Origin of the sequence: Nonomuraea sp. NPDC049486 (assembly GCF_040676925.1) — a bacterium.
GTDB lineage: Bacteria > Actinomycetota > Actinomycetes > Streptosporangiales > Streptosporangiaceae > Nonomuraea > Nonomuraea ferruginea.
Genome location: NZ_JBFAPV010000013.1, coordinates 171,099 through 256,924, shown reverse-complemented (window position 1 = coordinate 256,924; position 85,826 = coordinate 171,099). Strand labels below are relative to the sequence as shown.

General features: G+C 71.2%; 81 protein-coding genes (1 of these 81 only partly in view). 20 read left to right on the top strand and 61 right to left on the bottom strand.

Features of this window, described 5'->3' with window-relative positions; genetic code table 11:
- Positions 1–550 precede the first annotated feature (550 nt).
- Positions 551–1,138, bottom strand: a complete 588-nt coding sequence (locus AB0K05_RS33305) for an HAD family phosphatase (RefSeq protein WP_364234484.1) — start codon at positions 1,136–1,138, stop codon at positions 551–553.
- A 119-nt stretch (positions 1,139–1,257) separates the two neighbouring features.
- Between AB0K05_RS33305 and AB0K05_RS33300 the strand changes: the two genes are divergently transcribed.
- The gene (locus tag AB0K05_RS33300) at positions 1,258–2,700 is read left to right on the top strand and encodes a glycosyltransferase family 39 protein (RefSeq protein ID WP_364234481.1); all 1,443 of its coding nucleotides are present in this window, start codon (positions 1,258–1,260) and stop codon (positions 2,698–2,700) included.
- Between the two features lie 3 nt (positions 2,701–2,703).
- Here AB0K05_RS33300 and tyrS read toward each other — a convergent pair whose 3' ends face one another.
- A complete protein-coding gene (gene tyrS / locus AB0K05_RS33295; RefSeq protein ID WP_364234479.1) occupies positions 2,704–3,969 on the bottom strand; it encodes a tyrosine--tRNA ligase in 1,266 nt (421 codons plus the stop codon).
- A 177-nt stretch (positions 3,970–4,146) separates the two neighbouring features.
- On the opposite strand from tyrS, the gene AB0K05_RS33290 reads away from it, so the two are divergent.
- Entirely contained in the window at positions 4,147–4,455 is a 309-nt protein-coding gene (locus tag AB0K05_RS33290; RefSeq protein WP_219543298.1) for a PH domain-containing protein, read from the top strand.
- On the opposite strand, the gene AB0K05_RS33285 is transcribed toward AB0K05_RS33290, so the two are convergent.
- The 9 genes from AB0K05_RS33285 to argC form a co-directional block, all read right to left on the bottom strand.
- On the bottom strand, positions 4,395–5,156 hold the full coding sequence (locus tag AB0K05_RS33285; protein WP_345483112.1) for a DNA-3-methyladenine glycosylase: 762 nt from the start codon (positions 5,154–5,156) through the stop codon (positions 4,395–4,397). The genes AB0K05_RS33290 and AB0K05_RS33285 overlap by 61 nt on opposite strands.
- Before the next feature lie 5 nt (positions 5,157–5,161).
- Positions 5,162–6,559: an argininosuccinate lyase gene (gene argH / locus AB0K05_RS33280; protein ID WP_364234499.1), complete on the bottom strand. Its 1,398-nt coding sequence runs from the start codon at positions 6,557–6,559 to the stop codon at positions 5,162–5,164.
- Positions 6,560–6,626: 67 nt separating this feature from the next.
- Complete coding sequence (locus AB0K05_RS33275; protein WP_148031226.1) at positions 6,627–7,826, bottom strand: argininosuccinate synthase; 1,200 nt, start codon at positions 7,824–7,826, stop codon at positions 6,627–6,629.
- A 42-nt stretch (positions 7,827–7,868) separates the two neighbouring features.
- Positions 7,869–8,375 carry an arginine repressor gene (locus AB0K05_RS33270; protein ID WP_148031225.1) on the bottom strand — a complete coding sequence of 169 codons (507 nt, stop codon included), beginning with the start codon at positions 8,373–8,375 and terminating at the stop codon, positions 7,869–7,871.
- On the bottom strand, positions 8,372–9,313 hold the full coding sequence (gene argF, locus AB0K05_RS33265; RefSeq protein ID WP_148031224.1) for an ornithine carbamoyltransferase: 942 nt from the start codon (positions 9,311–9,313) through the stop codon (positions 8,372–8,374). Before argF ends, AB0K05_RS33270 begins: the two co-directional genes overlap by 4 nt.
- The gene (locus AB0K05_RS33260; protein ID WP_364234474.1) at positions 9,310–10,479 is read right to left on the bottom strand and encodes an acetylornithine transaminase; all 1,170 of its coding nucleotides are present in this window, start codon (positions 10,477–10,479) and stop codon (positions 9,310–9,312) included. The genes argF and AB0K05_RS33260 overlap by 4 nt, the downstream gene beginning before the upstream one ends.
- Positions 10,479–11,345, bottom strand: a complete 867-nt coding sequence (gene argB / locus AB0K05_RS33255; RefSeq protein ID WP_364234471.1) for an acetylglutamate kinase — start codon at positions 11,343–11,345, stop codon at positions 10,479–10,481. Before argB ends, AB0K05_RS33260 begins: the two co-directional genes overlap by 1 nt.
- Entirely contained in the window at positions 11,342–12,493 is a 1,152-nt protein-coding gene (gene argJ / locus AB0K05_RS33250; protein WP_364234468.1) for a bifunctional glutamate N-acetyltransferase/amino-acid acetyltransferase ArgJ, read from the bottom strand. Before argJ ends, argB begins: the two co-directional genes overlap by 4 nt.
- Positions 12,490–13,512 carry an N-acetyl-gamma-glutamyl-phosphate reductase gene (gene argC / locus AB0K05_RS33245; protein ID WP_271279870.1) on the bottom strand — a complete coding sequence of 341 codons (1,023 nt, stop codon included), beginning with the start codon at positions 13,510–13,512 and terminating at the stop codon, positions 12,490–12,492. The genes argJ and argC overlap by 4 nt, the downstream gene beginning before the upstream one ends.
- A 217-nt stretch (positions 13,513–13,729) precedes the next feature.
- Between argC and AB0K05_RS33240 the strand changes: the two genes are divergently transcribed.
- The 4 genes from AB0K05_RS33240 to AB0K05_RS33225 all read left to right on the top strand — a co-directional run bounded on the left by AB0K05_RS33240 (position 13,730) and on the right by AB0K05_RS33225 (position 17,651).
- Positions 13,730–15,391: a class I adenylate-forming enzyme family protein gene (locus tag AB0K05_RS33240; RefSeq protein WP_364234465.1), complete on the top strand. Its 1,662-nt coding sequence runs from the start codon at positions 13,730–13,732 to the stop codon at positions 15,389–15,391.
- A gap of 165 nt (positions 15,392–15,556) precedes the next feature.
- Positions 15,557–15,973, top strand: a complete 417-nt coding sequence (locus tag AB0K05_RS33235) for a hypothetical protein (protein WP_364234463.1) — start codon at positions 15,557–15,559, stop codon at positions 15,971–15,973.
- 22 nt (positions 15,974–15,995) lie between these two features.
- The gene (locus tag AB0K05_RS33230; protein WP_271279872.1) at positions 15,996–16,352 is read left to right on the top strand and encodes a nuclear transport factor 2 family protein; all 357 of its coding nucleotides are present in this window, start codon (positions 15,996–15,998) and stop codon (positions 16,350–16,352) included.
- A gap of 171 nt (positions 16,353–16,523) precedes the next feature.
- On the top strand, positions 16,524–17,651 hold the full coding sequence (locus AB0K05_RS33225) for a hypothetical protein (RefSeq protein WP_364234461.1): 1,128 nt from the start codon (positions 16,524–16,526) through the stop codon (positions 17,649–17,651).
- Positions 17,652–17,737: 86 nt separating this feature from the next.
- On the opposite strand, the gene AB0K05_RS33220 is transcribed toward AB0K05_RS33225, so the two are convergent.
- Positions 17,738–17,971: a hypothetical protein gene (locus AB0K05_RS33220; RefSeq protein ID WP_148031215.1), complete on the bottom strand. Its 234-nt coding sequence runs from the start codon at positions 17,969–17,971 to the stop codon at positions 17,738–17,740.
- Positions 17,972–18,044: 73 nt separating this feature from the next.
- Here AB0K05_RS33220 and AB0K05_RS33215 point away from each other — a divergent pair, with 73 nt between their 5' ends.
- Entirely contained in the window at positions 18,045–18,653 is a 609-nt protein-coding gene (locus AB0K05_RS33215) for a Uma2 family endonuclease (RefSeq protein WP_364234457.1), read from the top strand.
- 41 nt (positions 18,654–18,694) lie between these two features.
- Here the strand turns inward: AB0K05_RS33215 and AB0K05_RS33210 are convergent, their stop codons facing one another.
- The 7 genes from AB0K05_RS33210 to infC all read right to left on the bottom strand — a co-directional run bounded on the left by AB0K05_RS33210 (position 18,695) and on the right by infC (position 25,729).
- Positions 18,695–21,250, bottom strand: coding sequence for a phenylalanine--tRNA ligase subunit beta (locus AB0K05_RS33210; protein WP_364234455.1), 2,556 nt, complete (start codon positions 21,248–21,250; stop codon positions 18,695–18,697).
- Positions 21,250–22,290 carry a phenylalanine--tRNA ligase subunit alpha gene (gene pheS, locus AB0K05_RS33205; protein ID WP_246639256.1) on the bottom strand — a complete coding sequence of 347 codons (1,041 nt, stop codon included), beginning with the start codon at positions 22,288–22,290 and terminating at the stop codon, positions 21,250–21,252. The genes AB0K05_RS33210 and pheS overlap by 1 nt, the downstream gene beginning before the upstream one ends.
- 120 nt (positions 22,291–22,410) lie before the next feature.
- Positions 22,411–23,493 carry an ATP-binding protein gene (locus AB0K05_RS33200; protein WP_148031212.1) on the bottom strand — a complete coding sequence of 361 codons (1,083 nt, stop codon included), beginning with the start codon at positions 23,491–23,493 and terminating at the stop codon, positions 22,411–22,413.
- Between the two features lie 50 nt (positions 23,494–23,543).
- Entirely contained in the window at positions 23,544–24,347 is an 804-nt protein-coding gene (locus AB0K05_RS33195; protein ID WP_219543311.1) for an RNA methyltransferase, read from the bottom strand.
- 70 nt (positions 24,348–24,417) lie between these two features.
- Entirely contained in the window at positions 24,418–24,801 is a 384-nt protein-coding gene (gene rplT / locus AB0K05_RS33190; RefSeq protein WP_148031211.1) for a 50S ribosomal protein L20, read from the bottom strand.
- A gap of 23 nt (positions 24,802–24,824) precedes the next feature.
- Complete coding sequence (rpmI, locus tag AB0K05_RS33185; protein ID WP_148031210.1) at positions 24,825–25,019, bottom strand: 50S ribosomal protein L35; 195 nt, start codon at positions 25,017–25,019, stop codon at positions 24,825–24,827.
- Between the two features lie 122 nt (positions 25,020–25,141).
- Positions 25,142–25,729, bottom strand: a complete 588-nt coding sequence (infC, locus tag AB0K05_RS33180; protein ID WP_219543471.1) for a translation initiation factor IF-3 — start codon at positions 25,727–25,729, stop codon at positions 25,142–25,144.
- A 330-nt stretch (positions 25,730–26,059) separates the two neighbouring features.
- Here infC and AB0K05_RS33175 point away from each other — a divergent pair, with 330 nt between their 5' ends.
- Both AB0K05_RS33175 and AB0K05_RS33170 read left to right on the top strand, forming a co-directional pair.
- Positions 26,060–26,317 (top strand): type II toxin-antitoxin system Phd/YefM family antitoxin, encoded by a 258-nt coding sequence (locus tag AB0K05_RS33175; RefSeq protein WP_148031209.1) that lies wholly within the window; start codon positions 26,060–26,062, stop codon positions 26,315–26,317.
- Positions 26,314–26,730 carry a type II toxin-antitoxin system VapC family toxin gene (locus tag AB0K05_RS33170; RefSeq protein WP_364234450.1) on the top strand — a complete coding sequence of 139 codons (417 nt, stop codon included), beginning with the start codon at positions 26,314–26,316 and terminating at the stop codon, positions 26,728–26,730. Before AB0K05_RS33175 ends, AB0K05_RS33170 begins: the two co-directional genes overlap by 4 nt.
- Here the strand turns inward: AB0K05_RS33170 and AB0K05_RS33165 are convergent.
- The 9 genes from AB0K05_RS33165 to AB0K05_RS33125 all read right to left on the bottom strand — a co-directional run bounded on the left by AB0K05_RS33165 (position 26,705) and on the right by AB0K05_RS33125 (position 36,865).
- Positions 26,705–27,559 (bottom strand): shikimate dehydrogenase, encoded by an 855-nt coding sequence (locus tag AB0K05_RS33165; RefSeq protein WP_364234447.1) that lies wholly within the window; start codon positions 27,557–27,559, stop codon positions 26,705–26,707. The two genes, AB0K05_RS33170 and AB0K05_RS33165, sit on opposite strands and share 26 nt — an antisense overlap.
- Before the next feature lie 31 nt (positions 27,560–27,590).
- Positions 27,591–28,754: an endolytic transglycosylase MltG gene (gene mltG, locus AB0K05_RS33160; protein WP_271279477.1), complete on the bottom strand. Its 1,164-nt coding sequence runs from the start codon at positions 28,752–28,754 to the stop codon at positions 27,591–27,593.
- Between the two features lie 717 nt (positions 28,755–29,471).
- Complete coding sequence (ruvX, locus tag AB0K05_RS33155) at positions 29,472–29,942, bottom strand: Holliday junction resolvase RuvX (protein ID WP_364234443.1); 471 nt, start codon at positions 29,940–29,942, stop codon at positions 29,472–29,474.
- Between the two features lies 1 nt (position 29,943).
- A complete protein-coding gene (alaS, locus tag AB0K05_RS33150; RefSeq protein ID WP_364234441.1) occupies positions 29,944–32,616 on the bottom strand; it encodes an alanine--tRNA ligase in 2,673 nt (890 codons plus the stop codon).
- A gap of 17 nt (positions 32,617–32,633) precedes the next feature.
- Positions 32,634–32,864, bottom strand: coding sequence for a hypothetical protein (locus tag AB0K05_RS33145; protein ID WP_148031203.1), 231 nt, complete (start codon positions 32,862–32,864; stop codon positions 32,634–32,636).
- On the bottom strand, positions 32,861–33,235 hold the full coding sequence (locus tag AB0K05_RS33140; RefSeq protein ID WP_219543314.1) for a DUF948 domain-containing protein: 375 nt from the start codon (positions 33,233–33,235) through the stop codon (positions 32,861–32,863). The genes AB0K05_RS33145 and AB0K05_RS33140 overlap by 4 nt, the downstream gene beginning before the upstream one ends.
- Positions 33,236–33,688: 453 nt before the next feature.
- Positions 33,689–34,888 (bottom strand): hypothetical protein, encoded by a 1,200-nt coding sequence (locus AB0K05_RS33135; RefSeq protein WP_364234437.1) that lies wholly within the window; start codon positions 34,886–34,888, stop codon positions 33,689–33,691.
- Positions 34,889–35,088: 200 nt separating this feature from the next.
- Positions 35,089–36,333 (bottom strand): replication-associated recombination protein A, encoded by a 1,245-nt coding sequence (locus AB0K05_RS33130; RefSeq protein WP_246639258.1) that lies wholly within the window; start codon positions 36,331–36,333, stop codon positions 35,089–35,091.
- A 70-nt stretch (positions 36,334–36,403) separates the two neighbouring features.
- The gene (locus AB0K05_RS33125; RefSeq protein ID WP_219543316.1) at positions 36,404–36,865 is read right to left on the bottom strand and encodes a DUF2231 domain-containing protein; all 462 of its coding nucleotides are present in this window, start codon (positions 36,863–36,865) and stop codon (positions 36,404–36,406) included.
- 166 nt (positions 36,866–37,031) lie between these two features.
- Between AB0K05_RS33125 and AB0K05_RS33120 the strand changes: the two genes are divergently transcribed.
- The gene (locus tag AB0K05_RS33120; protein ID WP_148031199.1) at positions 37,032–37,922 is read left to right on the top strand and encodes a peptidylprolyl isomerase; all 891 of its coding nucleotides are present in this window, start codon (positions 37,032–37,034) and stop codon (positions 37,920–37,922) included.
- A gap of 55 nt (positions 37,923–37,977) precedes the next feature.
- Here AB0K05_RS33120 and aspS read toward each other — a convergent pair whose 3' ends face one another.
- The 3 genes from aspS to AB0K05_RS33105 are packed head-to-tail and all read right to left on the bottom strand — an operon-like array spanning position 37,978 to position 41,653.
- A complete protein-coding gene (gene aspS / locus AB0K05_RS33115; protein WP_148031198.1) occupies positions 37,978–39,714 on the bottom strand; it encodes an aspartate--tRNA ligase in 1,737 nt (578 codons plus the stop codon).
- Positions 39,711–40,970, bottom strand: coding sequence for a histidine--tRNA ligase (gene hisS / locus AB0K05_RS33110; protein ID WP_219543318.1), 1,260 nt, complete (start codon positions 40,968–40,970; stop codon positions 39,711–39,713). The genes aspS and hisS overlap by 4 nt, the downstream gene beginning before the upstream one ends.
- A complete protein-coding gene (locus tag AB0K05_RS33105; RefSeq protein WP_148031196.1) occupies positions 40,970–41,653 on the bottom strand; it encodes an MBL fold metallo-hydrolase in 684 nt (227 codons plus the stop codon). Before AB0K05_RS33105 ends, hisS begins: the two co-directional genes overlap by 1 nt.
- A 139-nt stretch (positions 41,654–41,792) precedes the next feature.
- Between AB0K05_RS33105 and AB0K05_RS33100 the strand changes: the two genes are divergently transcribed.
- From AB0K05_RS33100 to AB0K05_RS33090, 3 genes are all read left to right on the top strand, one after another.
- Entirely contained in the window at positions 41,793–42,659 is an 867-nt protein-coding gene (locus tag AB0K05_RS33100; RefSeq protein WP_148031195.1) for a peptidylprolyl isomerase, read from the top strand.
- Between the two features lie 61 nt (positions 42,660–42,720).
- The gene (locus tag AB0K05_RS33095) at positions 42,721–43,950 is read left to right on the top strand and encodes a DUF349 domain-containing protein (protein WP_148031194.1); all 1,230 of its coding nucleotides are present in this window, start codon (positions 42,721–42,723) and stop codon (positions 43,948–43,950) included.
- A gap of 93 nt (positions 43,951–44,043) precedes the next feature.
- Entirely contained in the window at positions 44,044–45,135 is a 1,092-nt protein-coding gene (locus AB0K05_RS33090) for a cupin domain-containing protein (protein WP_261808502.1), read from the top strand.
- Positions 45,136–45,145: 10 nt separating this feature from the next.
- On the opposite strand, the gene AB0K05_RS33085 is transcribed toward AB0K05_RS33090, so the two are convergent.
- From AB0K05_RS33085 to pgsA, 21 genes are all read right to left on the bottom strand, one after another.
- Positions 45,146–47,338 carry a bifunctional (p)ppGpp synthetase/guanosine-3',5'-bis(diphosphate) 3'-pyrophosphohydrolase gene (locus tag AB0K05_RS33085; protein WP_148031193.1) on the bottom strand — a complete coding sequence of 731 codons (2,193 nt, stop codon included), beginning with the start codon at positions 47,336–47,338 and terminating at the stop codon, positions 45,146–45,148.
- Positions 47,339–47,526: 188 nt separating this feature from the next.
- Entirely contained in the window at positions 47,527–48,045 is a 519-nt protein-coding gene (locus AB0K05_RS33080) for an adenine phosphoribosyltransferase (RefSeq protein WP_148031192.1), read from the bottom strand.
- Between the two features lie 142 nt (positions 48,046–48,187).
- A complete protein-coding gene (gene secF / locus AB0K05_RS33075; RefSeq protein WP_148031191.1) occupies positions 48,188–49,174 on the bottom strand; it encodes a protein translocase subunit SecF in 987 nt (328 codons plus the stop codon).
- A gap of 1 nt (position 49,175) precedes the next feature.
- On the bottom strand, positions 49,176–50,966 hold the full coding sequence (gene secD, locus AB0K05_RS33070) for a protein translocase subunit SecD (RefSeq protein WP_261808501.1): 1,791 nt from the start codon (positions 50,964–50,966) through the stop codon (positions 49,176–49,178).
- 34 nt (positions 50,967–51,000) lie between these two features.
- Positions 51,001–51,345, bottom strand: coding sequence for a preprotein translocase subunit YajC (gene yajC / locus AB0K05_RS33065; protein WP_246639244.1), 345 nt, complete (start codon positions 51,343–51,345; stop codon positions 51,001–51,003).
- Between the two features lie 219 nt (positions 51,346–51,564).
- On the bottom strand, positions 51,565–52,596 hold the full coding sequence (gene ruvB / locus AB0K05_RS33060) for a Holliday junction branch migration DNA helicase RuvB (RefSeq protein ID WP_271279058.1): 1,032 nt from the start codon (positions 52,594–52,596) through the stop codon (positions 51,565–51,567).
- 52 nt (positions 52,597–52,648) lie between these two features.
- Entirely contained in the window at positions 52,649–53,269 is a 621-nt protein-coding gene (gene ruvA, locus AB0K05_RS33055; RefSeq protein WP_364234427.1) for a Holliday junction branch migration protein RuvA, read from the bottom strand.
- Positions 53,266–53,796 (bottom strand): crossover junction endodeoxyribonuclease RuvC, encoded by a 531-nt coding sequence (gene ruvC / locus AB0K05_RS33050; protein WP_148034510.1) that lies wholly within the window; start codon positions 53,794–53,796, stop codon positions 53,266–53,268. Before ruvC ends, ruvA begins: the two co-directional genes overlap by 4 nt.
- Before the next feature lie 84 nt (positions 53,797–53,880).
- Positions 53,881–55,047 (bottom strand): GNAT family N-acetyltransferase, encoded by a 1,167-nt coding sequence (locus tag AB0K05_RS33045; RefSeq protein WP_364234424.1) that lies wholly within the window; start codon positions 55,045–55,047, stop codon positions 53,881–53,883.
- Positions 55,048–55,058: 11 nt separating this feature from the next.
- Positions 55,059–56,864 carry a sugar ABC transporter permease gene (locus tag AB0K05_RS33040; protein WP_364234421.1) on the bottom strand — a complete coding sequence of 602 codons (1,806 nt, stop codon included), beginning with the start codon at positions 56,862–56,864 and terminating at the stop codon, positions 55,059–55,061.
- 207 nt (positions 56,865–57,071) lie between these two features.
- The gene (locus AB0K05_RS33035; protein ID WP_148031186.1) at positions 57,072–57,824 is read right to left on the bottom strand and encodes a YebC/PmpR family DNA-binding transcriptional regulator; all 753 of its coding nucleotides are present in this window, start codon (positions 57,822–57,824) and stop codon (positions 57,072–57,074) included.
- A 3-nt stretch (positions 57,825–57,827) separates the two neighbouring features.
- Positions 57,828–58,406 (bottom strand): pyridoxal 5'-phosphate synthase glutaminase subunit PdxT, encoded by a 579-nt coding sequence (gene pdxT, locus AB0K05_RS33030; RefSeq protein ID WP_148031185.1) that lies wholly within the window; start codon positions 58,404–58,406, stop codon positions 57,828–57,830.
- Between the two features lie 62 nt (positions 58,407–58,468).
- A complete protein-coding gene (locus tag AB0K05_RS33025; RefSeq protein WP_345483110.1) occupies positions 58,469–59,341 on the bottom strand; it encodes an endonuclease/exonuclease/phosphatase family protein in 873 nt (290 codons plus the stop codon).
- 825 nt (positions 59,342–60,166) lie between these two features.
- Positions 60,167–60,322 carry a hypothetical protein gene (locus tag AB0K05_RS33020; protein ID WP_271278464.1) on the bottom strand — a complete coding sequence of 52 codons (156 nt, stop codon included), beginning with the start codon at positions 60,320–60,322 and terminating at the stop codon, positions 60,167–60,169.
- 122 nt (positions 60,323–60,444) lie between these two features.
- Complete coding sequence (locus AB0K05_RS33015) at positions 60,445–62,112, bottom strand: alkaline phosphatase D family protein (RefSeq protein ID WP_364234416.1); 1,668 nt, start codon at positions 62,110–62,112, stop codon at positions 60,445–60,447.
- A gap of 209 nt (positions 62,113–62,321) precedes the next feature.
- Positions 62,322–63,236: a pyridoxal 5'-phosphate synthase lyase subunit PdxS gene (gene pdxS / locus AB0K05_RS33010; protein WP_148031182.1), complete on the bottom strand. Its 915-nt coding sequence runs from the start codon at positions 63,234–63,236 to the stop codon at positions 62,322–62,324.
- Between the two features lie 111 nt (positions 63,237–63,347).
- A complete protein-coding gene (locus AB0K05_RS33005) occupies positions 63,348–64,364 on the bottom strand; it encodes a DUF3048 domain-containing protein (protein ID WP_261808499.1) in 1,017 nt (338 codons plus the stop codon).
- A gap of 62 nt (positions 64,365–64,426) precedes the next feature.
- Positions 64,427–64,969 (bottom strand): hypothetical protein, encoded by a 543-nt coding sequence (locus AB0K05_RS33000; RefSeq protein WP_308248774.1) that lies wholly within the window; start codon positions 64,967–64,969, stop codon positions 64,427–64,429.
- Positions 64,966–66,093, bottom strand: coding sequence for a glycosyltransferase family 4 protein (locus tag AB0K05_RS32995; protein WP_148031180.1), 1,128 nt, complete (start codon positions 66,091–66,093; stop codon positions 64,966–64,968). Before AB0K05_RS32995 ends, AB0K05_RS33000 begins: the two co-directional genes overlap by 4 nt.
- Entirely contained in the window at positions 66,090–66,995 is a 906-nt protein-coding gene (locus AB0K05_RS32990) for a phosphatidylinositol mannoside acyltransferase (protein ID WP_364234413.1), read from the bottom strand. The genes AB0K05_RS32995 and AB0K05_RS32990 overlap by 4 nt, the downstream gene beginning before the upstream one ends.
- Complete coding sequence (gene pgsA / locus AB0K05_RS32985) at positions 66,992–67,594, bottom strand: phosphatidylinositol phosphate synthase (RefSeq protein WP_148031178.1); 603 nt, start codon at positions 67,592–67,594, stop codon at positions 66,992–66,994. Before pgsA ends, AB0K05_RS32990 begins: the two co-directional genes overlap by 4 nt.
- A gap of 166 nt (positions 67,595–67,760) precedes the next feature.
- On the opposite strand from pgsA, the gene AB0K05_RS32980 reads away from it, so the two are divergent.
- Together AB0K05_RS32980 and AB0K05_RS32975 are read left to right on the top strand one after the other, a co-directional pair.
- Positions 67,761–69,905, top strand: a complete 2,145-nt coding sequence (locus tag AB0K05_RS32980) for an elongation factor G-like protein EF-G2 (protein WP_364234410.1) — start codon at positions 67,761–67,763, stop codon at positions 69,903–69,905.
- 120 nt (positions 69,906–70,025) lie between these two features.
- Positions 70,026–71,594: a family 10 glycosylhydrolase gene (locus AB0K05_RS32975; RefSeq protein ID WP_364234408.1), complete on the top strand. Its 1,569-nt coding sequence runs from the start codon at positions 70,026–70,028 to the stop codon at positions 71,592–71,594.
- Here AB0K05_RS32975 and AB0K05_RS32970 read toward each other — a convergent pair.
- The 4 genes from AB0K05_RS32970 to AB0K05_RS32955 form a co-directional block, all read right to left on the bottom strand.
- Positions 71,591–72,121, bottom strand: a complete 531-nt coding sequence (locus tag AB0K05_RS32970; protein ID WP_308248775.1) for an HIT domain-containing protein — start codon at positions 72,119–72,121, stop codon at positions 71,591–71,593. The genes AB0K05_RS32975 and AB0K05_RS32970 overlap by 4 nt on opposite strands.
- Before the next feature lie 67 nt (positions 72,122–72,188).
- Positions 72,189–72,998, bottom strand: a complete 810-nt coding sequence (locus AB0K05_RS32965; protein ID WP_364234405.1) for an alpha/beta hydrolase — start codon at positions 72,996–72,998, stop codon at positions 72,189–72,191.
- A gap of 27 nt (positions 72,999–73,025) precedes the next feature.
- On the bottom strand, positions 73,026–73,439 hold the full coding sequence (locus AB0K05_RS32960; protein WP_271278459.1) for a hypothetical protein: 414 nt from the start codon (positions 73,437–73,439) through the stop codon (positions 73,026–73,028).
- 74 nt (positions 73,440–73,513) lie between these two features.
- Positions 73,514–74,521 carry an RNA polymerase subunit sigma-70 gene (locus AB0K05_RS32955; protein WP_271278458.1) on the bottom strand — a complete coding sequence of 336 codons (1,008 nt, stop codon included), beginning with the start codon at positions 74,519–74,521 and terminating at the stop codon, positions 73,514–73,516.
- A gap of 77 nt (positions 74,522–74,598) precedes the next feature.
- On the opposite strand from AB0K05_RS32955, the gene AB0K05_RS32950 reads away from it, so the two are divergent.
- A complete protein-coding gene (locus AB0K05_RS32950) occupies positions 74,599–75,321 on the top strand; it encodes a PIG-L deacetylase family protein (RefSeq protein WP_364234401.1) in 723 nt (240 codons plus the stop codon).
- A 703-nt stretch (positions 75,322–76,024) separates the two neighbouring features.
- Here the strand turns inward: AB0K05_RS32950 and thrS are convergent.
- Genes thrS through AB0K05_RS32935 form a run of 3 tightly spaced genes read right to left on the bottom strand, consistent with a single transcriptional unit; the run spans position 76,025 to position 79,595 of the window.
- Positions 76,025–77,989, bottom strand: coding sequence for a threonine--tRNA ligase (thrS, locus tag AB0K05_RS32945; RefSeq protein ID WP_364234398.1), 1,965 nt, complete (start codon positions 77,987–77,989; stop codon positions 76,025–76,027).
- A gap of 43 nt (positions 77,990–78,032) precedes the next feature.
- Entirely contained in the window at positions 78,033–78,641 is a 609-nt protein-coding gene (locus tag AB0K05_RS32940; RefSeq protein ID WP_148031171.1) for a GH25 family lysozyme, read from the bottom strand.
- A 42-nt stretch (positions 78,642–78,683) separates the two neighbouring features.
- Entirely contained in the window at positions 78,684–79,595 is a 912-nt protein-coding gene (locus tag AB0K05_RS32935; RefSeq protein WP_148031170.1) for an LLM class F420-dependent oxidoreductase, read from the bottom strand.
- A gap of 98 nt (positions 79,596–79,693) precedes the next feature.
- Between AB0K05_RS32935 and pgm the strand changes: the two genes are divergently transcribed.
- Entirely contained in the window at positions 79,694–81,325 is a 1,632-nt protein-coding gene (gene pgm / locus AB0K05_RS32930; protein ID WP_364234393.1) for a phosphoglucomutase (alpha-D-glucose-1,6-bisphosphate-dependent), read from the top strand.
- A gap of 10 nt (positions 81,326–81,335) precedes the next feature.
- Here pgm and AB0K05_RS32925 read toward each other — a convergent pair whose 3' ends face one another.
- Positions 81,336–82,577, bottom strand: coding sequence for a hypothetical protein (locus AB0K05_RS32925; protein ID WP_148031168.1), 1,242 nt, complete (start codon positions 82,575–82,577; stop codon positions 81,336–81,338).
- 446 nt (positions 82,578–83,023) lie between these two features.
- Here AB0K05_RS32925 and AB0K05_RS32920 point away from each other — a divergent pair, with 446 nt between their 5' ends.
- The 3 genes from AB0K05_RS32920 to AB0K05_RS32910 are packed head-to-tail and all read left to right on the top strand — an operon-like array spanning position 83,024 to position 85,233.
- On the top strand, positions 83,024–84,196 hold the full coding sequence (locus tag AB0K05_RS32920; RefSeq protein WP_148031167.1) for a cytochrome P450: 1,173 nt from the start codon (positions 83,024–83,026) through the stop codon (positions 84,194–84,196).
- 18 nt (positions 84,197–84,214) lie between these two features.
- Positions 84,215–84,955: an HAD family hydrolase gene (locus AB0K05_RS32915; RefSeq protein WP_148031166.1), complete on the top strand. Its 741-nt coding sequence runs from the start codon at positions 84,215–84,217 to the stop codon at positions 84,953–84,955.
- Positions 84,952–85,233 (top strand): DUF4031 domain-containing protein, encoded by a 282-nt coding sequence (locus tag AB0K05_RS32910; RefSeq protein ID WP_148031165.1) that lies wholly within the window; start codon positions 84,952–84,954, stop codon positions 85,231–85,233. Before AB0K05_RS32915 ends, AB0K05_RS32910 begins: the two co-directional genes overlap by 4 nt.
- On the opposite strand, the gene AB0K05_RS32905 is transcribed toward AB0K05_RS32910, so the two are convergent.
- On the bottom strand, positions 85,165–85,826 hold the end of the coding sequence (locus AB0K05_RS32905) for an ATP-binding protein (RefSeq protein ID WP_364234387.1). It continues 844 nt past the right edge of the window; the window shows 662 of its 1,506 coding nt (coding positions 845–1,506); its start codon lies off the right edge, out of view; the stop codon is at positions 85,165–85,167. The two genes, AB0K05_RS32910 and AB0K05_RS32905, sit on opposite strands and share 69 nt — an antisense overlap.

Sequence of the window (85,826 nt, the reverse complement as noted above, 5' to 3'; positions counted from 1 at the left end):
AAAGGAATCCGTCACAGAAATACATGACGGGGTTGTGCATCATGCACTGGCTTTTAACACACTGTTGAGTTCTCAAGAAACGGACGCGTACACCCGCACCGAAGATTATCACCTTCAGCGCCAGGGGCGCACATCTGCTCTTCTCCACTTTATCAGCTGGCCCGATATCCGGTCAAATCCGTTTATCGGTTCATCTGATCAAGATTTTGGCAGTCCCCGGAACTTACCGTGTCATCCTGCGCCTGTCGAATCAACCGATTTATTCGGTGATCACGCCGGACGCCCGAGACAACCCGATCAAGAGCGCATTGCAGCGCTCCGGCCGAGTGGCTTGTTCTCAAGGGACTCTGCCCTGGGGCCCGTCCGCCTGACCGGCGTCCGGCTCACTCCCGGGGCGAGTTATGAGGTTAGGTCGCGATCCGCCAGACGTCAAATCACACGCCGGACGGCCGGCCGGGCTGTCGTCCTCGCGCCACAGCGATGTGGTGCTGAAGGAAGCGTTCTCATCCCCCGAAGCCACCACGCCATGCGTCGGAGGGACGCGGGCCCGCTAACGGATGAGGGCGCGGACCTGGTCCGGTGAGGTGAACAGCTCGGCCGGCATCCCCGCCGCCCGCGCCCCCGCCACGTTGACCTCGTTGTCGTCGAAGAACAACGCGTCCCGCGGAGCCACCCCGAGCCGCGCCGCGCAGATCTCGTACGCCCGCGGGTCCGGCTTGGCGACCCCGATCCGGCACGAGTACGTCAGCGCGTCGAACCGCCCCAGCCAGTCGCCGTGGTTGCGTTCCCACACCGGCACCAGGTCTTCGATGATGTTCGACAGCAGCCCCAGCTTGACCCCGCGGTCGGCGAGCTCGTGCACCAGCGCCACCATCTCCTGATCCACCTGCGACCAGCTCTCCAGATCGGCCGCCGTCAGGGCCGCCACGTCGGCGAACTCCACTCCCAGCCGCTCGCCGACCGCCGCCCAGTACGCACCGGTCTCCTGCCCGGCGTCGTAGGCGGGCCGGCAGCCCCAGTATGCCTCCCAGAACGCCTCGGCGGAGACCCCGCCCAGGTCCACGAGCTGCTGCTTCGCCTCGTCCGTCTGGGTCCGGGCGATGACACCGTACAGATCGAAAACGATTACTTGATTCATGCATCAGAGCCTATGCGCCGTATTCTGCACCGATGATCTCTGCGGCCACACTTGCCCCTGACGCCCCGCCAGTTCCGCGACAGAGTCGCACCCGCGGCAGGCCGTACGCGGAGGGGGTGATGGCCGCGCTGGCCGGTGGGGTGGCGTTCAGCGGGTCGGGCGCGGCGACGCTGAACGGCGACGAGCTGGCCACGATCAGCGCCGCCACCCGCTCGCTGGCCGGGCTGTGGGAGCTGGTCCAGCACATCGACGGCCATTTCCTGCCCTATTACCTGTTCATGCACGTGTGGGCGCTGGCGGGCACGGCGGAGCTGTGGCTGCGGCTGCCGTCGGCGCTGGCGATCGGCGCGGCGGCGGGCCTGCTGGTGGCGCTGGGCAGGCGGCTGCACAGCACGCGGGCCGGGGTGACGGCGGCCGCGCTGCTGGCGGCGCTGCCGTCGGTGTCGTACTACGGGGCGTTCGCGCGACCGTACGCGTTCGCCGCGGCCGCGGTCGTGCTGTCGTTCTGGGCGTTGCACCGGGCGCTGGAACGCTCCGGCCCGCGCCGGTGGGCGGCGTACGGCGCGACTGTGGCGCTGGTCTGCTGCACGCACCTGTTCGCGGTGCTGGTGCTGCCGGCCCATCTGCTGCTGATCCGGCGGGAGACGGCGGCGCGGATGCTCGCCGCGCTGGCGGCGGGGTGCGTGCCCGCCGTGGTGCTGGGCCTCGTCGGGTACGGGGAGCGGCACGCGATCAGCTGGATCCCGCAGCGTGGCCCCGATGTGCTGCTGAAGTTCCCGAAGATGGCGGCGGGGGCGGCCGAGGCCGGGGTGCCGCTGTTCGTGGTCGCGCTGGCCGGGGCGGCGCTGCTGGGGCTGTCGCGGCGGGCGGCCGGGCCGCGGGGCGCCGCGAGCACGGGTCTCCCGCCCTGGCGCTGGGCGGGTGCGCTGCTGGGGTGGCTGGTGCTGCCGCCGCTGCTGTTGCTCGCGGTGTCCCACCTGGTCACGCCGGTGTACGTGGATCGCTACCTGTTCGTGACGGCGCCGGCGCTGGCCCTGCTGGCGGGGCTGGCCGCCGCGCACGCCGGAAGCAGGCGGGTGTCCGTGGCCGCCTGCTGGGCGCTGGTCGCGGTCTGCCTGGCGGCGGGAACGTACCAACATGCGGAGGTCCGGGATGAGAACGGGCGGTTCGAGAACTTCCCGTGGGCCATCTCCCGGATCCAGGCCCAGCCGGGCGACGCGATCGTGTACGGGCAGAGCCAGGTGCGGTCCGGGTTCGACTACTACGGCCCCGCCTACTACGGGCTCGACGGGTACGGGGACGGCTCGATGCCGGAGGACGTGCTCCGGCTCGGCCACGACCCGTCGCCGACCGGCTTCGGCTACCGCGAGCGGAGCGCCGTCGCCGGCGCGCTGCGCGGGCGCGAGCGGGTGTGGGTGGTGTGGCGCGGCACCAAGGCCGCGGGCGACCGTCTGGCCCGGGTGCGGGAGGTCGAGGAGGCCGGGTACGAGCGGGAGGGCTCGTGGCACTCGGCCGACCTGCCGGGCATGACGGTCGCCCTCTACACGAAGGCGGGCGGCTGAGGGTCAGCCGACCTCGACGCCGCCGACCGACTTCTTGCCGCGCCGCAGCACGAGGAAGCGGCCGTGGAGCAGGTCGGCGGCGGCCGGGACGTACGCCTCGTCCGTGATCTTGGTGTTGTTGAGGTAGGCGCCGCCCTCCTTGACCGCCCGGCGGGCGGCCGACTTGGACTCGACCAGCCCGCTGTCGGCCATGAGGTCGACCAGCGACGCGCCGAGCCCGGGGACGGTCGCCTTCGGCACCTCGGCCAGCGCCGCCGCCAGGGTGGAGGCCGGCAGCTCGTCCAGCGAGCCCTGGCCGAACAGCGCCTTGGACGCCGCCACCGCCGCGGCCAGCTCCTGCGGGCCGTGCACGAGCGTGGTGAGGTCCTCGGCGAGCGTCCGCTGCGCCTCGCGGGCGAACGGCCGGTCGGCGACGGCCTTCTCCAGCTGCTCGATCTCCTCCCGGGAGCGGAAGGTGAACACCTTGAGGAAGCGGATCACGTCGCGGTCGTCGGCGTTGAGCCAGTACTGGTAGAACGCGTAGGGCGTGGTCAGCGCCGGGTCGAGCCAGACGGCCCCGCCGGCGGTCTTGCCGAACTTGGTGCCGTCGGCCTTGGTGATCAGCTTGCCGGTGAGGGCGTGCACGTGGGCGCCCTCGACCCGCCTGATCAGGTCGACGCCCGCGGTGATGTTGCCCCACTGATCGCTGCCGCCGAGCTGGAGGGTGCAGCCGTGGCGCCGGTAGAGCTCCAGGTAGTCGTTGGCCTGCAGGATCTGGTAGCTGAACTCGGTGTAGCTGAGCCCTTCGCCGCCGAGCCTGGCCGAGACCGACTCCCGGGCGAGCATCCGGTTGACCGGGAAGTGCTTGCCGACGTCACGCAGGAAGTCGATGGCCGACAGCTCGGCGGTCCAGTCGAGGTTGCTGACGAGCGTGGCCGCGTTGGGGCCCGGCTCGAACGACAGGAACTTCTCCACCTGGACCCGGATCCGCGCCACCCACTCGGCCACCACCTCGCTGGTGTTGAGCGCCCGCTCGGTGCTGCGGCCGCTGGGGTCGCCGATCAGGCCGGTGGCGCCGCCGACCAGGCCGATCGGCCGGTGGCCCGCACGCTGGAAACGGGTCAGGATCAGCAGCGTGGCGAGGTTGCCGACGTGCAGCGACGGTGCGGTCGGGTCGAAGCCCGCATAGACCGTGATCGGACCCTTCGACAGCGTTTCGCGCAGGGCGTCGGTGTCGGTGGTCTGCGCGGTCACGTCGCGCCATTCGAGCTCATCGAGGATGTCGGTCACGATGCTGACTTTCCTGATAGATGGTGAGTGGGTACAGCGTGCCTGATCGCGGCCGGACGCCGCCACTTGGATAATGTCGGCCCCATGTGGAAGGTCCGTCGTGAACTGGCCGTTTTCAAGATCTTAGGGGCTCTGGCGTGCGCGGGGCTCGCAGCGTACTGGTATGCCGACGGTGACGTGCCAGGAGTGGTCCTCGCCGTGCCGGCGGCGGTGCTGCTGGGCGGGATGGGGTTGCGCGACATACTGGCCCCGGTGCGGCTGGCGATGGACGAGAGCGGCATCACGGTCGTGCACGGTTTCGCGGGCAGGCGGCACGTGCCGTGGGACGCCATCCGGGACATCGAGGTGGACGTCCGCAGGCGGTGGGGCCTGCGCAGCGAGATGCTGGAGATCGACACCGGCGACCATCTGCACATCTTCAGCGCTCACGACCTCGGCGCCTCGCCCACGGAGGTGGCCGCGGCGTTGCGCCGCCGCGGCATGTGAGCGCGGTACGGGGAGACGGTCGGATCCCCGTCGACCCAGAACCGCCACGGGGTGTCCTTGGCCGTCGAGATCCCGGTGCGTGGCCCCGACCTGATCGCTCCGGGCTCCGGCGGGCGGCCCTCCAGGACCACCGCCGACCCGGCGGGCCACACCGGCGGGCCGTCGGCCTGCGGCGCGGCGCTGATCAGGCGGTCGACGGCGGGGATCGCGCCGGGCGGGCCCTCCCAGACGGCGTCGACGCCGTTGTGCTCGCGCAGCAGACCGAGCGCCACGGCCAGCCTGGCCGGCCCCCGGCCGAGGTCGCGGTCGGCCACCGGCCTGGGGCCGCCGTCGCCCGCGGGCGCTCCCCTGCCCGACCGCCGGGACCGGGCCAGGCCGACGCCGCCGACCACCTCACCGGCCCGCAGCAGCACCGCCGAGCCCTGGTCCTCGGGCAGGCAGACGAGGTTGGCGCAGAAGTGCATGCCGTAGGTGAAGTACACGTACAGGTGTCCGGGCGGGCCGAACATGACCGCGTTGCGCGCCGTCTTGCCGCGGTAGGTGTGGGCCGCGGGGTCCTCGCCCGGCCCGCCGTACGCCTCGACCTCGGTCAGGCGTACGGCCACGCCGCCGTGCACGATGAGGCGCCCGAGCAGGTCGGGCGCGACCTCGTGGGACGGCCGGTCGAAGAAGGCCCGCGGCAGCGGGGCCGTGCTCAGCACCCCGCTCAGGAGCCGGCCGCCCAGGCCGCCTGGGCGTCGACCGCCTCGCGCAGCGCCACGAGCTGGTCGCGGACGCGGTCGGGGGCGGTGCCGCCGGGGGCCTTGCGGGCGGCGAGCGCCCCCGGCACGTTGAGCACGTCGCGCACGTCGGGCGTCAGGTGCGGCGAGACCTTGACCATCTCGTCGTCGGTGAGGTCGCCGAGGTCCTTGTCGTTGACCTGGCACCACACCACGAGGTGGCCGACCGCCTCGTGCGCCTCGCGGAACGGCACCCCGCGCCGCACCAGCAGCTCGGCCAGGTCGGTGGCGAGGGCGAACCCGTCGGGCGCCGACGCCTCCATCCGGGCGGTGTTGACCCGCATGGTCGAGACGAGGCCGGCCATCGCGGGCAGGACCAGCAGCAGGGTGTCGACCGAGTCGAACACCGGCTCCTTGTCCTCCTGCAGGTCGCGGTTGTAGGTGAGCGGCAGGCCCTTGAGCGTGGTCAGCAGCGCCATCAGGTTGCCGATGAGGCGTCCGGACTTGCCGCGGGCCAGCTCGGCCACGTCGGGGTTCTTCTTCTGCGGCATGATCGACGAGCCGGTGGAGTAGGCGTCGTCCATCTCGATCCAGCGGAACTCCTGCGAGGCCCACAGGACGATCTCCTCGCCCAGCCGGGACAGGTGGGTGCCGATCAGGGCCGCGGCGAACAGGAACTCGGCCGCGAAGTCACGGTCGGCGACCGCGTCCATCGAGTTGGGCGCGGCCGAGTCGAACCCGAGCTCCTGCGCCACCGCCTGCGGGTCGAGCGGCAGCGACGAGCCGGCCAGCGCGCCGGAGCCGAGCGGCGAGACGGCCGCCCGCTTGTCCCAGTCGGTGAGCCGGTCGACGTCGCGGGCGAACGCGTGCACGTGCGCGAGCAGCTGGTGGCCGAACGACACCGGCTGCGCGTGCTGCAGGTGGGTCATGCCGGGCGCGGCCGTCTCGGCGTGCTGCCCCGCCTGCTCCATCAGCGCCGTCTCCAGCTCCACCAGCCGGGAGACGATCGTGCGGGCGTGGTCGCGGAGGTAGAGACGCAGGTCGGTGGCGATCTGGTCGTTGCGGCTGCGGCCGGCCCTGAGCTTGCCGCCGAGCGAGCCGAGCCGCTCCAGCAGGCCGCGCTCCAGCGCGGTGTGCACGTCCTCGTCGGCGACGGTGGGCCGGAACTCGCCCTCCTTGCAGGCGCGCTCCAGGTCGTCGAGCGCGCCGATCATGCGCTGCAGTTCCTCGGCGCTCAGCAGCCCCGCCCTGTGCAGCACGCGGGCGTGCGCCCTGGACGCCGCCAGGTCGTAGGGCACCAGCCGCCAGTCGAAGTGCACGCTCACCGACAGCCGGGTCAGCGCGTCGGACGGGCCCCCTTCGAAACGCCCGCCCCACAGCCGCATCGGCTTGCCATCACTCACCGTCTTCTCCTCAGCCTTCACCGCACGTCCTCCGCGACCTTAGTGCACTTCACCCCTGCTTCGCGTCGCGAGCCGCCGCGATCTTCGAAGGCAGGCTGAACAGTTGTACGAAACCCTTGGCCAGCGACTGGTCGAACGAGTCGCCGGTGTCGTAGGTGGCGAGCGAGAAGTCGTACAGCGACTGCTCGGAGCGCCGGCCCGTGACCGTGGCGCGGCCGCCGTGCAGGGTCATCCTGATGTCACCGCTGACGTACCGCTGCGCGTCGGCGATGAGCGCGTCGAGCCCGCGCTTGAGCGGCGAGTACCACAGCCCGTCGTAGACCAGCTCGCTCCACCGCTGGTCGACGCCCCGCTTGAAGCGGGCCAGGTCGCGCTCGACGGTGACGCTCTCCAGCTCCAGGTGCGCCGTAATGAGCGTGATCGCGCCGGGCGCCTCGTACACCTCGCGTGACTTGATGCCGACCAGCCGGTCCTCGACCATGTCGATGCGCCCGACGCCGTGCGCGCCGGCCCGCCGGTTCAGCTCGTCGATGATCTCGTACGGGGTGAGCGGGCGGCCGTCGAGCTTGACCGGGACGCCCCGCTCGAAGGTGATGACCACCTCGTCGGGCTCGCGCGGCACGGCGGGGTCGGCCGTGTAGGCGTAGACGTCCTCGCTGGGCGCGTTCCAGATGTCTTCCAGGAAGCCGGTCTCAATGGCGCGGCCCCACAGGTTCTGGTCGATCGAGAACGGGTTCTTCTTGGTGGTCTCGATGGGCAGGCCCCTGCGCTCGGCGTACTCGATCGCCTTGTCGCGGGTCCAGGCGAAGTCGCGGGCCGGGGCGACCACCTTGAGCTCGGGGGCCAGCGCCGCCAGCCCGGCCTCGAAGCGGACCTGGTCGTTGCCCTTGCCGGTGCAGCCGTGGGACACGATCGTGCCGCCGAGCTGCTTGGCCGCGGTGACCAGGTGCTTGACGATGAGCGGGCGCGAGAGCGACGACAGCAGCGGATAGCGGTCCATGTAGAGGGCGTTGGCCTGGAGCGCGGGCACGCAGAAGTCGGCCGCGAACTCCTCCTTGGCGTCGACCACCACGGACTCGACGGCGCCGCAGTCCAGGGCGCGCTCGCGGATGGCCTTCATGTCCTCGCCGCCCTGGCCGAGGTCCACCGCGACGGCGATGACCTCGGCGTTCATCTTCTCGGCGAGGAACGGGATGGCCACCGACGTGTCCAGGCCCCCGGAGAACGCCAGGACCACTCTCTCCGTCATTGCTCTGTCTCCATCGATTGCGATAAAGCGTGATAATTCGGTCTAAGTGCGCCGGTCTGCCGCCTTCAGCAGCGCCTCCGCGAGAGCCGGCCCGCCCTGCGGGTCTCGGCTGATGACCAGGATCGTGTCGTCACCCGCGACGGTGCCGAGAATCGACTCCCAGTCGGCGTGGTCGATGGCGGAGGCGAGGAACTGGGCCGCGCCCGGCGGAGTCCTGACGATGACCAGGTTGGCCGAGGCGTCGGCGCTGACCAGCAGCTCCTCCGCGATGCGGTGCAGCCGCGCGGCCGGGGACTCGCCGGTGCCGAGCCTGGCCAGCGGGATCCGCCCGCCGCCCTCACCGGGCAGCGCGTACACCAGCGAGCCGTCCTCGGCGCGCAGCTTGAGCGCGCCCAGCTCGTCGAGGTCGCGCGAGAGCGTGGCCTGGGTGACCTCGACGCCGCTCTCCGCCAGCAGCTTGGCCAGCTCGGGCTGGGAGCGCACCGGCTGGCGCTGGAGCAGGTCGGTGATCTTCGCCTGCCGGGCCGCCTTGGTCATCGGGATCGTCATGGTCTGGTCACCAGCCAGTGGAGCAGCGCCTTCTGCGCGTGCAGCCGGTTCTCCGCCTGGTCCCACACGGCGCTGCGCGGGCCCTCCAGGACGTCGGCGGTGATCTCGTTGCCGCGGTAGGCGGGCAGGCAGTGGAGCACGACCGCGTCTCCGTCGGCGTGTGCCAGCAGCTCGGCGTTGACCTGGTAGGGCATGAGATCGCGGACCCGGTCGTCCTTGCCGTCCTGGCCCATCGACACCCAGGTGTCGGCCGCCACGACCTGCGCCCCCTGGACGGCGGCGACCGGGTCGGAGACGGACACCACGGAACCGCCGGTGGTGGCGGCGATGGCCGCGGCCCTGGCCAGGACCACCGCGTCGGGCTGGTAGCCGACCGGGGCGCCGATCCGCACGTGCATGCCGGCGGTGGCGCCGCCCAGCAGGTAGGAGTTGGCCATGTTGTTGGCGCCGTCTCCCACGTACGCGAGTGTCAGCCCGGCGGTGCGGCCCAGCCGCTCGCGCACCGTCTGCAGGTCGGCGAGGATCTGGCAGGGGTGGAACTCGTCGGTGAGCGCGTTGACCACGGGCACCGCGGAGTTCGCCGCCATGGTCTCGATCAGCTCCTGGCCGCTGGTGCGCCACACGATGGCGGCCACCTGCCGGTCGAGCACGCGGGCGATGTCCTCGACCGGCTCGCCGCGGCCCATGAGGGTGGAGACGCCGTCGACGATCAGCGGCAGGCCGCCCAGCTCGCCGATGCCCACGTGGAAGGAGACGCGGGTCCTGGCCGACGGCTTGTCGAACAGCACCGCCACGGTCTTGGGCCCCTCGAACGGACGGTGGCCGAAGCGGTCCTTCTTCATCTCCGCCGCCAGGACGAGCACCTCTTCCTGCTCGGCCGGCGAGAGGTCGTCGTCCCGCAGAAAGTGCCTGACGTCCGCGTTGTTTCCTGCGGTCACTGGCTCGCCTCCGTGAGAATGTTCGGGAACGCGGCGGTGAAGGCGTCCACCTGGCCGGCCGTCACGACCAGCGGCGGCGCGATCCGCACCGCGTCCGGCTGCACGGCGTTGACGAGGAAGCCCGCATCCTGCGCCGCCTTCTGCACCTTCCCCGAAACGGGCTCGGCGAGCACGGCGGCCAGCCACAGGCCGCGTCCGCGCACCCCCTTCAGCAGCGGGTGCGCGATGGATTCGAGACCGCCGCGCAGCCGCGCGGCGACCTCGTTGACATGGCCGAGGTCCACGTTGTCGAGCACGGCCAGGGCCGCGGCGCAGGACACCGGGTTGCCGCCGAAGGTCGAGCCGTGGTCGCCCTTCTCGAACAGGGTGCCTGCCTCACCGAAGCCGACGCAGGCGCCGATCGGCAGCCCGCCGCCCAGCCCTTTGGCCAGGGTGAGGATGTCGGGGGTGAAGCCGTCGGCCTGGTGGGCGAACCAGTGGCCGGTCCTGCCGATCGCCGACTGGATCTCGTCGGCGACCAGCAGCGCGCCGGTCGCGTCGCAGATCTCGCGGGCCGCCGCCAGGTAGCCGTCGGGCGGCGGCACCACGCCGGCCTCGCCCTGCGTCGGCTCCAGGAACACCGCCGCGCAGTCGCCGGTCACGGCCTCCTTCAGCGCGTCCGCGTCCCCGTACGGGACGAACCGGACGTCGACCGGGAAGGGGCCGAACTGGTCGCGGATGGACTTCTTGCCGCTCAGCGACAGCGCGCCGATCGTGCGGCCGTGGAAGCCGTTCTCGGCCGCGACGAAGTAGGACCTGCCGGTGCGCTTGCCGTACTTGACCGCGAGCTTGTAGGCGGCCTCGTTGGCCTCGGTGCCGGAGTTGGCGAAGAAGACCCGGGCGGGGGCGCCGAGCAGGCCGGTCAGCCTCTCGGCCAGCAGCACCTCGGGCTCGTGCAGGAACAGGTTGCTGGTGTGGGCGATCGTCGCCACCTGCTTCGACACCGCCTCGACCAGCGCGGGGTGGGCGTGACCGAGCGAGACGACCGCGATGCCGGCGATGAAGTCGAGATACTCCCTGCCCTCGACGTCCCACACGCGGGCGCCCTCGCCCCTGGCCAGCGCGACCGGCGGGACGCCGTAGTTGGGCATGAAGACCTGCTCGAACCGCTCGTACAGGCTACTCATCAGGGCACCACCATGGTTCCGATTCCTTCGTTGGTGAAGATCTCCTGCAGCAGCGAGTGGGGCACCCTGCCGTCGAGCACGTGGGCCTGCGGGACGCCGTTGCGCACGGCGGTCAGGCAGGCTTCCATCTTGGGCACCATGCCGCTGGACAGCGTGGGCATCAGCCGCTCGAGCTCGGCCGCGTCGATCTCGTCGATGACGTCGGTGTCGTCCGGCCAGTTGGCGTACAGGCCCTCGACGTCGGTGAGGACGATGAGCTTGTCGGCCTTGAGCGCCACGGCCAGCGCGGCGGCCGCGGTGTCGGCGTTCACATTGTAGATTTCGCCGTCGGCGCCGCGGGCGATGCCGGACACGACCGGGACGCGCCCGTCGGCCAGCAGCGCCTCGACCGTGCCGGGCTCGACCTTGACGATCTCGCCGACCTGGCCGATGTCGACCGGGCTGCCGTCGACGATGGCGCTCTTGCGCTCGGCGGTGAACAGGTGGGCGTCCTCGCCCGACAGACCCACCGCGAACGGGCCGTGGCGGTTGATCAGGCCGATGATGTCGCGGCCGACCTGGCCGACCAGCACCATCCTGACGACCTGCATGGCCTCAGGGGTGGTGACCCGCAGCCCGGCGGTGAACGTGGACTCGATGCCCAGCTTGTCGAGGTGGGCGTTGATCTGCGGGCCGCCGCCGTGCACCACGACCGGCCGCAGCCCGGCGTGGCGCAGGAAGACGACGTCCTCGGCGAACGACTCCTTGAGCGCCTCGTCGGTCATCGCGTTGCCGCCGTACTTGATGACGACGGTCGCGCCATGGAAGCGCTCCAGCCACGGCAGGGCCTCGATGAGCGCGGCTGCCTTCTCCTGCGCGCCCCTCATGTCGAGTACGCCGAGTTCTCGTGGACGTACTCGGCCGTCAGGTCGGTGGTGTGCACCGTGGCGGTGTGCGGGCCGGCCGACAGGTCGACGGTGATCGTGACGTCGCGCGGGCGCATGTCGACCTTGTCGCGGTCGTCGCCGACGGCGCCGCCGCGGCAGATCCAGATGCCGTTGATGGCCACGTTGAGCCGCTCGGGCTCGAACTCGGCGTCGGTGGTGCCGACCGCGGACAGCACCCGGCCCCAGTTGGGGTCCTCACCGTGGATGGCGCACTTGAGCAGGTTGGAACGGGCGACCGCGCGGCCGACCTTGACCGCGTCGTCCTCGGAGGCGGCGCCGACCACCTCGATGGAGATGGCCTTGCTGGCGCCCTCGGCGTCGACGAGGAGCTGCCTGGCCAGGTCGGCGCAGACCTCCGTCACCTTCTGCTCGAACTCGGCAAGGTCCGGCCTGACCCCGGCGGCGCCGCTGGATAGCAGCAGCACGGTGTCGTTGGTGGACATGCAGCCGTCGGTGTCGAGCCGGTCGAACGTCGTGGACGTCGCCCTGCCCAGCACCGAGCCCAGCTCCTCGGCGGTCAGCTCGGCGTCGGTGGTGATCACGCAGAGCATGGTGGCCAGGGCGGGGGCCAGCATGCCGGCCCCTTTGGCCATCCCGCCGACCATGTAGCCGGCGCCGCGCTTGAAGGAGATCTTGGACACCGTGTCGGTGGTGCGGATGGCGTCGGCCGCGTTGAGCCCGCCGTCGCGCGACAGCTTGGCGGCGGCCTGCTCCACGCCGGACAGCAGCGCGTCCATCGGCAGCCGCTCGCCGATCAGCCCGGTCGAGCAGACCGCGATCTCGCCGGCGGAGTCGTCGAGCAGCCCGGCCGCCTTCTCGGCGGTCGCGTGCGTGTCCTGGAAGCCCTCGGGGCCGGTGCAGGCGTTGGCGCCGCCGGAGTTGAGCACGACCGCCCGCAGCCGCCCGCCTCGCAGGACCTGCTGCGACCACAGCACGGGCGCCGCCTTCACCCTGTTGGCGGTGAAGACGCCTGCGGCGGCGCGGCTGGGCCCGTCGTTGACGACGAGGGCCAGGTCGCGGGCGCCGCCGGACTTGATGCCGGCGGCCACGCCCGCGGCCCGGAAGCCTAGGGGGGCGGTCACGCTCATGGAGCTACTCCATTCGTGGGGAGACCGAGCTCTTCTGGCAGGCCGAGGGCGAGGTTGGCGCTCTGGATCGCGCCTCCGGCCGTGCCCTTGGTGAGGTTGTCGATGGCGATGACCGCCAGCACGCGGCCCGCCCGCTCGTCGAGCGCCACCTGCAGGGCGGCGGTGTTGGCGCCGTAGGTCATCGCGGTGGCGGGCCAGACGCCCTCCGGCAGCAGCGTCACGAACGGCTCGGCGCGCAGCGCCTCCTCGTACGCCTCGCGCAGCGCGGCCCCGGTGAGGCCGGGCGCGGCCGGGGCGGTGCAGGTGGCCAGGATGCCGCGGCTCATCGGGGCGAGCGTGGGCGTGAAGGAGACCCGCACCGGGACCCCCGCGGCCGCGCTCAGCCCCTGCTCCATCTCGGGGGTGTGGCGGTGGACGCCGCCGGCGCCGTAGGCGCTGACCGAGCCGATGACCTCACTGCCGAGCAGGTTGGGCTTGAGCGACTTGCCGGCGCCGCTGGTGCCGCTGGCGGCGACCACCACGACGTCCGGCTCGGCCAGGCCCGCGGCGAACGCGGGCGTCAGCGCGAGCAGGACCGAGGTGGGGTAGCAGCCGGGCACCGCGATGCGGCGGGCGCCCTTGAGCACCTCGCGCTGGCCGGGCAGCTCCGGCAGCCCGTAGGGCCAGGTGCCCGCGTGCTCGCCGCCGTAGAACTCCTGCCAGGCGGCCGCGTCGGCGAGCCGGTGGTCGGCGCCGCAGTCGACGACCAGCGTCTCGTCGCCGAGCCGGGCGGCGATGGCCGCCGAGTGGCCGTGCGGGAGCGCGAGGAAGACCACGTCGTGGCCGGCGAGCGTCTCGGGCGTGGTGTCTTCGATGATCCGCCCGGCCAGCGCCGGCAGCTGCGGCTGGTGGGCGCCGAGCGGGCTGCCCGCGCTGGAGGCGGCGGTGAGCGCGCCGATCTCCAGTCTCGGGTGGCCGAGCAGCAGGCGGAGCAACTCGCCGCCCGCGTAGCCGCTGGCTCCGGCGACCGCTGCTCTCATGCCTGCCTCCTGCATAGTCATGCATCTTACCTCATGGATTTACTTTTTAAGAGGATGCACCGCAGGGGATGAACATGCAACCCGTAGACCGTATATCGGGACGGTGACGGAACGCGCACGGCCACGGATAATCCCCGGTGAATCACGGTCTAGCGCTACGTACCTACCGGTCGGTACTGTGATGTATCCGACAGCCGTCCAGCGGGAGTACTGCGTAATGACCCTTTCGCACGCCCAGGTGGAAGCCCAGCTCACCGGACCCGGACAGCTCTTCGAGATGGAGGAGATCGGCGGCACCGGCATTCGGACGTGGAAGCACGCACCCGCCCACTTCCGCGTGCTGCTGGAGAACAGCCGGTGGCACGGCGACAAGGTCTTCCTCGTCTACGAGGACGAGCACATCACCTTCGAGGACCACTACCGGCGCGCCGCCACCCTCGCCACCCGCCTCGCCGACGACTACGGGGTGCGCAAGGGCGACCGGGTGGCGGTCGCCATGCGCAACTACCCCGAATGGTCGATCGCCTTCTCCGCGGCGCTCGCTGCGGGCGCCGTCGCGGTGCCGCTGAACGCCTGGTGGACCGAGCCCGAGCTGGCGTACGGGGTGAGCGACTCCGGCGCGAAGGTGATCATCGCCGACGACGAGCGGGCCCCCAGGCTGGCCGGCACCGGCGTGCCGCTGATCGTCGCCAGGGGCGCGGCGCCCGAGGGGGCGCGGACGTTCGACGAGGTGCTCGGCGAAGTCAGAGCCGACGTGACGCTGCCCGAGGTGGAGCTCTCCCCCGACGACCCGGCCACCATCTTCTACACCTCCGGCACCACCGGGCGGCCCAAGGGCGCGCTCGGCAGCCATCGCAACCTGGGCCAGTCGCCGATGACCGTCGCCTACGGGCTCTACCGCGCCAGCGCGCTGGCCGGCAAGGACCCCGGAGAGGCCACGGCCGTGCGCCGGGTGACGCTCCTGACGGTGCCGCTGTTCCACGTCACCGGCTGCTTCTCGGCGCTGACCACGACCCTGTTCAGCGGCGGCGGCCTGGTGCTCATGTACAAGTGGGACCCGGGCCAGGCGCTGAGGCTGATCGAGCGGGAGAAGGTCAGCGCCATGATCGGCGTGCCGACCAACGCCTGGCAGCTGATGTCCCACCCCGACTTCGCCAAGCACGACCTGTCGTCGCTCAACACGCTCGGCTACGGCGGCGCGCCCGCCCCGCCCAGGCTGCTGGAGCGCATCACCGAGAACCTCCCCGCCCGCGCCGCGTCCAACGGCTACGGCATGACCGAGACGACCGCGCTGGCCATCGGCAACGGGGGCGCCGACTACCAGGCGCACCCCGACAGCATCGGCAGGCCCTCCCCCGTGGTCGACGTGCGCGTGGTCGACCCGATGAACAACGAGCTGCCGCCCGGCGAGGTCGGCGAGCTCTGCGTGCGCGGCCCCAACGTGATCCTGGGCTACTGGAACAAGCCGGAGGCCACCGCCGAGACGTTCGTCGGCGGCTGGCTGCACACCGGCGACCTGGCCAAGATCGACGAGGACGGGTTCGTCTACATCGTCGACCGGGCCAAGGACATGGTGATCAGGGGCGGCGAGAACGTCTACTGCGCCGAGGTGGAGGCCGCGCTGTTCGAGCACCCGGCCGTGGACGACGTCGCGGTGATCGGCGTGCCGCACGACGAGCTGGGCGAGGAGGTGGGCGCGGTGATCCGCCTCGCCGCCGGCGTCTCGGCCACCGGCGAGGAGCTGCGGGCGTTCCTCGACGGGCGGATCGCCGCGTTCAAGGTGCCGCGCCACTTCTGGTTCCGGGAGGGCGAGCTGCCGCGCAACCCCGGCGGCAAGATCCTCAAGACCCACCTGCGCCGGGAGGTGCTCGGCGCCTGACGACGCGCGAAGCGGCCCGCCCTCGACCGGCGGGCCGCTTTTTTCATGACATATCACCAGGTCAGCATGTCTGCACCAGATCGCATTACCTTCCACGTAATCGCGTGGCCTATGTGCTCGCTGGCACCGTTGCGGGTGTCGGAACGAACACTAAGGAGACGCGAGATGAGCACCCCCACCAGTGCCACCACGGGCGCCACCACCGGCCGCGCAGGCTTCCTGCGGCTCGTGCTCGCCGTGGACGCCGTTGTCACAGGGGTCAACGGCCTGGCCTACCTCGCCGCCGCCGGCCTTCTGAGCGACCTGCTCGGGCCGGACGCGGGCCTGCTGCGCGGGATCGGGATCTTCCTGCTCGCGTACGGGGTCGCCGTCGGTCTCCTCGCGGGCCGCCGCCAGGTCAGCGAGGCGGGCACCCAGGTCGTGGTCGGCCTGAACGTCGTCTGGGCACCGGCAAGCATCGCCGCCGTCGTCACCGGTCTCCTCGCGTTCACCACGATCGGCGCGGTGTGGGCGATCCTCCAGGCCCTCGTGGTCGCCGGGTTCGCCGTGCTGCAGATCGCCGGTCTCCGCAAGCTTCGCTAACCATCTGAAAGGCTGATAAATCATGACGAATCTCGTCGAGCGTTACGTGGCCGCCTGGAACGAGACCGACCCCGCCGCCCGCGCCAAGGCCGTGGCCGGCGTCTGGACCGAGGACGCGACGTACACCGACCCGCTGGCGGACGTGGCCGGGCACGCCGGCATCGCCGCCGTCATCGAGGGCGCCCAGGGGATGTTCCCCGGCCTGGTCTTCACCCCCGGCGAGCTGTACGACGCCCACCACGGGATCGCCCGCTTCACCTGGCACCTCGGCCCGGAGGGCGGGGAGCCGGTGGCGACCGGCTTCGACGTGGTGGAGCTGGCCGAGGACGGGCGCATCAGCAAGGTGCTCGGCTTCCTGGACAAGGTGCCGGCCGCCTGACCCTCCTCCCCCATGGCCCCCGCCCCGGCGGGGGCTTCCGCTTGCCACTCCGATGTTTCCACGGATGGTCATGGACTTGTCAGGTGGAAGTCAGTAAAGATCTAACTTGCAGCTTTAGCGTCATTTGCGCTCAAGAAAGATCAAAGAAGGGTACGTAACGTACACATGCGGGTGGCAAACGCACTACTCACGGCAGTCCTGGCTTCGGCCCTCGTCACCAGCGCCTCCGCCGCCCACGCGGCGCCGCGCCCCGAGTTCCCCGCGGAGGTGTACGGCGGCGCCTGGCAGGCGGGTCACGTGCAGGGGATCGCGGTGGACGAGAAGAAGGGCTTCATGTACTTCTCCTTCACCAACCTGCTCGTCAAGACCGACCTGTCCGGCAAGCCCGTCGGCTCCGTCACCGGCTTCACCGGCCACCTCGGCGACCTCGACTTCAACCGTCAGGACCGCAGGGTGTACGGGTCGCTGGAATACAAGGACGCGCAGGCGTTCTACATCGCCATCTTCGACGTCGACCGCATCACCAGCCTCGGCATGGACGCCGAGACCTCCGACGTGGTGACCGCCGTCTACCTCAAGGAGGTGGTCGACGACTACAGCGCCGACATGAACGGCGACGGCGTCTTCGACGGCAACGTGGCCGACACCCCCGACCACCGCTACGGCTGCAGCGGCATCGACGGCGTCGCGTTCGGCCCCGAGTTCGGCAAGCGGCACGGCAAGCAGAAGCTGACCGTGGCCTACGGCGTCTACTCCAACACCGCGCGCCAGGACAACGACCACCAGGTGCTGCTCCAGTACGACATCGCCAAGTGGCGCAAGTACGAGCGCCCGCTCACCCAGAGCGCCCCGCACACCTCCGGCCCGGCCAAGGTCGACGGGAAGTACTTCGTCCGCACCGGCAACACCCGGTACGGAGTCCAGAACCTGGAGTACGACGGCCACACCGGCAAGTGGCTGATGGCCGTCTACAAGGGCGCCAAGCCGCAGTTCCCCAACTACTCGATGTTCACCGTCGACGGCGCCACCCGCCCGGTGCGCGGACCGATCGAGGGACAGCCCCAGCCGGAGCAGGGCGACCTGCTCACGCTCGCTCCCGAGGGCCTGCACCACGAGGCGTCGGGCGTCCGCGGCTGGGAGTCCTCCGGTGAGTACGGCCTGGCCTCGCTGGACGACGGCCGCTTCTACCTGGTGGATGCCGGCACCGTGACCGAGGACGGCGTCACCAAGCAGACGGCCCACTCCCGCCTCCACCGCTGGACCGGCAGCACTCCGACCCCGTTCGAGCGCCTCCCCTAGCCATCCGGGACAGGGCTCCTGACCGGCGAAGCCGGGGAGCCCCCGGCGCGGGCCCCGCCACCGCAGCGGCGGGAGCCCGCGCCACATCAGCCCTCCTCGCGCCACCCCTCGAACCGCTCGGTCAGCTCGTCCACCTTGGCCAGGCTCTCCCCGGCGAGCCCTTCCACGACGACGAGCCACTGCGCGTCCTCCGCGTCGTCCTCCCCCGCCAGCGTCTCGCGCACCACCCGGGGCACGCCCAGGCCGGGGAACCACTCGCCGAGCGTCGCCGCGACCTCCTCGGCGTCGTCCCGCTCAGAAAAGATCAGCAACTGCCTCATGAACGGCATTCTGGCAGCAGGCGAGAGCACGCGTTCACGAACAGTGAGCGGGGTACGTTGCTAACGTAAGACCATGACGGCCGAAGCGGTGAGCATTCCCATGGCGCCAGAGTCCTCGCTGCCCGACTGGATCTTCCCTCCCCCTGAGGGGTTCAAGGCGGATGACCTCGATCACCTTCCGCATGTGCCTGCGCACACGGAGTTGATTGACGGAAGCCTGGTCTTCGTGAGCCCGCAGCTGGACTTCCACACCTCGACGATCTACCTGTTGGAGGCCGGTCTGCGCCGTGCTGCTCCGAAGGGCTACCGCGTGCGCCGCGAGATGAGCGTCAAACTCGGTCCCAGACAGCGCCCGGAGCCGGATCTGATCGTTCTCAAGCCCGGCGCCGACGTCCGTTCCTCAGCCACCTACTACCCGGCCGGCGACGTCGCCCTCGCCGTCGAAGTGGTGTCCCCCGAGTCCGAGGAGCGCGACCGCAAGCGCAAGCCCCTGCTCTACGCGGAGGCGGGCATCCCCCACTTCTGGCGGGTCGAGAACGACTCCGGCAGGCCTGTCGTCTACGTCTACGAACTCGACCCTGCCACCCGCGCCTACGTGCCCACGGGTATCCATCACGACCGCGCCAAGGTGACCGTCCCGTTCGACATGGACATCGACCTCGCCGAGATCGACTCGATCTGACCGAAAAGGGCCGGTACGAACCCGTACCGGCCCTTGACGCGTCAGGCAGAGCGCAGCTGGGCGCCGACGCGGTCGGCGGCGAGCGCCACGGCGGCGTCGCGGGCGGCGGAGATCTCCTCGGCCGTCAGCGTGCGGTCGGGGGCGCGGAAACGCATCGCGTACGCGAGCGACTTGTTGCCCTCGCCCACCTGGGCACCGGCGTAGACGTCGAACAGCCGCACCGACTCCAGCAGCTCACCCGCGCCGTCGCGGAGCGCCGCCTCGACGTCGGCCACCGGGGTGAAGTCGGGCACGATCAGCGCGACGTCCTGGGTGGCGACCGGGTAGGCGGAGATGGCCGGAGCCTGGGCCGGGCCGCGCATGGCCGTCTCCAGGCGGGTCAGCTCCAGCTCCAGCGCGGCCGTGCGCGGCGGCAGCCCGTAGGCCTCGATGACCCGCGGGTGGAGCTCGCCCGCGTGGCCGACGAGCAGGTCGCCGAGGTAGAGGGCGGCGCACCGGCCCGGGTGCCACGGCTCGTGCTGGTCGGCCACGACCGACAGCTCCAGCCCGGCCTCGGCCGCGACGATCCGTCCGGCCTGCACCGCGTCGGCCCACGACGCCTGCCGGCCCGCGCCCCACCAGCCGGAGCGCTCGAACTCGCCGGCGAGCACCACCGCGACCCGCCACGGCTGGTCGGGCAGCGCCGCCTCGATCGAGGCCAGCTCCTCCTCGGTGGGCCGCCGCTCGACGCCGAGCACGGGGGCCGCCTCGGGCGCCCCCTCGCGCGGCCGGTAGACGGCGCCGGCCTCGAACAGGGCCACGTCGGCGAAGCCGCGCCCGACGTTGCGTACCAGGGTCTTGAGCAGCCCGGGCAGCAGCGTGGTGCGCATCAGCGGCTCGTCCTCGCCCAGCGGGTTGGCCAGCCGCATCGCGCGGCGGCGGGCGTCGTCGGCGGGCAGCTGCAGCCGGTCGAAGTCGTCGGCGCTGATGAACGGGTAGGCCAGCACCTCGGCGTAGCCCGCTTCGGCCAGCGCCCGGCCGACCCTCCTGCGCAGCCGCTGGCCCTCCGTGAGCCCTGCCCCCGCGGGGGCGCTGGGCAGCACGGACGGCAGCCGCTCGTACCCTTCCAGCCGGATGACCTCTTCGGCGAGGTCGCTGGGGTCGGTGAGGTCGGGCCGCCACGACGGCGGGGTCACCGTGATCATGTCGTCGCCCTTGACGGCCAGCCTGGCCGCCAGCTCGCCCCCGGTGACCACGCCGGTCGGGTCGACGCCGCCCTCGCGCACGGCCGGGTCGTCGCCGTCGACCACGACGCAGCCGATCTGCTCCAGCCTGCGCACGACGGTCTCTTTCGCGTACGGCATGCCGGCGATGTCACCGGGGTGGGCGGCCGGGATCGACACGCGGGCGGGCCTGACCTCGACCTCGGCGTGCGTGACCCCGGGCACGATGGTGGCGCCGCCCAGCTCGGCCAGCATGCTCACGGCCCGCCAGGAGGCGACGAGCGGCAGCTCACGGTCGACGCCGCGCTCGAACCGCTTGGACGCCTCGGAGACGAGGTTGTGGCGGCGGGACTCGCGGGAGATGCCGGTGGCCGAGAAGTGGGCGGCCTCGATGACGATCTCGGTGGAGCCGTCGGAGATCTCGGTCTCCAGGCCGCCCATGGTGCCGGCCATGGAGATCGGCCCCGACTGGTCGGTGATGAGGATGTCGTCGGGGTCGAGGTCGCGCACGACGTGGTCGAGCGTCTCCAGCCGTTCGCCCGGCAGCGCGCGCCGCACCACGATCTCGCCGGTGAGCTTGTCGGTGTCGAAGGCGTGCAGCGGCTGGCCGAGCTCCAGCATGAGGTAGTTGGTGATGTCGACGGCCAGCGACACCGGCCGCATGCCGGCCCGGATGAGCCGGGTGCGCATCCACAGCGGGCTCTTGGCCTCCGGGTCGAAGCCGGTGACCTGGCGCAGCACGAACCGGTCGCACGCGGTCGGGTCGTCGATGTAGGCCGGCCAGGCCCGGCTGGTGTGCTCGGGCGGCCGCACGTCGGCGGGGTCGCGGAACGCCGCCCCGAACGCGATCGCGACCTCGCGGGCCACGCCCCGGATCGACAGCGCGTAGCCGATGTCGGGGGTGATCTCCAGCTCGATCACGTCGTCGCGCAGGCCGAGCAGCTCCACCACGTCGGCGCCGACGGGGGTGCCGGCGGGCAGCACCATGATGCCCGCGTGGTCCTCGCCCAGGCCCAGCTCGCGCTCCGAGCAGATCATGCCCTCGGACAGGCGGCCGTAGGTCTTGCGGGCGCCGACCTCGAACCCTCCGGGCAGCACGCCGCCGGGCAGCACCACGGGGACGCGGTCGCCGACGGCGAAGTTGGTGGCGCCGCAGACGATCTCGCGCGGCGTCGGCTCGCCGACCTCGACCCGGCAGTGGCGGATCGGCTTCTTGAAGCCGGTCAGCTCCTCGATCTCCAGCACCTCGCCGACGACGACGTTCTTGACGTCGTGGCCGTGGGAGGCGATGGACTCCAGCTTGAGCCCGGCGGCCGTGAGCTTGTCAGCCACCTCTTGGGCGGTGACCGCCGGGAGATCGACATACTCCCGCAGCCAGGAAAGCGGGACCCTCATCAGATCTCCATTCCGAACGGGAGCGTGAAGCGCACGTCTCCCTCGATCATGTCGCGCATGTCCTCGGCGTTGTGGCGGAACATCAGCGTCCGCTCGATGCCCATCCCGAAGGCGAACCCGGAGTAGACCGACGGGTCGATGCCGCAGGCGACCAGCACCCGCGGGTTGACCATGCCGCAGCCGCCCCACTCGATCCAGCCCTCGTTCTTGCAGGTGCGGCAGGGCGGGTTGCCGGGCACCGCCGAGGCGCCGCGGCAGACGAAGCACTTGAGGTCCATCTCGGCGGACGGCTCGGTGAAGGGGAAGTAGTTGGGCCGGAACCTGGTGGTGATGCCCTCACCGAACATGACCTCGGCGAACCGGTCGAGCGTGCCCTTGAGGTGGGCCATGGTGAGGCCCTTGTCGACGGCCAGGCCCTCGGTCTGGTGGAAGACCGGCGTGTGGGTGGCGTCGAGCTCGTCGGTGCGGAAGGTCTTGCCGGGCGCGATCGCGTAACACGGCGCGCCGCGCTCCAGCAGGGCACGGATCTGCAGCGGCGAGGTCTGCGTGCGCAGCACCATGCCCGAGTCGGTGGAGCCGACGAAGAACGTGTCGTGCTCGGAGCGGGCCGGGTGGTCCTTGGCGATGTTGAGCGCCTCGAAGTTGAACCACTCGCCTTCGAGCTCGGGGCCTTCGGCCACCTCGTAGCCCATCGCGACGAACGTGTCGGCGATGCGCTCCTGCAGCGTGGTCAGCGGGTGGCGGGCGCCGCGCGGGCGGCGGTCCCACGGCAGGGTGACGTCGACGGTCTCCTCGACGAGCACCCGGGCGTCGCGCTCGGCCTCCAGCTCGGCCTGCCGGGCGGCCAGCGCCTCGGCGACGGCTCTGCGGGCGGTGCCGACCCGCTTGCCCGCCTCGGCACGGGCGGCGGGCGGCAGGGCGCCGATCTCGCGGTTGGCCAGGGCGAGGGGCGAGCGGTCGCCGGAGTGCGCCAGCCTGGCCTGCTTGAGTGCGTCGAGGCTGCCGGCCGCCTTGATCGCCGCGATGGCGTCGGCCTCCATCCGGGACACCTCGTCGGCGTGCAGCGGGGTGACCTCGACCGGGTCGTAGTCAGACAAGAGTGAGCTCCGTATCCAGGGCTTGAGCGGGAAAAGTCTAGTGGTGGCCCACCGGTCCCGGTGTCACGCGAAGTCGGGCGTGCCGGTGGGCACGGTAAATCGGAACTCCGCCCCGCCCTCGGGCGCCTGCTGCACGGTGATGGTGCCGCCGTGGGCCTCCACCAGCCCCTTGACGATGAACAGGCCGAGGCCGGTGCCGCCACGCTTGCGGCTGTTGCCGCGCCAGAACTGCCTGAATACGCGCGGGGCCACCTCGGGCCTGACGCCCTCGCCCTGATCGCGCACCGACACGGCCACTCCCCACCCGACGGACTCGATCTCGATGGTCACGGTGCCTCGACCGTGACGCACCGCGTTTTCCACCAGGTTAGCCAGGATCTGGTCAACCTTGTCCTGGTCAAGCCACATTTCGGGAAGATCGTCACCCGTGATGAGGCGGAAGCGGTCCTCCTGCTCGCCCGCCGCGACCCGCCCGGCGACGACCCGTCGGGCCCTGGCGGGGATGTCGACGACCTGGCGGCGCAGCTCCAGCCGGCCGGACTCGATGCGGGAGACGTCGAGCAGCTCGGTGATGAGCCGGGTGACGCGATCGGCGTCGTTGTTGACGGTCTCGAGCATGACGAGCTTCTGCTCTTCGGTGAAGCGGCCCCATTTGGCGAGCAGCGTCGCGGTGAACCCCTTGACGCTGGTCAGCGGCGAGCGCAGCTCGTGGGCGACCGTGGAGACCAGGTCGGCGCGGCTGCGCTCCAGCCGGGCCCGGGCGCCGCCGTCGCGCAGCGTGATCGCCACCCGCTCGACGTCGCCGCACCGCTCCGGCTCACGGACGAACCGCGCGGTCACGTACAGCTCCTGGCGGCCGGGCAGGTGGAGGGGCTTCTCCGGGACGCGGCTGCGGGTGCGCAGGCCGCCCTCGGGATCGAGCGCCTTCCACCAGTCGCGGCCGTCGTTGTCGCGGAACGGGAACACCTCGTTCATGTCGCGGCCGACGGCGCGTTCGGGCGTGACGCCGGTGAGCCGGGCGGCGGCGCGGTTGACCGCGAGCACGCGGCCGAACCGGTCGGCGACGACGAGCCCGTCAGGGAGATCGTCGATCGCTATCGTGCACGCGGCGGCAACCAGCCGCCCATCGGTGTCTGCGCCGTGCACGACCTCGCCTCCTCCGCCTCCAAGGCCGACAATAGCGGGTTTCCCGCCGCCTAGGGCACTCGCTGAGCCCTGGCGGAGGAGTAAAGGCACACCGCCGCGGCGGTGGCCAGATTGAGGCTCTCGGCCTGTCCGTAGATGGGCACGCGCACCACATCGTCGGCCAGCCCGAGCACCTCTTCGGGAAGGCCCCACGCCTCGTTGCCGAAGATCCACGCGGTGGGCCCCGACAGGTCGACGTCGTCGAGCGTGTGGCGGCCCGCGCCGTCCGCCGCGAGCACGCGCAGCCCACGCTCCTTCAGCCGGCGCACGGCCTGCGCGACCGGGGCGCCGACGGCCACGGGCACGTGGAACAGGCTACCCGCGCTGGCGCGCACGCACTTGCCGTTGTACGGATCCACGCTGGCATCGGTGAAGAGCACCGCGTCCGCGCCCGCGGCGTCGGCGGCGCGCATGACGGTGCCGGCGTTGCCCGGGTCGCGCACGTGCGCGAGCACCGCCACCAGGCGGGCGGCCTCGGGCAGGGCGTCGTCGAGCGGCACGTGCACCGGCCGGCAGACGGCGACCAGGCCCTGCGGGGTGACGGTCTGCGACAGCTCGGCCATGACTTCGCCGCTGGCCCGGTGGACCGGGACGCCCTGGTCGGCGGCCGTGCCGACCAGCTCGGGATGGCGCGCCTCGGCCTCGGCGGTGGTGAACAGCTCCAGCGTGATCCCGTCCAGCTTGAGCGCCTCGCGCACCGCCTGCGGGCCCTCGGCCAGGAACTTGCGGTCCTGGTCCCGGAAGGCGCGTTTGGTGAGCCTGCGAGCCGCCTTGACCCGCGGCGACCGGACGTTGGTCAGCTCGGCTCCGGCCATCTCACTCCTGTTGGGTGCGTGCATGGAAAAGGGCCCACCACTCGGGTGAGCCCTTCCCGCAGAATTCGGGTCAGCCCGCGGCCGGCGCGTTCACGTTCGCGGGCAGCGCCTTCTTGGCGGCCTCGACGAGCGTGGCGAAGGTCTGGCTGTCGTTCACCGCGAGATCGGCGAGGATCTTGCGGTCCACCTCGATGTTGGCCAGGCGCAGGCCCTGGATGAGGCGGTTGTAGGTGATGCCGTTCTGACGAGCCGCGGCGTTGATCCGCTGGATCCACAGACGGCGGAAGGCGCCCTTGCGGTCCTTGCGGTCCCGATAGGCGTACGTCATCGAGTGGAGCATCTGCTCCTTGGCCTTGCGGTAGAGCCGCGACCGCTGGCCACGGTAACCGGTTGCCCGCTCGAGAACGACCTTGCGCTTCTTCTTGGCGTTGAGCGCCCGCTTCACGCGTGCCATTTTATTCTCCCCGGGGGTTCGCGCTACTTGCCGAGCAGCTTCTTGATCTTCTTGGTGTCGGCCTCGGAAAGGACGACCTCGTTCTTGAGACGGCGCGTCAGCTTAGACGACTTCCACTCGTTGTAGTGAGCGCGGTTGGCGCGGCGGCGCTTCACCTTGCCGGTGCCGGTAAGCCGGAACCGCTTCTTCGCACCGCTGTGCGTCTTCATCTTCGGCATCTCGCCGTCTCTCCTCAATTCGGTCGTGCCGGTGGCCGGGCCGGCGGCGGAGCCGGCCCGGTCTTCGGCGTCTTCGTCTGGCTGCTCGGGGGTGCGCCAGTAAGGCTAACCCGAGCCGCGGGTCACGCCTCCTGCTTGGAGGGCTCCTCGCTGCCATGCTGGGCCTTGGCGGCGGCCTTCTCGGCCTTGGCCTCGGCCTTCTTCTTGTGCGGACCGATCACCATGATCATGTTGCGGCCGTCCTGCTTGGGCTGGGACTCCACGAAGCCGAGCTCCTGGACGTCCTGCGCGAGCCGCTGCAGAAGCCTGAATCCCAGCTCGGGCCGGGACTGCTCACGGCCCCTGAACATGATCGTGACTTTGACCTTGTCTCCCGCCTTGAGGAACCGGACGACGTGACCCTTCTTGGTCTCGTAGTCGTGCGGGTCGATCTTCGGCCGGAGCTTGATCTCCTTGATGATCGTGTGCGCCTGATTCTTGCGCGCCTCGCGCGCCTTCATCGCGGACTCGTACTTGAACTTTCCGTAGTCCATGAGCTTGCACACGGGCGGTCGAGCCGTCGCCGCGACCTCGACGAGGTCAAGGTCGGCTTCCTGGGCGAGCTTGAGTGCGTCGTGGATGGACACGATGCCCACCTGCTCGCCGTTCGGGCCCACGAGGCGCACCTCGGGAACTCGGATACGCTCGTTGATGCGGGGCTCAGTGCTGATGGGGCCTCCTAGGTTTGCGATCCCTACGTGCTCGTCGTGCCGGGAGCTCCCGCGAAACGCGAAAAGCCCCGCACGTCGCGCATGCGGGGCCACTGAGCTCTTCGGCATCGTGGCCTTCAAGCTCCCCGGAGTAGTCCGGCGTGATCCTTGACCCGGCCACCTTTCGGCCGCTCGGGTGGGAGGGAGACCTCCGCTTGCGCGTCCAGCAATGGCATGCCGGACCGATCAGAGAGCTACGCTACCACAACACCGGCGCGACCTCGAATCTTCCCCGTGGGTGGCGGCCGCCCTGATAAACTTCTGTCCAGCCTGGACAGAAGGAGGGGCTTCATGGGCGTTTGGCAGCTTCAGGAGGCCAAGCAGCGTTTCAGCGAGGTCGTCAGGAAGGCGCACGACGAGGGACCGCAGATCGTCACCCGTCACGGGTTGGACGTGGCGGTGATCATCGACATGGAAGAGTACCGCCGGTTCAAGGGCGAGCAGCCGGACTTCAAGGAATTCCTGCTCAACGGACCAGACCTGTCCGATTTGGAGCTGACCCGCTCCCGGGACCTGCCTCGGGAAGTCGACTTCGGTGACGGCTGGTGAGCCACCTCCTCGACACGAACGTCGTGTCAGAGATGACCAAGCGCTCGCGAGACCCGCATGTGCAGGCCTGGCTGGACAGCACCAACGGCCCCATCCTGCACCTGAGCGTCCTTGTGCTGGGTGAGATCCGCAAAGGCGTCGAGCAGCTGCGCCGCCGCGACCCGGCGCAGTCCGGGGTCTACGAGGCCTGGCTCGACAGGCTCCAGCGCGAATTCAGCACGCGGATCATACCGATCACGACCGACGTGGCCGAAGAGTGGGGACGGCTGCACTCCAAGCGACCGCTCCCCGTCGTCGACGGCCTCATCGCCGCCACGGCCCGCGCCCGTAGTCTCACGCTGGTCACTCGCAACGTCAAGGACTTCGACGGCCTGGCCGTGAAGATGGTCAACCCGTTCGACTGGCCCGTCTGAGGATCTCGGCCTCGCCGGCCGCTCGCATCGCCGCCACCGGGACGTCGGCGCGGCCCGTCATCAGCTCCACCTGGCGCACCGCCTGGTGGAGCAGCATCGGGAAACCGCCGATCACGATGCCGCCCGCCGCCTCGACGGCCGCCGCCGCCCGGGTCGGCCAGGGCGAGTAGACCACGTCGAACAGCGCGGGCACACCGGCCAGCCGGTCGGCGTGCGCGTCGGCGGCGCCGCCCGGCAGGGTGGAGACCACCAGGTCGACCCCGAGGACCGTGTCGAGCTTGTCGAACATCTGCACGGCCAGCGCCATCCCGAGCCGCTCGGCCGCGCCCACCGTCTCGCCCGCCCGTGCCGGGTCGCGGACCACCAGCGTGGCCTCGTGCAGACCGAGGTCGCGCAGCGCGGCCAGGGTCGAGCAGGCGGTGGCGCCGCCGCCCAGCACGGTCGCCGAGCGCGGCGCGGGCACCCCCGCCTCGGCCAGGGCCTGCTCGATGCCGTGGACGTCGGTGTTGTGGCCGTGGGCGGCGCCGCCGGCGAACACCACGGTGTTGGCCCCGCCGACCTCCAGCGCCACCTCGGACACGGTGTCGAGCAGCGGCAGCACGGCGCGCTTGAGCGGCATGGTCAGCGACAGCCCGGCCCACGTGCCCGGCTCCTCCGGCCCTTCGCCGCGCACCGGGCGCAGCTCGCGCAGCAGGCCAGGCAGCGCCGCCTCGTCGCACTCGAACGCGTCGTAGCTCCAGCCGGACAGCCCCATCTCACGGTAGGCGGCCCGGTGCAGGTGCGGCGAGAGCGAGTGGGCGATCGGCGAGCCCATCACGGCAGCTCGCATGCACCCCCCTTTCGGTCCGCCATCATACGGGTCAGCCGCCGGACGAGTTCCGCTCCAGCTCGGCGAGGAGCGCCTGGAACTCCGCGTCGGTGGTGGCGAACTTGGTGACGTTGCTCTTCGGGTCGGTGGCGGCGAAGAACAGCCACGGCCCCTTGGCGGGGTTGAGCGCCGCCTCGATGGCGTGGTCACCGGGGTTGGCGATCGGGCCGGGCGGCAGGCCGAGGTTCTTGTACGTGTTGTACGGAGACTTGATCTCCAGCTCGGCGTGCGTCGCCCTGGTGCGGTAGCGGCGCCAGGCGTACATGACCGTGCTGTCCATCGACAGCGTCATCTCCGGCTCGTGGTTCATCCGGTTGTAGATGACCCGCGCGATCTTCGGCATGTCCTCGTGACGGCCCGCCTCCGCCTGGATGATGCTGGCGATGGTGATCATCTCGTGCGGCGTGTAGCCCATCTTCTTGGCGCTGGACTCCAGCTCGAACTTCTCGGCCGTCTGGTTGAACCGCTCGATCATCTGCGCGAGCATCTCGGCCGGGGTGGCTTTCGGCTGGAAGTCGTACGTGGCGGGGAAGACGTAGCCCTCCAGCTTGCCCTTGGCGTACGAGGGCAGTCCGAGATCCTCGGCGCTCTTGGCCGCGTTCTCGAAATCCTTCGGCTTCTTGCCGGTCTTCTCGGCGAGCTGCTTGAAGGTGTCGGACAGCCGTAGGCCTTCCTTGATCGTCGCCTTGGCCACGATCAGGTTGCCCGGGTCGAGCAGCTTGACCGCCTCGGCCGCGGCCATCTGCTTGCGCAGCTTGTACGTGCCGGGCTGCAGGGAGGAGCTCTTGCCCGCGCTGTCGATGGCGTTGGTGAAGGCCCTGGCGCTGGCGACGACACCCTGCCGCTGCAGCTCCTGCGCCACCTCGGAGGCGCTCTGGCCGTCCTTGATCTCGATGACGACCTCGCCCGTGCCCTGGCCGGTGTAGTCGTCGGGCACCAGCGCGTCGCTGACCCATCGGTAGCCGTAGTAGCCGCCGCCGCCGATGATGCCGGCCAGGATGATGAAGGCGAGCAGCGGGGCGAGGAAGCCGCCCCGGTTGCGGCGGCGCCGCCGCCTGCTGCCCCGCCGGCCGTTGCGGCCCCGGCCCCGGCGCCTGCCGCGGCCGTCGTCGTCATCCGAACCGAGCAGGAAGTCCATGTCGTCGAGATCGTTCATAGGTGAGCTGGCCAATCTCCCGGTACTGCTGGCCCGGCGCCGATTGGGAGCGCCTGGCGGCGGGGGGTCACCGAGCGGATGAGGGGGATGCGCCGGTCACGCCCTGACGACCGGCCGAGGTCACTGTGGGTAGCCATGCTAGAGGATGGAAAGAGCGCGTGTGTCCCGGCTCGGAAGGGTCGCCTGGATGGTGCGACGTCCTCCCGAACTGCGGTTACTGGCCCGGTGAGCATGAGTTCGTCCCGAGTCTCTCGTTCGGCTCTTTCCGGTATCTCACGAACTCGCTCTCTTTGCGGGTGAATTGGGTGATTCTATGCACCTGAGGTTGGCTACCAAACCTGCTGCCCGAACCCTCGGCTGTGTGTCCGCCGCCTGGCGTGCGAGCGGACGGTTCACCCAGAGTGACGGGTACACGCCGGTACGAGACGTCCGTTCCGGCATGAGCGTGCCCGCCCACTTTAGCGATCTTCAACGGCAGGGGCGTCCTGCTCACAAATGCGAGTCTTCCCCCGAAAACGGCACACACACGAACCCGTTCACAACCGCCTGTGTTTCCGGGCGAATCGGACGAAGCATCTGCGCGCGTCCTCTTCCGTACCACCGCGCGACCAGCGGGGACCTCGCGCGGAACCGGCGCGCGGGAAGCCGTCCGGGCAGGCCGGAGCGCGAAGGCGCGCGGATGGGTGGGTGAGATGTGCGGGGGTGGCCGGCGGCCCGTCATGAGGCGGGGTCGCCGGGCGGGGTGACGGGGTGGCCCGGCGGCCTGTCGGTGGCGCGTTCGGAGTCGAGGGCGTCCTGCAGCAGCACCACCGCCGCCGCCTGGTCGATGACTCCGCGCTGCTTCTTGGCCCGCACGCCGCTGGCGCGCAGCCCGTGCTGCGCGGCGACCGTGGTGAGCCGCTCGTCGAAGAGCCGGACCGGCGTCGGGGCCAGCCGGGCCGCGAGCAGGCCCGCGAACTCGCGGGCGAGCGCCGCGGCGGCGCCCTGGCGCCCCGAGAGCGACGTGGGCAGCCCCACCACCACTTCGATCGCCTCGTGCTCGGCGGCGATCGCGGCGATGCGGTCGAGGTCGCCCTTGCCGCGCTTGACGGTCTCCACCGGCGTGGCGAGCATCCCCAATGGGTCGCTGCGCGCCACGCCGATGCGAACCGACCCGACGTCGACGCCGAGCCGTGTGCCGAACCTCATGTCAGCCGAGCTGCTCCGTGATGGCCTGTTCGACGAGCCGCAGCGCGTCGCCGATCGCCTCGGGACGGCTGCCGCCGCCCTGTGCGACGTCGTCCTTGCCGCCACCGCCACCTCCAAGCGCCTTGGCGGCGACGCCGACCAGTCGTCCGGCCTTGAGCCCGCGCTCGCGTCCCGCCTCGTTGACCGCGGCGACCACCACGGGCCGGTCGGAGGGGACGCCGGCGACAACGATCACCGCCGGCCGGTCGGACGGGAACCTGCCGCGTACGTCCAGCGCGAGCTTACGCAGATCGTCGGCGTTCGTGCCATCAGGCGCGCGGTGTGTCACGACGGACACTCCGTGCAGGTCGGTGGCCTTGCCCGCGAGTTCGCCGGCCACCTGCAGCACCTGGGCGGAGCGGACCTTCTCCAGCTCCTTCTCCGCCGCGCGGAGCCGGGTGACGATGCCCTCGACGCGCTCGGGCAGCTCCTCGCGGCGCGCCTTGAGCTGCTCGGTGAGCTGCGAGACCAGCACGCTCTCCCGCGCCAGGTAGCGGAAGGCGTCGATGCCGACCAGCGCCTCGACGCGGCGCACGCCCGCGCCCACCGACTGCTCGGCCAGCACCTTGACCAGGCCGAGCTGGCCGGAGCTGTGGACGTGGGTGCCGCCGCAGAGCTCGCGGGAGTAGTCGCCGATCTCGACCACGCGGACCTCGTCGCCGTACTTCTCGCCGAACATCGCCAGCGCGCCCATCGCCCTGGCCTCGGCCTGCGAGGTGTAGAAGGCGTTGACCTTGAGGTCGTTGACGAGGACGGCGTTGACCTCGTCCTCGACGTCGCGCAGCACGCTCTGCGGGACCGCGCCCGCGGCGGTGAAGTCGAAGCGGAAGCGGCCGGGCGAGTTCTCGGAGCCCGCCTGGGCCGCCGTCTCGCCGAGCGCGTTCTTGAAGCCGCGGTGGACCATGTGGGTGGCGCTGTGGCTGCGCGAGATCGCCCGCCGCCGCTCCAGGTCGATCTCGGCGTGCGCCTCGTCGCCGGTCTTGAGCTCGCCGCTGCGGATCCTGCCGCGGTGGACGACGAGGCCCCCGATCGGCGACTGCACGTCGAGGATCTCGACCTCGGCGCCGCCGGTGCGGATGACGCCCTGGTCGGCGAGCTGGCCGCCGCCCTCGGCGTAGAACGGGGTGCGGCCGAGCACGACCTCGACCTCGGTGCCCGCGCCCGCCGCCGGCACCGGCGCGCCGTCGACGAGGATGCCGACGATCGTGGTGTCGGCCGCGGTCTCGTCGTAGCCGAGGAACTCGACCTTGCCCGCCTCCTCCAGGAGCCGGCCGAAGATGGAGACGTCGGCGTTGCCGATCTTCTTCGCCGCCGCGTCGGCCTTGGCGCGCTCGCGCTGCTCCTTCATCAGGCGGCGGAAGCCCTCTTCGTCGACCTTGAGCCCCTGCTCGGCCGCCATCTCAAGGGTGAGGTCGATCGGGAAGCCGTAGGTGTCGTGGAGCTGGAAGGCCTGCTCGCCGGAAAGCGTGGCCGCCTTCTTGCGCTTGGTCTCCTCGACGGCCACGTCGAAGATCGCGGTGCCGGTGCGGAGCGTGCCGAGGAACGACGCCTCCTCGGCGTCGATGACCGCGTGGATCTGCGGCGCGTCGGTCTTGAGCTCGTCGTACTGCTCCCCCATGACGTTGATCGCCACGTCGGTCAGGGTGTGCATGAGCCGCCGGTCGCCGGAGCCGAGCAGGCGCAGGTTGCGCACGGTGCGGCGGAGCAGGCGGCGCAGGACGTAGCCGCGGCCCTCGTTGCCGGGCATGACGCCGTCGGCCACCAGCATGGTGCCGGCGCGCACGTGGTCGGCGATGACCCGCAGGCTCACGTCGGTGCGCGGGTCACGGCCGTAGGCGGTGCCGGTCAGCTCCGCCGCCTTGTCGAGGATCTTGTAGGTGGTGTCGATCTCGTAGATGTTGTCGACGCCCTGCAGGATCGCCGCCATGCGCTCCAGGCCCATGCCGGTGTCGATGTTCTTGCTGGGCAGCTCGCCGGCCACGTCGAAGTCGACCTTGGAGCGGACCTCGCTGAGCTGGTACTGCATGAACACGAGGTTCCACACCTCGAGGTAGCGGTCCTCGTCGGCGACGGGGCCGCCCTCGCGCCCGTACTCGGGGCCGCGGTCGTAGTAGATCTCCGAGCAGGGGCCGCCGGGGCCGGGCACGCCCATGTGCCAGTAGTTGTCGGCCAGGCCGCGCCGCTGGATGCGGTCGGCGGGCAGGCCGACCGTCTTGTGCCAGATCTCGAACGCCTCGTCGTCGTCCTGGTAGACCGTCGCCCACAGCCGGTCCTCGGGGAAGCCGAAGCCGCCCTCGGACTCGGGCTTGGTGAGCAGCTCCCAGGCGTACGGGATCACCTCGGCCTTGAAGTAGTCGCCGATGGAGAAGTTGCCGAGCATCTGGAAGAACGTGGCGTGGCGGGTCGTCCTGCCGACCTCGTCGATGTCGGGGGTGCGCACGCATTTCTGCGCGGTGGCCAGCCGAGACGCCGGAGGCTTGCGCTGCCCCAGGAAGTACGGCTTGAAGGGCACCATACCGGCGGGAACCAGGAGGAGCGTCGGGTCCTCAGCGATCAGGCTGGCCGAGGGCACTACTTTGTGCCCACGCTCCTCGAAGAAGCGCAGGAAGCGGCGGGCGATCTCTGCCGACTCCATGGCGGCCGTCCTTTGCGTTAGTCGTTGTGTTCAGGGTTGTCGAGGCCGAAACGGGCCCGCAACTCGATTTCGCGGCCGGCGGCCTCGCCGAGCGCGTCAGAAGTAAAGTCTCTCACCTGTTCGAGCATGCCCGCGGCACCGTGGGCGGTCCTGCGGGCGACGTGGTTGGGGTGGAGCGCCTGCAGCTTGCGCATCACCCACAGGGAGAGGAACGCGCCGAGCGACAGGTAGAACAGCCGCCTGATCATCGCCGACGCCCCGTCCTGCGCGGCTTGCGGGCCTCGATGGCCCGGCGCACGCCGTAGCTGAGGGACGACACCTTGATCAGCGGACCGGTGAAGACGGTCTGGGTGACGGCGCTGAGCCGGGCGGCGTGGCCGGTCACCTGCTTGACGTCCCTGGCTATGGACTCGACGGCGACGAGCTGCCGGTTCGTCTCGTTGACCGTGAGGCTCATGTCGTCGAGCAGCGGCGTCAGGCGGGCGTTCAGCTCGGAGACCGCCTTGGTCGTCTCGGTGAGCAGCCTGGCGAGCTTGAGGAGCGCCATCGTGAGAACGCAGACCAGGACCACCCATCCCGTGGCCGCGATCAGCCCGGCGACCTCTCCAGCGGTAAGCATCCGCGCATCTCCCTCGTACGCTGGGCCGGAACGTCAAGACCCTATCGTGTCCGGCGGACGAGGTCGGCGATGACCGAGTCCTTGATCACGTGCCGTGCCAGGCCCGTTCCGGTCCTGACCTCGGCCATCCCGTCCCGCCGGCCCTCCTCTGGTACGGGAAATGGGCCTCCTCGCCGTGCGGGTGTGGCGGCTGGGGTCCCGTCCAAGTTCCCTGAGGGAATTCCGTTCGGATCCGTACGAGTGCGCATGCCTTCGCAACGCGGCCCCGTATGAGTGCGGATGCCTTCGAGACGCTGCCCGGTACGCGGGCTGCCCCCTCCCAGAGCAGGACACCATCGTCGCCCGGCCAGACTTCCGGCTGAAGATCGCGGACGAGGACGCGCCCTTGGCGGCCGAGGCCGGTGCAGGAACCCGTGGCGGCCTTCGCGGGTGGTATCGCGCCGGGAGGGACCGCTACGGGACGCGGGCGTACGCGCGGGCCGGGGTGGCACCCGACGCGGCGTGAGGCGGGACAGCGGTGAAGCAGGCGCCCGTGGGCGGCAGCGCTTCCAGGCCGGTGAGGGACTCGGCGACGGGTATGCCTGCCTCCAGGAGGAGGCTCCGCGATGCGCCGAGCGTGCGCGCATCGGTGGCGACCAGAGCGACAGCCTGTGAGACGAGCCAGCGAGCGGCTGCCTCGCTCAGACACTCGCCGGCCTGGGTCTGCAGGAGGACCGCGTGACCGCGGACGACGAAGGGCGCCAGAGCACCGACGCCGATCGTCTCCCAGTCCGCCCCAGAGGCACGCACCACCACCGCGGGAAGCTCGACCGTACGTGCAAGAACGTCAATAGCCTCCTCGCGGGTCACTGACGGCCCATCGCCACCAACCACCGTCTCCGGGCCGATTCCGGCAGCCTCCCCCTCAGCAGCAGAAGCCTCCCCTCGGCCCGTGTCCGACCCCGCCGAGGGCTCCGCAGGAGTTGCAGCGCGCTCGACACTACCCGAGCCCTCCCCGCCGACTACGGCAGATCCAAACCCACCAGCTCCGGTCTCCCTGCAGGCCGCGGCGAGCCCGGCCACACCCGCCGCGGCCTCTCCTCGGCCTGCGACCGGCCCGAGCATGCCGACCGCGACCTCCTCACGGACCGCAGCGTGCTCGACACCAGCCGAACGCTCCCCGCAGACTGCGGCAAGCCCGACCACACCCGCCGCAGCCTCCCCTCGGCCTGTGGCCGGCCCAAGCGGGCCGACCGCAGCCTCCCCACGGACTGCGACGCGCTCGACATCAGTCGAACCCTCCCCGCAGGCTGCGGCAGGACCGACTACGCCGGCTGCGGTACCCGTGAGCGCCGCTGGAGCGGCTACGCCGGCAGGGAGTTCCAGGCGGGTGGCGGGGGTGTCGAGAGGGAGGATGCGGCCGTGGAAGGCCGCGGGGGCGGTGCGGTCGCTCGGGCCGCCTCGGGTGCCTTTGTGCGGTTCGGGGAAGACGCGCACGTTGGAGAGCTCGACCGCGTCGGTCATCAACAGCCCGAGTGAGGCCACGAACAGGGCGGCGATCTCGTCCTCGGTGACGCCGGGCGAGGGCACGTCGACGCGGAAGTCGTGGACGGTCAGATCGCCGCCGTTGCCGAAGGTGATGGACGCGTCGAAGGCTGCGCGGTGGTCGGTCATTACCGGGCGTCCCTGAGATCGGGAATGTTGTGGTCGGTCATGCCCCCGGCATCCCCGAGTTCATGGAGGTCGTGGTCGGTCGTTCCCGAGCATCCCTGGGAACTTCGTGGTCGGTCATGTTTCGGGAACCCACGAGCTCATGGATGGGGTGCCACGGCGACCCCCATGCCCGTGAACGGCATGGCCCAGAGGCGGCGGGATCATGGGGATCCGCGCAGGAAGTCGCGGATGCGCGCCCAGCGTTCGGCGACCGGCGCCTCGGCGCCGTGGCGGGTGGGCTCGTAGTAGCGCCGGTCGCGGATCTGCTCGGGCGCGTAGTCCTGGCGGACGAGGCCGTGCTCGAAGTCGTGGGGGTACTTGTATGCCTCGCCGTGGCCGAGCTTGGCCGCGCCGGGGTAGTGGGCGTCGCGCAGGTGGCCGGGCACCTGGCCGATGAGGCCGCGCCGGACGTCGCCGACGGCGGCGCCGATGGCCTTCACCACGGCGTTGGACTTGGGGGCCAGCGCGCAGTGGATGACCGCGTGGGCGAGGTTGATCTGGCCTTCGGGCAGGCCGATGAGCTGCACCGCCTGGGCGGCGGCGACCGCGGTCTGCAGGCAGGCGGGGTCGGCCATGCCGACGTCCTCGGAGGCGAAGATGACGATGCGGCGGGCGATGAAGCGCGGGTCCTCCCCCGCCTCGATCATGCGGGCCAGGTAGTGGAGCGCGGCGTCGGCGTCGGAGCCGCGCATCGACTTGATGAACGCGCTGATGACGTCGTAGTGCTGGTCGCCCTGCCGGTCGTAGCGGACGGCCGCCTTGTCGACGGCCTTCTCCACCACCTCGATCGTGATGTCGTCGGACAGCAGGGCCGCCGCTTCGAGGTAGGTCAGCGATCTGCGGGCGTCGCCGCCGGCGAGGCGGACGAGCTGGTCGAGGGCCTCGGGGGCGAGCGTGGCGCGTCCGCCGAGCCCGCGCTCGTCGGACACCGCCCTTTCCAGCACCGCGCGGACGTCGTCGTCGCCGAGCGATTCGAGGGTGAGCAGCAGCGAGCGCGACAGCAGCGGTGAGATGACGGAGAAGAACGGGTTCTCGGTGGTGGCGCCGATGAAGGTGACCCAGCGGTTCTCGACGGCGGGCAGCAGGGCGTCCTGCTGGGCCTTGTTGAAGCGGTGCACCTCGTCGACGAAGAGCACGGTCTGGCGGCCGCTCATGCCGAGCTCGCGGCGGGCGGCGTCGATGGCGGCGCGGACGTCCTTGACGCCGGCGGAGACGGCGGAGATCTCCACGAAGCGGCGCTTGGTGACGTTGGACACGACGTAGGCGAGGGTGGTCTTGCCGGTGCCCGGCGGCCCCCACAGGAACAGCGACATCGGCGCCTCGCTCTCGACCAGCCGGCGCAGCGGCGTGCCGGGGCCGAGCAGGTGGCGCTGGCCGATCACCTCGTCGAGGCTGCGGGGACGCATGCGCACGGCCAGGGGCTGAGGTGTGGCCTCCTCGGCCGCCGAATCGAACAAGCTCTCCACATCCGCGAGGTTACAGCTCCCACACGGCTCTCGCGCCCGAGTCCCCCGCCAGGAAGACGTAGTACGCCGTCACCGCGGCCAGCACCACGGTCAGGGCGGACAGCACCGCCGTGCCGGGCCTGCCGAACCGGTCGCCGCGGGAGGCGTAGACCAGGACGAGCGACACCGAACCGAGACCCGCGGCCGACAGCAGCAGGGGGACGGCGTGCGCCTCGTGGGCGCTGATCCGCTGGCCGAGCTCGCCCCCGGCGGTGGCGAAGCGGGCGGCCTTGAGGCTCTGCCCGCTCTGCCAGGCGGCGAAGACAGCCACGGGGGCGGCGATCGAGAGCAGCGTCACCGCCCACGCCGTCGCGGCCCGCCAGCGGGGCACGAGGGCGTAGGCTACGGCGACCGCCACGAGCATGGGCGTCAGCACCACCGCGAAGTGCACCACGAGGGGGTGCGCGGGCAGGCCGAGAACCTGATCGAACATCCGGGGCTCCTTAGTTTCGTTTTCAACTACGAATCCCGGATCGATATGGTTCCACCCTTCCGGCCACACAGGTGGCTTCTGGTCACTTACGTCCAGCACATATCTAGGGCCGGTAGCATTCCCCAAGTTGTTTGGTCATGTGTAGGCAAAGATGGAGGACATACCGGTGAGCGGCGACGACGACGACCGCCAGAGCGAATTGGCGCGTCAGCACAAGGAGCGGCAGCGGCAACGCGCCGCCGAGCAGTCGTCCAAGGCGAGGCGCAACACCTTCATCGGCGCGGGCGTGGCCGTCGCTGTGGTGGCCGGTGGCATCTTCGCCGTGACGACCCTGGTCAACAACAACGCGCCAGGCACGCCGGCGGCGGCCGAGTCCTCGGCGTCCGCCAGTCCCACGGAGGAGCCCATCACGGCGCTCCCGACGCCGACCAAGACCGGCCCGGTGACCTGCCAATACAAGCGGGACACCTCGGACGTGCCGATGAAGTACGTGGGCATGCCGGGCAAGAAGCCGAACCTGAAGCTGTCGAAGATGACGGTCACGACCAACCACGGTGACATCGTCATCGAGGTCGACCCGCAGCTCACGCCCTGCTCGGTGAACTCGATGGCGTTCCTGGCCAAGAAGGGCTTCTACGACAACACCAAGTGTCACCGGCTGGTGACGCCCGAGGTGTCGGGGCTCTACCTGCTGCAGTGCGGCGACCCGAAGGCCAAGGCCGACGGCGAGAACCCGACCGACGGCCAGGGCACGGCGGGCTACACGTTCCTCGACGAGGCCGCGGGCGCGATCCCGTACGGCAGGGGCGTGGTGTTCCTGACGCAGCCGGCCGACGCGGCGGGCCAGAACAGCAGCCAGTTCGCCATCTCGCTGTCGGACGAGAACACCCAGATCGACCCGGTGTACTCGGTGCTCGGCATGGTGACCTCCGGCCTGGAGATCATCGACAAGGTGGCCAAGGACGGCGTGATCGTCAACGACGACGACATCACCGGCGACGGCGGCTCCACGGCGCCCAAGACGCCGATCATCATCAAGAAGGTCAAGCTCTCCTAAGAAGAGCCGCGAAAGATACGGCAGGCGCCGCGGTGGGCGCCTGCCGTTTCGCATGTCAGGCGTCGGCCTTGGGCCGGGCGTCGACGCCCGCCTCCTTGCGCTGCCCGGCCGTGATGGGCGTGGGCGCGCCGGTGAGCGGGTCGAAGCCGGAGGCCGTCTTCGGGAACGCGATCACGTCGCGGATCGACTCGCCGTCCGACAGCAGCATGCAGATGCGGTCCCAGCCGTAGGCGATGCCGCCGTGCGGCGGCGGGCCGTACTTGAACGCCTCCAGCAGGAAGCCGAACTTGCTCTCCGCCTCCTCCTTGGAGATGCCGAGCACGTCGAAGACGCGCTGCTGCATCTCGGCGCGGTGGATGCGGATCGAGCCGCCGCCGATCTCCATGCCGTTGCAGACCATGTCGTAGGCGTAGGCGAGCGCCTCGCCCGGATGGTCCTGGAAGTTGTCGGACCACTCCGGCTTGGGACCGGTGAACGGGTGGTGCACGGCGGTCCAGCCGCCCTCGCCGTCCTCCTCGAACATGGGCGCGTCCACGACCCACAGGAACGACCAGAGCGACTCGTCGATGAGCCCGCAGCGGCGGCCGATCTCCAGGCGGGCGGCGCCGAGCAGGTCGCGGGCGGCGCCGCGGGCGCCCGCGGCGAAGAACACCGCGTCGCCGGGCGCGGCGCCGACCTTGCCCGCCAGGCCGGAGATCTCCTGCTCGGACAGGTTCTTGGCGACCGGGCCGCCGAGCGTGCCGTCTTCCTGGACGAGCACGTAGGCCAGGCCCTTGGCCCCGCGGCTGCGCGCCCACTCCTGCCAGCCGTCGAGCTCCTTGCGGGTCTGGGAGGCGCCGCCCGGCATGACGACCGCGCCGACGTACTCGGCCTGGAAGACGCGGAAGGAGGTGCCGGAGAAGTAGTCGGTCATGTCGACGAGCTCCTGGCCGAAGCGCAGGTCGGGCTTGTCGGAGCCGTAGCGGGCCATCGCGTCGGCGTAGGTCATGCGGGGCAGCGGCAGGGGGATCTCGTAGCCGAGGATCTCGCGCCACAGCCGGCCGATCAGCTTCTCGCCGACCGCGATGACGTCCTCCTGGTCGACGAAGGACATCTCGATGTCGATCTGGGTGAACTCCGGCTGCCGGTCGGCGCGCAGGTCCTCGTCGCGGTAGCACTTGGCGAGCTGGTAGTAGCGCTCCAGGCCGGCCACCTGCAGCAGCTGCTTGAACAGCTGCGGCGACTGCGGCAGGGCGTACCAGCTGCCCGGCTGGAGCCGGACCGGCACCAGGAAGTCGCGGGCGCCCTCGGGGGTGGAGCGGGTCAGCGTCGGCGTCTCGACGTAGACGAAGCCGAGCTCGTTCATCACCTCGTTGGCGAGGTAGGTCGCCTTGGAGCGCACCCGCATCGCCTCGGCCACCTGCGGGCGGCGGATGTCGAGGTAGCGGTACTTCAGCCGGGCCTCCTCGGAGACGCCCGTGCCGCCCTCGATGGGGAACGGCAGCGGCGCGGACTCACTGAGCACCTCGACCGCGTCGGCCACCACCTCGACCTCGCCGGTGGGCAGGTCGGGGTTCTCGTTGCCCTCGGGGCGCACGCGGACCTGGCCGACCACCTTCACGCAGTATTCGGCGCGCAGGTCGTGGGCGTGGTCCTCCTCCCGGAAGACCACCTGCGCCGAGCCGGAGGCGTCGCGCAGATCGATGAAGACCACCCCGCCGTGGTCACGGCGGCGGGCCACCCATCCGGCGAGCGTCACCTGCTGCCCGGCGTGCTCCTTGCGGAGCGACCCGGCCGTATGCGTGCGGATCACTGCACTTTCCCCTTCAAGACTTCCACGACCCGGGCCAGCGGCACCTCGGTCTGCTCAGCGGTGGTCAGGTCTTTCACTTGCACGGCTTGCGCCGCCAGGTCACGCTCGCCCAAGATCAGCGCGTAACGGGCCCCCGAGCGGTCGGCGCCCTTCATCGCTCCCTTGAGCCCCTTGCCGCCGAAGGCCATGTCGGCGCTGACGCCGGCCTCGCGCAGCTCGGCCACGAGCAGGAACATCCGGCGGCGGGCGTCGTCGCCCAGCGCGACACCGTACACCTGGACGCCGCCGGGCGCGGCATCGCCGAGCAGCCCCTCGGACTCCATGGCCAGGACCGTGCGGTCGACGCCGAGCGCCCAGCCGACGCTGGGCAGCGGCGGACCGCCGAGCATCTCGCTGAGCCCGTCGTAGCGGCCGCCGCCGCCGATCGCCGACTGCGAGCCGAGCCCGCCGTGGACGAACTCGAACGTGGTGCGGGTGTAGTAGTCGAGCCCGCGCACCAGCCTCGGGTCGTCCTCGTACGCGACGCCGGAGGCCTTCAGCAGGGCGCGGACCTCCTCGTGGTAGGCCTTGCAGGCGGCGCACAGGTGGTCGACGACCAGCGGCGCGCCGCCGAGCTGGGCCTGCACCTCGGGGCGCTTGTCGTCGAGCACCCGCAGCGGGTTGATCTCGATCCGGGCCCGCGTCTCCTCGTCCAGGTCGAGCCCGCGCAGGAACTCCTGCAGCGCGGCGCGGTAGGCGGGGCGGCAGGTCTTGTCGCCGAGCGAGTTGAGCAGCAGCGTGAACTGACGCAGGCCCAGCGAGGCGAAGGCGCGGGCGGCGAGCACGATCAGCTCGGCGTCGAGCGCCGGGTCCTCGGCGCCCAGCGCCTCCGCGCCGACCTGCCAGAAGTGGCGGTAGCGGCCCTTCTGGGCGCGCTCGTAGCGGAACTGGCTGCCCGAGTACCACAGCTTCACCGGCAGCTGGCCGTTGTGCAGGCCGTGCTGGAGCACGGCGCGGACCACCGACGCCGTGCCCTCCGGGCGCAACGTCAGCGAACGGCCCTTCTTGTCGGGGAAGGTGTACATCTCCTTGGAGACGATGTCGGTGGACTCGCCCACTCCCCTGGCGAACAGCTGGGTGTCTTCGAAGACCGGCGTCTCGACGTAGCCGTATCCCGCGCGCCTGGCCGGGGCGACGAGCGCCTCGCGGACGGCGAGCACCTGCTCGGAGCGGGGAGGCAGCCAGTCGAAGGTGCCTTTGGGTGCTTGGAAGGTCATCAGATTCCTCTTGTGGGACCGGCGTGCGGCGCGGCCTCCTTGAGATAAGGATTGGTGGCGCGCTCGCGGCCGATCGTGGTCTGTGGTCCGTGGCCCGGCAGGACGACCGTATCGTCAGGCAGCGGCAGGCACTTGGCGGCGAGGCTGCGCAGGATCGTCGGATAGTCGCCGCCCGGCAGGTCGGTGCGGCCGATGGAGCCGGCGAACAGCAGGTCACCGGAGAACATCACGCCGCGGCCCGCGTCTCCCCTGAAGCTCACCGACCCCCTGGTATGGCCGGGCGTGTGGTCGACGACCAGCTCCATGCCCGCGAGTTCCAGCGTGGCGCCGTCGGACAGCTCGCGCACGTCGTCGGGCTCGCTGAGGGTGAGGTCGCCGAAGAGGGAGGAGCTCGTGGAAGACCAGCCCGCCGCCGGGTCGCTCAGCAGGTGGCGGTCGTCGGGGTGGATCCAGGCCGGCACGCCGCGCGCGCCGCACACCGGGGCGACCGACCAGACGTGGTCGAGGTGGCCGTGGGTGAGCAGGACCGCGACCGGCTTGAGACGATGCTCACGCAGCAGTTCGTCGACCCCCTCGACAGCGTCCTGACCGGGGTCTATGATCACGCACTCCTCGCCTTCCGCGGGCGCGATGACGTAACAATTGGTCTGGAAGGCCCCTGCGGGGAAGCCGGCGATGAGCATCTGCCTCAGCTGATCTCGTCAAAAAAGCCAATGGGAATGTAACCGAAGGGTACCGGTGCGGGTCGCCGGGCTGCGAATCATCGGCCTTTGGCCGATACGATTCGCCCACCTCAGTTGATTGACTACGGGAGGCAAAGCGGTGGCCACGGGCAAGGACCGGCAGAAGCAGCTGGCACGCGAGCACTACGAGCGCCAACAGCAGCGCCGGCTCGAGCGCGAGCAGCGCAACAAGCGCATGGCGATCATCGGCTCCACCGTGGGCGTCGTCGTCGTGGTCGGCGGCATCGTGGCCTCGGTCGCCCTGCTGGGCGGCGGCGACGAGCCCACAGAGGCGGCCGCCGAGCCGTCGGCGCAGGCGAGCACGTCCGCCCCGGCGGTCGCTCAGCCGAAGCCCTACGACGAGAAGACCGGCACCTGCGGCTATGTCGCCGACACCGGCGGCGGTCAGGTCAAGGACGTCGGCATGCCGCCGGAGAAGGTGGACCTGAAGCCGGCCAAGAAGACGATGACGATGAAGACCGGTCTCGGCGACATCGTGGTCGAGCTCGACAACGCCAAGGCGCCGTGCACCGTCAACTCGCTGCAGTTCCTGGCGGAGAAGGACTATTACGACGGCAGCAAGTGCCACCGGCTGGGCAACGAGCAGTTCCCGATGCTGCAGTGCGGCGACCCGACGGCCAAGGCCGACGGCAAGAGCCAGACCGACGGCTCGGGCGGCCCCGGCTACGTGCTGGTGGAGGAGAACACCAAGGACGCCAAGTACAAGCGGGGCGTGATGGCGATGGCCAAGACGCAGGCCCCGGGCAGCACGGGCAGCCAGTTCTTCCTGGTGTACGGCGATATCCAGCTCGACCCGCTTTACACACCGGTGGGTACGATCACGAAGGGGCTCGACATCCTGGACAAGGTGAACAAGGCGGGTGTCCTGGCAGGTACGGCTGACGGCACCGGAGCGCCGAAGGAAACCGTGGAAATCAAAGACGTGACAATCGCTGGCAAGAGCTGACGTAATACAAACTAGGGACGAACAGTCCCGAAGGGTCTGATGGAAAGTGCGGGAGGACACGGTGAGCACCGACCCGTGGGGCCGGGTAGACGACGACGGCACCGTCTACGTGCGAACGGCTGAGGGAGAGCGGGCCGTCGGGTCCTGGCAGGCCGGCGAACCCGAAGAGGCGCTGGCCTACTTCCATCGCAAGTACGACGAGCTGGCGGGCCAGGTCCAGCTGCTGGAGCAGCGGGTGCGGGGCACCGACCTGGCGCCCGCGCAGGCCGAGGCGAGCATCGTCAAGCTGCGCGAGGCCGTGGCCGACGCGCACGCCGTCGGTGACCTCGGCGCGCTGACGGCCCGGCTCGACGGGCTGACCGCGCTGGTCGCGCAGCGCCGCGAGGAGCTGAAGGCGGCGCGCGAGGTCGCCCGCGCCGAGGCCAGGGCCGTCAAGGAGCGGATCGTCGCCGAGGCCGAGCGCATCGCCGAGGAGACCACCCACTGGAAGTCCGGCGGTGAGCGGCTGCGTCAGCTCGTCGAGGAGTGGAAGGCCGCCGACCGGATCGACAGGGTGACGGAGGCGCAGCTGTGGAAGCGCCTGTCGACCGCCCGCACCGCCTTCGCCAAGCGGCGCAAGGCCTACTTCGCCACCCTCGACGAGCAGCGCGAGGGTGTGCGTGCCACCAAGGAGGCCATCGTCGCCGAGGCCGAGGCGATCGCCGACTCCACCGACTGGGGGCAGACCGCGGCCGTCTACCGGGATCTGATGCAGCGCTGGAAGAGCGCCGGCCGGGCCTCCAGGGAGGTCGAGGACGAGCTGTGGGGTCGCTTCAAGGCCGCCCAGGACCAGTTCTTCCAGGCCCGCTCGGCGGTGTTCGCCGAGCGTGACGCCTCGCTCGCCGCCAACGCGCAGGTGAAGGAGGAGCTGCTGATCGAGGCCGAGAAGCTGCTCCCGGTCACCGACGTGCGCACCGCCAGGGGCCAGCTCCGCCACATCCTGGAGCGCTGGGAGGCGGCCGGCCCGGTCCCCCGCGAGCACCGCGACCGCTTGGAAGGCGGGCTGCGCAAGGTCGACGAGGCCGTGCGCAAGGCCGAGGACGCCGAGTGGAAGCGCTCCAACCCCGAGGCCCGCGCCCGCGCTCAGAGCACCGTCGACCAGCTGCGCACCTCCATCGAGCAGTTGGAGAAGCGCCTGGCCAAGGCGCAGGCGGCCGGACGGGCCAAGGACGTCAAGGAGGCGGAGGAGGCCATCACGGCCCGCCGCGCCTGGCTGGAGGAGGCCGAGCGCACGCTCGCCGAGTTCAGCTGACCGAGCCCGGCTCGCGGTCCCTGCCCAGCGGAGGCGGGGCCGGCGAGCCGGAGGTCTCGATCATGGTGTGCCCGGTTGGCTATCGTGGCCGCCATGGATCCTGTGAGCGAGGCCCGTGCCCTGGTCGACGAGCTGTTCCCGGAGGCGCTGTACGCCCTGCTCGGCGGCAGCGTGGCGGCCGGGCGCCGGACCCCCACCTCCGACCTCGACATCCTGGTCGTCGTCGACGGGCTCGCGGCACCGTACCGGGAGTCCCTGCGCCGGCACGACTGGCCGGTCGAGCTGCTCGTGCACAGCCAGACCAGCTTCGGGGCCTGGCTGGAGCGTGACTTCGGCAACCGGCAGCCCGTGCTGGCCCGCCTCTGCGCCGAGGGGATCGTGCTGGCCGACCGGAGTGGCGGGCGGCTGGAGGCGCTCAGGGAGGAGCTGAGAGGGCGGCTGGAGCGCGGCCCCGGGGCTCCGCACGACGCCGCGCTCGGCAGGGCCCGCTACGTGCTGTCCGATCTGCTGGACGATCTGGCCGGGGTGACCGACCCGGGCGAGCGGGCGTTCATCGAGTGGAACGTGGTCGAGGAGGCCGCGCGGCTGGCGCTGTCGCTGGGCGGGCGCTGGCAGGGCGGCGGCAAGTGGCTGCTGCGTGAGCTGCGCGCGCACGATCCCGAGCTGGCCCAGGCGCTGCTGAAGGCACGGGAGACGCCCGGCGAGCTGGCGGCGGTGGCCGGAGGGGTGCTGGAGCGGGCCGGTGGACGCCTGTGGGAGGGATACCGGGCCGACGGCGACGTCTTCCACCGTCCGCTGCGGCACCTCACTCCTGAGGACCTGTCCGGGGCGACGGCGCAGAGCGCGGGGATGCGCCGGCTGGCGGCGGTCAGCGACGCCACCACCGGCTCACGGCGGCTCTGGATGGGCCAGACGCACGTGGCGCCCGCGACCCGCTCGGCCGACCACCATCACGGCGAGTCGGAGACCGCCATCTACGTGGTGAGCGGCAGGCCGGTGTTCGTGTTCCTGGAGGACGGCGGGGAGCGGCGGATCGAGACCGGGCCGGGCGACTACGTGTTCGTGCCGCCGTTCGTCCCGCACCGCGAGGAGAACCCGGACCCGGAGCAGGAGGCGGTGGTGGTCATCGCCCGCAGCACCCAGGAGGCGATCGTGGTCGACCTGCCGGACCTGCGGATGCGGTGACGGCGGCCCCTCAGCCGCCCGCGCCGCTGACGCGGTAGACGTCGTAGACGCCCTGGATGCCGCGCACGGCCTTCAGGACGTGGCCCAGGTGCTTGGGGTCGCCCATCTCGAAGGTGAACTTGCTGACGGCCACCCGGTCGCGCGAGGTGGTCACGGAGGCGCTCAGGATGTTGACGTGCTGGTCGGAAAGCGTACGGGTGACGTCGGACAGCAGCCTGGGCCGGTCGAGCGCCTCCACCTGGATGGCCACCAGGAACACGCTGTCGTCGCCGGGCGACCAGCTGACCTCCACCAGCCGGTCGGGCTGCGACCTGAGCTGCTGGATGTTGGTGCAGTCGGAGCGGTGGACCGAGACGCCGTGGCCGCGGGTGACGAAGCCGACGATCTCGTCGCCGGGCACGGGGGTGCAGCACTTCGACAACCGCACCCACACGTCGGCGTCGCCCGCCACCACCACGCCCGCGCCGCCTCCACCCCTGGGGCGGCCGCGCAGCCGGGTCGGCAGCGAGGTCTCGGCGATGTCCTCCTCGGCGCTCTCCACGCCGCCGATGGACGCCACCAGCTTCTGCACGACCGTCTGGGCGGCCGTGTGGCCCTCTCCGACGGCCGCGTACAGCGCCGACACGTCGGGGTAGCGCAGGTCACGGGCGAGCGCCAGCAGCGCCTCGCCGGACATCAGGCGCTGCAGCGGCAGGCCCTGCTTGCGCATCGCCCGGCCGATGGCCTCCTTGCCCGCCTCGATCGCGGTCTCGCGGCGCTCCTTGGAGAACCACTGCCGGATCTTGTTACGGGCGCGGCCCGACTTGACGAACTTCAGCCAGTCGCGCGAGGGCCCGGCGTCGGGCGACTTGGAGGTGAAGATCTCGACCGTGTCGCCGTTGCCCAGCCGCGACTCCAGGGGCACCAGCCGGCCGTTGACCCGGGCGCCGATGCAGCGGTGGCCCACCTCGGTGTGGACCGCGTAGGCGAAGTCGACGGGGGTGCCGCCCTCGGGCAGGGCGATGACCTGGCCCTTCGGGGTGAAGACGTAGACCTCCGACACCGACAGGTCGAACCGGAGCGACTCCAGGAACTCGCCCGGGTCGGCCGTCTCCTTCTGCCAGTCGAGGAGCTGGCGCAGCCAGGCCATGTCGCTGCCGGGCTTGACCTTGCCGACGGGGCCGGGCCCGCCGACCTCCTCCTTGTACTTCCAGTGCGCGGCCACGCCGTACTCGGCCCTGTGGTGCATGGCGTGGGTGCGGATCTGCAGCTCCACCGGCTTGCCCTCGGGACCGATCACCGTGGTGTGCAGCGATTGGTACATGTTGAACTTGGGCATCGCGATGTAGTCCTTGAACCGGCCGGGGACCGGGTTCCAGCGCGCGTGGATCGTTCCGAGCGCCGCATAGCAGTCGCGTACGGAGTCGACCAGGACTCGGATGCCCACCAGGTCGTAGATGTCGTCGAAGGCGACGTCGCGGGCGATCATCTTCTGGTAGACCGAGTAGTAGTGCTTCGGCCTGCCCTTGACCACGGCCCGGATGCGGGCCTCGCGCAGGTCGCCGGAGACCTTCTCGATGACCTCCTGCAGGAACAGGTCGCGCCGCGGCGCCCGCTCCGACACCATGCGCGCGATCTCGTCGTAGCGCTTGGGATAGAGCATGGCGAAGGCGAGATCTTCTAGCTCCCACTTGATCGTGTTCATGCCCAGGCGGTGGGCCAGCGGGGCGAAGATCTCCAGGGTCTCGCGGGACTTCTGGTGGCGCTTGTGCTCCGGCAGGTAGCGCATCGTGCGCATGTTGTGGAGCCGGTCGGCCAGCTTGATGATCAGCACCCGGATGTCGCGGGACATGGCCACGACCATCTTGCGCACGGTCTCGGCCTGGGCCGCGTCGCCGAACTTGACCTTGTCGAGCTTGGTGACGCCGTCGACCAGCGAGGCGATCGTGTCGCCGAAGTCACCGCGCAGCTCGTCGAGGCCGTAGGCGGTGTCTTCGACGGTGTCGTGCAGCAGGGCCGCGCAGAGCGTCTCGTCGTCGGTGCCGAGCTCGGCCAGGATCGTCGCCACCGCCAGCGGGTGGGTGATGTACGGGTCGCCGCTCTTGCGCTTCTGGTCGCGGTGGTGGTGAGCCGCCACCTCGTAGGCGCGCTCGATGACACGCAGGTCGGCCTTGGGGTGGGTGGCCCGGACAGTGCGGAAGAGCGGCTCCAGCACCGGATTCATGGCCCCACCCCCAAACCGCCGACGGCGCGCCGCGGGTGCGGCCGGCGCGGCATCGGCTTGCGCGGCGGCACCACTCGCGTCCGTTACGTCGGGCACGACCACATCACGGGGCACTCAGACTCCTTACGTTCGAGTCCAGATCCCCAGTGTATCCAGGCGACGCACCCGGACCGCCTCGGGTCCTCTCCTCAGACGATCAGCAGGGAGCGGGTCTCCACTCCCGTGAGGCGCTCGCGCCCCTTCAGGAAGGCGAGCTCCATCAGCACGGAGACGCCCACCACCTCGGCTCCCGTCCTGCGCACGAGCTCCACCGCCGCCGCCGCCGTGCCGCCCGTGGCCAGCACGTCGTCGACGATGAGCACCCGGTCGCCGGGCGAGAAAGCGTCGTCGTGCACCTCGATGGTCGCCGAACCGTATTCCAGATCGTAGGACTCTTCGAGCACGGCGGCAGGCAGTTTGCCCTTCTTACGCACAGGTACGAAGCCGGCACCCTCCTGGTAGGCCACCGGCGCGGCCAGGATGAAGCCGCGCGCCTCGATGCCCACGATCTTGTCGGCCTCGAACCCGTCGGCCAGGGCGTCCACCACGGCGCAGAACACGGCGTGGTCGGCGAGCAGCGGGGTGATGTCCTTGAACACCACGCCGGGCTTGGGGTAGTCGGGCACGTCCCGGATGCGGTCCAGGATCAGCGCGGTCAGGTCGCTCATGAGGTGCTCCTCGGAGGGGTCAAGGTGGGTGGCGACGTGGAGGGGTCCGCGTCCGCCGGGCTTCATGATGGCGCATTCCCGCCCCTGACGTCCCCACGGCTGCGCCCCCGCCCGGGAGGGGACGGGGGCGCGTGCGGACAGGTCAGCCCTTGGCCGCGGCGGCGCGCCTGGCGCCCTTGCCGCCGCCGGTGGAGGCGAGCCTCCTGGCGATGGCCTGGTACTTCGGCTCCCGCTCCTTGAGCGTCACCAGCAGCGGCGTGGCCACGCAGATCGACGAGTAGGTGCCGACCACCATGCCGACGAACAGGGCCAGCGCGAGGTCCTTCAGCGTGCCGGCGCCGAGCACGGTGGTGCCGATGAACAGGATCGCCGCCACCGGCAGGATCGCGACCAGCGACGTGTTCAGCGAGCGGATCAGCGTGTGGTTGAGCGCGTCGTTGGCGGCCATCGAGTAGGTCTGCTTCGACGTGGTGCCGAGCTTGGCCGTGACCTCCTTGATCATGTCGAACACCACGACCGCGTCGTAGAGCGAGTAACCCAGGATGGTCAGGAAGCCCAGCAGCGTCGCCGGCGTGACCTCGAACCCGGACCAGGCGTAGACGCCGGCCGTGATGACGAGGTCGTGCAGCAGCGCGACGATCGCGGCGAGCGCCATCTTCGGCTCGAACGCCATCGACAGGTAGGCGATGATCGCCACCATGAACGCGACCAGGCCCCACAGCGCCTTGGTGGAGACCTCACCGCCCCACGAGGCGCCGATCGACTGCACGTTGACCTGCTCGACGGGGGTGCCGAACTCCTTGGAGATCACGTCCTGCATCCGCAGGCTCTGGCTCTCGACGAGCGTCTCGGTGGTGACGCGGTAGCGGTCGCCGGCGGTCTGCACGATCGGCTGGTGGATGCCCTGCTCGCTGAACGTCTCGCGCACCTCCTGGACGCTGACGGTCTGCGTCGGCTGGAAGGAGAAGACCGAACCGCCCTTGAACTCGACGCCCAGGTTGAGCCCGTTCCAGAGCAGGCCAGCGAAGGAGATCACCAGCAGGATGGCGGACAGGCTGTACCACAGCCGCCACTTCCCGACGAAGTCGACGTCGATCTCGCCCCGGTAGAGGCGTCGCCCCAGTCCCATCTCAGGCCTCCCGCGGGGTGGTCTTGCGGACGGATCCGCTGGTGTCGGCCACGCTCATGCGCTCGGCGTCCAGGCCGGACAGCGGATGACCCTTGGCGAAGAACTTCAGTCTGGCCAGCAGCGCGATGAAGGGCTTGGTGAACATGAACACCACGACGACGTCGATCAGCGTGGTCAGGCCCATCGCGAAGGCGAAGCCGGCGACGCCGCCCACCGACAGCAGGTAGAGCACGATCGCGGCGATGAACATGACGGCGTCGGCGATCAGGATCGTGCGCCGGGCGCGGACCCAGGCCACTTCGACGGCCGCGCGGAGAGTCCGCCTGCCCTCCTTCATCTCGTCGCGTATGCGTTCGAAGTACACGATGAACGAGTCGGCGGTGATGCCGATGGAGACCACCAGGCCGATGATGTGCGGCAGGGAGAGCCGGAAACCGGCGTTCTGCCCCAGCACGACCACCGCGGTGTAGGTCAGGATCGAGGCGACGACGAGGCTCAGCACGGCCACGATGCCGAGGCCGCGGTAGTAGAGCAGGCAGTAGACGACCACGAGGGCCAGGCCGATGACGCCGGAGATGAGGCCGCCCTGGAGCTGGTCCTGGCCGAGCGTCGAGGAGACCGTGTCGATGGAGCTGCGCTCGAACTTCAGCGGAAGCGCGCCGTACTTGAGCTGCTCGGCGAGTTCGGTGGCGGACTGCTGGTCGAACTGGCCGGTGATCTCGGCGCGGCCGCCGGGAATCGGGCTGATGATGTTGGGAGCGGTGATGACGACGCCGTCGAGGACCACCGCGACCTTGTTGCGCGGTTCCTGCGAGTTGTAGGCGGTGGAGGTGAGCTTGCTCCACTCCTGGGCGCCGGCGCTCTTGAAGTCGAGCTGGACCACCCATTCGGTGGTGCCCTGCTGGACTCCGGCTGTGGCGGTGCTGATGTCGGTGCCGACGACCTTCGCTACGTCGAGGACGTACTTGAAGCTGCCGTTGGACTCACACGCGGCGTACTGCTTGCCGGGGTCGTCCTGGACTCCCTGGCCTCGGTTCTTCGGGTCGGTGCAGTCGAGCGCGGCGTACTGCTTGAGCACGGCCGGGTCGATGCCCTTGGTGTCGATCTGCGGGTTGGGGGTCTGAGCGTTGGGATCTGGTGCGGGCTCGTCGGTCGCTGACGGCGACGGTGTCGACTTCTTGTCCCTGTTGCCCCTGTCGCCCTGAGAGGGAGTCGGGGAAGTCGACGGCGCCGGGTCGGTCAGCGCCGACGAGAGCGCCTTCCCGGTCGGAGAGACTGACGGTGACCCCGAAGGCTGCGGCCTGGCCGACTGGCTCGGCGCGACCGACGGCGTCGACGACGGGGCCGTCGACGCCGTCGGGGAGACGTCCGGACTGGGCGCCTCGGTGGCGAGCTGTTCCTGCGCGATCGGAGTCATCTCCATCGCCAGGACCTGCCGGAAGCGGAGCTCCGCAGTGGTGGCGACCAGCTTGATGGCCTCGCTCTGCCCGACGCCCGGGATGGAGATGATGATGTTGTCGCCTGACTTGGCGACCTCGGCGTCGGAGATGCCGGTGCCGTTGACCCGGTCGCGGATGATGTTGACCGCGCGGTCGAGGATCTCCTCGGGAGGAGAGGCACCGTCCTGGGTGACCGGTGACAGTGTCACCGTCGTACCGCCGGCGAGATCGAGTCCTAGTTTCGGCGTGAACGCCTTCTGCAAGAACATCGTCCCGCCCAGGGCGAGGATGAGCGCCAGGAGCAGCAGGAGCGTTCGCCCCGGCTTGCTGTGGCTGCTGGTCGGTCGGGCCACTGGTCGTCAGTTCTTTCGGATTGGGGTCATGGGTTCAGGACTTCTTGCGGGAGTCCTGGTCGTCGTTGTGCTCCGCGCTCGTGTCACCGTCGGCCGGCTCGTCGGCGATGGGCTCGTCGGCCACCGGGTCACCCGGCGTGACGATACGGCCGATGGCGGCCTTGACCCAGCGCGTCTCGATGTTGGGCGCGATCTCGAGGACGACATCTTCATTGTCCACCGCGACGACGGTGCCGAACAGGCCTGTCGTCGTCATGACACGAGTGCCCGGCGTCAACGAGTTCTGCATCTGGATCGCCTCCTGCTGGCGCTTGCGCTGCGGGCGAATCAGCAGGAAGTAGAACACCACCACCAGAAGGATCAGCGGCGCGATGCTCATGAGTTGGTCCATCAGGGGCGACCTTCCATCGTCGTACAGTGAGTTGACACCGGCTTCCCGCCGGAAATTCCGCGGTTGCGGGCGGCGCCGCTCAGCGCATCAGCCTACACAGCCAGCCAAGCCACGGAGTGTAGGCGCTTGTTGCGAAACGCGGCAACGAGGCAGCGTTTCGGCGCGCGGGGAAGTTCCCGATTCGCAATGGTTGCAACCGATTCGTGATCAGGTGGAGGGTCCGGCACCGAACGCGTCGGGCGGTGGTGTCATGCCGAGATGCGTCCAGGCGGCGGCGGTGGCGACCCGGCCGCGCGGGGTGCGCGCGATCAGGCCCTGCCGCACCAGGAACGGCTCGGCCACCACCTCGACGGTCTCCGGCTCCTCCCCCACGGACACGGCGAGGGTGGACAGGCCGACGGGGCCGCCGCCGAACTTGCGCAGCAGCGCGCCGAGCACCGCCCGGTCGAGCCGGTCGAGCCCCTCGCCGTCGACCTCGTACAGCTCCAGCGCCCTGGCGGCCACCGCGCGGTCGACCACGCCGCCGGCGCGCACGTCGGCGTAGTCGCGCACGCGGCGCAGCAGCCGGTTGGCGATGCGGGGGGTGCCGCGCGAGCGCCTGGCGATCTCGTTGGCGGCGTCGTCGGGCAGCTCGACGGCGAGCAGCGCGGCCGAGCGGCGCAGCACCTGCTCCAGTTCGCCGGTCTCGTAGAAGTCCATGTGGGCGGTGAACCCGAACCGGTCGCGCAGCGGCGCCGGCAGCAGGCCGGCCCGGGTGGTGGCGCCGACGAGCGTGAAGGGGGCGATGTCGAGTGGGATAGCGGTGGCGCCGGGACCCTTGCCGACGACGATGTCGACGCGGAAATCCTCCATCGCCATGTAGAGCATCTCCTCGGCGGGGCGGGCCATCCGGTGGATCTCGTCGATGAACAGCACCTCGCCGTCGCCCAGCGTCGACAGGATGGCCGCCAGGTCGCCGGCGCGCTCCAGCGCGGGGCCGGACGTGATGCGCAGCGGCGCGCTCAGCTCCGCCGCGATGATCATGGCGAGGGTCGTCTTGCCGAGCCCCGGCGACCCGTTCATCAGCACGTGGTCGGGCGGCCGCTGCCGCCGCAGCGCGCTCTCCAGCACCAGTGACAGCTGCTCGCGCACCCGGGCCTGGCCGATGAACTCCGCCAGCCGCTTGGGCCGCAGCGCCGCCTCGATCTGCCGCTCCTCGCCGTCGGCGTCGGGCGACACGAGCTCCCGCTCGAACGTCACGACACCACCTCCGCCGGGGATCGGGACGGGCCCACGCCTCCAGGGTGGCGGGTCATCGGACGCTCAGCGCCCGGAGCGCGGCCTTCAGGAGGGCGGCGATCTGCGGCGTGCGGCCGGCGGCCAGGTCGGCCTCCGCCTGGGGCTCGACGGCGGCGACGGCCTCGTCGGCGTCCTTGCCGGAGTAGCCCAGCCCGACCAGCCCCGAGTGGACCTGCTCGCGCCACAGGGTGTCCTTGCGCGAGCCGTTGAGCGCGGCGTCGACCGCCTCAGGGGAGGCGCCCAGGCGGTCTTTCAGCTCCAGGACGATGCGCTGGGCGCCCTTCTGGCCGATGCCCGGCACCTGGGTGAGCGCCTTGAGGTCGGCTCCGGCCACGGCCACGCGCAGGGCCTGCGGGGAGTGGACGGCGAGCATGGCCAGGGCGAGCTTGGGGCCGACGCCGCTGGCCGTCTGGAGCAGCTCGAAGACGGCCCGCTCGTCGTCGGTCGCGAAACCGTACAGGGTGAGCGACTCCTCGCGCACCACGAGCGAGGTGGCCAGGCGCGCCTCCTGCCCGGTCCTGAGCGTGGCGAGGGTGCCTGGCGTGCAGTGGACGAGGACGCCGACGCCGCCGACCTCGACGACGGCCGCGTCGGGGGCGACGGCGGCCACCCGGCCGGTCACGGAGGCGATCACGGCCGCACGCCCTTCCGCGAGGCGCGGGCGACGGCCTCGGCCAGGCGGTGCTGGGCGCCGCCGCGCCACACGTGGCAGATGGCCAGCGCCAGCGCGTCGGCGGCGTCGGCCGGCCTGGGCATCTCGCTCAGCCGCAGCAGCCGGGTGACCATGGCGCCGATCTGCTTCTTGTCGGCGGTGCCGCTGCCGGTGATGGCGGCCTTGACCTCGGACGGCGTGTGGAGCGCGACCGGCAGGCCGCGGCGGGCGGCGCACAGCACGGCGATGCCGGCGGCCTGGGCGGTGCCCATGACGGTGCGGACGTTGTGCTGGGCGAAGACCCGCTCGACCGCGACGGCGTCGGGGCGCACGTCGTCGAGCCACTGCTCGATGCCGGCCTCGATGCCGACGAGCCGGGCGCCCAGCTCGTCGCCGGCGGCGGTGCGGACCACCCCGACGGCCACCAGGCTGAGCGGCGCGCCCGGGCGCCCCTCGACGGCTCCCAGGCCGCACCGGGTCAGCCCCGGATCGACGCCCATCACCCGCACCGGCATGCCTCCCCGCCCCGCCGAACACTAGTTCGGCACGAGACTCTACCCCGCCCTGCCTGCTCGCGCACCGGGAAACGCCTGTCAGAAGTAGTCGAGCATGTACGGGCGAGCGGCGAACGCGGCGTCGAGCACCTCGTCGTGGCGCTCGTCGCCGGTCATGAGCCCGCCGCGCCGCAGCGTGGCGGTGGGGATGCCGGCGTACAGGGCCGAGAAGGCGTTCACGCTCAGCACGGGCGCGTCTTCCCCGGCGGCGTCCGCCTGGCCGAGCCGGGTGGCGGCGCCGGAGCCGCCCGCGAACTCCAGGCGCCACAGGCCCGCGTTGCCCGCCCGCAGCGGGTCATCCACCCGCACGACGACGGCGGCTCCGACCGCGGCCGGATAGCCCCTGCGCGCCACCGCCTCCACCAGGTCGATGACCCGGAACATCCACCGCACCTGCTCGGTCTTCTCCTTCGACCGCTCGCGCAGCAGCCACAGCACCGGGTCGTCGGGCGCGACCACGGCCTTGACCTGCTTGGCGACCGACGAGGACGTGCCGACCAGCGACCACAGCGCCCTGGCGGTGTCGGCCGAGCCGGCGACCACGCCGTCGACCTCGATGTCCTGGCCGTCCCACCGGTAGACGACGAACCCGTCGTCGGCCAGGTAGAGGAAGTCGTCCTCCTCGGACAGCCACAGCCGCCAGATGTCCTCCCCGTACGTGATGGGGCCGCTGGCGCGGGCGGCGCCGTGCAGCCGGTGCAGCAGGGCGATGACCTCGGCGGCGTCGTCGGGCCCCATCCGGCGGAGCTTGACGTCCTTGCCTGGCGGGATCGTGCGCAGCGCCTCGGCGGGCAGGGTCATCAGGTTCTGGGCGCCCGCGTGCTCGTAGCCGAGCGACCGGTAGATGGGGGTGGTGGCGGGATAGAGCGCCGACACGGCGTCGCCGAGCGCGGCGGCCCGCTCGATCACGGCGCGCATGATGAGGCTGCCGACGCCGCGCCCGCGGTCTTCCGGGCTGACGGTCACGCCGGCGACGCCGGACATGGGCTGCGGCCTGCCGTGCCACCACTGGGTGAAGGGCCGCAGCCGGGCGGCGGCCGCCATCCGGCCGCCGTCGAAGGCTCCCAGGTAGCGGCCCGCGGCCAGGGTCGGGTGCACCAGCTTGCGGAAGGTCTCCACGTGTCCGGCGGGGATGGGGCCGAAGGCGCGCTTGCGAAGGTCGAGCACGGCGTCGAGGTCGTCGGCCGTCAGGTCACGAATGTCCACAACCGTCCAACCTAAGCATCCGGCCCGTGCTCCCGCGACCCGATATCGCGCCCGACGGTGAGGGCGAGCCGGTCCAGGTACAGCAGTTGCGCCGCGACGGCGGCGGCGAGCGCGAGCACGATCGCGATCAGCGGTGTGGCGAGACCCACGTCGGCGCCGCCGCCGGGGAACTGGCTCGACGCCATGAACTGGGCGAGCGGCGCGGTGGCCAGGTCCGGCTGCTGGGTGACCAGGAGCGGCCAGAGCAGGTCCTGGGCGTTCACCAGTGTGACGGCGATGACCAGGACGCAGGCCATCGGGAACGAGGGTCTGACGACGCCTGAGAGCAGGTCACCGGTGTTGCGCTCGGCCAGGCCCCTGCAGAGCAGGGTGAGGATGACCAGGGCGGGCACGCTGACGAGCAGCGGTGGCACGAGGGCGGCGATGGTGTCGACGAGACCGAGGCCGCGCAGGGTGTTCCAGTTGGCGATGCTGAGCGGGCCCGCGCCGACGAACAGCCAGGGGGCGAACGGCAGCAGAAGCCACTCGCTGCGCCTGCCCAGCGGGCGCAGGCCGCCGATGCCGAGCGCGCCGAGATAGGCGACGCCGACGGAGACCAGCGCGCCGGCGAAGGCGGGCAGCCAGGTGTTCAGGTGCACGTTCCGCCCGTGGGGCGCGCCCGCCTCCGCCGGCTGGAGAAGGGCCGACAGCCAGGGACGGCTCCACAGGAAGAAGAGGACGGTCGCCACGAGCAGCGCGGCCACCCCGACGGCCACGTCCGCCGCCGAGGGCTTCCGGGCGGTGTCCGGCTTCCCGGCCCCGGTCTCGTACGGGGTGCCCGGCGCGTACGGGTTGCCCGGAGGGGGCGCGGCGCCGTACGGGACGGCCGCGCCCGGCGGCTGGCCGGACAGCCCGGTCGCGAGCCCGGCGTCCTGCGGCTGGGCCTGGAAGTACGGACTGCCTGGGCCCGCCGCGGGAGCCTGCGCGGAGTGGTCCTCGTCCGGAGCGGTGGCGGGGGTCACGGTGAGGCGCATGCGGGTGGCGATCGCGAGGATCGTGGCGGCGATGCCGAGCACGCCGAGGATCACGCCCGTCAGGGTGGCGATCGCGGCTCCCATGCCCAGCCTGGCCGCCCGCCAGGTGAACGTGTACTGCAGGAGCGCGAGCGTCTGGGTGGAGTCGCGCGGCCCGCCCCCGGTCAGCACCAGCCCGAGCGTGAACAACTGCAGCCCCGCCGCGACGGTGGCGAGCGCGACGATCCCGGCGACCGCGAGCATGGCCGGGGTGAGGGTGCCGCCGCGCAGCGCGGGCAGGAACGCCAGGACGGCCGCCGCGCACACCACGCCGAAGGTGGCCGCGGCGACGATGAGCCGGAGCGTTCCCGGGGCGGTCGCCGGTTCGGCGAGTGAGCGTGCCATGGCCGTCAGGCCCTCGGCGTCCGGCCGGAGCCCGCGCAGCCAGGAGACGGCGACGGCGGCCGGCGCGAAGGTCACCAGGGACAGCGACAGGAGGATGCGCCCGGCCCGCCTGACCCAGGCGCCGCCCCGGTCGAGGGCGAGCGCCAGCAGCGGCGCGACCACCAGGGCGACGAGCAGCGGCATGATCGTCACCGACAGGGTGAAGCCGAGCGCCGGCCAGAACGAGTCGTCGCCGAGCAGCCGGCCGAAGTTGCCGAGCCCGGCGAACGCGCTCGGCCCCACGAGCCCGCCCGAGCGCAGGCTGAAGCCGATCGTCAGGACCGTGGGCAGGAGCAAGGTGATCAGCATGCCCAGCACGGCCGGCATGAGGAGCAGCCAGCCCAGCACCGGGGCCGGGGAGTCAGGAGTGCGGGAGGTCACGACGCCCGACCCTATGCCGATTCCGGCCCGCCCTGCTACGCGTCCGGGAACGTGCCGAGCGGGAACGACGGCCCCCCCTGGGACGGCCCCCAGGAGGCCGCTGACGGCACGCCGTGAGCCCCCGGCTACCCAGGCCGGACGACACGCCCGCCTCCGCGCGACGGCGCGCTGAGCGCCCGCGAGGAGCAGGCTCGCGACGGCGGCCCGTCAGGCGTCGAGCTTCTCCATGACCTCGTCGGAGACGTCGAAGTTGGCGTAGACGTTCTGCACGTCGTCGCTGTCCTCGAGCGCGTCGATGAGCCGGAACACCTTCTTGGCGGCCTCCTCGTCGAGGGGCACGCTCATCGTCGGCAGGAAGCTGGAGTCGGCCGAGTCGTAGTCGATGCCGGCGTCCTGCAGCGCCTTGCGCACCGGCACCAGGTCGCCCGCCTCGCACACCACCTCGAACGACTCGCCCAGGTCGTTGACCTCCTCGGCGCCCGCGTCGAGCACGGCCATGAGCACGGTGTCCTCGTCGAGCCCGTCGCCGGGCACGATCACGACGCCCTTGCGGTTGAACATGTAGGACACCGAGCCGGGGTCGGCCAGCGAGCCGCCGTTGCGGGTCAGCGCGACCCGGACCTCCGAGGCGGCGCGGTTGCGGTTGTCGGTCAGACACTCGATGAGCACCGCGACGCCGCCGGGGGCGTAGCCCTCGTACATGATGACCTGGTAGTCGGCGCCGCCGGCCTCCAGGCCGCCGCCACGCTTGCGGGCCCGCTCGATGTTGTCGTTGGGGACCGAGTTCTTCTTCGCCTTGAAGATCGCGTCGAACAGCGTGGGGTTGGCATCCGGGTCAGGCCCGCCAGTCCTGGCCGCCACCTCGATGTTCTTGATGAGCTTCGCGAACAGCTTGCCGCGCTTGGCGTCGAGCGCGGCCTTCTTGTGCTTCGTCGTCGCCCATTTGGAGTGGCCGGACATCGCCTATAGCTCCCTCACCATGTCTACGAAGTATCGGTGCACGCGCGTGTCTCCCGTCAGCTCGGGATGGAACGACGTCGCGAGCAACGGCCCCTGTCGGACCGCGACGATCCTATCCCCAGGCTCGGCCCGCCCCAGCACGTCGACTCCCGGCCCGACCGATTCGACCCAGGGGGCGCGGATGAAGACGGCGTGCACGGGGGCGCCGGCGAAGTCGAGGCCGGCCTCGAAGGAGTCGACCTGGCGCCCGAAGGCGTTGCGCCTGACCACCATGTCGATGCCGCCGATCGTCTGCTGGCCGGCGACGCCGTCCTCGATGCGGTCGGCCAGCATGATCATGCCGGCGCACGAGCCGTAGGCGGGCATGCCTTCCTTGACCCGCATCCGCAGCGGTTCGAGCATGTCGAAGGTCTCGGCGAGCTTCCACATGGTGGTCGACTCGCCGCCGGGGATGACCAGGGCGTCGACGGCGTCGAGCTCGGCCGGCCGGCGCACGGGGCGGGCCTCGGCGCCCGCCTCCTGGAGCATGCGCACATGCTCACGCACGTCGCCTTGCAGAGCGAGTACCCCAATTTCGGGCACGGTCGTCCTTCCGTCAGCTTCAGGGTGTCGTCCGTTCAACACCGCACATACCTGACATCTTCCTACAGAGCCAGTTCGGCGTAGAGCGGCCGGTGATCGGAGAGCGTGACGCCGTGGCCGACGTGGCAGCGGCGGACGGCGCCGGGCGGCGCGAACACGTAGTCGAGTTTCTTGCGCCCGCCGCTGCCGAGGTGCGTCCACCGTCCGGTGCGGTCGCCGCCGCGCTGGTCGCACTCCCGGTGACGCCGGTAGGCGGGGGCGACCGCGCGGCGGCCGGCGGCGGCGCCGGTGCGGCTGTCCGGCGGCGCGGCGTTCAGGTCGCCGCCGAAGACGGCCCGGTGGCCCTCCTTGGCGGCGATGTCGAGCAGCCTTCTGATCTGTTTGGTGCGGTAGGGGGCGCCCGGCTGCCTGTCGTCGTACGGGGTGCCGGCCGACAGGTGGGTGTTGCAGGCGTGCACGCGGATGGCCCGAACGGTGGCGCAGAGGACGGCGCGGCGTACGTACCAGGGCGGGGAGGGCAGCGGATGGACGCGGAAGTCGGCCTCGTGGCGGGCGACGGCGACGGCGATGCTCTGCGCGCCGCGCGGGCGGCCTAGGCGGTCGGGGTGGCACGGGTACGGGACGCCGGCGGAGTCCAGCAGGCTCCAGGAGCCGACCGTCCAGGCGCGGCCGGTGCGGATCTCCAGCGTGCGTTCGAGGGTGTGGGTCGCGCCGGAGCAGAACTCCTGCAGGAAGATCACGTCCGGGCGGACGGGGGTGCCGATCGCGTGCCCGCTGATGTTCCAGGCCAGTTCCTGGGCTCCGGCCCGGTACAGGGCGCACGCCGCGTTCGTGCCCGCGCACACGTTCCAACTGAGCACCGACAGCCGGACCCGCCCGTCCGTCGCGACGCCCGTGACGGTCAGGGCCAGCGTGAGGATCAGCCGTGCGACCACGAACGCATCCAACCAGATGGCCAGACTCCCGCGGATCCCGTACGAGCAGACAGCAACCCAGCCCCACCCCGGCGAAACGGAGCCTGGGAACCCCACCGGCCTCATCACCGGGCGAGACCCGCAACTCCCGCTTCCGGGACGACGCCACGAGCGAGAGTCCGCGGCCCCCCGACACGAACGTCACGAACCAGAGTCGGGAAAACCTAGTCTCGCGCGAGTGTCACCAGCCAAGGCCCGAAAACCCCGCCTTGGCACGGACGTCACAACTGCGGTCCCAGCTCACCTCCTGCGCGGACATCAAACCGCGGTCCCAGCTCACCTCCCGCGCGGACATCAAAACCGCGGTCCCAGCCCACCTCCCGCGCGCACCTTCACAACGCGCCCCAAAACTCCACCTCACGCGGGCATCACAACCGTCCGCGCCCGAGAAGCCTCCCCGCGCGAGCGTGACGCGCCAGGACCCGAAAACCCCCACCTCGCGCGCGAGCGTCATGGGGCGATCCCACCTCCTCGAGGTCCTCACGGGCGAGGCTCTGGGATCCGCGTCGGCGGAGAACGCCGCGCTCAGGATCTGCGGGTAACAGCCCTCGGGCCTCACGGGCCGGCGTTGGGAATCCGCGTTGGAGGGAACGCCGCGCTCAGGACCCGTGGGGGCCGTCCCCCGGCCCCACGGGCAAGCGTGAGCTCGGGGTGGATGGTCGCGCAGTGGTAGCGGCCGGCCCCCGGGCCGCACGGGCGAGCGTCCGGGATCCGCGCCGGAGAGAACGCCACGTTCAGGATCTGTGGGTAGCCGTCTCCTGGGGCGGGGTTCCGCCCTCAGAGGGGTCACGGGCATTCGATCGTCCAGCGGACGGTGTCCTCGGCCGTCATCTGGCCGCTGACACGGGCCGACGGGTCGAATCGGCGCAACGCCCGGGATCCGGTCATCACGAAGGTGGCCTTGGTGTACGCCTCCGCACGGGGCTCGCGTACGGTCGGCACGACCTTACGGAGTGCGGCATCCCAGCTCCTGGGAGGACCTCAGAGGCGAGGGTCTGGGATCCCCTCCCGGATAGCCGTCTCCGGGAGGGGAGGGCTGGGGGCGGGGTTCCGCCCCCAGAAGATCACGGGCGTTCGGTTTCCCAGCGGACGGTGTCCTCGGCCGTCATCTGGCCGCTGGAGCGGGCCGACGGGTCGAGCGGGCGCAGGTAGGTCTGCTGGACGCCCGGGACCCCGTCCTCGATCACGAAGGTGGCCTTGGTGTGCGCCTCCGCGCCGGGCTCGCGTACGGTCGGCACCACCTTGAAGTCGGCGGTGAGCCGCTCGCGCTCGACCCGGGTGATCACGTAGCCGCGCTGGTTGTTGTAGAAGCGCAGGTGGGGGTTGATGCCCAGGAAGGGGTGCGTGGCGGGGTCGGAGTCGGCGCCGTCGCCGCCGCTGGTGATGGAGGTGGCGACGAGTTCGGAGCCGACCGAGGGCCCGGTCGGGTCGTCGTAGTCGAGCTTGAGGTCGGCGGCCCAGTGGGCGTGCACGTCGCCGGTGAGCACGACCGGGTTGCGCACGCCGGCGTCGATCCAGCCCTGGGTGATGCGCCGCCGGGAGGCGACGTAGCCGTCCCAGGCGTCCTGGCTGGTGACCTTGGCGGGGCCGGCGTTGTTGTCGCGCTGGGCGAAGAACACCTGCTGGCCGAGGACGTCCCACTGGGCGCCGGAGCGGCGGAAGCCGTCGAGCAGCCACTCCTCCTGCCGGGCTCCGGTGATGGACCTGGCGGGGTCGGTGGCGTCGGGGCAGTCGCGGTAGCCGTCGCCGCAGCCCTGGTCGTCGCGGTACTGGCGGGTGTCGAGCATGTGGAAGGTGGCCATCCGGCCCCACCGCACCCGCCGGAACAACTGCATGTCGACGCCGCGCGGGATGGAGTCGCGGCGCAGCGGCATGTTCTCGTAGTAGGCGCGGAAGGCGGCCTCGCGCCGGGCGAGGAAGTCCGGCTGCGGCCGGTCGGGGCGCTCGGGGATCTCGCCGGCCCAGTTGTTGTCCACCTCGTGGTCGTCCCAGACGACCAGCCACGGCGCGGCGGCGTGCGCGGCCCGCAGGTCGGGGTCGGTCTTGTACTGGGCGTGCCGGAGCCGGTAGCCGGCGAGGGTCTCGGTCTCCGGGCCCTCGTGGTCGCGGACGTTGCCGCCGGGGGCCTCGTAGCTGTTCCTGGCGTACTCGTACTGGTAGTCGCCCAGGTGCAGTATGAGGTCGGGGTGCTCCTCGGCGAGCCTGCGGTAGGCGGTGAAGTAGCCGTGCTCGTACTGGCTGCAGGAGACGAAGGCCATCGCCAGCGGGCCGCCGTAGGAGTGCGGGTGCGGCGCGGTGCGGGCGCGCCCGACAGGCGAGACGTACGGGCCGGCGCGGAAGCGGTACCAGTAGTCGCGCCCGGCGCTGAGGCCGTCCAGCTCGACGTGCACGCTGTGGCCCCATTCCGGCGCGGCGACGGCGACGCCGGAGCGGACCAGGCGGCGGCAGCGCTCGTCGGCGTACACCTGCCAGCGCACCTGGACGGGCCGGGCCGGCATGCCGCCGAGGCCGTCCTCGGCCAGCGGCTGCGGGGCGAGCCTGGTCCACAGCACGAAGCCGTCGCTGCCGGGGTCGCCGCAGGCGACGCCGAGGGTGAAGGGATCGGTGCGCGGATCGCGTGAGGCGAGGGCCTGCGCGGTCCCGGGGTCCGCGTGCGCGGCGGCGGGGATGGCGGCGGCCGCGCCGGCCGCCAGACCGGTGACGAGGAAGTGCCGGCGGTTGAGCTCGGGCATGGGAGGCTCCTGAGGAGGCGATCATGGCCAGGGGGACGTCCGTATCCTGACTGGTGATCCTGACTCCCGAGTGAACGCCGATCAACACAAAAATGGCGACATCCTTCGCGGATGTCGCCATTTTCGGAAATAAGCACCCACTGTACGGGTCACCCGCCGGACAAGATCGTCTCATCCGGCGGGCCCGGACACGGGGTGCGACGCGCCGGTTACCAGCCGCGCTCGGCCAGGCGGTGCGGCTGCGGGATCTCGTCGACGTTGATGCCGACCATGGCCTCGCCCAGGCCGCGCGAGACCTTGGCGATGACGTCGGGGTCGTCGTGGAAGGTGGTGGCCTTGACGATGGCGGCGGCGCGCTTGGCCGGGTCGCCCGACTTGAAGATGCCGGAGCCGACGAACACGCCCTCGGCGCCGAGCTGCATCATCATCGCGGCGTCGGCCGGGGTGGCGATGCCGCCCGCGGTGAACAGCACGACCGGCAGCTTGCCGGCCTTGGCCACCTCGGCGACCAGCTCGTACGGGGCCTGCAGCTCCTTGGCGGCAACGTACAGCTCGTCCTCGGGCAGCGAGGCGAGGCGCTTGAGCTCGCCGCGGATGGTGCGCATGTGGGTGACGGCGTTGGAGACGTCGCCGGTGCCGGCCTCGCCCTTGGAGCGGATCATGGCCGCGCCCTCGGTGATGCGGCGCAGGGCCTCGCCCAGGTTGGTGGCGCCGCACACGAAGGGCACCGTGAACTGCCACTTGTCGATGTGGTTGGCGTAGTCGGCCGGGGTGAGCACCTCGGACTCGTCGACGTAGTCTACGCCGAGCGACTGCAGCACCCGCGCCTCGAGGAAGTGGCCGATGCGGGCCTTGGCCATGACGGGGATCGAGACGGCGTTGACGATCCCGTCGATCATGTCGGGGTCGCTCATCCTGGAGACGCCGCCCTGCGCACGGATGTCGGCGGGCACGCGCTCCAGGGCCATGACGGCGACCGCACCGGCGTCCTCGGCTATCTTCGCCTGCTCGGGGGTGACGACGTCCATGATGACGCCACCCTTGAGCATCTCCGCCATGCCTCGCTTGACGCGGGCGGTGCCGGTGCCGGTGGTCGACGGGGTTTCGGGCGTGCTGGTGGACAACGGTCTTCCTCACGAGCTAGGGGGAACGGTAAGTTTTCAAACCCATCGTAGGTCCTGAGGCACTTCTCCCCCGCATGCCACCATGTCACGAATGGCGCGGAGTTTTGTACGTCACGGCGTCACGGGCTTGCGGCTGGCGAGCGCCACCCAGACCTGACCGGGCGCGAAGTTCATCGGCTCGCCGCTCTGTGTGGTGAACGTCGTGCCGCCCTCTTCGGATTCCCGCTCCCACCTCGCCTTGTACGCCTTGCCGTCGCGCAGCACGATGGCCGAGCCCTTGCCGACGGTCTTCACCAGCGGCGTGTAGCTCTGGTTGGAGTCGTGGAACTCGGAGCGCTCGGTCTTGGTGTACTGGATGACGACCGTGGACGCGCCGAGCTGGCCGCCCTCCGCCGCCACGTCCTTCTTGCCGTCCTGCCAGATCAGCCACTGCTTCTCGTCCTCCGACCAGCGGAAGGTGAAGCGGGCAGCGGGCCACTTGACGGTGTACGACGTGCGGTCGACGCCGCCCTCCGCGGGCGGGTCGCCGAAGGTGAAGCCGATGTCGCCGGCCTTGCTCGCCTGCCGGGCGGCGGCCAGGAGCTTCTTGGGCCTGGCGAACAGGTTGTAGGGGGCGTAGCGGCCGGGCTCGCGGTAGTAGGCGCCGGGCACCCGGCTGTCGGAGACGTCGTGCAGCGACGCCTCGGCGATGAACGGCAGCATCTTGGTCTGCGCGCCCGAGTACGCGAACGCGGGCTCGCCGAACATGGGCGCCACGTGCAGGTCGGTGATGCGGGCGCTGCGGACCGGCCCGATCTTGGCCGGGATCTTCGAGGAGAAGACCGCGATCAGGCGGGTCAGGCCGGCCTCGACCTGCGTGACGTACACGATGTCGGCGCTCTTGAGACCCATCTGCGGCTTGCCAGCCGCGGTGTTCTCGATCTTGACGGCGAGCACCGGCTTCATCTTGTCGGCGGGCTGCCCGGTGAAGGGATGCAGGTTCTCCGGCGTCGGCTCCTCGGTCGGCGTGGCCGACTCGCTGGCCTGCGGGGCGGCGCCCCCCGCGGGCTCGTCCGACGAGCAGGCCGTGACAGGGAGCAGAACAGCCAGCCCGGCCAGCGTCACGGTGATCATCCGGGGTAGCCGCACCTGTACACTCCTCCGCTTTTGCCCAGAACGGATGGAAGCTTACCGGTCTCCCTCAAACCGGGTCATTCAGTTGCCATCGTCGCGGGCGGATTGTCATCGATCTCGAAGAATTGCGGATACTCCGTATGACCCGCCAGCCGCAGCGTGCGCGCCAGCCACCGCCGCTGCGCCGCCCGCGTGACCGCGACCGCGTTGTTGTAGAAGCGGCGCGAGTAGACCACCTTGGCCACCGCGGCGTCCAGCTCCTCCAGCAGGTCCTGGCCGCCGGGCGACTCGCCCAGCCTCTCCCTGAACCGCTCCTGGTCCACCACCGCGCGCAGCGCCCCCGACAGATCGCTCTCGGCGTGCTCGCGCTCCTCGGGGCCGGCCATCCTGGCCTCGTGGGCGGCCGCCGCCAGCACCAGCGAGGTCGCCGGGTCGAGCAGCCGGGAGCCTGCCAGCTCCAGCACCACGGCCCGCCGCCGCACCAGCGCCGCCTCCAGCGCCTCGCGGGCCAGCTCCAGCCGGATGTGCAGCCGGTCCAGGCGGCCCGCCCGCCAGGAGATGTAGACGGCCGTGAGCACCACGACGATGCCCACGACCAGGACGATCATCGTGGGTGTCACAGGTCTTCCTCCACGCCGGCGCCGGCCGCCGTCACCGTCTCGTAGACGCGCACCACGTCACGCGCGACCGTCGACCAGTCGTACTTCATGACCGCGACCAGGGCCTCCTCGGCGAGCTTGGCCCGCCGGTCCGGCGCGTCGAGCAGCGCGCCCGCCTCGCGCGCCAGCGAGGCCGGGTCGCCGTTGGCGAACAGCGCGCCCGCCTGCCCCTCGCCGAGCACCTTGCGGAACGCCGGGATGTCGCTGGCCAGCACCGTCGCGCCGGAGGCCATGGCCTCGGCGAGGACGATGCCGAAGCTCTCGCCGCGGGTGTTGGGCGCGCAGAACACGTCGACCGAGTGGTAGGCGCGGATCTTGTCGGCCTCGCTCACCATGCCGAGCACGGTCACCCGGTCGCGGAACTCCTTGCGCACCCGGTCGTAGACGTCGCCGGTGTCGCCGGGCCCGGCGATCAGCAGCTTGACGTCAGGCCGCTCGGCGGCCAGCAGGTTGAAGGCGTCGAGCAGGATCGGCAGGCCCTTGCGCTCCTCGTCCATGCGGCCGAGGAAACCGATCGTGGCGCCGCCGGGCCCCCAGCCGTCGAGCGGCTCGGCGTCGGTGTAGCGGCTGACGGTCACGCCGTTGGGGATCACCACGGTGTCGCCGCCGAACTGCTCGACCAGGCTCTTGCGGGCGGCGTCGGAGACCGCGATGCGGCCGCTGAGCTTCTCCAGCGCGCTCTGCAGCAGCGGCTCGGCCATCGCGATCGCCCGGGAGCGGGTGAAGGAGGCGTGGAAGGTGGCCACGATCGGCCCCTTCGCCGCCCAGCAGGCCAGCACGCCCAGGCTGGGGATCAGCGGCTCGTGGATGTGGAGCACGTCGAAGCGGCCGTTGCGCACCCAGCGGCGCACCCGGGCGGCCGACAGGAAGCCGAACGACATCCGGGCCACCGACCCGTTGTAGGGCACCGGCACCGCGCGGCCGGCGCCCGTCACGTAGCCGGGAAGCTCGTCGTCGTCACTGGCAGGCGCGATGACGGAGACCTCGTGGTCCTGCGCCATGAGCGCCTGGGCCAGGTCGTCGACGTGCTGCTTGACACCGCCGGGCACGTCCCACGAGTAGGGGCAGACGATGCCGATCCTCACCGCGGGTCGTCCAGCCACAGGCGCTGCAGCATGTGCCAGTCTTCGGGGTGTTCGGCGATGCCCTTCTCGAAGACGTCGGCCAGGCCCTGCGCCACGGCCGCGACCTTCTCCTGGCGGGTGCCCTCCTCGGGCACCGGCACCTCCTCGTGGATGTGGATGCCCCAGTCGGCGCCGTCGAAGTAGACGACGGCGGGCAGCAGCGCGGCGCCGGTCTGCACGGCCAGCAGCGGCGGGCCGGCAGGCACCTTGGTGGTCGCGCCGAAGAACTGCACCTCGACGCCGCTCTTGGTGAGGTCGCGCTCGGCCGGCAGGCACACCACGCCGCCCTTGCGCACCCGGGAGGCGAGGGTGCCGAAGTTGTGGCCGTCGCCGCCGGTCAGCGGCAGCACCTCCATGCCCAGCCCCTCGCGGAAGCGCACGTAGCGGCGGAACAGCGACTCGGGCCGCAGCCGCTCCGCCACGGTGGTGAACGGATGGCCGACGCCGACCAGCCAGGCGCCCGCGGCGTCCCAGTTGCCCATGTGGGGCAGCGCCAGCACCACGCCGCGGCCCGCGGCGACGTTGCCGTGGACGTGTTCGGCGCCGACCACGTGGGTGCGCCGGACGATCTCCGCGCGGTCGATGGAGGGCAGCCGGAAGATCTCGTGGAAGTAGCGGAAGTAGGACCGCATGCCGGCCCTGGTGAGCTCGCCGAGCTCGCTGCTGCCGGGCCGCAGCCCGGTCACCCTGGCCAGGTTGGCCTCCAGGCGGCGCACCGACCTGCCGCGCCGCCGCCACACCCGGTCGGCCAGAAACCCGAACGCCGCGGCCGTCGGGCGTTCGGGCAGGTAGGGGACCAGCGTCCAGCCCGCCGCGAACCCCGCGGCGACGACGCGATCGGTGACTGACGGCTTGCCGCTCATCGCTCCCTCGTCTGCCGGTAGACATGGACCACGCGCTGTACAACGGTGACGGCTCCGGCCGCCGCGAGCAACCACATGCCGGCCGCCAGCAGGTAGGGCACCCCCAGCCCTGAGAAGCAGGCGGCGACCAGGACCACCACCAGCCGCTCGGGACGCTCGGCCAGGCCCACGTCGCAGGTCAGCCCGAGCCCTTCGGCCCGCGCCTTCGCGTAGGACACCAGCAGGCCCGCCACCAGGGCGAACAGCGTCACTCCCGCCAGCAGGGCGTCACCGTCGGCGATGAAGTAGAGGATCAGCCCGGAGAAGATGGCCGCGTCGGCGACCCGGTCGAGCGTGGAGTCGAGGAACGCCCCCCACGTGCTGCCCCCTCCCCCGCCGAGCCGCGCCACCACGCCGTCGAGCAGGTCGAACAGCACGAACACGGTGATCACCAGGGCGCCGGCGGTGAGCAGGCCCATGGGGAAGAAGAACAGGGCGGAGACCACCGTGCCGAGAGTGCCGATCGCCGTGACGGCGTCCGGGCCGATCCCGCGGCGGACCAGTGCCCTGCCCAACGGGGTGAGTAGCCGGGTCACGGCCGGGCGCAGGAGTTTCAGCATCGCGATGTCGATCGTAGGCCATCCCGGCACCGGCCACTTTCTTTGCCCCGGCCCCCTTGTGATATCCGCCACATGGGTATTTGGTGAACACACCGCGTCCATGCGGTTTTCTCACTCCCCGCGCGGGCGCGGCGTTGGCACGCAAACCGACGACGCGGGAGGCGTAGTGGCGGACAAGAACGCGGGCGGGGCCATGGGAGCCGCGGGCAGGGCACCAGCGGCCGACAAGGCGGATGCGATACGCAATGTCGTCCTGGTCGGCCACTCGGGAGCGGGCAAGACGACCCTGGTCGAGCAACTGCTGGCGGCGACCGGCACCATCCAGCGGGCAGGCCGGGTGGAAGACGGCAACACGGTCAGCGACTTCGACGAGGTGGAGGTGCGCCAGCAACGCTCGGTCAACCTGACACCGGCGCCGCTGACCTTCAACGGCATCAAGATCAACCTTCTCGACACCCCCGGCTACGCGGACTTCGTCGGCGACCTGCGGGCCGGGCTGCGCGCCGCCGACGCGGCGCTGTTCGTGGTGTCGGCCACCGACGGGATCGACGGGCTCACCCAGATGCTGTGGGAGGAGTGCGCCCAGGTCCGCATGCCCAGGGCCGTGGTCATCACCAAGCTCGACCACCAGCGGGCCGACTTCGACGGGGTGCTCGCCACCTGCCAGGAGGTCTTCGGCGACGGGGTCGCTCCCCTGTATCTGCCGGTCATCACGAACGGGAACGTGAACGGCCTGATCGGGCTGCTGACGCAGAAGTTCTACAACTACGCGGGCGGCGGCACCCGTACGGAGAAGGAGCCGGGAGCGGAGTACGAGACCCGCATCGAGGAGCATCGCGGCGTCCTGATCGAGGGGATCATCCAGGAGAGCGAGGACGAGTCGCTCATGGAGCGCTACCTCGAGGGTGAGCCCATCGACATCAAGGTGCTCGTCCAGGACCTGGAGAAGGCGGTCTGCGAGGGCGACTTCCACCCGGTGCTCTGCACCGGGCTCGGCGTGGGCGCGATCGAGCTGCTGGAGCTCGTCACCCAGGGCTTCCCCGCGCCCCACGAGCACCCGATGCCCGAGATCACCACCCTCGACGGCAAGCCGGTGGCGAACATCGCCTGCGACCCCGACGGCCCGCTGGTGGCCGAGGTCGTCAAGACGACCAGCGACCCATACGTGGGCCGCATCAGCCTGGTGCGCGTCTTCTCCGGCACGCTGCGGCCCGACATGACCGTGCACGTCTCCGGCCACGGCCTGGCCGAGCGCGGCCACGAGGACCACGACGTCGACGAGCGCGTCGGCGCCCTGAGCTGCCCGCTCGGCAAGCAGCAGCGCCAGACCGCCAAGGGCGTGGCGGGCGACATCGTGGCCGTGGCCAAGCTGTCGCGGGCCGAGACCGGCGACACGCTGTCGGAGGTCGAGCGGCCGCTGCTGATGACCGCCTGGGACATGCCCGAGCCGCTGCTGCCGGTGGCGATCCGCGCCAAGTCCAAGGCCGACGAGGACAAGCTGGGGCAGGCGCTGGGCCGCCTGGTGGCCGAGGACCCGACGCTGCGCCTGGAGAACAACGCCGAGACCCGGCAGCTCGTGCTGTGGTGCATGGGCGAGGCGCACACCGACGTGCTGCTGGACCGGCTGGCCAAGCGCCACGGGGTCGAGGTGGAGCGGATCGGCCTGCGGGTGCCGCTGCGGGAGACGTTCGGCGGCCGGACGCAGGCGATGGGCCGCAACGTCAAGCAGACCGGCGGCCACGGCCAGTACGCCATCTGCCATCTGGAGGTGGAGCCGCTGCCGTCGGGCGGCGGGTTCGAGTTCGTCGACAAGATCGTCGGCGGCGTCGTGCCGCGCCAGTTCATCCCGTCGGTCGAGAAGGGCGTGCGGGCCCAGATGGACCGGGGGGTGCGCGCCGGCTATCCGGTCGTGGACGTCCGGGTCACGCTGTACGACGGCAAGGCCCATTCCGTCGACTCCTCCGACATGGCGTTCCAGATCGCCGGTCAGCTGGCGTTGAAGGAGGCGGCGTCGAAGGTGCCGACGCTGCTGCTGGAACCGGTCGACGAGTTGTCCGTGCTGGTCTCCGACGAGCACGTGGGCGCCGTGATGTCCGACCTGTCGTCGCGGCGCGGGCGGGTGCTCGGCACCGAGCCGGTGGGCCGCGGCCGCACCCTGGTCAAGGCGGAGGTGCCGCAGCTGGAGGTCACCCGGTACGCGATCGACCTGCGCTCCATGTCCCACGGCACCGGCACCTTCCAGCGCGCGTTCCTGCGCTACGAGCCGCTGCCGCCGCATCTCGCCGACAAACTGGCCGCGGAGTCGGGCTAGGGTCCCGCCGGGTCGCCGGGAGGGCAGCCCCTCCCGGCCCACCGGTCACAATGGTGTCACGAGTCGATTTCTTTTTTCCGTACGGAGCATGCCGGCTCCGATGCGAGACTGGTTGGCACTATGCGAACCGGACGCCCACTCCTCGCCGCCACCGCCCTCGCCGCCGTGGCCGTCGGCGCTGCCTACACCTTCGGGCCCGCCGAGGCCGGCCAGCGCAAGGCGGAGGCGGCCAAGAAGAAGTCGACCGAGAACGCGGTGGTCACCGCGGCGTGCACCCCCGACCCGCGCCACCCGAAACGCCAGTTGCGCGGGGTGTGGATCGCCACGGTCAACAACATCGACTGGCCCTCGCGCAAGGGCCTGTCGGCCGACCGGCAGCGGGCCGAATACACGAGGCTGCTCGACGCCGCCGCCAAGCGCAACTTCAACGCCGTCTTCGTCCAGGTCAGGCCGGCGTCCGACGCCCTCTACAAGTCGTCGATCGAGCCGTGGTCGCAGTTCCTCACCGGCACCCCGGGCAAGGACCCCGGCTGGGACCCGCTGCCGTTCCTCATCAAGGAGGCGCACAAGCGGGGCCTGGAGTTCCACGCCTGGTTCAACCCGTACCGCGCCGCCTACGACGCGAGCGTCGCCGAGCTGCCCGCCTCCCACCCGGCGCGCAAGAACCCCGGCTGGACCGTCAAGTACGGCGACCGCCTCTACTACAACCCGGGCCTGCCCCAGGTGCGCCGCCACGTGGTCAAGGTCGTCACCGACGTGGTCGAACGCTACGACGTCGACGGCGTCCACTTCGACGACTACTTCTACCCCTATCCCGCGCCCGGCAGCACGTTCGACGACCGCGCGGCCTTCAAGAAGCACGGCAAGGGCATGAAGCTGGCCGACTGGCGGCGGCAGAACGTCGACAAGCTCGTGGCCGAGGTCGACGAGGCCGTCCACGCCGCCAAGGGACACGTCAAGTTCGGCATCAGCCCGTTCGGCATCTGGCGCAACAAGGCGCAGGACCCGTCCGGCTCCGACACCTCCGGCATGTCCGCCTACGACTCGATCTACGCCGACGCCAAGGCGTGGATCGAGGCGGGCACCGTCGACTACGTGATGCCCCAGCTCTACTGGTCGCGCTCGCACAAGCTGGCCGGCTACGGCAAGCTGGCGCCGTGGTGGGCCGACGCGGTCGAGGGCACCGACGTCCACCTCTACATCGGCCAGGCGCTCTACCGGGTCGGCGCGAAGGACGAGGCCGCCTGGACCAAGCCGGGCGAGCTGCCGGCCCACCTCACGCTCAACCGCAAGCTCGACCGGATCAGCGGTGACGTGTACTTCAGCGCCAAGCAGCTGCTGACCAACCCGCTGGGCGCCATCGACCGGGTGGCCAAGGCCCACTACGCCCGCCCGGCGCTGCTGCCGCTGATGGAGGAGCGCGGCGGCGCCGCCCCGGCGAAGCCGTCGGGCGTCAAGGCGGCCGGCTCCGCCGTGTCGTGGGCGCCGGTGAAGGGGGCCCGCGCGTACGCGGTCTACCGGGTGCCGAAGTCGGGCGACGACTGCCACACGACCGACGCCCGCAACCTCGTGGCCGTGGTGCCGGACCCGTCGTTCACCGCGAAGTCGGCAGGCACCTACCTGGTGACCGCGCTCGACCGGCTCCACAACGAGAGCGGCGCGGCCCGGGTGAAGGTCGAAGCCGGCTAGTCGCGCCACGCGTCGGCGAGGAGCCGGCGGGTGTCGCGGAGCAACTGCGGGAGCACCTTCGTGCGCGCCACCACGGGCATGAAGTTGGTGTCGCCGCCCCACCGGGGCACCACGTGCTGGTGCAGGTGGGCGGCGATGCCCGCGCCCGCGACGTGGCCGAGGTTCATGCCGACGTTGAAGCCCTGGGCGCCGCTGGCCTCGCGCAGCGCGCGCAGCGCCCGCTGGGTGAACTCGCCCAGCTCGACGATCTCGGCGGCGGTCAGCTGGTCGTAGTCGGAGACGTGACGGTAGGGCACGACCATGAGGTGGCCGGAGTTGTAGGGGTAGAGGTTGAGCACCGCGTACACGACCTCGCCCCTGGCGACGACCAGGCCGTCCTCGTCGCTCATCTCGGGGATGGCGTCGAACGGGCACCCGTCGGGGCTGGTGTCGATCGGCTTGTTCTCGCCCTTGATGTAGGCCATGCGATGCGGGGTCCACAGACGCTCGAAGTTGTCGGGCTCCCCTGCCCCTGCCTGATCGTGCATATCTAGCAGCATAGGGCCCCCGTGCAACGGACCGACGAGGTGCTCATCAGGCCGGCTCCACGCCCTTCTAGCGGGTGTCGCGGATCCGGTCGGCGAGGTCCGTGACGGCGCCGACCATCCGGGGCCCGGACAGGAACACCGGGTCGTTGTGCCCGGCCCCGGCGATCTCGACGACCGTGACCGGGCCCGCGGCCGCCGCGGCGACCGCGCGGCTCTGGCCGGCCGGCACGATCGTGTCGGCGGTCCCGTACACCACCACGATCGGCGCCTTGATGGCCGCGACCCGCTCCGCGACCGGGAAGCGGTCGCGGAGCATGGCCCGCACGGGGAGGAAGGGGTAGTTGGCCTGCCCCGCCGCGGCCAGGTCGGTGAACGGCGAGCGGAGCACCAGCCCGTCCGCCGGGCGCTCGGCGGCGAGCCCGGCCAGCACGGCCGCGCCGAGGCTCTCGCCGAAGTAGATCACCGGCACCTCGCCGAGGAAGTCGCGCGCCGCCAGGACGTCCAGGCGCAGCCCTTCCTCGGTGGGGCTGCCGGGGTTGCCGCCGTAGCCCCGGTAGTCGACGAGCAGCACCGGCAGCCCGCGGGCGGCGAGCGCGCGGGCCAGCGGCGCCCGGTGCAGCCGGTTGCCGGCGTTGCCGCCTGCCACCAGCACGGTCACCGGGTGGTCGCCCGGCACGTGCCAGGCGCCGAGCCGCAGCCCGTCAGCGGTCGTCAGCGTCACCTCGCGCGCCCCCGGCACGACCTGCCCGGCCGGCGGCACCGGGGCCGGGTCGGGCAGGTAGATCAGCCGCCGCTGGAAGACCCACAGCAGCCCGAGCAGCAGCACCGCCACCGCGAGGACCACGAGGGCGGGGCGCAGCGCGCCGGGCAGGTTCACGGGGCCAGTCCACCACAGGTGAAGCGGTCACCTCACCCGGGTCATGTTGGACTCGTAGCCGCCTCCGCCCGGGTAGACCCAGGCGCCGGTGACGGAGTCGCCGTCGAACGTGCCCCGGTAGTAGGCGGGCGAGCCCTTCTCGCCGCCCCAGATGGTGAGCGTGTCGCCCGCCATCTCGTAGACGTAGTCGAAGGTCTCGCCCTGGCTGCCGTAGTAGCGGGACTTGACGTCCTCGCCCGGCTCGCCGCCGAAGGGCCGCTCCCTGCCGATCATCTCCACGCCCTTGACCGCGTGGCCGTCCTGGACGAGGTCGATCTCCTGGATGAGGAAGAAGCCGCCGTCGAGCCAGCGGTACGTGACGGTGCCCTCGCTGCCGCCCGTCACCCGCCAGGTGCCGACCAGCCGGTCCAGGGCCTCAAGCTGCTTGTCGCCGGTGTTCATGTCGCCGTCCTTCACAGGTCGTCGTCGGTTGTGCCCGTATGACGGCGGTGGCGGGGAAAAGGAATCGGCGGGACTCAGATTTTCTCCGGAAGCCCGAAAGCGGCGAGCACCTCGGGCCCGAACGTGGTGATCTCGGCGATCAGGCCGTCCTCGATCCGCAGCACGTCGAGGTTGACCGCGGTGAACGACGTCTCGCCGGGGCGGCGCACGTAGCTCGCCACGGCGGGCTGCCGGTTGGCCCCGGTCTCGATCAGCCGCCACTCGCCCCACGCCTCGGGGCCCTCCATGACCGGGCGCCACATCTCGAGGATCGCGGCGCGGCCCGCGTACAGCAGGGTCGCGGGCGGCATGGCCTGGCGGGCGTCCTCGCGCAGCAGCGCCGCCAGCGTGTCCAGGTCGCCCTCCTGGGAGGCCTTGAGGTAGCGGCGCAGCACCTGCCGCTCCTCCGCGCTCGGTTCGGTGGCTGGCTTCCAGTCGGCGCGGCGTTCGGGCAGGTGGACGCGGAGGGTGGCGCGGGCCCGCTGGAGCGCGCTCTTGACCGCAGGCACGCTCAGCTCCAGCGCGTCCGCGGTCTCCTCGGCCCGCCATCCGGCCACGTCACGCAGGATCAGCACCGCCCGCTGGCGCGGCGGCAGATGCTGGATCGCCGCGAGGTAGGCGAGCTCGATCGTCTCCCGCGCGGCCGCCACCGCGTGCGGCTCGCCCTCCCCCGGGGCGGCCAGGTCGAGCACCCGGTCGGGAATCGGGCGCAGCCACGGCACCTCGGCCTGCGCCGACCGCTCGCCGCCCGCCATCGCCATGACCACCTCGCGCGAGCGGGCCGGGCCGGACAGGGCGTCGAGGCAGGCGTTGGTGGCGATCCGGTAGAGCCAGGCGCGCGGCGTGGCGCGGCCCTCGAACGTCTCGCGCCGCCGCCACGCCCGCAGCAGCGTCTCCTGCACCATGTCCTCGGCGTCGCTGTAGGACCCGAGCATGCGGTAGCAGTGGACCTCCAGCTCGTGCCGGTGGCGCTGGGCCAGCGCGGCGAACCGCTCCTGGTCGCCCGCCCGGATCGCCTCGGTCACCTCGCCGGTCTCGCTCACCGCTCCCCCCTCGTCGCGCGGGTCATCGTACGCGCCGCCGCCGACAATCCGGGCGCCCGGCGTCTAGGGTGGCGGGCATGGCCGATCAACTCGAACCCATGCCCACCGACTGGCAGCGGGCGCTCGCCGTGGTGGCCCATCCCGACGACCTGGAGTACGGCTGCGCGGCCGCCGTCGCGACCTGGACCGCGACGGGCCGCGAGGTCGCCTACCTGATGGCCACGCGTGGAGAGGCGGGCATCGACACGCTCGCCCCCGCCGAGGCAGGCCCGGTGCGCGAGCGGGAGGAGCGGGCCGGCGCCGCCGTCGTGGGCGTGACCACGGTGGAGTTCCTCGACCACGCCGACGGGGTGATCGAGTACGGTCCGGCGCTGCGTCGCGACATCGCGGCGGCGATCCGTCGTCACCGTCCCGAGCTGGTGGTGACGCTCAACTTCGACGACACCTGGGCCGGCGGCGCCTACTGGAACACCCCCGACCACAGGGCGGTCGGCCGGGCCGTGATGGACGCCGTCGCCGACGCCGGCAACCGGTGGATCTTCCCCGACGCGGGCGAGCCGTGGGGCGGCGTGCGCTGGGTGGCGGTCGCGGGCAGCGACTCCCCCACCCACGCCGTCGACGTCACGGACGGGCTGGAGGCCGGCGTGCGCTCACTGGTGGCGCACCGCGCCTACATCGAGGCGCTCACCGGCGACGACCCGGAGAAGTACGCTCGCGAACTCGTCGAAGGCTTCGCCCGCGAAAGCGCCACCCGCTTCGCCGGCCGCCCCGCGATCCCCTTCAGACTGTTCAACCGCTGACCCGGACACTCCAACGCCCGCCCATCCGGACACGTCCAGCACGGCACGCGCGATGCGCCCCGCGCGGCCAGACCCTAGGACGCGTCCAACGCGGCACGGTCGCGGTACCACCAGCGCGGCACGGGTCCCGACGGGTCCCACGAGGTCCGCCCCCGAACGGACACCGTCGCGATGCGTTCAACGCGGTCCGACCCCTGACGCGTCGAGCACGGCGCGGTCGCGGCACCACCAGCGGCACGGTCGCGACGCGTCCGCACGGTCCAGCCCCCGAACGGACACGATCGCGATGCGTCCAGCGCGGTCCGACCCCCGAGGCGTCCAGCACAGCACGATCACGACGCGTCCCGCGCGGCCAGACCCTAAGACGCGTCCAACGCGGCACGGTCGCGGTACCACCAACGCGCACGGGTCCCGACGGGTCCCACGAGGTCCGCCCCCGAACGGACACCGTCGCGATGCGTTCAACGCGGTCCGACCCCCGACGCGTCGAGCGCGCCACGGCCGCGGTGCGTCCCGCGCGCGGCCCGCCCCGGACGCGTTCGGGAAAGACGCTGCCCGCGGACGGGCAGCGGGGGCGTCTCGCGGGTGCGCAGGCGCCCGCGTGAAGTGGGTGTCGCGTCCAGCGCGGTGCGTCCCGGGTGCGGCTTACCCCGGATGCGGCCGGCGCGTCCGGGGTAAGCCGGACGCGTCCGGGGGTTGGGTGTCAGACCTGGATGCGGCGTTCGATGGCGTCGGCGATCTCGGCGACCGCCCGGTCGACCGGGACGCCGTTGTTCTGCTCGCCGCTGCGGTAACGGAAGGACACCGCGCCGCCCGCGACGTCGTCGTCGCCGGCCAGGAGCATGTAGGGCACCTTGGCCTTCTGGGCGTTGCGGATCTTCTTCTGCATGCGGTCGTCGGAGGCGTCGACCTCGACCCGGATGCCGCGCTCACGCAGCTTCTTGGCGACGTCCTGCAGGTAGGGCACGTGCGTGTCGGCGATCGGGATGCCGACCACCTGGACGGGCGCGAGCCAGGGCGGGAAGGCGCCCGCGTAGTGCTCGGTCAGCACGCCGAGGAAGCGCTCGATGGAGCCGAACAGCGCCCGGTGGATCATGACCGGGGTCTGGCGGCTGCCGTCGGCGGCCTGGTATTCGAGCCCGAACCGCTGGGGCTGGTTGAGGTCGAGCTGGATGGTCGACAACTGCCAGGTGCGGCCGATGGCGTCCTTGGCCTGCACGGAGATCTTGGGGCCGTAGAAGGCCGCGCCGCCCGGGTCGTCGACCAGTTCCAAGCCCGACTCCACGGCCGTCTCGCGCAACGCCTCGGTGGCCTCGTCCCAGTGGGCGGGGTCGCCGATGAACTTCTCGGAGTCGTCGCGGGTGGACAACTCCAGGTAGAACTCCGACAGGCCGAAGTCGCGCAGCACGCTGAGCACGAAGGTGAGCAGGCTCTTGATCTCGCCGACCATCTGCTCACGGGTGCAGTAGATGTGGGAGTCGTCCTGCGTCATGCCGCGCACCCGGGTCAGGCCGTGGACCACGCCCGACTTCTCGTAGCGGTAGACGCTGCCGAACTCGCACAGCCGCAGCGGCAGCTCGCGGTAGGAGCGCCCGCGGGCCCGGAAGATCAGGTTGTGCATCGGGCAGTTCATCGGCTTGACGCGGTATTCGACGCCCTCCAGCTCGAAGGGCGGGAACATGTCGTCGGCGTACCACGGCAGGTGGCCGGAGGTCTCGAACAGCGTCGACTTGGTGATGTGCGGGGTGTTGACGAACTCGTAGCCCGCCTCCGCCTGGCGGCGGCGCATGTAGTCTTCCATCTCCTTGCGGATGATGCCGCCCTTGGGATGGAAGACGGGAAGGCCGCTGCCCAGCTCGGGCGGGAAGCTGAACAGGTCGAGCTCGGCGCCGAGCTTGCGGTGGTCGCGCTTCTCGGCCTCCTCCAGCAGCTTGAGGTATTCGTCCTGCTTGTCGCGGGACTCCCAGGCGGTGCCGTAGATGCGCTGGAGCTGCGGGTTCTTCTCGCTGCCGCGCCAGTAGGCGCCGCCGGAGCGCATGAGCTTGAACGCGGGGATGGACCGGGTCGACGGGACGTGCGGGCCGCGGCACAGGTCCTTCCAGTGCAGCTCGCCGGTCTTGGCGTCGAGGTTGTCGTAGATGGTGAGCTGGCCGGCGCCGACCTCGACCGACTCCTCGGCGTCAGCGCCGCCCTTCAGGCCGATGAGCTCCAGCTTGTAGGGCTCGTCGGCCAGCTCCTCGCGGGCCTCGTCGTCGCCGACGGGACGGCGGGAGAACAGCTGGCCCTGCTTGACGATCTCGCGCATGCGCTTCTCGATGCGCTTGAGGTCGTCGGGGTGGAAGGCCTCGGCCACGTCGAAGTCGTAGTAGAAGCCGTTGTCGACCGGCGGGCCGATGCCGAGCTTGGCCTCGGGGAACAGCTCCTGGACGGCCTGCGCCATGACGTGCGCGGTGGAGTGGCGGACGATCGCCCGGCCCTCCTCGCTGGAGATCTCGATCGGCTCGACCACGTCGCCGTCGGCGAGCGGGCAGGCCAGGTCGCGCGCCTCGCCGTTGACCCGGGCGGCGATCACGGTGCGGCCGTCGGCGTCGAGCGCCTGGCCGGCCGTCGTGCCGGCCGCGACCACACGCTCGGCTCCGGCGAGGGTGATGCGTAGCTCGGCTGACACGATGGCTCCCTTGGATAGCGCTCGTCGGTGACGGAAAACGATGCTATCGCGGGTCGAACCCCATCCTGGTCAGCCTTCTGCGGCTGCCCAGGAACACGTTCCGGTCGATCGGGCTGTTGGCGTGCTGGTGGATCGACCAGTCCCGCCACGGTCCCGGCACCGCCGGCCGGCCGCGCGGGCGGTGCGGGCTGGCGATCCACAGCGGGTACTCGCCCAGGCCCGCGCAGTTGCCCTCCTCGGCGAAGGACTGGAAGGTGTAGACGAACGGCCGCGTGCCGGTGCGCGCTTCCACGTACTGGCACCAGCGGCGGGCGAAGCCGGCGACCCGCTCGGGCTTGATCCCGTCGTCGGTCTCCAGGTCGAGCGCGATCAGGTCGCCCCGGCGCAGCCCGCCCGCCTGGTTGATCGTGCGCAGGAAGTGGCGCGCCTGCTCCACGGGATCACCCTTGGGTCGCGCGAAGTGGTAGGCGCCGCAGACGATCCAGTTCTCCCGCATGCGGTCCCAGTTGCGGGAGAACCAGTGATCGGTCCAGTCGCCGCCCTCGGTGGCCTTGGCGAAGGCGAACGCCACTCCACTGCGCGCGTGCTCGGCCCAGTCGACGGATTTCTGCCAGTTGGACACGTCGATGCCGTGCAGCAAGCGCTTGTCCATGTCGGAGTACACCCTGCCGGAGTTTATGGCGACTCCGGCTGATCAGCCCTTCGACGCGCCGATGAGCAGCTTGTGCGCGCGCTCGCGGTCGCCGTAGACCGCGGCCACGAAGTCGGTGACCCCGGCCTGGGCCAGGGCGTCGATCTGGGCGCGCACCGCGTCCTCGTCGCCGACCACGGCGACGCCGCCGGGGTTCTCGACGCCCTCCCTGTCGAGCATGGCCCGGTAGGACGGGAGCTGCCCGTACATGACGAAGATCTCGTCGGCCTTGGCCCTGGCGGCCTCCGGGTCGTCGGTGACGCAGACGGGCAGGGTGCAGACGACGCGCGGCGCGGGCCGGCCCGCCTCCTTCGCGGCGGCGGTGATGGTGGGCACGATGTGCTCGGCGACGGTCTTGCGGCCGGTCATCCAGAGGACGGTGCCGTCGGCGACGGTGCCCGCCAGCTTGAGCATGCGCGGGCCGAGTGCGGCGACCAGCACCGGCAGGCCGGCCCCCGGCGTGCTGAGCCGCACGTTGGCCTTGAGCGTCTCGCCGGTGTAGTCGACCTGCTCGCCGCGGGTGACGGGCAGCAGGACGTCGAGGTACTCCTTCATGTGCCGGGCGGGCCGGTCGAAGCTGTAGCCGTACATGCCCTCGATGACGACCTGGTGGGACAGGCCGATGCCGAGGGCCAGCCGGCCGCCGAGCGCGGCGTTGACGGTCATGGCCTGCTGGGCGAGCACGACCGGGTGGCGGGGGTAGGTCGGCACGACGCCGGTGCCGAACTCGATGTCGCGGCCCCCGGCCAGGGCGGCGCTGCCGGCCACGGCGAGCGAGGTGAGCGCGTCCAAGCCGAAGATCTGGGACATCCAGACCGAGTCGAAACCGTCATCGGCCGCGCGGGCGATCCGGTCGCGCAGGTCGGGGAACGGATCCTGGCCGTTGGGCTCATTGATCAGAAGTCCGAATCGCATGCTGACAGAACTCCATTCTAGTCGGCTGGGGCGAGTGTAACCCCGGTCGCGCCGGGTGGTGCCGAGGCCGGGCCGTACCCCCTTTGTAAAGTGGCTTCATGACCCACGAACGTGCGGGACAGCCCGCTCAGCCCGCGGATCTGGTGGACGTGGCCCGGCTGGTGACCGCCTACTACGCGTTGCGGCCCGACCCGGGCGACCCGGGGCAGCGGGTGACGTTCGGCACCTCGGGCCATCGCGGGTCGTCGCGGGCCTCGGCCTTCAACGAGGCCCACATCCTGGCCACCACCCAGGCCATCTGCGAATACCGGCTGACGCAGGGCACCGACGGCCCGCTCTACCTGGGCATCGACACGCACGCGCTGTCGGAGCCCGCGCGGGTGTCGGCGCTGGAGGTGCTCGCGGCCAACGACGTGCGGGTGCTGATCGACTCCCGCGACGGCTACACGCCGACGCCGGCCGTCTCCCACGCGATCCTCACGTACAACCGCGGCAGGAAGTCGGGGCTCGCCGACGGGGTGGTCATCACGCCGTCGCACAACCCGCCGTCCGACGGCGGCTTCAAGTACAACCCGCCGAACGGCGGCCCGGCCGACACCGAGGCCACCACGTGGATCCAGGACCGCGCCAACCGGCTGCTGGCCCAGGACCTCGCCGGGGTGCGCCGGGTGCCCTACGCCAGGGCGCTGGAGGCGGCGGGCCGCTACGACTTCCTCGGCTCGTACGTGGACGACCTGCCCTCGGTCGCGGACCTGGACGCGATCAGAGCGGCCGGGGTGCGGATCGGCGCCGACCCGCTCGGCGGCGCCAGCGTGGCCTACTGGGGCGAGATCGCCGAGCGCCACCGCCTCGACCTGACCGTGGTCAACCCGCTGGTCGACCCGACGTGGCGGTTCATGACGCTCGACTGGGACGGCAAGATCCGCATGGACTGCTCGTCGCCGTACGCGATGGCCTCGCTCATCGACGGCCGCGACCGCTTCCAGATCGCCACCGGCAACGACGCCGACGCCGACCGGCACGGCATCGTCACCCCCGACGGCGGGCTGGTCAACCCGAACCACTACCTGGCGGTGGCGATCTCCTACCTGTACGAGCACCGCGACGGGTGGCCGCGAGACGCCGGGGTAGGCAAGACGATGGTCAGCAGCGGCGTCATCGACCGGGTGGCCGCCTCGCTGGGGCGGCGGCTGTACGAGGTGCCGGTGGGTTTCAAGTGGTTCGTGCCGGGGCTGCTCGACGGCTCGCTCGGGTTCGGCGGCGAGGAGAGCGCGGGCGCGTCGTTCCTGCGCCGCGACGGCTCGGTGTGGACCACCGACAAGGACGGCCTGATCCTGGCCCTGCTGGCGGCCGAGATCCAGGCGGTCACGGGCAGGTCGCCGAGCGAGCACTACCGGGGCCTGACCGAGCGGTTCGGCGAGCCCGCCTACGCGAGGGTGGACGCGCCGGCCACCCGCGAGGAGAAGGCGGTGCTCGGCAAGCTGTCGGCCGACCAGGTGACGGCCTCCAGCCTGGCCGGCGAGCCGATCACGTCGGTGCTCACGGCCGCGCCGGGCAACGGGGCGTCCCTGGGCGGCGTCAAGGTCTCCACGGAGAGCGCCTGGTTCGCCGCCCGGCCGTCGGGCACGGAGGACGTCTACAAGATCTACGCCGAGTCGTTCCGCGGCCCGGACCACCTCGCCAAGGTGCAGGAGGAGGCCCGGTCGCTGGTCTCCGCGGCGCTGGGCTGATCAGGACCCTTCAGGACTTCGCGAGCACCCGGCCGTCGTCGTCGATGGCCGGGAACGCGCCGGTGTCGACGATGCCGTGCTGGTGGTAGAGCTGCTCGATGAGGGCGTGGGCCGCGGGCTCCAGCTTCCACAGCGCGCGCCACTCGCGGGCGACGGGCACCGGGATGCCGATCTCCTGGGCGATGTCCACGGTGCGCGGCACGATCCCCTTGGCGATCTGCCGGTTCCAGTAGGCGCGGGCCTGGCGCATGAGCACCGCGCGCTGGGCGGTGTCGACGATCTGGGGGGCCGCGTCGATGACCGCGATCTCCTCGTCGTCCTCCTCCCGCACCAGCTCGGCGAGCGCGGGCGGCAGCTCGGGCCTGGCGGGCACCGGCCGGTGGTCGCGCTCGGGCTCCCACGGCACCCGCGGGTCGGCGTCGATGAGCGCGGTGGTGTTGTAGAGGGCAGCGATCTGGGCGAGCAGCGCCTCCTGGCGGCCCTGGTCGACGGCCAGGCCGGTGTGCTCGACGGCCTGGTCCATGGCCTTGTCGAGCTTGGCCAGGGCGGCGCGCATCTTGCGGTCGGGGGCGCCGGCCTCGCGCAGCGCCTTGGCGCGCTTGGCGGCCAGCGCGACCCGGGTGAGCCTGCGGTGCGCGTCGACCTCGCTGGCGGTGCGGTCGCTGACCTCGGCCAGGCCGAGCCGGACGAGCAGCCGCTCGGGGGTGAGTCGCCAGTTGATGCGGCCGGTGCCGCGGATGCGGTGGCGCTCGATGGCCATGCCGCGCTCCCAGAGCCAGGCGGCCACCAGCGGGGCGGCGAGCCGGAAAACCGCCTCGGGGAAGCTGCTGGCGTCCATGCTGGACAGCACCGCGGTCAGGCAGGTCAGCGCCCACACGGCGATGCCGTCGATGCCCGCGGAGAAGTTCTCCCGCATGTTGCGGCGGGCGCGCACGGCGGAGGTGATGATGGCCACTTCGATGAAGGCGAACAGCAGCAGCCTCAGCGGGCCGTCCAGGCCCAGCACGTCACCGGAGAAGCGCCACATGCCCTGGGCGGACACGCCCGTCGCGATGGAGGCGGCCACGATGGTCAGCACGTCCTCGATGGGACGGTTGGCGACGTAGCGGGCGAACAGCCAGGCGGTGACCCGCCAGGCGACGCGAAGCACCAGGAAGGCCAGGATGAGCCCGGCCAGGCTCAGCAGCGCGATCACGGCGGTCGCGAGCGGCTTCTCGGTGATGAAGGTAGTGATTTCCTCAAATGTGGGCATCAGTCACTATCCGTTGAGGCTCAGTCTCGGGGGGCTCGATGACGAGATCATTGCAGACTGTAGCCACCTTGTACGCCAAACTCCGGCTGCTGCCCAGTTTGCACTGATTTCCCCATACGTCCCACCAGCACCGGAGCTGTCGGGGAACGCGCCAAACGGACCCGGAGCGGCCAGTCCCGTGGACGCCCCGGCGTCTCCCCGATCCTCACGGAGCGCACCCGGCTCGCCACCCGCTTACCCGGCGGTCGGGGCTCCGTCCGCGAACCCGCCCGTCTACGCTCATCACCGGACGGTTCCGCCCTGGGGGCGAGGTGACCAGGGCTCTTACCTGAGGCTGAGATGAAATCTCGTCCTTCGGGAGGTCACCAGCACGGCTTCCAGGATGGGACCATCTAGCGAGGGATTTATCCCAGCATCGTGCGATGTATCCCAGCAGGACGGAATCCATGTCAGAGTCAGAAGAGTTTCCTCTCGTCCAGTTCATGCGGGAACGGTTCGATCCAGCGGATGAACTGCTCCGCATCCAGGCGGATCACCCCGTCTACCCGATGGAGATCCCCGGCGGGCAGACGGTCTACCTGGTCACCCGCTGGGACGACGTCCGCGGCGTGCTCGGCGACCACGAGCGGTTCAGCAACGACTTCGCCGGCGTCATCGGCCTCGGCTCGAACCAGGAGGACCCGGGCGGCCTGGGCTTCCGCGACCCGCCCGAGCACACCCGGCTGCGCAAGTTCCTGACGCCGGAGTTCACCATGCGCCGGCTGCGGCGGCTGGAGCCGCGCATCGAGGCGCTGGTCACCGAGTGCCTGGACCGGATCGAGGCCAAGGGCTCCCCCGCGGACCTGATGGAGGACTTCGCGCTCCCCATCCCGTCCCTGGTGATCTCCGAGCTGCTCGGGGTCCCGTACGACGAGCAGGCCGACTTCGTCAAGGTGAGCACGAACCGGTTCGACTTCACCGCCGGGCCCGAGGCGTCGCTGCAGGCGATCAACGACGCGATGACGTACCTCACGGACCTGGTCGCCCGTGAGCGGCGCGACCCCGGCGACGGCCTGCTCGGCCAGCTGCTGCGCGACCACGGCGACGCGCTGGACGACCGCACCCTGGCCAGCATGGCCGACGGCATGCTCACCGGCGGTCACGACACCAGCACGAGCATGCTCGCGCTCGGCTCCCTCTGGCTGCTGGAGAACCCCGACCAGGCCGCCAAGGTGCGCGAGGTCGACGGCTACATCGACGAGGTGATCGAGGAGCTGCTGCGCTACATGACCGTGGTGCAGGTGGCCTTCCCCCGCTTCGCCCGCGACGATCTGGAGCTGCACGGGCAGCAGATCAAGAAGGGCGAGCTGGTGCTCTGCTCGCTCGCCGCCGCCAACCGCGACCCGAACCTGGGCGAGGACATGAACCAGGTCAAGCCGGGCCGCCACACCGCCGGCTCCCACCTGGCGTTCGGTCACGGCATCCACCGCTGCATCGGCGCGCCGCTGGCGCAGATGGAGCTGCGCATCGCCTACCCGATGCTGCTGCGCCGCTTCCCGACGCTGCGCCTGGACGGGGAGGTCCCGTGGCGCAAGCTGGCCATCGTCTACGGCGTGGAGAAGCTACCCGTGGCGTGGTGAAGCGGTTACGTTCGCAGGGTGAACGAGCTTGTCATCGACCTGAGCGCGATCGGCGCCGTGGTGTTCGACACCGACGGCACGGTCACCGACACCGCCCGCGGGCACGCGGCCGCGTGGAAGCACGTGTTCGACGGGTTCCTGCGCGGCCGCTCCGCGCCGTTCGAGCCGTTCGACGTCCGGGAGGACTACCTGCGGTACGTCGACGGACGGCCGCGACTCGACGGCGTCCGCGCCTTCCTGGCCTCACGTGGCCTCACCGCGCCGGAGGGCGCGCCGGACGACGAGCCTGGCGCGCCGACCGTGCACGGTCTCGGCCGGGCCAAGGAGCAGCTGTTCATGGAGCAGGTGAGGCTGCACGGGGTGGCCGCGTTCCCCGCGGCCGTGGCGCTGCTGCACGAGCTGCGCAACCGGGGCGCCCGCACCGCCGGGGTGTCCGCCAGTCTGCACGGGCGCACGCTGGTGGCCGCGGCGGGCGTGCTGCACCTGTTCGACACGCTGGTCGACGGCGGCGACGCGGCGCTGATGAACCTGCCGGGCAAGCCCGATCCGGCGCTGCCGCTGGAGGCGGCCCGCCGTCTCGGCGTGCCGCCCGGCAGGACCGCCGTGGTGGAGTCGGCGCCGGCGGGCGTCGAGGCGGGCAGGAAGGGCGGATTCGCCCTGGTGATCGCCCTGGCGCCGGCCGGGGAGGGCGCCGACCTGGTGGTGAAGGACCTCGGTGAGCCGGTCGTGCGCGGCCGCGTTCTACCCTTGACCTCGTGACGGTGCTCATCGATCCCCCGCAGTGGCCGGGGCCGCGCGGCCTGATGTGGTCACATCTGGTCAGCGACACGTCCCTGGACGAACTCCACGTTTTCGCCGCCCGGCTGAGCGTGCCCGTGCGCGCGTTCGACCGCGACCACTACGACGTGCCCGAGACCGTGCACGCGTTCGCCGTGTCGCTGGGCGCGCAGGCGGTCACCTCCCGCGAGCTACTGCAGCGGCTGGTCGCGGCCGGGCTCCGCCGCCGGAAGGTGCACGCCGTACGCGCCGGGGAATGACGCCCCGCCCAGAGAGGCGTACGCGTCCTCGGGCACCGGCTCCTCTTCCTCGCCCGGCTCGCCCGACCCGAGCAGGGTGCGGGTCAGCGCCGCGCGCTCGTGCAGCATCCCGTCGAGCGCCCGGTTCAGCAGGTCGCCGGTGATCGCGGGCGTCCCGCCGTCGTGCGCGAGCGCGTCCAGCACGGCCCGGCGCAGCAGCTCCTTGAAGAACGAGGCGGTCGCGCCCTCGGTACGCGCCACGATCGGCTCCAGGTCGGCCCGCAGGGGCAGGTCGCGGGCGTAGAGGCGGAGCAGCGCCGCCCGCCCGGCGGCGTCGGGCCTGGGGATCTCCACGGCCAGGTCGACCCGGCCGGGACGGTCGGCCAGCGCGCGTTCGAGCACGTCGGCCCGGTTGGTGGTGAGCACGAACGTCACGTCGGCGTCGGCGCCGACCCCGTCCATGGCGTCGAGGAGCGCGAACAGCAGCGGGTTGCCGTCGTCGCTGAACGACCGGTCGCGCGCCACCAGGTCGACGTCCTCCAGCACCACGATCGCCGGCTGCAGCCGCCTGGCCAGCCCGGCCGCCTGCGACACGAACCGGATCGCCCCGCCGG

Excerpts from the sequence above, each read along its gene's own strand:
- AB0K05_RS33305 (WP_364234484.1), bottom strand. The coding sequence starts at position 1,138 with ATGAATCAAGTAATCGTTTTCGATCTGTACGGTGTCATCGCCCGGACC.
- AB0K05_RS33300 (WP_364234481.1), top strand. The coding sequence starts at position 1,258 with ATGGCCGCGCTGGCCGGTGGGGTGGCGTTCAGCGGGTCGGGCGCGGCG.
- argH (WP_364234499.1), bottom strand. The coding sequence starts at position 6,559 with ATGCGGCTGTGGGGCGGGCGTTTCGAAGGGGGCCCGTCCGACGCGCTG.
- AB0K05_RS33275 (WP_148031226.1), bottom strand. The coding sequence starts at position 7,826 with ATGACGGAGAGAGTGGTCCTGGCGTTCTCCGGGGGCCTGGACACGTCG.
- AB0K05_RS33270 (WP_148031225.1), bottom strand. The coding sequence starts at position 8,375 with ATGACGATCCCGATGACCAAGGCGGCCCGGCAGGCGAAGATCACCGAC.
- AB0K05_RS33260 (WP_364234474.1), bottom strand. The coding sequence starts at position 10,479 with ATGAGTAGCCTGTACGAGCGGTTCGAGCAGGTCTTCATGCCCAACTAC.
- argB (WP_364234471.1), bottom strand. The coding sequence starts at position 11,345 with ATGAGGGGCGCGCAGGAGAAGGCAGCCGCGCTCATCGAGGCCCTGCCG.
- argJ (WP_364234468.1), bottom strand. The coding sequence starts at position 12,493 with ATGAGCGTGACCGCCCCCCTAGGCTTCCGGGCCGCGGGCGTGGCCGCC.
- argC (WP_271279870.1), bottom strand. The coding sequence starts at position 13,512 with ATGAGAGCAGCGGTCGCCGGAGCCAGCGGCTACGCGGGCGGCGAGTTG.
- AB0K05_RS33240 (WP_364234465.1), top strand. The coding sequence starts at position 13,730 with ATGACCCTTTCGCACGCCCAGGTGGAAGCCCAGCTCACCGGACCCGGA.
- AB0K05_RS33235 (WP_364234463.1), top strand. The coding sequence starts at position 15,557 with ATGAGCACCCCCACCAGTGCCACCACGGGCGCCACCACCGGCCGCGCA.
- AB0K05_RS33230 (WP_271279872.1), top strand. The coding sequence starts at position 15,996 with ATGACGAATCTCGTCGAGCGTTACGTGGCCGCCTGGAACGAGACCGAC.
- AB0K05_RS33220 (WP_148031215.1), bottom strand. The coding sequence starts at position 17,971 with ATGAGGCAGTTGCTGATCTTTTCTGAGCGGGACGACGCCGAGGAGGTC.
- AB0K05_RS33215 (WP_364234457.1), top strand. The coding sequence starts at position 18,045 with ATGACGGCCGAAGCGGTGAGCATTCCCATGGCGCCAGAGTCCTCGCTG.
- AB0K05_RS33210 (WP_364234455.1), bottom strand. The coding sequence starts at position 21,250 with ATGAGGGTCCCGCTTTCCTGGCTGCGGGAGTATGTCGATCTCCCGGCG.
- pheS (WP_246639256.1), bottom strand. The coding sequence starts at position 22,290 with ATGGAGGCCGACGCCATCGCGGCGATCAAGGCGGCCGGCAGCCTCGAC.
- AB0K05_RS33195 (WP_219543311.1), bottom strand. The coding sequence starts at position 24,347 with ATGGCCGGAGCCGAGCTGACCAACGTCCGGTCGCCGCGGGTCAAGGCG.
- rplT (WP_148031211.1), bottom strand. The coding sequence starts at position 24,801 with ATGGCACGCGTGAAGCGGGCGCTCAACGCCAAGAAGAAGCGCAAGGTC.
- rpmI (WP_148031210.1), bottom strand. The coding sequence starts at position 25,019 with ATGCCGAAGATGAAGACGCACAGCGGTGCGAAGAAGCGGTTCCGGCTT.
- AB0K05_RS33175 (WP_148031209.1), top strand. The coding sequence starts at position 26,060 with ATGGGCGTTTGGCAGCTTCAGGAGGCCAAGCAGCGTTTCAGCGAGGTC.
- AB0K05_RS33165 (WP_364234447.1), bottom strand. The coding sequence starts at position 27,559 with ATGCGAGCTGCCGTGATGGGCTCGCCGATCGCCCACTCGCTCTCGCCG.
- mltG (WP_271279477.1), bottom strand. The coding sequence starts at position 28,754 with ATGAACGATCTCGACGACATGGACTTCCTGCTCGGTTCGGATGACGAC.
- ruvX (WP_364234443.1), bottom strand. The coding sequence starts at position 29,942 with ATGAGGTTCGGCACACGGCTCGGCGTCGACGTCGGGTCGGTTCGCATC.
- alaS (WP_364234441.1), bottom strand. The coding sequence starts at position 32,616 with ATGGAGTCGGCAGAGATCGCCCGCCGCTTCCTGCGCTTCTTCGAGGAG.
- AB0K05_RS33145 (WP_148031203.1), bottom strand. The coding sequence starts at position 32,864 with ATGATCAGGCGGCTGTTCTACCTGTCGCTCGGCGCGTTCCTCTCCCTG.
- AB0K05_RS33140 (WP_219543314.1), bottom strand. The coding sequence starts at position 33,235 with ATGCTTACCGCTGGAGAGGTCGCCGGGCTGATCGCGGCCACGGGATGG.
- AB0K05_RS33135 (WP_364234437.1), bottom strand. The coding sequence starts at position 34,888 with ATGACCGACCACCGCGCAGCCTTCGACGCGTCCATCACCTTCGGCAAC.
- AB0K05_RS33130 (WP_246639258.1), bottom strand. The coding sequence starts at position 36,333 with ATGCGTCCCCGCAGCCTCGACGAGGTGATCGGCCAGCGCCACCTGCTC.
- AB0K05_RS33125 (WP_219543316.1), bottom strand. The coding sequence starts at position 36,865 with ATGTTCGATCAGGTTCTCGGCCTGCCCGCGCACCCCCTCGTGGTGCAC.
- hisS (WP_219543318.1), bottom strand. The coding sequence starts at position 40,970 with ATGACCTTCCAAGCACCCAAAGGCACCTTCGACTGGCTGCCTCCCCGC.
- AB0K05_RS33105 (WP_148031196.1), bottom strand. The coding sequence starts at position 41,653 with ATGCTCATCGCCGGCTTCCCCGCAGGGGCCTTCCAGACCAATTGTTAC.
- AB0K05_RS33090 (WP_261808502.1), top strand. The coding sequence starts at position 44,044 with ATGGATCCTGTGAGCGAGGCCCGTGCCCTGGTCGACGAGCTGTTCCCG.
- AB0K05_RS33085 (WP_148031193.1), bottom strand. The coding sequence starts at position 47,338 with ATGAATCCGGTGCTGGAGCCGCTCTTCCGCACTGTCCGGGCCACCCAC.
- AB0K05_RS33080 (WP_148031192.1), bottom strand. The coding sequence starts at position 48,045 with ATGAGCGACCTGACCGCGCTGATCCTGGACCGCATCCGGGACGTGCCC.
- secF (WP_148031191.1), bottom strand. The coding sequence starts at position 49,174 with ATGGGACTGGGGCGACGCCTCTACCGGGGCGAGATCGACGTCGACTTC.
- yajC (WP_246639244.1), bottom strand. The coding sequence starts at position 51,345 with ATGAGCATCGCGCCGCTGATCCTTCTGGTGGTGGTGTTCTACTTCCTG.
- AB0K05_RS33035 (WP_148031186.1), bottom strand. The coding sequence starts at position 57,824 with ATGTCCGGCCACTCCAAATGGGCGACGACGAAGCACAAGAAGGCCGCG.
- AB0K05_RS33015 (WP_364234416.1), bottom strand. The coding sequence starts at position 62,112 with ATGCCCGAGCTCAACCGCCGGCACTTCCTCGTCACCGGTCTGGCGGCC.
- AB0K05_RS32990 (WP_364234413.1), bottom strand. The coding sequence starts at position 66,995 with ATGAGCGGCAAGCCGTCAGTCACCGATCGCGTCGTCGCCGCGGGGTTC.
- pgsA (WP_148031178.1), bottom strand. The coding sequence starts at position 67,594 with ATGCTGAAACTCCTGCGCCCGGCCGTGACCCGGCTACTCACCCCGTTG.
- AB0K05_RS32975 (WP_364234408.1), top strand. The coding sequence starts at position 70,026 with ATGCGAACCGGACGCCCACTCCTCGCCGCCACCGCCCTCGCCGCCGTG.
- AB0K05_RS32970 (WP_308248775.1), bottom strand. The coding sequence starts at position 72,121 with ATGCACGATCAGGCAGGGGCAGGGGAGCCCGACAACTTCGAGCGTCTG.
- AB0K05_RS32960 (WP_271278459.1), bottom strand. The coding sequence starts at position 73,439 with ATGAACACCGGCGACAAGCAGCTTGAGGCCCTGGACCGGCTGGTCGGC.
- AB0K05_RS32950 (WP_364234401.1), top strand. The coding sequence starts at position 74,599 with ATGGCCGATCAACTCGAACCCATGCCCACCGACTGGCAGCGGGCGCTC.
- AB0K05_RS32940 (WP_148031171.1), bottom strand. The coding sequence starts at position 78,641 with ATGGACAAGCGCTTGCTGCACGGCATCGACGTGTCCAACTGGCAGAAA.
- AB0K05_RS32935 (WP_148031170.1), bottom strand. The coding sequence starts at position 79,595 with ATGCGATTCGGACTTCTGATCAATGAGCCCAACGGCCAGGATCCGTTC.
- pgm (WP_364234393.1), top strand. The coding sequence starts at position 79,694 with ATGACCCACGAACGTGCGGGACAGCCCGCTCAGCCCGCGGATCTGGTG.
- AB0K05_RS32925 (WP_148031168.1), bottom strand. The coding sequence starts at position 82,577 with ATGCCCACATTTGAGGAAATCACTACCTTCATCACCGAGAAGCCGCTC.
- AB0K05_RS32920 (WP_148031167.1), top strand. The coding sequence starts at position 83,024 with ATGTCAGAGTCAGAAGAGTTTCCTCTCGTCCAGTTCATGCGGGAACGG.